This window comes from Rhizobium esperanzae, from assembly GCF_014197615.1.
GTDB classification, from domain to species: Bacteria; Pseudomonadota; Alphaproteobacteria; order Rhizobiales; family Rhizobiaceae; genus Rhizobium; species Rhizobium esperanzae_A.
The window spans coordinates 113,156-226,786 of record NZ_JACIFY010000009.1 but is presented as its reverse complement, the minus strand read 5'-3'; the positions used below and the strand labels follow the sequence as shown (position 1 = coordinate 226,786).

104 protein-coding genes, 2 pseudogenes and 1 riboswitch (2 of these 107 only partly in view) are annotated in these 113,631 nt (G+C 61.8%); of the genes and pseudogenes, 53 read left to right on the top strand and 53 right to left on the bottom strand.

From position 1 onward, the window contains the following. Positions 1–179 carry the final stretch of a hypothetical protein gene (locus GGD57_RS14490; protein ID WP_184470802.1) on the top strand. The gene continues 517 nt to the left of window position 1, outside the view, so 179 of the gene's 696 nt are visible here — the last part of the coding sequence; the start codon falls outside the window, past its left edge; it ends in the stop codon at positions 177–179. Here the strand turns inward: GGD57_RS14490 and GGD57_RS14485 are convergent. From GGD57_RS14485 to GGD57_RS14475, 4 genes are all read right to left on the bottom strand, one after another. Continuing rightward, on the bottom strand, positions 176–700 hold the full coding sequence (locus GGD57_RS14485) for a hypothetical protein (protein WP_184470800.1): 525 nt from the start codon (positions 698–700) through the stop codon (positions 176–178). The two genes, GGD57_RS14490 and GGD57_RS14485, sit on opposite strands and share 4 nt — an antisense overlap. A gap of 309 nt (positions 701–1,009) precedes the next feature. Further along, entirely contained in the window at positions 1,010–1,141 is a 132-nt protein-coding gene (locus GGD57_RS29385) for a hypothetical protein (RefSeq protein WP_281423747.1), read from the bottom strand. 263 nt (positions 1,142–1,404) lie between these two features. Continuing rightward, the gene (locus GGD57_RS14480) at positions 1,405–1,605 is read right to left on the bottom strand and encodes a hypothetical protein (protein WP_184470798.1); all 201 of its coding nucleotides are present in this window, start codon (positions 1,603–1,605) and stop codon (positions 1,405–1,407) included. Further along, positions 1,602–1,802 (bottom strand): hypothetical protein, encoded by a 201-nt coding sequence (locus GGD57_RS14475; protein ID WP_184470863.1) that lies wholly within the window; start codon positions 1,800–1,802, stop codon positions 1,602–1,604. The genes GGD57_RS14480 and GGD57_RS14475 overlap by 4 nt, the downstream gene beginning before the upstream one ends. A gap of 113 nt (positions 1,803–1,915) precedes the next feature. Here GGD57_RS14475 and GGD57_RS14470 point away from each other — a divergent pair, with 113 nt between their 5' ends. Continuing rightward, positions 1,916–2,278 (top strand): hypothetical protein, encoded by a 363-nt coding sequence (locus GGD57_RS14470; protein ID WP_246713653.1) that lies wholly within the window; start codon positions 1,916–1,918, stop codon positions 2,276–2,278. A 118-nt stretch (positions 2,279–2,396) separates the two neighbouring features. Here GGD57_RS14470 and GGD57_RS14465 read toward each other — a convergent pair whose 3' ends face one another. Continuing rightward, on the bottom strand, positions 2,397–3,089 hold the full coding sequence (locus tag GGD57_RS14465) for a PDZ domain-containing protein (protein WP_184470796.1): 693 nt from the start codon (positions 3,087–3,089) through the stop codon (positions 2,397–2,399). Positions 3,090–3,411: 322 nt separating this feature from the next. On the opposite strand from GGD57_RS14465, the gene GGD57_RS14460 reads away from it, so the two are divergent. The 7 genes from GGD57_RS14460 to pepT all read left to right on the top strand — a co-directional run bounded on the left by GGD57_RS14460 (position 3,412) and on the right by pepT (position 11,023). Beyond that, positions 3,412–4,134 carry a FadR/GntR family transcriptional regulator gene (locus GGD57_RS14460; RefSeq protein WP_184470794.1) on the top strand — a complete coding sequence of 241 codons (723 nt, stop codon included), beginning with the start codon at positions 3,412–3,414 and terminating at the stop codon, positions 4,132–4,134. Beyond that, on the top strand, positions 4,131–5,303 hold the full coding sequence (locus GGD57_RS14455) for a PLP-dependent transferase (protein ID WP_184470791.1): 1,173 nt from the start codon (positions 4,131–4,133) through the stop codon (positions 5,301–5,303). The genes GGD57_RS14460 and GGD57_RS14455 overlap by 4 nt, the downstream gene beginning before the upstream one ends. A 35-nt stretch (positions 5,304–5,338) precedes the next feature. Then, the gene (locus tag GGD57_RS14450) at positions 5,339–6,598 is read left to right on the top strand and encodes an ABC transporter substrate-binding protein (RefSeq protein ID WP_184470789.1); all 1,260 of its coding nucleotides are present in this window, start codon (positions 5,339–5,341) and stop codon (positions 6,596–6,598) included. A 251-nt stretch (positions 6,599–6,849) separates the two neighbouring features. Continuing rightward, the gene (locus GGD57_RS14445; RefSeq protein ID WP_184470787.1) at positions 6,850–7,785 is read left to right on the top strand and encodes a carbohydrate ABC transporter permease; all 936 of its coding nucleotides are present in this window, start codon (positions 6,850–6,852) and stop codon (positions 7,783–7,785) included. A gap of 4 nt (positions 7,786–7,789) precedes the next feature. Next, positions 7,790–8,620 carry a carbohydrate ABC transporter permease gene (locus GGD57_RS14440; protein ID WP_184470785.1) on the top strand — a complete coding sequence of 277 codons (831 nt, stop codon included), beginning with the start codon at positions 7,790–7,792 and terminating at the stop codon, positions 8,618–8,620. 6 nt (positions 8,621–8,626) lie between these two features. Next, positions 8,627–9,685, top strand: coding sequence for an ABC transporter ATP-binding protein (locus GGD57_RS14435; protein ID WP_184470783.1), 1,059 nt, complete (start codon positions 8,627–8,629; stop codon positions 9,683–9,685). A 105-nt stretch (positions 9,686–9,790) separates the two neighbouring features. Then, a complete protein-coding gene (pepT, locus tag GGD57_RS14430) occupies positions 9,791–11,023 on the top strand; it encodes a peptidase T (protein ID WP_184470781.1) in 1,233 nt (410 codons plus the stop codon). 30 nt (positions 11,024–11,053) lie between these two features. Here pepT and GGD57_RS14425 read toward each other — a convergent pair whose 3' ends face one another. The 5 genes from GGD57_RS14425 to GGD57_RS14405 form a co-directional block, all read right to left on the bottom strand. Then, entirely contained in the window at positions 11,054–11,938 is an 885-nt protein-coding gene (locus tag GGD57_RS14425) for a cell wall hydrolase (protein ID WP_184470779.1), read from the bottom strand. Between the two features lie 224 nt (positions 11,939–12,162). Then, positions 12,163–13,203, bottom strand: coding sequence for a sulfate/molybdate ABC transporter ATP-binding protein (locus tag GGD57_RS14420; RefSeq protein ID WP_184470777.1), 1,041 nt, complete (start codon positions 13,201–13,203; stop codon positions 12,163–12,165). Between the two features lie 10 nt (positions 13,204–13,213). After that, a complete protein-coding gene (gene cysW, locus GGD57_RS14415; RefSeq protein WP_184470775.1) occupies positions 13,214–14,086 on the bottom strand; it encodes a sulfate ABC transporter permease subunit CysW in 873 nt (290 codons plus the stop codon). Then, complete coding sequence (gene cysT, locus GGD57_RS14410) at positions 14,076–14,933, bottom strand: sulfate ABC transporter permease subunit CysT (protein WP_184470773.1); 858 nt, start codon at positions 14,931–14,933, stop codon at positions 14,076–14,078. Before cysT ends, cysW begins: the two co-directional genes overlap by 11 nt. An 8-nt stretch (positions 14,934–14,941) precedes the next feature. Beyond that, a complete protein-coding gene (locus tag GGD57_RS14405) occupies positions 14,942–15,967 on the bottom strand; it encodes a sulfate ABC transporter substrate-binding protein (protein WP_184470771.1) in 1,026 nt (341 codons plus the stop codon). Between the two features lie 358 nt (positions 15,968–16,325). Here GGD57_RS14405 and GGD57_RS14400 point away from each other — a divergent pair, with 358 nt between their 5' ends. After that, complete coding sequence (locus GGD57_RS14400) at positions 16,326–17,342, top strand: porin (protein ID WP_184470769.1); 1,017 nt, start codon at positions 16,326–16,328, stop codon at positions 17,340–17,342. A gap of 161 nt (positions 17,343–17,503) precedes the next feature. On the opposite strand, the gene GGD57_RS14395 is transcribed toward GGD57_RS14400, so the two are convergent. The 7 genes from GGD57_RS14395 to GGD57_RS14365 all read right to left on the bottom strand — a co-directional run bounded on the left by GGD57_RS14395 (position 17,504) and on the right by GGD57_RS14365 (position 26,342). Beyond that, positions 17,504–17,959, bottom strand: a complete 456-nt coding sequence (locus tag GGD57_RS14395) for a PTS sugar transporter subunit IIA (RefSeq protein ID WP_184470767.1) — start codon at positions 17,957–17,959, stop codon at positions 17,504–17,506. 81 nt (positions 17,960–18,040) lie between these two features. Beyond that, complete coding sequence (locus GGD57_RS14390; protein WP_184470765.1) at positions 18,041–18,733, bottom strand: response regulator transcription factor; 693 nt, start codon at positions 18,731–18,733, stop codon at positions 18,041–18,043. After that, the gene (locus GGD57_RS14385; RefSeq protein WP_184470763.1) at positions 18,730–21,438 is read right to left on the bottom strand and encodes a sensor histidine kinase; all 2,709 of its coding nucleotides are present in this window, start codon (positions 21,436–21,438) and stop codon (positions 18,730–18,732) included. Before GGD57_RS14385 ends, GGD57_RS14390 begins: the two co-directional genes overlap by 4 nt. Positions 21,439–21,762: 324 nt before the next feature. Next, entirely contained in the window at positions 21,763–22,332 is a 570-nt protein-coding gene (gene kdpC, locus GGD57_RS14380) for a potassium-transporting ATPase subunit KdpC (protein WP_184470761.1), read from the bottom strand. A gap of 21 nt (positions 22,333–22,353) precedes the next feature. Further along, on the bottom strand, positions 22,354–24,414 hold the full coding sequence (gene kdpB / locus GGD57_RS14375) for a potassium-transporting ATPase subunit KdpB (RefSeq protein WP_184470759.1): 2,061 nt from the start codon (positions 24,412–24,414) through the stop codon (positions 22,354–22,356). Positions 24,415–24,479: 65 nt separating this feature from the next. Then, positions 24,480–26,183: a potassium-transporting ATPase subunit KdpA gene (kdpA, locus tag GGD57_RS14370; protein ID WP_184470757.1), complete on the bottom strand. Its 1,704-nt coding sequence runs from the start codon at positions 26,181–26,183 to the stop codon at positions 24,480–24,482. 69 nt (positions 26,184–26,252) lie between these two features. Beyond that, entirely contained in the window at positions 26,253–26,342 is a 90-nt protein-coding gene (locus GGD57_RS14365; RefSeq protein WP_003547774.1) for a K(+)-transporting ATPase subunit F, read from the bottom strand. A gap of 96 nt (positions 26,343–26,438) precedes the next feature. On the opposite strand from GGD57_RS14365, the gene GGD57_RS14360 reads away from it, so the two are divergent. Continuing rightward, on the top strand, positions 26,439–26,621 hold the full coding sequence (locus GGD57_RS14360; protein ID WP_246713652.1) for a hypothetical protein: 183 nt from the start codon (positions 26,439–26,441) through the stop codon (positions 26,619–26,621). 28 nt (positions 26,622–26,649) lie between these two features. Here GGD57_RS14360 and GGD57_RS14355 read toward each other — a convergent pair whose 3' ends face one another. Continuing rightward, positions 26,650–27,009: a copper resistance CopC family protein gene (locus tag GGD57_RS14355; protein ID WP_184470753.1), complete on the bottom strand. Its 360-nt coding sequence runs from the start codon at positions 27,007–27,009 to the stop codon at positions 26,650–26,652. 596 nt (positions 27,010–27,605) lie between these two features. Between GGD57_RS14355 and GGD57_RS14350 the strand changes: the two genes are divergently transcribed. Further along, positions 27,606–28,649 carry an NAD(P)-dependent alcohol dehydrogenase gene (locus tag GGD57_RS14350; RefSeq protein ID WP_184470752.1) on the top strand — a complete coding sequence of 348 codons (1,044 nt, stop codon included), beginning with the start codon at positions 27,606–27,608 and terminating at the stop codon, positions 28,647–28,649. 11 nt (positions 28,650–28,660) lie between these two features. Here the strand turns inward: GGD57_RS14350 and GGD57_RS14345 are convergent, their stop codons facing one another. From GGD57_RS14345 to GGD57_RS14330, 4 genes are all read right to left on the bottom strand, one after another. Beyond that, a complete protein-coding gene (locus GGD57_RS14345) occupies positions 28,661–29,230 on the bottom strand; it encodes a VTT domain-containing protein (RefSeq protein WP_184470750.1) in 570 nt (189 codons plus the stop codon). 41 nt (positions 29,231–29,271) lie between these two features. Next, positions 29,272–30,633 carry an FAD-containing oxidoreductase gene (locus tag GGD57_RS14340; RefSeq protein ID WP_184470748.1) on the bottom strand — a complete coding sequence of 454 codons (1,362 nt, stop codon included), beginning with the start codon at positions 30,631–30,633 and terminating at the stop codon, positions 29,272–29,274. Further along, positions 30,630–31,091, bottom strand: coding sequence for a DUF4126 domain-containing protein (locus GGD57_RS14335; protein WP_184470746.1), 462 nt, complete (start codon positions 31,089–31,091; stop codon positions 30,630–30,632). Before GGD57_RS14335 ends, GGD57_RS14340 begins: the two co-directional genes overlap by 4 nt. Positions 31,092–31,172: 81 nt before the next feature. Further along, on the bottom strand, positions 31,173–32,360 hold the full coding sequence (locus GGD57_RS14330) for an acyl-CoA dehydrogenase (protein ID WP_184470744.1): 1,188 nt from the start codon (positions 32,358–32,360) through the stop codon (positions 31,173–31,175). A 174-nt stretch (positions 32,361–32,534) separates the two neighbouring features. Here GGD57_RS14330 and GGD57_RS14325 point away from each other — a divergent pair, with 174 nt between their 5' ends. Continuing rightward, entirely contained in the window at positions 32,535–32,873 is a 339-nt protein-coding gene (locus GGD57_RS14325) for a cupin domain-containing protein (RefSeq protein WP_184470742.1), read from the top strand. On the opposite strand, the gene GGD57_RS14320 is transcribed toward GGD57_RS14325, so the two are convergent. Then, positions 32,874–33,821, bottom strand: a complete 948-nt coding sequence (locus GGD57_RS14320) for a LysR family transcriptional regulator (protein ID WP_184470740.1) — start codon at positions 33,819–33,821, stop codon at positions 32,874–32,876. 174 nt (positions 33,822–33,995) lie between these two features. Here GGD57_RS14320 and GGD57_RS14315 point away from each other — a divergent pair, with 174 nt between their 5' ends. The 7 genes from GGD57_RS14315 to mmsB all read left to right on the top strand — a co-directional run bounded on the left by GGD57_RS14315 (position 33,996) and on the right by mmsB (position 41,134). Further along, positions 33,996–35,201 carry an ABC transporter substrate-binding protein gene (locus GGD57_RS14315; RefSeq protein ID WP_085739905.1) on the top strand — a complete coding sequence of 402 codons (1,206 nt, stop codon included), beginning with the start codon at positions 33,996–33,998 and terminating at the stop codon, positions 35,199–35,201. Between the two features lie 5 nt (positions 35,202–35,206). Next, complete coding sequence (locus tag GGD57_RS14310) at positions 35,207–35,989, top strand: ABC transporter ATP-binding protein (protein WP_184470738.1); 783 nt, start codon at positions 35,207–35,209, stop codon at positions 35,987–35,989. Continuing rightward, a complete protein-coding gene (locus GGD57_RS14305; protein ID WP_184470736.1) occupies positions 35,989–36,690 on the top strand; it encodes an ABC transporter ATP-binding protein in 702 nt (233 codons plus the stop codon). The genes GGD57_RS14310 and GGD57_RS14305 overlap by 1 nt, the downstream gene beginning before the upstream one ends. Before the next feature lie 4 nt (positions 36,691–36,694). Continuing rightward, complete coding sequence (locus tag GGD57_RS14300) at positions 36,695–37,582, top strand: branched-chain amino acid ABC transporter permease (protein WP_184470734.1); 888 nt, start codon at positions 36,695–36,697, stop codon at positions 37,580–37,582. Position 37,583: 1 nt separating this feature from the next. Beyond that, a complete protein-coding gene (locus GGD57_RS14295; protein WP_064812188.1) occupies positions 37,584–38,573 on the top strand; it encodes a branched-chain amino acid ABC transporter permease in 990 nt (329 codons plus the stop codon). A 74-nt stretch (positions 38,574–38,647) separates the two neighbouring features. Then, positions 38,648–40,243: a GMC family oxidoreductase gene (locus GGD57_RS14290; RefSeq protein WP_184470732.1), complete on the top strand. Its 1,596-nt coding sequence runs from the start codon at positions 38,648–38,650 to the stop codon at positions 40,241–40,243. A 9-nt stretch (positions 40,244–40,252) separates the two neighbouring features. After that, entirely contained in the window at positions 40,253–41,134 is an 882-nt protein-coding gene (gene mmsB, locus GGD57_RS14285; RefSeq protein ID WP_184470730.1) for a 3-hydroxyisobutyrate dehydrogenase, read from the top strand. Between the two features lie 7 nt (positions 41,135–41,141). Here mmsB and GGD57_RS14280 read toward each other — a convergent pair whose 3' ends face one another. From GGD57_RS14280 to GGD57_RS14240, 9 genes are all read right to left on the bottom strand, one after another. Continuing rightward, on the bottom strand, positions 41,142–41,921 hold the full coding sequence (locus tag GGD57_RS14280) for an ABC transporter ATP-binding protein (protein WP_184470728.1): 780 nt from the start codon (positions 41,919–41,921) through the stop codon (positions 41,142–41,144). Positions 41,922–42,049: 128 nt separating this feature from the next. Then, positions 42,050–42,808, bottom strand: a complete 759-nt coding sequence (locus GGD57_RS14275; RefSeq protein ID WP_184470726.1) for a fumarylacetoacetate hydrolase family protein — start codon at positions 42,806–42,808, stop codon at positions 42,050–42,052. Positions 42,809–42,887: 79 nt separating this feature from the next. After that, complete coding sequence (locus GGD57_RS14270; protein WP_184470724.1) at positions 42,888–44,267, bottom strand: FGGY-family carbohydrate kinase; 1,380 nt, start codon at positions 44,265–44,267, stop codon at positions 42,888–42,890. Continuing rightward, positions 44,264–44,584: an L-rhamnose mutarotase gene (gene rhaM, locus GGD57_RS14265; protein WP_184470722.1), complete on the bottom strand. Its 321-nt coding sequence runs from the start codon at positions 44,582–44,584 to the stop codon at positions 44,264–44,266. Before rhaM ends, GGD57_RS14270 begins: the two co-directional genes overlap by 4 nt. After that, on the bottom strand, positions 44,581–45,591 hold the full coding sequence (locus GGD57_RS14260; RefSeq protein WP_184470720.1) for an ABC transporter permease: 1,011 nt from the start codon (positions 45,589–45,591) through the stop codon (positions 44,581–44,583). The genes rhaM and GGD57_RS14260 overlap by 4 nt, the downstream gene beginning before the upstream one ends. Next, positions 45,588–46,577: an ABC transporter permease gene (locus tag GGD57_RS14255; protein ID WP_184470718.1), complete on the bottom strand. Its 990-nt coding sequence runs from the start codon at positions 46,575–46,577 to the stop codon at positions 45,588–45,590. The genes GGD57_RS14260 and GGD57_RS14255 overlap by 4 nt, the downstream gene beginning before the upstream one ends. Before the next feature lie 10 nt (positions 46,578–46,587). Beyond that, positions 46,588–48,123: a sugar ABC transporter ATP-binding protein gene (locus GGD57_RS14250; protein ID WP_184470716.1), complete on the bottom strand. Its 1,536-nt coding sequence runs from the start codon at positions 48,121–48,123 to the stop codon at positions 46,588–46,590. A 73-nt stretch (positions 48,124–48,196) separates the two neighbouring features. After that, positions 48,197–49,192, bottom strand: coding sequence for a rhamnose ABC transporter substrate-binding protein (rhaS, locus tag GGD57_RS14245; RefSeq protein WP_126909086.1), 996 nt, complete (start codon positions 49,190–49,192; stop codon positions 48,197–48,199). 48 nt (positions 49,193–49,240) lie between these two features. Beyond that, positions 49,241–50,053: a DeoR/GlpR family DNA-binding transcription regulator gene (locus GGD57_RS14240; protein WP_184470714.1), complete on the bottom strand. Its 813-nt coding sequence runs from the start codon at positions 50,051–50,053 to the stop codon at positions 49,241–49,243. Positions 50,054–50,253: 200 nt separating this feature from the next. On the opposite strand from GGD57_RS14240, the gene GGD57_RS14235 reads away from it, so the two are divergent. Then, entirely contained in the window at positions 50,254–52,350 is a 2,097-nt protein-coding gene (locus tag GGD57_RS14235) for a bifunctional rhamnulose-1-phosphate aldolase/short-chain dehydrogenase (RefSeq protein ID WP_184470712.1), read from the top strand. A 138-nt stretch (positions 52,351–52,488) separates the two neighbouring features. Beyond that, positions 52,489–53,781 carry an L-rhamnose catabolism isomerase gene (gene rhaI, locus GGD57_RS14230; protein WP_184470710.1) on the top strand — a complete coding sequence of 431 codons (1,293 nt, stop codon included), beginning with the start codon at positions 52,489–52,491 and terminating at the stop codon, positions 53,779–53,781. 2 nt (positions 53,782–53,783) lie between these two features. On the opposite strand, the gene GGD57_RS14225 is transcribed toward rhaI, so the two are convergent. Further along, the gene (locus tag GGD57_RS14225) at positions 53,784–53,978 is read right to left on the bottom strand and encodes a hypothetical protein (RefSeq protein WP_184470708.1); all 195 of its coding nucleotides are present in this window, start codon (positions 53,976–53,978) and stop codon (positions 53,784–53,786) included. 263 nt (positions 53,979–54,241) lie between these two features. Here GGD57_RS14225 and GGD57_RS14220 point away from each other — a divergent pair, with 263 nt between their 5' ends. After that, positions 54,242–55,450 (top strand): amidohydrolase/deacetylase family metallohydrolase, encoded by a 1,209-nt coding sequence (locus GGD57_RS14220; RefSeq protein ID WP_184470706.1) that lies wholly within the window; start codon positions 54,242–54,244, stop codon positions 55,448–55,450. Positions 55,451–55,457: 7 nt separating this feature from the next. On the opposite strand, the gene GGD57_RS14215 is transcribed toward GGD57_RS14220, so the two are convergent. Beyond that, positions 55,458–56,306: an IclR family transcriptional regulator gene (locus tag GGD57_RS14215; RefSeq protein WP_184470704.1), complete on the bottom strand. Its 849-nt coding sequence runs from the start codon at positions 56,304–56,306 to the stop codon at positions 55,458–55,460. Positions 56,307–56,500: 194 nt separating this feature from the next. Here GGD57_RS14215 and GGD57_RS14210 point away from each other — a divergent pair, with 194 nt between their 5' ends. Beyond that, complete coding sequence (locus GGD57_RS14210) at positions 56,501–57,358, top strand: SDR family oxidoreductase (protein WP_126909243.1); 858 nt, start codon at positions 56,501–56,503, stop codon at positions 57,356–57,358. An 89-nt stretch (positions 57,359–57,447) separates the two neighbouring features. Here GGD57_RS14210 and GGD57_RS14205 read toward each other — a convergent pair whose 3' ends face one another. Then, entirely contained in the window at positions 57,448–61,059 is a 3,612-nt protein-coding gene (locus tag GGD57_RS14205) for a hydantoinase B/oxoprolinase family protein (protein ID WP_184470702.1), read from the bottom strand. An 86-nt stretch (positions 61,060–61,145) separates the two neighbouring features. Between GGD57_RS14205 and GGD57_RS14200 the strand changes: the two genes are divergently transcribed. Beyond that, the gene (locus tag GGD57_RS14200; protein WP_184470700.1) at positions 61,146–61,676 is read left to right on the top strand and encodes a winged helix DNA-binding protein; all 531 of its coding nucleotides are present in this window, start codon (positions 61,146–61,148) and stop codon (positions 61,674–61,676) included. A 56-nt stretch (positions 61,677–61,732) separates the two neighbouring features. Here GGD57_RS14200 and GGD57_RS14195 read toward each other — a convergent pair whose 3' ends face one another. Further along, positions 61,733–61,948: a hypothetical protein gene (locus tag GGD57_RS14195; protein ID WP_085739925.1), complete on the bottom strand. Its 216-nt coding sequence runs from the start codon at positions 61,946–61,948 to the stop codon at positions 61,733–61,735. A 127-nt stretch (positions 61,949–62,075) separates the two neighbouring features. Between GGD57_RS14195 and GGD57_RS14190 the strand changes: the two genes are divergently transcribed. Together GGD57_RS14190 and GGD57_RS14185 are read left to right on the top strand one after the other, a co-directional pair. Then, positions 62,076–62,696 carry a TetR/AcrR family transcriptional regulator gene (locus GGD57_RS14190; protein WP_184470698.1) on the top strand — a complete coding sequence of 207 codons (621 nt, stop codon included), beginning with the start codon at positions 62,076–62,078 and terminating at the stop codon, positions 62,694–62,696. 71 nt (positions 62,697–62,767) lie between these two features. Then, positions 62,768–62,956 (top strand): hypothetical protein, encoded by a 189-nt coding sequence (locus GGD57_RS14185; RefSeq protein ID WP_184470696.1) that lies wholly within the window; start codon positions 62,768–62,770, stop codon positions 62,954–62,956. Here the strand turns inward: GGD57_RS14185 and GGD57_RS14180 are convergent. Both GGD57_RS14180 and GGD57_RS14175 read right to left on the bottom strand, forming a co-directional pair. Then, positions 62,953–63,390, bottom strand: a complete 438-nt coding sequence (locus tag GGD57_RS14180; RefSeq protein ID WP_184470694.1) for a DUF1810 domain-containing protein — start codon at positions 63,388–63,390, stop codon at positions 62,953–62,955. The two genes, GGD57_RS14185 and GGD57_RS14180, sit on opposite strands and share 4 nt — an antisense overlap. A gap of 106 nt (positions 63,391–63,496) precedes the next feature. After that, the gene (locus GGD57_RS14175) at positions 63,497–63,775 is read right to left on the bottom strand and encodes a hypothetical protein (protein WP_184470857.1); all 279 of its coding nucleotides are present in this window, start codon (positions 63,773–63,775) and stop codon (positions 63,497–63,499) included. A gap of 276 nt (positions 63,776–64,051) precedes the next feature. On the opposite strand from GGD57_RS14175, the gene GGD57_RS14170 reads away from it, so the two are divergent. Both GGD57_RS14170 and GGD57_RS14165 read left to right on the top strand, forming a co-directional pair. Further along, entirely contained in the window at positions 64,052–65,422 is a 1,371-nt protein-coding gene (locus GGD57_RS14170) for an amidase (protein ID WP_184470692.1), read from the top strand. Between the two features lie 65 nt (positions 65,423–65,487). Continuing rightward, positions 65,488–66,348, top strand: coding sequence for a TIM barrel protein (locus GGD57_RS14165; RefSeq protein ID WP_184470690.1), 861 nt, complete (start codon positions 65,488–65,490; stop codon positions 66,346–66,348). A gap of 17 nt (positions 66,349–66,365) precedes the next feature. Here GGD57_RS14165 and betC read toward each other — a convergent pair whose 3' ends face one another. Continuing rightward, a complete protein-coding gene (betC, locus tag GGD57_RS14160; protein ID WP_184470688.1) occupies positions 66,366–67,880 on the bottom strand; it encodes a choline-sulfatase in 1,515 nt (504 codons plus the stop codon). 95 nt (positions 67,881–67,975) lie between these two features. Between betC and GGD57_RS14155 the strand changes: the two genes are divergently transcribed. After that, entirely contained in the window at positions 67,976–68,932 is a 957-nt protein-coding gene (locus GGD57_RS14155) for a choline sulfate utilization transcriptional regulator (protein WP_184470686.1), read from the top strand. Positions 68,933–69,007: 75 nt separating this feature from the next. Here GGD57_RS14155 and GGD57_RS14150 read toward each other — a convergent pair whose 3' ends face one another. Continuing rightward, the gene (locus GGD57_RS14150; RefSeq protein WP_184470684.1) at positions 69,008–69,940 is read right to left on the bottom strand and encodes a hypothetical protein; all 933 of its coding nucleotides are present in this window, start codon (positions 69,938–69,940) and stop codon (positions 69,008–69,010) included. A 552-nt stretch (positions 69,941–70,492) separates the two neighbouring features. On the opposite strand from GGD57_RS14150, the gene GGD57_RS29220 reads away from it, so the two are divergent. Continuing rightward, the gene (locus GGD57_RS29220; RefSeq protein ID WP_246713651.1) at positions 70,493–70,696 is read left to right on the top strand and encodes a hypothetical protein; all 204 of its coding nucleotides are present in this window, start codon (positions 70,493–70,495) and stop codon (positions 70,694–70,696) included. 45 nt (positions 70,697–70,741) lie between these two features. Then, complete coding sequence (locus GGD57_RS14145; protein WP_184470682.1) at positions 70,742–71,536, top strand: HpcH/HpaI aldolase family protein; 795 nt, start codon at positions 70,742–70,744, stop codon at positions 71,534–71,536. Between the two features lie 39 nt (positions 71,537–71,575). On the opposite strand, the gene GGD57_RS14140 is transcribed toward GGD57_RS14145, so the two are convergent. Next, the gene (locus GGD57_RS14140; RefSeq protein WP_184470680.1) at positions 71,576–72,256 is read right to left on the bottom strand and encodes a spermidine synthase; all 681 of its coding nucleotides are present in this window, start codon (positions 72,254–72,256) and stop codon (positions 71,576–71,578) included. 238 nt (positions 72,257–72,494) lie between these two features. On the opposite strand from GGD57_RS14140, the gene GGD57_RS14135 reads away from it, so the two are divergent. Further along, positions 72,495–72,932 carry a VOC family protein gene (locus GGD57_RS14135; RefSeq protein ID WP_184470678.1) on the top strand — a complete coding sequence of 146 codons (438 nt, stop codon included), beginning with the start codon at positions 72,495–72,497 and terminating at the stop codon, positions 72,930–72,932. Between the two features lie 19 nt (positions 72,933–72,951). Here the strand turns inward: GGD57_RS14135 and GGD57_RS14130 are convergent, their stop codons facing one another. From GGD57_RS14130 to thiM, 10 genes are all read right to left on the bottom strand, one after another. Then, positions 72,952–73,851, bottom strand: coding sequence for an ABC transporter ATP-binding protein (locus GGD57_RS14130; RefSeq protein WP_184470676.1), 900 nt, complete (start codon positions 73,849–73,851; stop codon positions 72,952–72,954). Then, positions 73,848–74,651, bottom strand: a complete 804-nt coding sequence (locus GGD57_RS14125; RefSeq protein WP_184470674.1) for an ATP-binding cassette domain-containing protein — start codon at positions 74,649–74,651, stop codon at positions 73,848–73,850. The genes GGD57_RS14130 and GGD57_RS14125 overlap by 4 nt, the downstream gene beginning before the upstream one ends. Continuing rightward, positions 74,648–75,526, bottom strand: a complete 879-nt coding sequence (locus GGD57_RS14120) for an ABC transporter permease (RefSeq protein WP_184470672.1) — start codon at positions 75,524–75,526, stop codon at positions 74,648–74,650. Before GGD57_RS14120 ends, GGD57_RS14125 begins: the two co-directional genes overlap by 4 nt. Position 75,527: 1 nt before the next feature. Beyond that, on the bottom strand, positions 75,528–76,505 hold the full coding sequence (locus GGD57_RS14115) for an ABC transporter permease (RefSeq protein WP_184470670.1): 978 nt from the start codon (positions 76,503–76,505) through the stop codon (positions 75,528–75,530). A 106-nt stretch (positions 76,506–76,611) separates the two neighbouring features. Further along, positions 76,612–78,258, bottom strand: coding sequence for an ABC transporter substrate-binding protein (locus GGD57_RS14110; RefSeq protein ID WP_184470668.1), 1,647 nt, complete (start codon positions 78,256–78,258; stop codon positions 76,612–76,614). A gap of 42 nt (positions 78,259–78,300) precedes the next feature. Further along, positions 78,301–79,323 carry a glycoside hydrolase family 3 protein gene (locus GGD57_RS14105; protein ID WP_184470666.1) on the bottom strand — a complete coding sequence of 341 codons (1,023 nt, stop codon included), beginning with the start codon at positions 79,321–79,323 and terminating at the stop codon, positions 78,301–78,303. Between the two features lie 24 nt (positions 79,324–79,347). Continuing rightward, positions 79,348–79,827, bottom strand: a complete 480-nt coding sequence (locus GGD57_RS14100) for a GNAT family N-acetyltransferase (protein ID WP_184470664.1) — start codon at positions 79,825–79,827, stop codon at positions 79,348–79,350. A gap of 199 nt (positions 79,828–80,026) precedes the next feature. Next, a complete protein-coding gene (gene thiD, locus GGD57_RS14095; RefSeq protein WP_184470662.1) occupies positions 80,027–80,836 on the bottom strand; it encodes a bifunctional hydroxymethylpyrimidine kinase/phosphomethylpyrimidine kinase in 810 nt (269 codons plus the stop codon). Further along, entirely contained in the window at positions 80,833–81,468 is a 636-nt protein-coding gene (thiE, locus tag GGD57_RS14090; RefSeq protein ID WP_184470660.1) for a thiamine phosphate synthase, read from the bottom strand. The genes thiD and thiE overlap by 4 nt, the downstream gene beginning before the upstream one ends. Next, complete coding sequence (gene thiM, locus GGD57_RS14085) at positions 81,465–82,268, bottom strand: hydroxyethylthiazole kinase (protein ID WP_184470658.1); 804 nt, start codon at positions 82,266–82,268, stop codon at positions 81,465–81,467. Before thiM ends, thiE begins: the two co-directional genes overlap by 4 nt. Before the next feature lie 50 nt (positions 82,269–82,318). Then, positions 82,319–82,415, bottom strand: a riboswitch (TPP riboswitch). A gap of 694 nt (positions 82,416–83,109) precedes the next feature. On the opposite strand from thiM, the gene GGD57_RS14080 reads away from it, so the two are divergent. From GGD57_RS14080 to GGD57_RS14035, 11 genes and pseudogenes are all read left to right on the top strand, one after another. Then, positions 83,110–83,727 (top strand): invasion associated locus B family protein, encoded by a 618-nt coding sequence (locus tag GGD57_RS14080; protein WP_184470656.1) that lies wholly within the window; start codon positions 83,110–83,112, stop codon positions 83,725–83,727. 13 nt (positions 83,728–83,740) lie between these two features. Beyond that, positions 83,741–85,462: a ShlB/FhaC/HecB family hemolysin secretion/activation protein gene (locus tag GGD57_RS14075; RefSeq protein ID WP_184470654.1), complete on the top strand. Its 1,722-nt coding sequence runs from the start codon at positions 83,741–83,743 to the stop codon at positions 85,460–85,462. Positions 85,463–85,475: 13 nt separating this feature from the next. Further along, the gene (locus GGD57_RS14070) at positions 85,476–85,943 is read left to right on the top strand and encodes a hypothetical protein (RefSeq protein WP_184470855.1); all 468 of its coding nucleotides are present in this window, start codon (positions 85,476–85,478) and stop codon (positions 85,941–85,943) included. 41 nt (positions 85,944–85,984) lie between these two features. Further along, positions 85,985–86,539, top strand: a pseudogene (locus GGD57_RS14065) (hypothetical protein). A gap of 94 nt (positions 86,540–86,633) precedes the next feature. Then, positions 86,634–87,320, top strand: coding sequence for a hypothetical protein (locus GGD57_RS14060; RefSeq protein WP_184470652.1), 687 nt, complete (start codon positions 86,634–86,636; stop codon positions 87,318–87,320). A 175-nt stretch (positions 87,321–87,495) separates the two neighbouring features. Next, the gene (locus GGD57_RS14055; protein ID WP_184470650.1) at positions 87,496–95,574 is read left to right on the top strand and encodes a hemagglutinin repeat-containing protein; all 8,079 of its coding nucleotides are present in this window, start codon (positions 87,496–87,498) and stop codon (positions 95,572–95,574) included. Between the two features lie 5 nt (positions 95,575–95,579). Beyond that, positions 95,580–95,795, top strand: coding sequence for a hypothetical protein (locus GGD57_RS14050; RefSeq protein WP_210303873.1), 216 nt, complete (start codon positions 95,580–95,582; stop codon positions 95,793–95,795). A 9-nt stretch (positions 95,796–95,804) separates the two neighbouring features. After that, positions 95,805–96,125, top strand: a complete 321-nt coding sequence (locus tag GGD57_RS14045; RefSeq protein ID WP_184470646.1) for a hypothetical protein — start codon at positions 95,805–95,807, stop codon at positions 96,123–96,125. A gap of 94 nt (positions 96,126–96,219) precedes the next feature. After that, a pseudogene (locus GGD57_RS14040) lies at positions 96,220–100,611 on the top strand (hemagglutinin repeat-containing protein); the annotation flags it as partial. 321 nt (positions 100,612–100,932) lie between these two features. Then, complete coding sequence (locus tag GGD57_RS29215) at positions 100,933–101,511, top strand: toxin glutamine deamidase domain-containing protein (RefSeq protein ID WP_348645978.1); 579 nt, start codon at positions 100,933–100,935, stop codon at positions 101,509–101,511. Continuing rightward, a complete protein-coding gene (locus GGD57_RS14035) occupies positions 101,511–101,822 on the top strand; it encodes a hypothetical protein (protein WP_184470644.1) in 312 nt (103 codons plus the stop codon). Before GGD57_RS29215 ends, GGD57_RS14035 begins: the two co-directional genes overlap by 1 nt. Before the next feature lie 286 nt (positions 101,823–102,108). Here the strand turns inward: GGD57_RS14035 and GGD57_RS14030 are convergent, their stop codons facing one another. Next, on the bottom strand, positions 102,109–102,693 hold the full coding sequence (locus GGD57_RS14030; protein WP_184470642.1) for a DUF1349 domain-containing protein: 585 nt from the start codon (positions 102,691–102,693) through the stop codon (positions 102,109–102,111). A gap of 229 nt (positions 102,694–102,922) precedes the next feature. Here GGD57_RS14030 and GGD57_RS14025 point away from each other — a divergent pair, with 229 nt between their 5' ends. From GGD57_RS14025 to GGD57_RS13995, 7 genes are all read left to right on the top strand, one after another. Beyond that, the gene (locus tag GGD57_RS14025; RefSeq protein WP_184470641.1) at positions 102,923–104,449 is read left to right on the top strand and encodes an ABC transporter substrate-binding protein; all 1,527 of its coding nucleotides are present in this window, start codon (positions 102,923–102,925) and stop codon (positions 104,447–104,449) included. An 82-nt stretch (positions 104,450–104,531) separates the two neighbouring features. Then, entirely contained in the window at positions 104,532–105,473 is a 942-nt protein-coding gene (locus tag GGD57_RS14020) for an ABC transporter permease (protein WP_184470639.1), read from the top strand. Beyond that, entirely contained in the window at positions 105,473–106,342 is an 870-nt protein-coding gene (locus tag GGD57_RS14015) for an ABC transporter permease (protein WP_184470637.1), read from the top strand. Before GGD57_RS14020 ends, GGD57_RS14015 begins: the two co-directional genes overlap by 1 nt. Before the next feature lie 48 nt (positions 106,343–106,390). After that, on the top strand, positions 106,391–106,903 hold the full coding sequence (locus tag GGD57_RS14010; protein WP_184470635.1) for a RidA family protein: 513 nt from the start codon (positions 106,391–106,393) through the stop codon (positions 106,901–106,903). A 70-nt stretch (positions 106,904–106,973) separates the two neighbouring features. Beyond that, on the top strand, positions 106,974–108,170 hold the full coding sequence (locus GGD57_RS14005) for an aminotransferase class V-fold PLP-dependent enzyme (protein WP_184470633.1): 1,197 nt from the start codon (positions 106,974–106,976) through the stop codon (positions 108,168–108,170). An 18-nt stretch (positions 108,171–108,188) separates the two neighbouring features. After that, positions 108,189–110,030 carry an ABC transporter ATP-binding protein gene (locus GGD57_RS14000; RefSeq protein WP_184470631.1) on the top strand — a complete coding sequence of 614 codons (1,842 nt, stop codon included), beginning with the start codon at positions 108,189–108,191 and terminating at the stop codon, positions 110,028–110,030. Positions 110,031–110,108: 78 nt separating this feature from the next. After that, positions 110,109–110,930 (top strand): bifunctional allantoicase/(S)-ureidoglycine aminohydrolase, encoded by an 822-nt coding sequence (locus GGD57_RS13995; protein ID WP_184470629.1) that lies wholly within the window; start codon positions 110,109–110,111, stop codon positions 110,928–110,930. 33 nt (positions 110,931–110,963) lie between these two features. Here the strand turns inward: GGD57_RS13995 and GGD57_RS13990 are convergent, their stop codons facing one another. After that, entirely contained in the window at positions 110,964–111,893 is a 930-nt protein-coding gene (locus tag GGD57_RS13990; RefSeq protein ID WP_184470627.1) for a TauD/TfdA dioxygenase family protein, read from the bottom strand. 288 nt (positions 111,894–112,181) lie between these two features. On the opposite strand from GGD57_RS13990, the gene GGD57_RS13985 reads away from it, so the two are divergent. Beyond that, positions 112,182–112,589, top strand: coding sequence for a carboxymuconolactone decarboxylase family protein (locus tag GGD57_RS13985; RefSeq protein WP_184470624.1), 408 nt, complete (start codon positions 112,182–112,184; stop codon positions 112,587–112,589). Between the two features lie 196 nt (positions 112,590–112,785). After that, on the top strand, positions 112,786–113,631 hold the 5' portion of the coding sequence (locus tag GGD57_RS13980; protein ID WP_184470622.1) for a class I SAM-dependent methyltransferase. 177 nt of this gene lie beyond the right edge of the window; the window shows 846 of its 1,023 coding nt (coding positions 1–846); it begins with the start codon at positions 112,786–112,788; its stop codon lies beyond the right edge, outside the window.

Below are 113,631 nucleotides of genomic sequence, written 5' to 3'. Positions count from 1 at the left end.
GCAAAGACGTCGACATGGATCGCCGTGAAGCTGCGCTGACCCGTGAACTTCTGCGGACGCTATGGGGCATCCAGCGTGACGAGATGTACGTCTTCCAATTTCACGAGGCTGGCCCCGCGACGGTGATGTTCAAGCAACTGCTGAGTCTGCAGAGCAGATCGTCGACAGATCGGGTTTAGTCGAGCGGCTGAGCTGTGGCGAGTTCGGGAAATTTGCGTCGCCAGTTGTCATCAGCGGTCTTCAGGATATCGGCGTTGTCGGTCATCACCTTTAGACCGGCGATACTCAGATCGGCAAACTTGTTCGATAGAACGGTATCGAGCCATTTTTCGATGATATCCTCTACAGCTAGTTCCCGGTTCAGGTCAGCCCATTCGTGGAAGTGCTGATAGACCTCCGCCTTCAGATTATCCTGAGCTTCCTTGACGTGGTCGAGATATAAGGAATATTCCACCCTCGCCACAAGAAGTGGTGAGTATTCCTCTTGCTGGCGGGCGCTGTCGAACTGCGTCTGAATGACGCTCAGGTAGCCGGTGCGAATTTGTTCGTACCGCCAGCCAATGAAGTGCTCGATCTCAGCAGTCTGTGCTCTCGAAATCTCTCGACCTTTTTCAAATGCCGCCTGTTCCTCAGGGGACGTCGAGGGTGCTGAAGGTGTCGATGGCGTCCTCGAAAATAGCTTGCTGATGGCTTTAAACATGCGGGTCCTCCGGATCGAAGGCAACCTAGCATGGAGGTGAGTCCTTTCAATTCTTAATTGTTGACGCTGGAATTGTAGGATTCGACTGTGGAGGAATCCTACGAGGTCTGGAATTCTTTTTCGAATATGACTCAATCCACAGGGAGAAGGGGATTTAGGTTCTAATCCTTGAGTCGGAGTAGGAAAAAACCTACTCGGAGTCTCGTAAAGTTTGACTTGACAAGTGATTTGTTGAAAGCTGTCCTTACAGAGGGGGCCAAGAGGGACCGGTGGTCTAGACCAGTCCCTCCCGGGCTTAAGCGTTCGGACTTACTTCTCTGCGTTACCAGAGCCGTCTCGGTGGTATGCTGAGACGGCTTCTTTTATAAGTGCATAACTGTGGCCAATGTAATAGGAAGCCACCGTTGCGAACGCTATTGCCAGCCAGGTTTTGTAGAACATGATGTTCTCCTTTCCTTACTGGACCCCTGTACTGTATGCAGGAGCGGCGATTTGGTGCAAGCACGAAAGTAGTGATGCGCCGCTATTCACAGGCCAAAAAAAATCATAAGCTATTTCAAGTGGTTGCGACCATGCTATCGGCGGGGGTGCCGACAAACGTCTGGAAACAAACAGTAAACATTGCTCTTCAAAGGGCTTGACTTTGCGATTCTGCAGATGAATCACCCGAATTGTCTTGACGGCGGAGAAGTGGTGATTCGAAACTATGTGCTCGGCGGCTTGTAGTCGACGCTCGTTTGGACCGCCGCATAGCTGACATCCGACCCGCCTCCAACGACCAGCTCCTGCTCCTGATCATGGCTTTCGATCCGGATCGTCGACGTCGGCACGCGAGGACGGGACACCAATTCTTTGCGTGCTTGGTGCCCGATAAGTAGCTTCAGGGCTGATACGGTCGAGGTCATGGCATCTCCGGGGAAAGGTCGATGCCCTTGCGGACAATGATCGGTTGAGTGTGCGCGGACAGACGCCGAACGATGAGATCTTCCTGTCGCAGGGGCTCGAAGTAAATCCTAAGAATCGTAGGATTCGACGCTATGGCAGCGACAGGATCGCCGCCAAAGCTGCTGGCAGTGAAGGCAAAACCGGTCTGGGCGTCCACTTCATTCTCGACGACAAGGATTCGGGGACCTGGCTGCTAAGTCGAAGTGTTGACAGGCAGGGCAATCGCTTCAGCTTTGCAAGGACCGAGAGCATATATCGCGCCGATGTGAGATGATCCCGGTTGCAACACCGGCGCTGCTCAAAGCAGGGGCGGCGATCGCTCGCTCGGAGGACATGCTGCGCCATACGCTGTTGCAGGAGGAAAACCGGGATGTATGGTCGCGCTGGTTCGAGGCGGCCGGTTTCGCCATGGCAGAAACAGTGCGGGGACCTTTGTATGCCGACAGCGGTCTGGTGAGCAGGCGGTCCTGCGGTCGCGCGCAGCTTCGAGCGGCTGACGCCGGCTGCCTCGCTGTTCGTTCGTTGGATCAGGTCCCGGATCGAAGCAATTCGGTATTGAGACAGTCTCCCGCCACCAATGAAGATCCTTCCAGCTACTTTTCAGTGGAAGCTCGAAAGCAAGGACGGGGGTGAGACCGCGATCCACCGACGGCCGGACGATGTCGCGGTCGATCGTCGCATCGGCCACAACGTGGTGGCCGATGCGATGCGGCAGGCGGGTCACCCGCCGCAGATCTCCGGTAGGCTATCGCTATTCGGAATCGCCGTCCGAGTCATCGCCGCCGTCATCGTCACCGGCATCGTCGTCGCCGTCATCCTCGGAACTGTCGTCGCTCGTCTCCTCGTCGCTGGAAGATTCTTCCTGCGTCATCGCTTCTTCGACGGTCGTCTCTTCGCTTTCATAGGAGGTCTCGATTGTCTGCGTTTCCTCGGACACGTATTCGGAATAGGAGAAAGACGCCTCCGACGTGTCGCTCTCCCAGGTCGAAACTTCCGTGACCGAGATCGCCTCGTTATACTCCTCGAGCGTAATGACGGCGGCGACAGTCACCGGCGCACCATCCCGAAGCACGGCCATGGCGATATCGGATTTGCCCGCCTTCAGATCGCGGCTGACGGCGACGTCGACGTCGACAGGTTTGTGAACCTTGTGCCCGTGAACCTCCGACAGCACATCGCCGGGCTTGATTCCCTGCTTGTCGGCGACGCCGCCCTTCTTGACCGAGAGCACCAATACGCCGTGCTCGCCCTTGGCAAGCTTGAACTTCTTTATAACAGCCTTGTTGACGGGCAGCAGCAGTGCATCGAGCGCCTTGGAAATCTGAGGCGAAGGAAGCCCGTGCGTCGGCGGCGCGGCGGCATAGGCGGCGGAATATCCGGTCAATGGTGATGTAATATTGGCAATGATAAGTAATGCGCGTAGTGCGTTATATGAAGTCTTCACTTTTTCTCCATCCGGTGCGTGCTGCATAGAGTGCGAGGAATAGCAGTCTATTTTTAATATATCGCTAATTTGTTGGACGGGCGTAACATGATCTTCCCGCGCATGCAGCTTCGATAAACTGGATCGGACGATTTATGATCATAGAAGCGGCCGAAGACGCGATTCAGTTATAGATCAACAGTCCCCGACTCCGGCCGGGGTGATACCGACTGGGCATCGTCTCACGTCGCAAAACACCGCTTGACGCCTTCCCATATTTGGGAAATGCTAAGATGTCAGACCAATTTCAACGCCTGACTGCCTGATAAGAAAATGGGGAACCATGAAGGCAAATCGTAGCGACAGGCCGGTGATCCGGCCGCTTCCGGTCATGGACCGCGCGCGTCAGGTGACCGATGCGCTGGCGGATTATGTCGAGGAGGCACGCTTGCAGGCGGGCGATCGGCTGCCGGCCGAGCGAGAGCTGATGGCGGCCCTTGCCGTCGGCCGTTCGACCATTCGCGAAGCGATCCGGCATTTTCAGGCGCTCGGCGTCATCGAGACGCGCAAGGGCAGCGGCACCTATCTGTTGAAGCCGGTGTCCCGGGCGACGATCCATATGCCGCTGTCCTTCGACGCGGTGCATCTGCGCGATGCGCTGCTGCAGACGCTGGAGGTTCGCCGCGGCATCGAATGCGAGGCGGGCATGGTCGCGGCCCGGCGGCGCACGGCAAAAGACCTCGTCGTCATCGAGGAGAAGCTCAACGAGATGGAGCGGGTGCACCTGGAGCAGGGCACATCCGGGCCGGAAGATCTCGCCTTCCATCTCGCCGTCTACGACGCCACCCACAATCCGCTGTTTCGCCAGCTGCTCGAGCAGATGCGCGAGACCTTCGAGCGCTTCTGGGAGCATCCGTTCGACCGGCAGGATTTCGCCCGCCGGTCCTTTCCCTTTCACCGCACGCTTTTCAACGCGATCGCTGCTCGGGATGCCGAGGCGGCGCGGGCGGAAACATTGAAAATTCTCGATATCGTCGAGGAAGACATCAAGGAAATGTCCAAATGAGCAACGGCGCCGACCCGTTCGATCTTGCTTCCCTCATCACCGCCCACGACGACGGCAACTTCGCCGACGCCGTCGTGCCGCCGATCTTCCAGACCTCGCTTTTCACCTTTTCCGATTACGACGAGATGATCACCGTCTATCGCGGCGAGAAGGTGCGGCCGACCTATACGCGCGGGCTGAACCCGACGGTGCGCGCCTTCGAGGAAATGCTGGCCAAGCTGGAAGGTGCGGAGGATGCGCTGGGTTTTGCGAGCGGCATGGCGGCGATTTCGTCAGCAGTGCTGAGTTTCGTCGAGCCGGGCGACCGCATCGTCGCCGTCCGCCATGTCTATCCCGATGCTTTCCGCCTGTTCGGCACCATCCTGAAGCGGATGAAGATCGAGGTGATCTATGTCGACGGGCGCGACGAGGAGGCGGTCGCGCGCGCGCTGCCCGGCGCCAAGCTCCTCTACCTGGAAAGCCCGACGAGCTGGGTGATGGAAGCGCATGATGTCGGCGCGCTCGCAGCCCTCGCCAGACAGCACGGCGTCATCTCGATGATCGACAACAGCTGGGCAAGCCCGTTCTTCCAGCGGCCGCTGACGCTCGGCGTCGATCTCGTTATCCATTCGGCCTCGAAATATCTCGGCGGCCACAGCGATGTGGTGGCGGGGATCGTTGCCGGCTCGACGGCGATGATTGCGCGCGTCAAGGCCGAGGCCTATCCTTATCTCGGCGGCAAGCTGTCGCCGTTCGACGCCTGGCTTCTGATCCGCGGCCTGCGCACGCTGCCGCTGCGCATGAAAGCCCATGAGGCATCGGCGCTTGAAATCGCCAGGCGCCTGCAGAAGCTCGATGTGGTGGAGACGGTCTGCCATCCGGGGCTTGCCAATCGTCTGCCCGCCGGGCTCAACGGCACCTCGGGCCTGTTTTCGTTCATCTTCCGCGAAGGCGTCGATATCCGCACTTTCGCCGATCACCTCAAGCTCTTCAAACTGGGAGTGAGCTGGGGTGGACATGAAAGCCTGATCGTACCGGGCGAGGTGGTGCTTCAGCAGAAAGCACAGCCGAATTCCGCGCAAACCTTCGGCATCCATGCGCGGTCCGTACGCCTCCATGTCGGCCTCGAAGGAACCGAGGCTTTGTGGAGGGACATCGAGGAAGCGCTCGCCGCCGCCTCACAATCCTGAAACCTGAGAGAAACCTAACAAGGGGGAACTGAGCCATGAAAAAACTAATAATCTCAACGCTCTTTGCTTCGATGATGGCGGGTACGGCCTTTGCCGACACGACGCTCAAGCTTGTCGAAGTCATCACCAGCCCGGAGCGCACCGAAACGCTGAAATCGATCGTCGGCAAGTTCGAGGCCGCCAATCCCGGCACCAAGGTCGACATCATCTCGCTGCCCTGGAACGAAGCCTTCCAGAAATTCGCGACCATGGTCTCGGCCGGCGATGTGCCCGATGTGATGGAAATGCCCGATACCTGGCTGTCGCTCTATGCCAATAACGGCATGCTCGAGAGCCTCGAGCCCTACCTTGCAAAGTGGGAGCATACCAAGGAGCTGACGCCGCGGGCACTCGAACTCGGCCGCGACGTCAAGAACACCGCCTATATGCTGCCCTACGGCTTCTATCTCCGGGCAATGTTCTACAACAAGAAGCTGCTTTCGGAAGCCGGTGTCGCAGCGCCGCCGAAGACGCTGGAGGAATTCACCGCCGCGTCCGAAAAAGTCTCCAAACTGCCCGGCAAATACGGCTACTGCATGCGCGGCGGACCGGGCGGCCTCAACGGCTGGATGATCTTCGCCGCCTCGATGGCAGGCGACAACAAGTACTTCAAGGAAGACGGCACCTCGACGATGAACAGCCCCGGCTGGGCCAAGGGCATCGAATGGATGGTCGATCTCTACAAGAAGGGCTACGCGCCGAAGGACAGCGTCAACTGGGGCTTCAACGAAGTCGTCGCCGGCTTCTATTCCGGCACCTGCGCCTTCCTCGACCAGGATCCGGATGCGCTGATCGCCATTGCCGAACGCATGAAAAAGGAAGATTTCGGCGTCATGCCGCTGCCGAAGGGTCCCGACGGCAAGTCCTTCCCGACCATCGGCTATGGCGGCTGGTCGATGTTCACGACCAGCGGCAACAAGGATCTCTCCTGGAAGCTGATCGCCACCCTCGAAGGGCCGGAAGGCAATATCGAGTGGAACAAGCGCATCGGCGCGCTGCCGGCCTATACGGCGGCCGAGAAGGATCCCTTCTATGCCGGTGACCAGTTCAAGGGCTGGTTCGAGGAACTGGCGGACCCGAATACGGTGCCGACTGTCATGCCGACCTATCTGGAGGAGTTTGCCTTCTTCAAGGATTCGCTGGCGATCAAGACCTCGCAGCAGGCCCTGCTCGGCGACATCTCGGCGAAGGATCTTGCTGATCAGTGGGCGGAATATCTGACCAAGGCGCAGCAGAAGTTCTTGTCGAAGAAGTAGAGATAGAGGGCTTTGAGATTGAAGCCCCCTCATCCGACCCTACTGGCCACCTATGCCTGGGTCGAGCCACTGGTCTCGACCCGTCCTTCGGACCCCCGAGGGGAGAAGGGAACGGAAACGTCGCGGCATATTCCCTTCTCCCCAGCGGGGAGCAAGGTGCCGGTAGGCGGATGAGGGGGCTCCGACCTCCCACTTCAGAAGCATCATCCGGGCAACAATCCTCTGACTAAGACAATGGAAACCGCAATCCGATGACCATTTCCGCCGATATGCTCGACATGCGTCGCGACCGCAGGCCGTGGCTGCGTCGTCTTGCCGATGCTTCGGAGCCCTATCTCTACAGCGCGCCGTCGCTGATCCTGATCATCGCGGTGATGCTGGTGCCGCTGACGCTCGGGCTGTCCTACGCCTTCCGCGATATCCAACTGCTCAATCCGTTTTCCGGCGGCTTCATCGGGCTCGATCATTTCCGCGAGCTTGCCGGCGATGCCGCCTTTTATGGCGCGCTCAGGAATACGCTCTGGTGGACCGGCGCCTCCGTCGTGCTGCAATTCGTCTTCGGCCTCATCCTGGCGCTGCTGCTCGACAAACCCTTCCCGGGCCGGGCGATCGCGCAGGCGCTGGTCTTCCTGCCCTGGGCGGTGCCGTCCTTTCTCGCCGGCCTCAACTGGGCCTGGCTGTTCAATCCGGTCATCGGGCCGATCCCGCACTGGCTCTTCGCGCTCGGGCTGATGCACGAGCCGGGCAATATTCTTTCCGATCCCGATTACGCGATGTGGGGGCCGATTGCCGCCAATGTCTGGTGGGGCATTCCTTTCTTCGCCATCACCCTGCTTGCCGCCCTGCAGGCGATCCCGCGCGATCTCTACGAGGCGGCCTCGATCGACGGCGCCGGCTGGTTCCAGCGTTTCCGCTCGATCACCCTGCCGTTCCTGGCGCCGACCATTGCCATCACCGTGCTCTTGCGCACCGTGTGGATTTCCAATTTCGCCGATCTCATCGTCGTCATGACCAATGGCGGGCCGGCCGACCGGACGCAGATCGTCGCGAGCTACATCTTCACGACGGCGTTCAAACGGCTCGATTTCGGTTATGCCTCGGCGATCGCGCTGGTGCTGCTCGTGCTGCTGCTTGCCTATTCGATGCTGATCATCCTGCTTCGGCAGACGCTGCTGAACAAGGATTGAGATCATGAGACGATCCGTCATTCCCACCATTGCGCATCGGGTGGCGATCCTCTGCTACATCGCCTTCGCGCTCTTCCCGCTGTTCTGGCTGCTCAAGGTCTCGGTGACGCCGAACGACCTGCTTTATAGCGAAGGCGTGCGCATGTGGCCGTCGCACGCCACCTGGGATCACTATGCCTTCGTGCTGCAGCACAGCGCCTTCCCGACCTTCTTCAAGAACAGCCTGATCGTCTCGGCCTCGACGGCGGTGACGGTGACGATCTGCGCCTCGCTCTCCGGCTACGCGTTGTCGCGCTTCACTTTCCGGGCGAAATATTGGATCGTCGCGCTGATGCTGCTGACCCAGATGTTCCCGCTCGTCATGCTGGTGGCGCCGATCTTCAAGATCCTGTCGCCCTTGCATCTGACCAACAGCCTGACCGGTCTCGTCATCGTCTACACCGCCTTCAACGTGCCCTTCGCCACCTTCCTGATGCAGTCCTTCTTCGACGGCATCCCCAGGGATCTGGAAGAGGCGGCGATGATCGACGGGGCGACGCAGTTCACCGCGTTTCGCCAGATCATCCTGCCGCTGACATTGCCGGGCATTGCCGCGACGCTCGGCTTCGTCTTCACCGCCGCCTGGAGCGAGCTGCTCTTCGCGCTGATGCTGATCAACGGCAATGACGCGGCGACCTTCCCGGTCGGGCTCCTCACCTTCGTTTCAAAATTCTCGGTGGATTTCGGGCAGATGATGGCGGCGGGTGTCATGGCGCTCATTCCGGCTGGCCTCTTCTTCCTGCTCATCCAGCGTTATCTCGTCCAGGGCCTGACGGCCGGCGCGGTCAAGGGTTAAACAGAAATGGCATCGATCGATATCCAGAATATCCGCAAAGCCTATGGCCACGTGCAGGTGCTGCACGGCGTCGATCTCGAAATCAGGGACGGCGAGTTCGTCGTGCTCGTCGGCCCCTCCGGCTGCGGCAAGTCCACGCTGTTGCGGATGATCGCCGGGCTGGAGGACGTCACGTCAGGCGAGATCCGCATTGCGGGCGGCCGGGTGAACGAGCTGCATCCCAAGGACCGCGACATCGCCATGGTGTTCCAGTCCTATGCGCTCTATCCGCACATGAACGTCGCCGGCAATATGAGCTACAGCCTGAAGCTCCGGAAGACGGCGAAGGAGAAGATTGCAACTGCTGTGGCGGCGGCCGCCGCCAAGCTCGGCCTCGATCCGCTGCTCGAACGCAGGCCGAAGGCGCTTTCCGGCGGCCAGCGCCAGCGCGTCGCCATGGGCCGCGCCATCGTGCGCCAGCCGAAGGCCTTCCTGTTCGACGAGCCGCTGTCCAACCTCGATGCGCGCCTGCGCGAACAGATGCGCGCCGAAATCAAGAAACTGCATGGCGAGCTGAAGGCGACCTCGATCTATGTCACCCATGACCAGATCGAGGCGATGACGCTGGCGGACCGGATTGTTGCCATGCATGGCGGCGTCGTCCAGCAGGTCGGCAGTCCGCTGGAACTCTACGACCGTCCCGCCAATCTTTTCGTCGCCGGCTTCATCGGCTCGCCGGGGATGAATTTCCTCGAGGCCAGCTCCGTCACGGGCGGCGTAAAGCTGAAGGACGGAACGGTCGTGCCACTGACAAAACCGCTGCCGCTTTCCGACGGGACCAAAGTGACGCTCGGCATCCGGCCCGAGCATGTGACAATGAGCGACAGCGGAGCCGGACTGGCCGCGGATGTGGAACTTGTCGAGCCGACGGGCTTCGGCATCATCCTGCATCTTGCCCTGCATGGCCTGCCGTTCAAGATCTTCACGCTGAACCGCGAGGCGCTGAAGGCGGGGCCGAAGGTCACTGTGGCTTTCCCCGCTCAATATCTGCATGTGTTCGACGGCGACGGACAACGCTTGGATTGACCGGGCAATCCTCCCGCGCTGCGCGCTGAAAAATCTTTTGCCGCATCGCCCGCAAGGGTTATATCCCTGCGTGATCTTGCCCGTGATCTTGCTGGAGTGGATGCCATGACCGACACCGTTCTCGACCGTTTTCTGCGTTATGTCGTGATCGATACCCAATCCGATCCCTCTTCGTCGACGCAGCCGACCACAAGCAAACAGAAGGATCTCGGACGGGTTCTGGTCGAGGAATTGCTGGCGATCGGGCTTGCGGATGCGCATCTCGATGAACACGGTTATGTCTATGCGACCATTCCGGCCAACAGCGACAAGGCGGTGCCGGTCATCTGTTTCTGCTCGCATATGGATACGGCGCCAGATTTCAGCGGCACCGGCGTCAAGCCGCAGATCATCCGGAATTATGCCGGCGGAGATATCACGCTTGCCGGCGATCAGAGCCGGGTGATCCGTGTTTCCGAGCATCCGGAGCTGAAAAACCAGATCGGCAACGACATCGTCACGACCGACGGAACGACATTGCTCGGCGCCGACGACAAGGCGGGGCTGGCGGAGATCATGACCGCAGCCCGGTTCCTCGTCGACAATCCGGAGATCCGGCACGGGACGATCAAGATCCTGTTCACGCCGGACGAGGAAGTCGGGCGCGGGGTCAACAAGGTCGATCTGAAGAAACTCGGCGCCGATTTCGCCTATACGATGGACGGCGAGACGGCTGGCCATATCGAGGACGAGACCTTCTCGGCCGATGGCGTCGAGATCGGCATCTCGGGCGTCGCGATCCATCCGGGTTTTGCCAAGGACCGCATGGAGAACGCCATCAAGATCGCCGGCGCCGTCATCGACCGGCTGCCGAAGGAGATCGCGCCGGAAACCACCGAGGGAAAGCAGGGCTTCATCCATCCGGTGGGCGTGACCGGCTCGATGGAGAAAGCGTCGCTGAGCTTCATCATCCGCGACTTCACCGACGCGGGGCTCGTGGAAAAGGAGACCTTGCTCGAAGCCATCGTCAAAGAGGTGATGTCAGCCTATCCGGGTTCGACCTATCATTTCGAGGTCAGGGAACAGTATCGCAACATGAAGGTGGTGCTCGACCGTCATCCCGAGATCGTCGACAACGCCATCGAAGCGGTGCGCCGGGCCGGCATGACGCCGGTGCGCGGCAGCATCCGCGGCGGCACGGATGGTTCGCGGCTTTCCTTCATGGGGCTGCCGTGCCCGAACATCTTCGCCGGCGGCCATGCTTTCCACTCGCCGCTCGAATGGGTGAGCCGCCAGGATATGGAAAAGGCCGTCAGAACGATTGTGGAACTCGCGAGGGTCTGGGAAGAGCGCGCTTAACGCGCGCTTTCTTCACTCGAAACCGAAACGTCAGCCGCCGTTCGCCGCGATCGCTCCGCGCAGCATCACGCTGTCATAGGCAGGGCGGGGTGTGGGGATCGCGATCGGCATTCCAGGCTCAGGCTCGATCGAGGCTGCCGGCTGGGTCACCGGCGCCGTGATCGGCATCGGCATCGGCATGGGATTTGCGATCGGCGCCATCCGTGCCGTAGGCGCCATATTGACCGCCGACATCGTGCTCGCCGTCGCCATCGGGTCCGGTGACGGGAGGGGAACGGGAACCGCCGAGGGGATCAGCGCCTCGAACTGCGGCGGCAACATGCTTTCGCCGGGCACATAATTCATCGCTACCTCATAGGAGGGCAGCGGCGGCGGTGTTTGAAGCATGCCGTTGGCGTCGCGCTTCTCGTAGAAGGCGTTGCCGCCGGCGACCGTCACATAATGCATGTTGCCGTAAGGGAATTTCAGGCCGTCGGTGTGGAAGAACATCGCATCCTTCACCGCGGGATGGCGCGCACCCTTCAGGAGGATCGCATCGGCGGCGGTGGCAAGCTCCGGTTCGGCCTGCGGCTTGACTTCGCGCGTCATCACGCCGGGGGCGAACTGCTTCTCCTGGGCGACGACGCCGCAGATGGACGGAGGATAGGCGCCTGACGTGAGCCTGTTCATGACGACGGTGCCGACTGCCATATAGCCGTCCTCATCCGAATGCTGCGATTCGAAATACATCGCGCGCTTCAGGCAGTCGCGATCCTTGGCGGTATAATTGAAGGTGACTTTCGCGGCTTGAGCCTGCTTCGTCTTGGTCTTTGCCGGCGTTGCTGCCGGTTGCGATGTCGTCGTGCAGCCGGTGGCCGCCAGTCCTGCGAACAAAATCCCGATCAGGGATTTTCCAAAGGAAATCTCCGCCCTCAACGCCAGGTGCCTCCTAGGAATGAGTCCAGCCCTTTATGATTAACGCGCAAAATCTTTTACTCGTCATATGATTGAAATACAAACAACCTTAGATAACAAAAATCCTGAGGGACTCTCGCCAAATGCGATTCCGGCGATGCACCCGGAGGCCATCTGCTGCATAATTCCCAAAAATTAAGGAATTATGCAGCAACTCAATGCGTTACAGCGCCCGTTTGCGCTGATCAGCTGCGAAACAGCTTCCAGCGAGTCGGCTTGAACGCCACGCGGTTGCGGTCGAGTCTGTCGGCCTCGCTCGGCGGCAGCTCGATCTCGATATGCGGGCGGTCATTGCCGATATCCAATTCGATATGGCGGGTGCCGGCAACGCGGCGGCTGGAGACCGGCTGGCCGGCAATACAGTTTTCAGCCGATTCGCAGAGCCTGACGTCATGCGGGCGGAAATAGAGCTGTGCCGGGCCGTCCGGCTCGCCGTCGGCATTGAGGCCGAGCGAGCGGCCGTCGAAGCGGATGTCGCCGCCCGAGACTTCGATCTGCAGGCAGTTCGACTGGCCGATAAATCCGAAGACGAAGGGAGAATTCGGATTGTCATAGACTTCGTCAGGCGTGCCGACCTGTTCGATCGCGCCCTGGCTCATGACGACGACGCGGTCGGCAAGCTCCAGCGCTTCATCCTGGTCGTGGGTGACGAAGACGGTGGTGTGGCCGGTGCGGTCGTGGATCTCGCGCAGCCATTTGCGCAGGTCCTTGCGCACCTGGGCGTCGAGCGCGCCGAAGGGTTCGTCGAGCAGCAGCACGTTCGGCTCGACGGCCATGGCGCGGGCGAGCGCCACACGCTGGCGCTGGCCGCCGGAAAGCTGTGCCGGATAACGCTTCTCAAGCCCGGAAAGCTGCACGAGCTCGAGCAGTTCCAGCGCCCGCCGGCGGATATCGGCTTTCGCGGGACGCCTAGCGCCCTTTCTGACCTTCAGGCCGAAGGAGACGTTGTCGAGCACCGTCATGTAGCGGAACAGAGCGTAATGCTGGAAGACGAAGCCGATATTGCGCTGCTGCACAGTCTTCTTCGAGGCATCCTCGTCACCGAAGAAGATCTGCCCCTCCGTCGGGCTTTCCAGGCCGGCGATCAGCCGCAGCAATGTCGTCTTGCCGGAGCCCGAAGGGCCAAGCAGGGCGATCAGTTCGCCAGAGCGGATGCCGAGCGAGACATCGTGCAGCGCCGGGAAACGATCGAATTCCTTGCGGATGTTTTGAACGCGTACTTCCATTCCAAATCCTTCAGTGCCGCCGGCTGGCGGAGATTTCAGCGCTATAGCGCATTTCCAGCAGCGTCTTCAAAACAAGAGTGACGAGCGCCAGCAAGGCCAAAAGCGTGGCGACGGCAAAAGCGCCGGTGAAATTATACTCGTTATAGAGAATTTCCACCTGCAGCGGCATGGTGTTCGTCTGGCCGCGAATATGGCCGGACACCACCGAGACGGCGCCGAATTCGCCCATGGCGCGGGCGTTGCAGAGCAGCACGCCATAGAGCAGGCCCCATTTGATGTTCGGCAGCGTCACGTGCCAGAAGGTCTGCCAGCCGCTGGCGCCGAGCGACAGGGCGGCCTCCTCATCGGCCGTTCCCTGCTCCTGCATCAGCGGAATCAGCTCGCGGGCGACGAAGGGGAAGGTGACGAACATCGTCGCCAGGATCAGCCCCGGCACGGCGAACAGGATCTTGATGTCATAGGCGCTGAGCCATTGGCCGAGCCAGGTATTGGCGCCGAACAAGAGCACGAAGACCAGGCCGGATATAACAGGCGAGACCGAAAAGGGCATGTCGATCAGCGTCGTCAGGAACGCCTTGCCCTTGAACTCGAACTTGGCGATCGCCCAGGCGGCGGCAACCCCGAAGACGAGGTTGAGCGGCACGCTGACGCCGGCGACGATCAGCGTCAGCCGGATCGCCGAGAGGGTTTCGAGATCGCTGAGCGCCTGGAGAAAGGGACCTGGTCCCTTGCGGAAGGCCTCGACGAAGACTGCGGCGAGCGGCAGAAGCAGGATCAGCAGCAGGAAGACCAGCGATAGGGCGATCAGGCTGAAGCGTGCAAACCTGTGTTCGGTGGTCACCGAACGCAGCTTCGCTGGTTGAACGGTCGCATCAAGCGCCATAGCCGTACCTCCGCCTGCTCCAGCTCTGGATGAGATTGATGACCAGCAGCATGGCGAAGGAGATCACCAGCATGATCGCCGCAATGCCGGTCGCTGCCGCATAATTATACTCTTCGAGTTTGATGACGATCAGCAGCGGCGCGATCTCCGATTTGAACGGCAGGTTGCCGGCGATGAAGATGACTGAGCCGTATTCGCCGACGCCGCGGGCAAGAGCGAGCGCGAAGCCGGTGAGCACGGCAGGCGCCAGCCCCGGCAGCAGCACGCGGAAAATCGTCTGGAGGCGGTTGGCGCCGAGCGTTGCCGCGGCCTCTTCCACTTCCTTGTCGATTTCCTCCATGACCGGCTGCACGGTGCGCACCACGAAAGGCAGGCCGACGAAGATCAGCGCCACGACGATGCCGGCCGGCGTGAAGGCGATCTTGATGCCGAGCGGTGTCAGGAACTGGCCGATCCAGCCGTTCGGCGCGTAGAGCGTCGCCAATGCAATGCCGGCGACGGCCGTCGGCAGCGCGAAGGGCAGGTCGACCATAGCGTCGATGACGCGCTTGCCGGGGAAACGGTAGCGCACCAGCACCCAGGCGAGAATGATGCCGAAGACGGCGTTGATAACAGCGGCGATGAAGGCGCTGCCGAAGCTGATGCGCAGCGCGTTCAAGATGCGCGGATCGAACGCGATCGACCAGAATTTCTCCCAGCCGAGCGCGCTCGACCGGACGGCAAGGCCGGAGAGCGGGATGAGGATCAGAAGGGTGAGCCAGGTCAATGTGAGACCGAGCGCCATTCCGAAACCCGGAATGACGCTCGGCCGCTTGAACCGCCACCGCGTGGGGCTATGTGCTTTCATGAAGTCTATTATTGTGCCGGCTTGTAGATTTGGTCAAATACGCCGCCGTCGCCGAAGAATTTCGGCTGGGCTTCCTTCCAGCCGCCGAAATCGTCGATGGTGGCGAGCGTCAGCTTCGGAAAGCGGGCGATATCGGCCGGATCGGCGGCTTCAGGCTTGATCGGCCGGTAATAATGCTTGGCGGCGATCTTCTGGCCTTCGTCGGAATAGAGATAGTTGAGATAGGCTTCGGCGACCTTGCGCGTGCCCTTCTTGTCGACATTGCCGTCGACGACGGCGACCGGCGGGTCGGCGCGGATGGAGAAGCTCGGCGTCACGATCTCGAACTGGTCGGGACCGAGTTCCTCGAGCGAAAGATAGGCTTCGTTCTCCCAGGCAAGCAGAACGTCGCCGAGGCCGCGCTGGACGAAGGTCGTCGTCGCCCCGCGCGCGCCGGTATCGAGAACCGGAACGTGCTGCAGCAATTTCGTCACATAGTCCTGCGCCTTGGCGTCGTCGCCGCCATTCGCCTGCTTGGCCCATGCCCATGCGGCCAGGAAGTTCCAGCGGGCGCCGCCCGAGGTCTTCGGGTTCGGGGTGATGACCTGCACGTCGTCCTTGACAAGATCGCCCCAATCCTTGATGCCCTTCGGATTGCCCTTGCGGACGAGGAAGACGATCGTCGACGTATAGGGCGTCGAATTGTTGGGCAGCTTGGTCTTCCAGTCTGCCGGGATCTTGCCGGTCTTTTGGGCGATGGCGTCGATATCGCCTTCAAGGGCCAGGGTGACCACGTCTGCGTCGAGGCCGTCGATGACGGAGCGGGCCTGGGCGCCGGAGCCGCCATGCGATGCCTGGATCGTTACGGCTTCGCCGGTATCCTTCTGCCACTTGGCGGCAAAGGCGGCGTTGAAATCCTTATACAATTCGCGAGTCGGATCATAGGAAACGTTGAGAAGCGTCTGATCGGCGAATGCCGGAGCGATGCCCCCGATCGCGAAGCTGCCTGCCATGACCACCGCTGCGATGAGCCGGGTGAGCCGTTGTGTCTGCATGGAACCCTCCTGTTTTCTGTCTTAACTCTATCAAGTCAGTCGTATAATGAAACGAAGGTTATTCCGGTTCCGGCGGGGCCGTTAGAATGTCATTCCATTTGATGGCTGATTTTGAAATGGACGTGCCGGAGTTGGCCGCGGCCAATCGGACGCCACTGGTGAGCGCCGAAGGACCGTGTTTTTTTGGCCACAGTTCCTCCATGAAAGGGACACGGTCATGCGGATTTTTGCCGGGTTTTTGCCACGATGGCACTTGCGGATTCCTATATGGCGCCCGTGCGGTCGTATTCACCGGCCGCTACGCGGGGGCATCCCTTGAAATGCGCCTCGCATTCCAAACCTGTTAGGGCCATTCAAAATGAATATCAGAACGATCCTTTTTGCCTCCGTTGCCGCCCTTGCCGCGGCCTCCGGAGCCCGTGCTGCCGACGCCATCGTGGCGGCGGAACCCGAGCCCGTGGAATATGTTCGCGTTTGCGACGCCTACGGTACCGGCTATTTTTATATTCCGGGGACGGAAACATGCCTTTCTGTCGGCGGTTACATCCGTACCGAAGTGCGCTTCGGTGATCAGATCTCCGGCGATTCCGACGTAAACTTCTGGACGCGTGGCCAGGTCACCTTCCAGGCCAAGAACGACACCGAGTACGGTACGCTGACCGGCGTCATCACGCTGCGCTACAATGCCGACAGCGCCTCCGACCAGGAAGCGCTGCTTGACGAAGGCTATATCGACATTGCCGGTTTCCGCGTCGGTAAGCTCTACAGCTGGTGGGATGACGACATGAGCGGCGAGACCGATACGCTCGCCAGCAACGAGACGACCCATAACTCGATCCGTTATCAGTACGAGTCGGGTGCTTTCACGGCCGGCCTTTCGGTCGATGAACTGGAAGACGACTACGCCACCAAGCCGGGCGAAGGCCCGAACAACTTCGGTGTCGCAGGCCAGGTCTCTTATAAGGCCGGCGCCATCAGCGCTTACCTGCTGGCCGGTTATGACACCGACACCAGCGAAGTCGCCGTCCGCGGCATCGTCTATGCCGACATCGGCCCGGGCACGCTCGGCATTGCCGGCGTATGGGCAAGCGGCGCCAACTACTACTACGAAGAGTCCGAATGGACGATCGCAGCAGAATACGCCTTGAAGATCAACGACAAGTGGTCGGTCACCCCCGGCTTCCAGTACTTCGAGAACATCTCGCTCGACGCTGACGGCAACGGCTTCAGCGGCGGCAGCGCCTACACCACAGGCGTCACGATCGACTACCGTATCGTCGACGACCTCCGCACCAAGCTCAGCGTGCAATATCACGATGAGGACGAAGGCGACGACGAAGTGTTCGGCTTCCTGCGCTTCCAGCGCGATTTCTAGCGCATAACCCCGAAAATCGGAATCGATTTTCGGAAAGGATTATGCGCCAGTTCAAAGTGTTAGAGCGTCCTTAGCGCGTCTTTTTGGACGTGCGGCGCTCTAATATCGTCTAATCGCAGACGAGCGGGCGCGGCCTTCGGGCCGCGCCTTTTTTATGCTCTTCACACCCGGGAATCGGCGATGAAATCGGAATAAAATTCGTCGACCGTCCGTGCCTTGCGCATGGCGGCCAGCGTGCCGTCCGATTGCAGGCGGCGCGCGATGGCGGACAGTACGTTCAGATATTCGCCGCGATTGTTTTCGCCGAAGAGCAGCACGAAGGCGATGTCGGTCGGGATGTCGTCGATCGCTTCGAAATCCAGCGGCTGGGCAAAGCGGATGAGAAGGCCGCGCGGGCTGCTCATGCCGTCGATCGCCGCGTGTGGAATGGCGATGCCGTTGCCGATGCCGGTGGAGCCGAGCTTCTCACGCTCTTCCAGCGCCTTCAGAATGGCCTGGCCGTCGACGGAGAAAGCCTTGGCTGCCTTGTCGGCTATAAGCTGCAGCGCGCGCCATTTCGTCGGTACCGACACGCCGATGAAGGTATGTTCCGGCCGGATGATGTTGGGAAGGTTCATGTCATTCTCAATACTATTTGGTTCGATGCTGTTGGGCTGGACGCTGTTTGGGCTCGATACGTTGGGGCAGCGGGAGGGAAGTCAGTCCGGTTCCCTGAGGCGGTAGCCGACGCCGGTCTCGGTGGTGATATAGTGCGGCTGGTCGGGAATTTTCTCGACTTTTTGTCGCAGCTGCCTGACGTAAACGCGCAGATACTGCACGTCGGCCGCCGGTCCCCATATCTGCTTCAAAAGAAACTGATGTGTCAGCACTTTGCCGGCGTGCTGGGCGAGCACGCGCAGGATGTCGTATTCCTTCGGTGACAGTTTGATTTCCTTGTCGTCGACCTTGACGATGCGCTTGACGAGATCGATCGACAGGCCGCCGGTCTGGAAGATCGCCTTTTCGCCCTGCTGCTGCAGGCGGTGGCGCAGCGCCACGCGGATGCGGGCGCCGAGTTCGTTGACGCCGAAGGGCTTGGTGACGTAGTCGTCGGCGCCGCTTTCCAGCGCCGTGACGATTCCGGCCTCGTCGGTGCGGCTGGAGAGAATGATGACGGGGATGGAAAGCCCTTCTTCGCGCCACTCCTGAAGCAAGTCGTGGCCCGATGTGTCGGGCAGGCCGAGGTCGAGCACGATGAGATCGGGCATTCCGTCTGCGACCGACTGACGGGCGCTGGCAGCGTTCGGCGCTTCCTGCACCTCATAGCCCTGCGCGGTCAGGCCGACGCGGAGCAGCTTGCGGATCGGCGGTTCGTCGTCGACGACGAGGATTTTGACGGCTGAACCGGTCATGGGAGTTCGTCCAGTTTCGGAATGTCGTTGGGTTTCGGCAGGCGGATGGTGAAGACGGCGCCGTGGCCGGCCATCCGGTTGCCGGCGGCGATCGTGCCGCCCATCGCCTCGATGAAACCGCGGCAGATGGAAAGGCCGAGCCCGGTGCCGGCGCGCACCTGATCGCCCTTGCGCACCCGGTAGAAGGTGTCGAAGACGCGGCCGAGATCGGCCGGCGGAATGCCCGGACCTTCATCAGAGACCTGCACGACGACGGTGTCGGCATCGGCCCAGCCCTCGATGTGGACCACCGATCCCTCGGGCGCATATTTCGCGGCATTGTCGAGCAGGTTGAAGATCGCCTGCTCGAACAGCACCGGATCGACGCGCACCATCGGCAGGTCGGCGGGAATGCTCATCTCGGTCTTGTGGTGCTCGAGAATCTTGGCGGCGCGGCGCAGCGCGCTGCCGACGATATCGCCGGCATAATGCAGCGCGGAATTCGGCTCCATCGCCCCGGATTCGATCTTGGTCATGTCGAGCAGGTTGGCGATGAAGCGGTTGAGGCGCTCGGATTCGTCGACGACCGTTGCAAGCAGGTCGCTGCGATCCTCTTCCGGCATGGCGGTGAAATAGTCGCGCAGCGTGCCGGCGGCGCCGAGGATGGCGGCAAGCGGCGTCTTCAGATCGTGCGAGATCGAGGTCAGCAGGGCCGAGCGCAGCCGGTCGGCTTCGGCCGCAAGCCTTGCCCGGTCGACATCGGCGACGAGCTGGACGCGTTCGATGGCAAGCGCCGCCTGGTCGGCCAGCGCATCGAGCAGCCGCTGCTGCTCCGGCGTCAGCAGCGGTCCGTCGCGGCGGTCGCTGTCGAGGCCGATGACGCCGACGGCGGTGCGTCCGGTTCTGAGCGGCACATAGAGGCGTTTGGCGCCTGGCAGCGTATCGGCGCCGCGGCCGGCGGCATGATTGTGCTCCCAGGCCCAGCGGGCGGCGGCGATATCGGCATCGTCGAGCGTGTCGTCTGGCGGATAACCGGCCTTGACGGCGATGCTGCCTTCCTCAGGCAGCAGCAGCACGACGCGAACCTTCAGCATCGAGGCGAGCTGGAAGGCGGTCGCCCAGAGCACGTCGTCGAGCGTGCCGGTGCCGGCAAGCTTCTTGGAGAAGAGATAGAGATCCTCGGTCGTACGTGCCCGCTGCCGGGCGGCGGCGGCCTGGCGCTGCACGGTCGCGGTCAGGTTGCTGGCGATGATGGCGACGCCGAGGAAAAAGAACAGCGCAAGCACGCTTTCCGGATCGCTGATCGTCAGCGTGTAGCGCGGCGGCAGGAAGAAGAAATTGAACGAGAGCGCGCCGAGAATGCAGCTGTAGAGCGCCGGCCGCAGGCCGTGAATGACCGCCGAGGTCAGCACCGCCATCAGGAAGACGAGGGCGAGGTTGCGCACGTCGAGCACCTGATCGAGCACGATGCCGACGGCGAGCGCGATGGCGACATAGGCGGTCGCCAGCAGATAGGCCCTGAAATCCAGCGGCGGGGCGGTGGCGGCGGCCCTGACGCCGCGCGCGACGGTGCCGTCCTTCTCATTGCCCGATATGACGTGGACGCTGATTTCGCCGGTCCTGCGGATCAGCTCGTCGGTGACCGAACGGCTCCACCAGTCGCGCCATGTCGGCTTCTTCGGGGCGCCGATGACGATATGGGTGACATTGTTGGCGCCGGCATGGCGAACGAGCTCTTCGGCCACCTCACGGCCGGGAATGGTCAGTGCTTCGCCGCCGAGCTGTTCGGCCAGCCGCAAGGTCGCTGCGACCGTGTCGCGCTCGGTCTCGCTCAGATTGATCGAGCGATTGGTCTCGACATAGACGGCAGCCCAGGGCGCGCGCAGCCGTGAGGCCATGCGGGCGGCATAACGGACCAGCGAGGCGGAGCGCGGGTGATGGTCGACCGAGACGAGGACACGTTCGCCCGCCGCCCAGGGGCCTGAAATGGCATGGGCCTGCATGTGGGTGAGCAGCTGGTCGTCGACGCGCTGGGCGGTCTTGCGCAGCGCCAGTTCCCGGAGCGCCGTCAGGTTGCCCGGCGTGAAATAGTTGGTCAGCGCCCGCTCGGCGGTGCGCGGCATATAGACCTTGCCGTCATGCAGGCGCTTGATCAGATCGTCGGGCGTCAGATCGATGATCTCGACATCGTCGGCAAGATCGATGATCGAATCCGGCACCGTCTCGCGCACGCGGATGCGGGTGATCTGCGAGACGACGTCGTTGAGGCTTTCGACATGCTGGATATTCAGCGTCGTATAGACGTCGATGCCGCGATCGAGCAGCTCCTTGACGTCGAGATAGCGTTTCGGATGGCGGCTGCCCTCGGCATTGGTGTGGGCGAGTTCGTCGACCAGCACGAGGTCGGGCCGGCGGGCGAGGATGCCGTCGAGATCCATTTCCTCGAGCGGCCGGCCCTTGTAGTCGATTTCGACGCGGGGAATGATCTCGAAGCCGGCGAGCAGTGCCTCGGTCTCCTTGCGGCCGTGGGTTTCGACGACGCCGATGACGACATCGAGACCATCGGCGATCTTGGCGCGGCCGGAGATCAGCATTTCATAGGTCTTGCCGACGCCGGGGGCGGCGCCCAGAAAGATCTTCAGACGGCCGCGCATCTCCGCCCGGGCTTTTTCGAGAAGCGCATCGGGCGAGGGCCTGCCGGCCTGGTCGCGATTGTCGTCTGGCATGCGGTTCGGTCTTTCTGCAGACGGGCTGCGATGGCGATCTCTCGTTACGTCAGTTCAGCCGCCAGACCGACATCACTCGGTTTAGCTGGCGGAAGGCATTCTCTACGCCGCGAATAGCTCCTTATTCCCGCCCCGCCCTCCGTCATGCTCGGCCTTGAGCCAAGCATCCACACGGCATCCACCAGCAGCCGCGGCATGGATCCTCGGCTCAAGGCCGAGGATGACGGAGAGTGGATTGGCTTTCTCGCCAAACTCGCCTGGCTCTATAAAGAAGGCTACGTCTCGGATGCTTCATCGGGCCGCCACTCACACTTCCCGCAACCTTCACTCAGTCATAGAAGCATCAAGGCTCTGGTTCAACGCCAGAACATTGACGGTGGGTTCGCCGAGGATGCCGAGCTCACGGGCCTGGACGGCGCCGTCGACCAGCGCCTTGACCCTGGCCTCATCCAGGTTTCGCGCCTTGGCGACGCGGGCCACCTGGAAGTAGGCGGCTTCGGGCGAAATATGCGGATCGAGGCCGCTGCCGGAAGCGGTGACGAGGTCGGCGGGGACTTCGGCATTCGGGTTCGTGGCCTTGGCGGCCTCATAGTCGGCCTTGACGCGGTCGATCAGCTTCTGGCTGGTCGGGCCGAGATTGGAGCCGCTGGAGGCGGCGGCATTGTAGCCGTCGCCGGCAGCTGACGGCCGGCCGTGGAAATATTTGTCTGTCGTGAAGGCCTGGCCGATCAGCGTCGAGCCGATCACCTGGCCATTCTTCTCGATCAGGCTGCCATTCGCCTGGGTGGGGAAGAGGGCCTGGGCCGCACCGGTCATGGCAAGCGGATAGAGAAGGCCTGTTATGGCGGTGGTGGCGACGATCATGACGATTGCCGGGCGAAATTCTTTCAACATTGTTGTCAACTCCTTGCGTGTTCAGGCAAGACCGAGGGCGGCGACGGTCATGTCGATCGCCTTGATGCCGATGAAGGGAACGATGATGCCGCCGAGGCCGTAGATCAGCAGGTTGCGCGACAGAAGCGCGCCGGCGCCGATCGGCCGGTAACGCACGCCCTTCAGCGACAGCGGGATCAGCGCGATGATAATGAGCGCATTGAAGATGATCGCCGAGAGGATGGCGCTTTGCGGCGTCGACAGCCCCATGACGTTGAGCACGCCGAGTTGCGGGTAGAAGGTCAGGAACATCGCCGGGATGATGGCGAAGTATTTGGCGATGTCGTTGGCGATCGAAAAGGTGGTCAGGGCGCCGCGCGTCATCAGCAGCTGCTTGCCGATCTCGACGATCTCGATCAGCTTCGTCGGGTCGCTATCGAGGTCGACCATGTTGCCGGCCTCGCGGGCGGCGACCGTGCCGGTGTTCATGGCGACGCCGACATCGGCCTGGGCGAGTGCGGGCGCGTCGTTGGTGCCATCGCCGCACATGGCGACGAGCTTGCCCTTCGACTGTTCCTCGCGCATCAGCGCCAGCTTCATCTCCGGCGTCGCCTGGGCGAGGAAGTCGTCGACGCCGGCTTCGGCGGCGATGGCGGCTGCTGTCAGCGGGTTGTCGCCTGTTATCATCACCGTGCGGATGCCCATGCGGCGCAGCTCGGTGAAGCGCTCGCGGATGCCGCCCTTGACGATATCCTTCAGCTGGATGACGCCGAGCAGCCTGCCGTCGCGGGCGACGGCCAGCGGCGTTCCGCCCGATTTGGCGACCTCGTCCGATATCGACTGCAGCTCGCGCACCACCTCGCTGCCGTTCTTCGAGGAGGCGTCGCCGTTGACATAGGCGAGCACCGCATCGACCGCACCCTTGCGGATCGAAGCGCCTTCGAGATCGACGCCGCTCATGCGGGTCTGGGCGGCGAAGGGGACGAACGTCGCCCTGAGGCTCGCCATGTCGCGGCCGCGGATCGCATATTTTTCCTTGGCGAGCACGACGATGGAGCGGCCTTCCGGCGTTTCGTCGGCCAGCGAGGCGAGCTGGGCGGCATCGGCGAGATCCTGTTCGGAAACACCACGAACTGGCCGGAAACTCGTCGCCTGGCGGTTGCCGAGGGTGATCGTGCCCGTCTTGTCGAGCAGCAGCGTGTCGACGTCGCCGGCAGCTTCGACGGCGCGGCCGGACATGGCGAGCACGTTGAAGCGGACGAGGCGGTCCATGCCGGCAATGCCGATCGCCGACAGGAGCGCACCGATCGTCGTCGGGATCAGCGTGACGAAGAGGGCGACGAGCACGATGATCGGGATCGAGCCGCCGGCATAGACGGCAAAGCTCGGGATCGTCGCCGTCGCCAGCACGAAGATCAGCGTCATGCCGGCAAGCAGGATGTTGAGCGCGATTTCGTTCGGCGTCTTCTGGCGTTCGGCACCTTCGACGAGCGAGATCATCCGGTCGAGGAAGGTGGAGCCGGCGGCCGCGGTGATCCGCACGCGGATCCAGTCGGAGAGCACCTGCGTGCCGCCGGTGACCGCCGAACGGTCGCCGCCGGATTCACGGATAACAGGGGCGGATTCGCCTGTGATGGCGGCCTCGTTGACGGAGGCGACCCCTTCGATGACTTCGCCGTCCGAGGGGATGATGTCGCCGGCCTCGACGAGCACGATATCGCCGACCTTGAGGCTGGTGCCCGGCACCATGCGGTAGTCGTGACCATTGTTGGCGGTCAATAGCTTGGCCTGGGTTTCGGTGCGCGCCTTGCGCAGCGAATCCGCCTGCGCCTTGCCACGGCCTTCAGCGACGGCTTCGGCGAAATTGGCAAAGAGCACGGTGAACCAGAGCCAGAGATTGATCTGGAAGGAGAAGCCGAGATTGCCGTTGCCCACCGCGAGGTCGCGCAGGAAAAGCACGGTGGTCAGCACCGAGACCGTGGCCACGACGAACATGACCGGGTTTCTGGCAAGGGCGCGCGGGTCGAGCTTCTTGAAGGCGGCACCGATCGCCGGAATGAGGATGCGAGAATCCAGGATGCTCGCGGATTTTGCCTGGCTCATAAGAGACTCCAGCTTTGAAACGAGGATGGTGATGGAAACCGATGACGGAGCGTCACGACATCACCTCAGAAGGTCTGGCCGGCGATCATGACCAGATGCTCGACGATCGGGCCGAGGGCCAGCGCCGGGAAGAAGGTCAGGCCGCCGACGATCAGGATCGTGCCGATGAGCAGGCCGACAAAGAGCGGGCCGTCGGTCGGGAAGGTGCCGGCCGAGGCCGGAACCGATTTCTTGGCGATCAGCGAGCCGGCGATGGCAAGGGCCGGGATGATCACCAGGAAGCGGCCCATCAGCATGCCGATGCCGAGTGTCACGTTGTACCAGGGCGTATTGCCGGTCAGGCCGCCGAAAGCCGAGCCGTTGTTGGCCGCAGCCGAGGTATAGGCATAGAGGATTTCGGAGAAGCCGTGCGGGCCTGAAGTGCCGACCGAAGCGACGGCGCTCGGAAGCACGCTTGCGATTGCGGTAAAGACCAGCATGGCGAGCGGCAGGCAGAGGATGGCGAGAACGGCCATCTTCATTTCCTTGGCCTCGATCTTCTTGCCGAGATATTCCGGCGTGCGGCCGACCATCAGGCCGGCGACGAAGACGGCGACGATGATGAACAGCAGGATGCCGTAGAAACCGGCGCCGACACCGCCGACGATGATTTCGCCGAGCTGCATGTTGATTAGCGGAATGAGACCGCCGAGCGCGGTGAAGCTGCCATGCATGGCATTGACCGCGCCGCAGGAGGCGGCCGTGGTGATGACCGCAAACAGCGACGACAAGGCGACGCCGAAGCGGACTTCCTTGCCTTCCATGTTACCGCCGCCAAGGCCGAAGGCATGCATCAGCGGGTTGCCGGCAGCTTCTGCCCAATAGGTGATGCCGACACCGACGATGAAGAGAATGCCCATGGTGGCAAGGATCGCCCAGCCCTGGCGCTGGTTGCCGACCATGCGGCCGAAAACGTTGGTCAAAGCCGCACCGATCGCGAAGATCGAAACCATCTGGAGGAGGTTGGAGATCGCATCGGGGTTTTCGAAGGGATGGGCGGAATTGGCGTTGAAGAAGCCGCCGCCATTGGTGCCGAGCATCTTGATGGCAAGCTGCGAGGCGACGGGTCCGACCGCTATTGTCTGCTTGGCGCCTTCCAGCGTCGTGGCATCGACATAGGGTCCGAGCGTCTGCGGTACGCCGAGATAGACGAAGACGAGCGTCAGCACGATGCAGATCGGCAGCAGGATGTAGAGCGTGCCGCGGATCATATCGACCCAGAAATTGCCGATCGCCTTGCCGGACGCCCGTGCGAAGGCACGGATGAAGGCAACCGCGATGGCCATGCCGGTGGCGGCGGAGAGGAAATTCTGCACGGTGAAGCCGGCCATCTGGGTGAGATACGACATCGTGCTTTCGCCGCCGTAGTTCTGCCAGTTGGTATTTGTCGGAAAACTGACGGCGGTGTTGAAGGAAAGCTCCGGCGGGACGGCAGCCATGCCGGCCGGATTGTAGGGCAGAATGCCTTGCAGGCGCATCAGCGCGTAGAGCACGATGACGCCGAGCAGGTTGAACATCAGCATGGCGAAAGCATAGGAGGTCCAATGCTGCTCCTCGCCTTCGCTGGTACCGGCCATGCGGTAAAGTCCCCGTTCGATCGGAACGAGGACCGGCGACAGCAGTGTGCGCTCGCCGTTATAGACACGCGTCATGTAGCCGCCGAGCGGTTTGACGAGCGCGAGGACGATCCCGCAATAGAGCAGGATCTGAAGCCATCCGTTGAGGGTCATGGGGGTAGACTTTCAATAGCCGGCCGCTTCCCGGCCGCGCATGCGCGGCCTCAGAAGCGCCGGGTCTCTTCAAAAGCGTTCTGGGCGAAGGAGAGCGTAGGTGAGATAGACGGTGAGAAACACGGTCACGGCACCGCTCAGGACATAGTCGAGGGTCATCGTCGGGTCTCCCGTCAAAGCCTGTCGCAGGCTCTGGTGTAGGCAAAGCACAGGGCGAAGAATATGATCGCCGTGGCGAGTAGAATGATATCCATCATGATCGTGACTCCTGTTGTTTTTCTTGGAGTCAGACAAGATAAAGGGCGTGCCGCCTTGGTGGCCGCCTTTCATGCTTTCTGGCGTGGAGATGATCTTTTCGATCTCTCGGACATGAATATGGAGCCGAAGCGCATAAAGGTTCGAGACGGCCGGAACGGCATCAATATAAAAATCTTATAAATGCTTTTATGCCGGCAAAGCGCCAAGGCTAAGGATCGACCCGGAACTTGTACTGGCCTTCGGCGCTGCGGCCGTCCATCGAAAGCACGCGCCAGTCGAGGGTATAGAGTCCGGGCGCCATGGAGGGATCGAGCGGAATCTTGAAGATCGATCCTTCGGGGCCGGAGAGAAATGGCTGGCCTGTGGGAAGCGCCGTTCCCTCAGCATCCAGCAGGATGGCCGTTGAGCGGGCAAGATCGACAGGGCCGGGGAAGGTGAGTTCGAGATTGGCCGGCACCAGCTTTTCTTCCTGCGGCGGCGGGAGCGACGCCTGTTCCAGGGCCGCAGACGCCTCGTGTGCCGTAAAGAGAAGCGACGCGAACAGACAGAACGACACGATCGACTTCATGATGGCCTTCCTTATCTTGCCGATCCGCATGGTGCCCGGTGCCGTCATGCTTCCGGAGCGCCATGCCGGCGCATCCAGAGCAATTCCAGGAAAAGTGCGAAGCGGTTTTCCGTCCGGAATTGCGCAAAAACAAAAAGTTAGAGCGGTTCAGCGCTTCCGTGAAAACCTGAACCGCTCTACTAACGCTGGCGGGGGCGATTTCGATCCCTTGTCTTTATCGTTACGGGTACCGGCCTCGGCTGAGGCTCTTTCGGGAGCACGGCGATCGGCTTCACCAGCCGGTGCCAGAATTCGCGCAATGATCTTGCAATCGTCTGACCGTAAGACCGATTTCTGCCGACATCGTCATGATCGTCCGTCATCTCTGTCTGTCCTCACTGCCAGGGAAGTCGTATTAAGAATGTACTCTCCGACGACCTCGGCTGGAATCATACGGAGGTCTAGGAATGGAAATCTTTCGGGCTATAGAAGGTGGGCATTTCATCATATGTTGAGCAAAAGCTTAGTAAGTGCGATTGAATTGCCGCCGCTAGCCGTCTTATAGTCGCGTCAGCGGCGCTCGATGAATCGCAGGCGCCATAGGGAGGAAACCGGTCATGACCACAGTCCGTGCGCTGGTGCTGGAACGCCAGCATGAACTTGCGCTTCGCGATATCGATCTGCCGCTGGAAACCGGTCCCGGCGAGGTGAAGATCAAGATTCATACCGTCGGTGTCTGTGGGTCGGACGTGCATTATTACACGCACGGCAAGATCGGTCCCTTCATCGTCAACGCGCCGATGGTGCTCGGCCATGAGGCGGCGGGCACGGTGGTCGAGGTCGGGGCCGGCGTCACCCATCTGAAGGTCGGCGACCGCGTCTGCATGGAGCCCGGCATTCCCGATCCGAATTCCAAGGCAAGCCGGCTCGGCCTCTACAATATCGACCCGGCCGTGACTTTCTGGGCGACGCCGCCGATCCATGGCGTGCTGACGCCGGAGGTGGTGCATCCCGCCAATTATACCTTCAAGCTGCCCGACAATGTCAGCTTCGCCGAAGGCGCCATGGTCGAACCTTTCGCCGTCGGCATGCAGGCGGCGAGCAAGGCGAAGATAGCGCCCGGCGATACCGCCGTCGTCCTCGGCGCCGGGCCGATCGGCACGATGGTGGCGATCGCCGCCCTGGCCGGCGGCTGCGCCCGCGCGATCGTTGCCGATCTCGCCCAGCCGAAGCTCGATATATCAGCGCAATATCAGGGCGTCATTCCGGTCAATATCCGCGAGAAGAACCTGATCGACGAAGTGGGCCGGCTGACCGACGGCTGGGGCGCCGACGTCGTCTTCGAATGCTCCGGTTCGCCGAAGGCCTGGGAAACGATCATGGCGCTGCCGCGCCCGGGCGGCGTCGTCGTCGCCGTCGGCCTGCCGGTCAATCCGGTCGGCTTCGATGTCTCGACGGCGTCCACCAGGGAGATCCGCATCGAGACGGTGTTCCGCTACGCGCATCAGTATGAGCGCTCGATCGCGCTGTTGGCGTCGGGTCGTGTCGACCTGAAGCCGCTGATATCCGAGACCTTCAAATTCGAAGATTCGATCAAGGCGTTCGACCGCGCCGTCGAGGCACGGCCGAGCGACGTCAAGCTGCAGATCGTCATGGAGTAGGAAGCTCGGCTCTATAAGGGTCGGGCATTCGGTCTCATCTTGCGAAAGACAAGGGCTGCGGCTGCGACGACCGCCGCGGCTCCGACCGCGATCAGCAGATGGCGGTGAAGGGGAAGGTGGCCCAGGGTCTGCTGGATGCCGTGCCCGAAGAGATAACCAAGCGCCGTGAACAATTGCCCCCATACCAGCGCGGCAACGGCGTTCAGGACGACGAATTTTCCGGTCGGTATGCGCGTCGTTCCGATGACGACGGGGCTGATCGTCCGTAGCCCCACCAGAAAACGAAACGCCAGGATGAAGCCTGTGGGATAGTTTTCCAGAAGGTGGGTGACGCGTGCCAGCGCCGGCTTTCCCATCAGCCGGCGGACGAAGCCCCATTGAGCGGCATAACGACCGGCGAAGAACCACATCTGATCGCCGGCAAAGGAGCCGGCGGTCGCTGCGAGCGCGGCCGACCAATAGGTCAGCAGTTCGCGATGGGCAACCACGCCGCCGAGGAAGGCGGCGGTTTCGCCTTCGAAGGCCGCACCCAGAAAGATCGCCAACAGGCCGTAATTCTCGATCAGCAGTTCGATAGACACCAGCAGTCTCCGGCCTCGACTCTCGAAGCGTCCATTCGCACTTAAACCGGTTTCAAATCGCCGAGCAGCGTCGGGATCAGTTCCGACACCGTCGGGTGGATCGGCACGGACCATTGCAAGGCGGGATAGGTCGTGCCGGCATTCATCGCGTCGATGAGGCCATGGATCACCTCGTCGCCCTCGATGCCGAGGATCGCCGCGCCCAGGATTTTCTGGGTCTCGGCATCGGCAATCACCTTCATGAAGCCCTGGGTCTCGCCGCGCTCGTTGGCCCGGCCGACGCGGTTCATCGGCCGGGTCGAGACCATGATCTTGCGGCCGGAGGCGCGCGCCTGCTTCTCCGTCATGCCAACGCGGCCGAGCGGCGGATCGATATAGAGCGCATAGGCCGGGATGCGGCTCGAGAGTTTGCGGTCGTCGCCGTCGATGAGGTTGGCGGCGGCGATCTCGAAATCATTGTAGGAGGTATGGGTGAAGGCGCCGTGGCCGTTGCAGTCGCCGAGCGCGAAGATGCCCTCGACATTGGTGGCGAGCCGGTCGTCGACGGTGATGAAGCCGCGTTGATCCGTGGCGACGCCGGCAGCATCGAGGCCGAGATCGTCGGTATTCGGCTTGCGGCCGGTGGCGATCAGCACATGGCTCGCATCGATCTTCGCGGAGCCGGCGGTGACGGTCGTCCCGCCGCCGTTTCTCGCGAAGGCGATGTTGCCCGCATCGGTGTGGACGTCGATGCCTTCGGCGCGCAGGATGTCGGCGATCGCGTCCGATATATCTTCGTCCTCGCGCGATGCGAGCTTCGGCCCGTGCTCGATGACGCTGACTTCGGCGCCGAAGCGGCGATACATCTGCGCAAATTCCAGCCCGATATAGCTGCCGCCGATCACCGCCAGATGCCGCGGCAGCGTATCGAGATGGATGATCGAGGTGCTGGTGAGGTAGTCGATGTCATCGATACCGGGCAGCTCGGGAATGACCGGTCGGGCGCCGACATTGAGGAAGATGCGCGGTGCGCTCAGCGTCTCGCCGTTGACGCTGACGGTCTTCGGGCTCTCGAAACGGGCATGGCCGTAGATCACGCTCATGCCGTCCATGCTGTCGAGCCAGCCGATCAGGCCGTTGCGGGCATTCATCGTCACCGTTTCGGCCCGGGCTCTCACCACCTTCATGTCGACGGCGATCTCACCGGGGATATTGACGCCGTAGGCAGCACCGTTTCTCGCGACATGGGCGGCGCGGGCGCTGGCGACCAGCGTCTTCGTCGGCATGCAGCCGGCATTGACGCAGGTGCCGCCAAGGAACTTGCGCTCGATCAGCGCCACTTTCATGCCCTTGTCGACCATGCGGGCGGCAAGCGACGGGCCGGCCTGGCCGGCGCCGATGACGATGGCGTCGAAGCTCCTCATGACACGGCCCCCACGATCAGCGCCGCGCCGATGACGGCGACGGCATCCTCGATGAGAGCGGCCGGCAGATCCCTGCCGAAGGAGCCGGCAAGCCGGGCGCGAACGGCGGCGCCACCATAGGTGCCGATGACGGCGCCGATCACGCCGGCGACCAGCCCGCCGAAGAGCAGGCTGCTGGCCGCACCGATCGCGGCGCCTGAGAGCGCGCCCGAGACGATGCGGGCGCCAAACTGCATCGGCACCTTGCGCGATGGCGTCGACGGCAGCTGGTCGGCGATCAGTTCGATGATGGCAAGAAGCGTGAAGATCCACGGTGTCCACCGATACCCCAGGAAGGCAAGCGGCGTCTGCGACACGTCGAACCAGCCGAGCGCTGCGCCCCAGGCAACGGCGGCCGGCGCCGTCATGGTGCGAAGGCCTGAGATGACACCGATCAGCAATGCAAGAAGCAGAAACATGCGATCCCCCTCTTTGCCGGCTTCGTGCCGCAATCAGGGAGGGTTGCACATTGTCAGGCGCGTGGCAAATTTGCCGATTATTCAGTTCGCGAAGGCGGCGATGCCGGTGATTGCCCGGCCGATGATCAGTGCGTGGATGTCGTGCGTGCCCTCATAGGTGTTGACCACTTCGAGGTTGACGAGATGGCGGGCGATGCCGAATTCGTCGGAGATGCCGTTGCCGCCGAGCATGTCGCGGGAAGCGCGCGCGATCTCGAGCGCCTTGCCGCAGCTGTTGCGCTTGAGGATCGAGGTCAGCTCCACCGGCGGATGGCCTTCCTCCTTCATGCGGCCGAGCCGCAGGCAGCCCTGCAGGCCGAGCGAGATTTCCGCCGCCATATCGGCGAGCTTCTTCTGAATCAGCTGGTTGGCGGCAAGCGGCCTGCCGAACTGCTTGCGCTCCAGCGTGTATTGCCGGGCTCTGGCATAACAATCCTCGGCGGCACCGAGCGCACCCCAGGCAATGCCGAAGCGGGCGGAGTTGAGGCAGGTGAAAGGCCCCTTGAGGCCGGTGACGCCGGGCAGAAGATTTTCCTCGGGCACGAAGACCCCGTCCATCACCACTTCGCCTGTGATCGAGGCGCGCAGGCCGACCTTGCCGTGGATGGCGGGGGCCGAAAGCCCCTTCCAGCCCTTTTCGAGAATGAAGCCGCGGATGAGGCCGTCCTCGGTCTTGGCCCAGACGACGAAGACGTCGGCGATCGGCGCGTTGGAGATCCAGGTCTTCGAGCCGGTGAGGCTATAGCCGCCGTCGACCTTCCTGGCGCGTGTCGCCATCGAGCCGGGATCGGAGCCGTGGTCGGGTTCGGTGAGGCCGAAGCAGCCGATCCATTCGCCGGTTGCCAGTTTTGGCAGGTATTTCAGCTTCTGCGCCTCGGACCCGAAGGTTTCGATCGGCACCATGACCAGCGAGGACTGCACGCTCATCATCGAGCGATAGCCGCTGTCGACCCGTTCGACCTCGCGGGCGATCAGGCCGTAGGCGGTGTAACCGAGGCCGGCGCCGCCGTAATCGGGTGATATCGTCGGGCCGAGCAGGCCGAGCGCGCCCATTTCGCGAAAGATTTCGGGATCGGTCTTTTCATTGCGGAAGGCGTCGAGAACGCGCGGCGCAAGCTTTTCCTGTGCATAGGCATGGGCCGTATCCTGCACCATGCGCTCTTCGTCGGTCAGCTGCTCCGACAGCCGGAACGGGTCGGCCCAGTCGAAAACCTCGCGCGTATGCTGCATGTCGGCGTCTCCTCACCATGAATTCAGGCTTGCCTCATCCAAGGTCGCATAGACCCGCCAGCCGAGCGCGTCAACTAAAGGCGGCGCTCTCGAAAAGACAGGGACCGCCATCTTTTCAAAAGCGTCGGCATGATCCACTTTGCCCGCGATCGATTCTGGAACGAGGAGACGGAAATGTCGTCAAGCGATCTGTTCGTATCGGCCGAAGGCGCCGAATGGGTCAATCCCGAGCCCGGCGTTACCAGGCGCATCATGACCTATCTGCCCGAGATGATGATGGTGGAAGTGGCCTTCGAAAGCGGCGCCGTCGGTGCGGCGCATTCGCATCCGCATATCCAGGCAAGTTATGTCACCGAGGGCAGTTTCGAAGTGACGATCGATGGCCGCACAGAGGTGCTCAAGCAGGGTGGCAGCTTCATCGTGCCTCCTAATCTCGTCCACGGCGTCAAGGCGCTGGAAAAGGGCCGGTTGATCGATGCGTTCACCCCGCACCGGGCCGAATTCCTGAAATAGTCAGCTATCTCTTGTCCGGCGCGCCGGGCCTGTGGTGACATGGGGCGGCACGAAGCGGGTATCCTCGCCGCGCACCGCCTCGCGCAGGAAATCGATGACGGCGCGCACCCGTGGGGCCTGTTTCAGGTCGCGGTGGCAGGTGATCCAGTATTGGCGCTTGAGGTCGATCTCCTCAGGCAGCACGCGCACCAGTTCGGGATAACGGCTGGCGAAGAAATAGGGCAGGATGCAGAGGCCGAGGCCGTTTCGGGTGGCGGTGAGCTGGGCGAAGATGCTGGAGCTCTGGAATTGCGGCTTGATGCGCGGATGCACGTCGCTGAGATAATCCAGCCCCGGCGCGAAAATCATCTCCTCGATATAGCTGACGAAGGGATGATTGAGCAGGTCTTCGCGGCTGGTGATGTCAGGCGCCTTTGCCAGATAGTCGCGCGAGCCGTAGACATAGAGATGGTAGTCGGTCAGCTTCTCGGCGAAATAAGGCCCGCCCTTCGGCTCGTCGAGCACGACGGAAAGATCGGCCTCCTTGCGTGACAGCGACATGATCTGCTGGATCGTCACCAGCTCGAGCGAGAGATGCGGATGCTGCGCGGCAAACCGCGGCAGCACGGTGGCGAAGAAGAAATTGGCAAAACCCTCCGGCGCGCTGAGGCGCACCAGGCCGCGCTGCGCCATCGAGCCGTCGGCAAGGTCGGCGCGCAGCCGCTCGGTCTCCTGCTCCATCCGCTCGGCCGTTTCGATGAAACGCGTGCCCATGGCGGTGAGCACATAGCCGCGCGGATTGCGCTCGAACAGCTTGACCTTGAGGGTGAATTCCAGCCGGTCGATGCGCCTGGAAACCGTGGCATGGCTGGAACGCAGCTGGCGGGCGGCGGTCGACAGCTGTCCGGTGCGGGCGACGGCTAGAAAAAACTGAAGATCGTCCCAAGTAAACTGCGGTGGATTGGTCATCGCCGTCCCCATCTGTTCAAAAACGAACAGATACTGTTTGGAATTAGTTGTAAACCACCCGTTGCTTCAACGAGGAATTTCCGTGATCGTAAGGCGAGGTTCGCCGTTCTGAGGAGTGCGGCTGGCCAAATCTGAACAGATCCGCAATTTGGCTCATCTCTGGGAGGAGAGAATATGCGTAAGAATCTCATTGCATCGGTTGCATTTCTGCTTGCAAGCAGCACAGCGGTGCTCGCGCAGAGCGCGACCGACGGCAAGGTCAAGATCGGCATCCTGAACGACCAGTCGGGCGTTTATGCCGATTTTGGCGGCAAGTCTTCCGTCGAGGCCGCCAAGATGGCGGTCGAGGATTTCGGCGGGAAGGTGCTGGGTGTTCCGGTCGAGATCGTCGATGCCGACCACCAGAACAAGCCCGATATCGCCTCCAACATCGCCCGTCAGTGGTATGACACCGAGCAGGTGGACGCGATCATGGAATTGACGACCTCCTCGGTGGCGCTCGCGGTGCAGGCGATCGCCAAGGAAAAGAAGAAGATCGATATCGTCACCGGTGCAGCAACGACCGATCTCACCGGCAAGGCCTGCTCGCCCTACGGCTTCCACTGGGCCTACGATACCCATGCGCTCGCCGTCGGCACCGGCGGTGCGCTCGTCAAGCAGGGCGGCGACAGCTGGTTCTTCCTGACCGCCGACTATGCCTTCGGCTATTCGCTGGAGCAGCAGACGACCGACTACGTCAAGGCGAGCGGCGGCACGGTCGTCGGCGCCGTCCGCCATCCGCTGTCGACCCAGGATTTCTCCTCCTTCCTGCTGCAGGCGCAATCCTCCGGCGCCAAGGTGATCGGCCTTGCCAATGCCGGCCTCGACACCTCGAACGCCATCAAGCAGGCGGCCGAATTCGGTATCACCCAGGGCGGCCAGCATCTGGCGGCGCTGCTCTTCACGCTCGCCGAAGTCCACGGCCTCGGCCTCGAGGCGGCACAGGGGCTGACGCTGACGGAAGGCTTCTACTGGAACCGCGACGACGAAAGCCGCGCCTTCGCCAAGAAGTTCTTCGCCCGCACCGGCAAGATGCCGAACATGATCCACACCGGCACCTATTCGGCGGTGACGCAATATCTGAAGGCGGTGCAGAAGGCCGGCACCGACGATACGGAAGCCGTCGCCAAGCTGCTGCATGAAATGCCCGTCGACGACGTCTTCGGCCGCGGCGGCACGGTCGGCGCCAATGGCCGCATGATCCACGACATGTACCTGCTGCAGGTCAAGAAGCCGGCCGACAGCAAGGAGCCGTGGGATTACTTCAACGTTCTTGCCACCATTCCCGGCAAGGAAGCCTATATCGACCCCGCCAAGAGCGGCTGCGATCTGGTGAAGTAAGCGCGATGGCGGTCTCCGCGATTGAAACGCAGGCAAAGCCGCGGGTGGTGTTGTCCGCCCGCGGCCTGCGCCGCGATTTCGGCGGCTTCACGGCCGTCAAGAACGTCGATCTCGACGTGCATGACGCCAGCGTGCATGCGCTGATCGGCCCGAACGGCGCCGGCAAGACGACGGTGTTCAACCTGCTGACCAAGTTCCTGCAACCGACGGCGGGCTCGATCACGCTGATGGGCACCGACATCACCGGGACTCCGCCCGACAAGGTGGCGCGCATGGGGCTGGTGCGCTCCTTCCAGATCTCGGCGGTCTTCCCGCATCTCTCCGTGCTCGACAATGTGCGCGTGGCGCTGCAGCGGCCGAACAATCTTTCCACGCAGTTCTGGCGGCCGCTTTCGGCGCTCGACCGGCTGAACGAGCGCGCCGAGCAGTTGCTTGCCAGCGTCGGGCTGTCCAAAGAACGCGATCATCTCGCCGCCGATCTTTCCTATGGCCGCAAGCGGGTGCTGGAGATCGCCACCACTCTGGCGCTCGATCCGAAGGTGCTGCTGCTCGACGAGCCGATGGCCGGCATGGGACATGAGGACGTCGGCGTCGTCTCGGCGATCATCCGCGACGTCGCCCGCGACCGGGCGGTGCTGATGGTCGAGCACAATCTCTCCGTCGTCGCCAATATCTGCCAGCATGTCACCGTGCTGCAGCGCGGCGAGATCCTCGCCGAAGGCGACTATGCCACCGTCAGCCAGGACGAGCGCGTCCGTGTGGCCTATATGGGCACGGAGGAGCATTGATGGCCGCTCTGCTCGAGGTCCAGGGCCTCAACGCCTGGTACGGCGAAAGCCATATATTGCACGGCGTCGACATGCATGTCGGCGAAGGCGAGACGATCACCATTCTCGGCCGCAACGGCGTCGGCAAGACGACGACGCTGCGCACCATCACCGGCATCGTGCGAACCCGCAAGGGCAGGATCAGCTTTGCCGGCAGCGACATGATGCAGGTGCCGCTGCACAAGACGGCGCACCGCGGCATCGGCTTCGTGCCGGAAGAGCGCGGCATCTTTTCCACGCTCACCGTTTCGGAAAACCTGCTGCTGCCGCCTATAGTGGCGAAGGGCGGCATGACGCTCGACGAGATCTACGAGCTTTTTCCCAATCTCTATGAGCGCCGTGGCAGCCCCGGCACCAAACTATCGGGCGGTGAGCAGCAGATGCTGGCGATCGCCCGGATTCTGCGCACCGGCGTGCGGCTGCTCATCCTCGACGAACCGACGGAAGGGCTAGCGCCCGTCATCGTCCAGCGCATCGGCGACGTGCTGAAAAAACTCAAGGAGCGCGGCATGACGATCCTGCTCGTCGAGCAGAACTTCCGTTTCGCCAGCCGTATTGCCGATCGCTTCTATCTGATGGATCATGGGCAGATGGTGTCGGAATTCCCGGTCGGTGAACTGCCGCAGCGCATGGATACGCTGCACAAGGTTCTGGGAGTGTGACCAGATGACGATGATCTTCGGCATTCCCCTGCAGGCGCTGCTCGGCCAGCTGTTGATCGGCCTGATCAACGGCTCGTTCTATGCGCTGCTCAGCCTCGGCCTCGCCATCATTTTCGGCCTGCTCCGGGTGATCAACTTCGCCCATGGCGCCCAATATATGCTCGGCGCCTTCGCCGCCTATCTGCTGCTCACCTATGCCGGCATCGGCTATTGGCCGTCGCTGATCCTGGCGCCTGTCATCGTCGGCCTTGCCGGCGCTGTCATCGAGCGGCTCTTCCTGCGCCGGCTCTATGATCTCGATCCGCTCTACGGCCTGCTCTCCACCTTCGGGCTGGCGCTCGCGGTCGAAGGCACCTTCCGCTATCTCTACGGCTCGTCCGGCCAGCCCTATGCGACGCCGGCAGCGCTTGCCGGCGGGGCCAATCTCGGCTTCATGTTCCTGCCGATCTATCGCGGCTGGGTGGTCGTCGTCTCGCTGGTCGTCTGCCTCGGCACATGGCTGCTGATCGAAAAGACCAAGCTCGGGGCCTATCTCAGGGCCGCCACCGAAAACGCCGTTCTGGTGCAGGTCTTCGGCGTCAACGTGCCGGTGCTGCTGACGCTCACCTACGCGCTCGGCGCCGGCCTTGCCGCCTTTGCCGGCGTGCTGGCGGCGCCTATCTACCAGGTCTCGCCGCTGATGGGCTCGAACATGATCATCGTCGTCTTCGCCGTGGTCGTCGTCGGTGGCATGGGGTCGATCATGGGCGCGATCATCACCGGTTATGTGCTCGGCATTGCCGAGGGCCTGACCAAGGTCTTTTATCCAGAGGCTTCCAACATCGTGATCTTCGTCATCATGGCGATCGTGCTTCTCATCAGGCCCGCGGGCCTTTTCGGCCGGGATGCTTGACATGGCTGACATCACCGAAACCATCCGAACGGAAAAAAGCCGAACCGCTCTATCGGTGCAGGCGGGCTTTCTTCTCGTGGGACTGCTGCTTCTGCTGCTGGCGCCCTTCTTCTTCTATCCGATCTTTCTGATGAAGCTGCTCTGCTTCGCGCTGTTTGCCTGTGCCTTCAACCTGCTGCTCGGCTATACCGGCCTGCTGTCCTTCGGCCATGCCACCTTCTTCGGTGGGGCGGCCTATTTCACCGCCTATACGGTGAAGGCATGGGGCTTGCCGCCGGAACTCGGCATCCTGATCGGCGTGGCGGGTGCGGCCTTTCTCGGCCTCGTCATGGGCTTCTTCGCGATCCGCCGCCAAGGCATTTATTTCGCGATGATCACGCTGGCGCTGTCGCAGATGTTCTTCTTCTTCTGCCTGCAGGCGAAGTTCACCGAAGGCGAGGACGGCATCCAGTCGGTGCCACGCGGCCACCTCTTCGGTTTCATCGATCTGAACAGCTCGACCAACATGTATTATTTCGTGCTGGCGGTCTTCCTGATCGGCGTGTTGATCATCTGGCGTTTCATCAATTCGCCTTTCGGCATGATCCTGAAATCGATCCGCGAGAACGAGCAACGGGCGATCTCGCTCGGTTATTCCGTGGCGCGCTACAAGCTCGGCGCCTTCGTCATGTCGGCCGCACTTGCCGGGCTTGCGGGCGCGGTGAAATCGATCGTCTTCCAGTTCGCGACGCTCACCGACGTCGCCTGGCAGATGTCGGGCGAGGTGATCCTGATGACGCTGCTCGGCGGTATCGGCACGCTGATCGGCCCGCTTTTCGGCGCCGGGCTGGTGGTGGCGCTGGAGAATTATCTCGCCACCTCGGAATTCCCGGTGACGATCATCACCGGCATCGTCTTCATGGTCTGCGTGCTGATCTTCCGCCGCGGCATCATCGGCGAATTCTACGCTTCGCGGCTGGGGCGGAAGCTGGGCTTCGTCTATCGCCGCTGAACCGACGGACTTTCCTCTTCCGCAGCACGGGCAGAGGGAGGCGACAAGCATCTGGAGTTTCGTGCAGGGCGCACATGGATCGTTACGACTACATCATCATCGGGGCGGGCAGCGCCGGCTGCGTGCTCGCCAACCGCTTATCCGCCGACGGCAGAAGCCGGGTGCTGCTATTGGAAGCCGGCGGCAGCGACAATTACCACTGGATCCATATCCCGGTGGGCTATCTCTACTGCATCAACAATCCGCGCACCGACTGGTGCTTCACCACGGCGCCGGAAGCGGGGCTGAACGGCCGGGCGCTGAGTTATCCCCGCGGCAAGGTGCTCGGCGGCTGCTCGTCGATCAACGGCATGATCTATATGCGCGGCCAGGCGCGCGATTACGACCTCTGGCGGCAGATGGGCTGTAGCGGCTGGGGCTGGGACGACGTGCTGCCCTTCTTCCGCAAGTCCGAGGATTTTTATCGCGGCGAAGACGACATGCATGGGGCGGGCGGCGAATGGCGCATCGAGAAGGCGCGGGTGCGCTGGGCCGTGCTCGATGCCTTCCAGCAGGCGGCGAGAGAAGCGGGCATCCCGGAGACGGCGGATTTCAACCGCGGCAGCAACGAGGGTTCCGGCTATTTCGACGTCAACCAGCGTTCCGGCATTCGCTGGAACACGTCCAAGGCCTTCCTGCGCCCGGCGCAGAAGCGCTCCAACCTGACCGTGCTGACCAAGGCGCAGGTCAGGCGGCTGCTGGTTGAGGAGGGGACCGTTGCTGGCGTCGAATTCCAGCACGAGGGCGTGGCGAAACGCGCCTATGCGGCGAAAGAAACTGTCCTTTCGGCCGGTTCGATCGGCTCGCCGCATATTCTGGAACTGTCGGGCATCGGCAGGGGCGAGGTTCTCAGCCAGGCGGGCGTCGATGTCGTCGCGGAAGTGAAGGGTGTCGGCGAGAACCTGCAGGATCATCTGCAATTGCGCCTCGCCTATAAGGTGACGGGCGTTCCGACGTTGAACGAGAAGGCGACGAAGCTGATCGGCAAGGCGGCGATCGGGCTCGAATATCTCGTCCGCCGCTCCGGCCCGATGGCGATGGCGCCGAGCCAGCTCGGCATCTTCACCCGCTCGGGTCCGGACCGGGAAACGCCTGATCTGCAATATCACGTGCAGCCGGTCTCGCTGGAAAAGTTCGGCGATCCCGTCCATCCCTTCCCGGCGATCACCGCGAGCGTCTGCAATCTGAGGCCCGAAAGCCGGGGTTCGGTGCACCTGTCGAGCCCGGATTTCGCCGCCCAGCCGACGATCAGCCCGAAATACCTCTCGACGCAGCGCGATCGTGACATAGCTGTCCGTTCCATACGGTTGACACGCAAGATCGTTGCGCAGCCTTCGTTCGCCCGCTTCCGGCCGGAGGAGTTCAAGCCGGGGCCTTCCTATCAGACGGAGGCCGATCTGGAGCGGGCGGCGGGCGATATCGGCACGACGATCTTCCATCCCGTCGGCACCTGCCGCATGGGCGCCGACCGGGACAGCGTCGTCGATCCGAGGCTGAAATTCAGGGCGCTCGGCAAGCTCAGGATCGCTGACGCTTCGGTGATGCCGTCGATCACCTCGGGCAACACCAATTCGCCGACGATCATGATTGCCGAAAAGGCGGCGGCGATGATCCTCGAAGACAATCGATAGGAGAAGACCATGGCAAGGATCGCATTCATCGGATTGGGCAATATGGGCGGGCCGATGGCGGCCAATCTCGTCAAAGCGGGTCACGAAGTCCTCGGCTTCGATCTCGCCGCTCCCGTGCTGAAGGCGGCCGAGCAGAGCGGCGTCAAGCCGGCGAGCCATGCCAGCCAGGCGGTGAAGGACGCCGAAATCGTCATCACGATGCTGCCGCAGGGCAAACACGTGCTGACGGCCTGGACGGACATCCTGCAGACCGCGGCGCAGGATACGCTGGTCATCGATTGCTCCACAATCGATGTCGAAAGCAGCCGCAAGGCGCATGAGATGGCCAAGGCCGCAGGCTGCCCTTCGCTCGACGCGCCCGTCTCCGGCGGCACCGGCGGGGCGACCGCCGGCACGCTGACCTTCATGGCCGGCGGCTCGGACGAAGCCTTCGCCCGGGCGAAGCCGATCCTCGAGGCGATGGGCAAGAAGATCGTCCATTGCGGCGAGGCGGGCGCCGGTCAGGCGGCCAAGATCTGCAACAACATGATCCTCGGTATTTCGATGATCGGCGTCTGCGAAGGCTTCGTGCTTGCCGAGAAACTCGGCCTCTCGCATCAGGCGCTGTTCGACGTCGCCTCGACGTCATCGGGCCAGTGCTGGGCGATCAACACCTATTGCCCGGTGCCGGGACCGGTGCCGACCTCGCCGGCGAATAACGGTTACAAACCGGGTTTTGCGGCAGCGCTGATGCTGAAGGATCTCAAGCTGTCACAGGAGGCGGCGCTGGCGAGCGGTGCTTCGACGCCGATGGGAGCGGAAGCGGCCCAGCTTTTCGCGCTCTTCGAAAAGCAGGGCAATGGCGGGCGCGATTTCTCCGCCATCATCGAGATGTTCCGCGAAAAGGTGTAGGCGATGCCTACAAGAGATAGCTGACCGGCTCGTTTCGAACCGGATGCGGAAAGACGCCCATGCTGACACCGAAAATCGAGTGCAGCTTTTCAGCGCGCATGATATCGCCGGGCGTGCCTTCGGCGATGATCCGGCCGCGGCTGAGTGCGACGATCGAGTCACAGTAGCGCGCGGCAAGATTGATATCGTGCAGCACGATGACGACGGTCAACCCGCGTTCGTGGCTGAGATCCTGCACAAGGGAGAGAACGCCTGCCTGGTGGGCAAGGTCGAGTGCCGATGTCGGTTCGTCGAGCAGCAGGCAGCGGGCGTCCTGGGCGAGCATCATGGCGATCCAGGCGCGCTGGCGCTCGCCGCCGGACATGTTGGCGACGGGGCGATCGGCAAAGTCCTCGAGCTCGGTGCGGGCGATGGCTTCCTCGACCTTGCTGCGATCTGTTGCGGTGAAGCGGCCGAGCGTGCCGTGCCAGGGAAAACGGCCGAGCGCCACCAGTTCGCGCACGGTCATCCCGTCGGTCGCCGGAGTGAATTGCGGCATATAGGCGACGTGCCGGGCAAATTCCCGGGCGCCCCAGTCCGCCGCCGCCTTGCCGCCGAAGGAGATGGCGCCGGATTGCGGCGCGACCTGGCGGGCGATGATCTTCAAAAGCGTGCTCTTGCCCGAGCCGTTCGGTCCCACCAGGCCGTAGATGCGGCCCTGATCGAGGGTCAGGTCGATGCCATGCAGGATCGGCTTCGGCCCGATGGCATAGGTAATGTCAGACAGGGCAAGGAAAGACGAAGGCATGGTCTGCTCCAGGTTCCGCATTGCAGGTTCCTGCAAAACTAAACCTGGATTGTCAACTTAACATTTTCTGCCGACCGTGAAGACGGCCGTGCGGGCATGGTCGCGACCGCAGGCAGAACTGGCGTCAATCAAATCTTCGACACCGAAAAACTCAGCCTGACATCGCCGAAGAGGATGTCGATCGCGCCGGGCTCGGCCAGCTCGATTGCGCCGCTCAACGTGCCTGTCGTGATCAGTGCGCCTGCCTTCAGCGATGTGTCGGGACGCAAGCCGTCATTGGCGTAATCGACGAGCCAGGTGAGAACGTCGCCCTTCGGATGCTGCGCCGGACCGTCATAGATGGTGCGGCCGGCATGGGTAACCTTGAGCGGCGTGCCGCCGGCGGTGTCGACGGCGCTCTTTTCGACCTGCGGGCCGAGCACGTAGCCGCTATTGCCGAGACGGTCGGCGACAAACAGCAGAAAGGAAACGCCGCCACTTTCCCGGATGGCGCTGACCAGCAGCTCGGCACCGAGATGAACGGTGGAGATCGCCTCGACCACGTCGGCGCGGCTGTAGGGAGTGCCTGCGCGGATCGGCAGATCCTTGCCGAGACGCACGGCAATCTCGGTCTCGAATTTCAGCCCGGGATACCAGGCAATATCGGCACCGGAAGCGGCTTCGGCATAGGGATGCAGCGGAGCAGCGACCGCCTGGCCCTGCGGCGAGACCGTCACCTTCCAGGCATTGCTGGAAATGCCGTCGGCCGCCGTGAGGAGGTTCTGCGCTTCCATCGCCTGATGCAGATCGGCCGGCAGCGTGAAAGTGCCTGTTTCCTCCTGCCGGCCGGCCTGGTGCAGGCTGTGAAGCCTGGCTGCAAGCGCGCGGGCATCGAATGCTTCTGTCATGCTGTATCCTCGATTTGGTTTTCGAGGGGCACACTAACCGCAAGTCCGGCATGAACAAGGGCCGTTCTCGGAAAAGCTCCTATTCCATTGCCGCGAACCAGCGGTCGCGATAGGCCTTCAGCCCGGCAATATCGGTCGGCGGAACATGCGTCTGTGCGCCGGAGACCGGCCGGATGCCGGTGAGCAGGGCGGCCCCCTGGCTGGTGCCGGTCGAGCCCGGGAGGGCCATAACGTCGCGCCCGGTGAGGGCGGCGAGCAGCTTGAGATAGGCCCCGTTCAGGGCGAAGGGACCTTCGACGACGATTGGGCCTTTGGCGCCGATCAGCCCGAGACAGGCATCGGTCATCAAAGCGAGGTAGAGGCAGGCGGCGGCAAAACGCTCCTCGCGGCTTGCCTCTTCGGCATTGATCCACCGGCTTGCCTTTCCCGGAAACGGTCCCGAACCGGAGGCGATATTGGCAAGCAGCATGATGTTCTTGTCGATGACGGCGCCGATCGCCGCCTGCGCGGCTGTTTCGTCGACAGGGCCGATTTCGGCCGAAAGGATCTCGAATTCCCGCCCGCCCATGAAACGCGAGGAGGGAACGGCGCGACCATAGGCATCGACATTGGCGAGCGCATCGCGGCCCGGATCGAGATGATCGAGATCGCCGCCGACGCCGAAATTGATCACCCACGTGCCTGTGGAGACGACGGCGAAGGGCGCTTCCCGATGAACGAGATGCGGCAGCAGCGAGGCGTTGGAATCGTGGATGCCGCAATAGACCGGTACCGGTGCTGAAAGCCCGAGCGCGGCGGCAATCTCGGGCAGGACCGGGCCGAGCGTATCGAAAGCCGAACGGATCGGCGCCATCAACTCGCCGATGCCGAGCTTGTCGACGAGCGAGGAATAGTCTGATGTTTTCGGGTTCCAGAGGTCGGTATGGCAGCCGAGCGAGGTCAGTTCATTGGCGGCAACACCGGTCAGCCGCGCCGTCCAGTATTGCGCATAGGTGAGGATGGTTGCGACGTTAGCGAAGTCGTCCGGAAAGGCGCTCTTCTGGTAGTGCAACTGCGCGCCGACATTGAGCCCCATCGCAAGGCGCGGCGAGAAGGTTTCGCCGAAGGAGGGGCGCAAGGCCGTATAGGCATCGCGGATCGCCTCCGGATATTCATGCTCGTAGTCGATTACGGGCATGGCGAGCGCGCCGTCCCGGTCGAGCAGCGCGGCTGCGGCGCCATGGGTGGTGATCGAAATGGCATCGAAGCCCGGCTCGCGCGCAAGGCTCTTCAGCGCATCGAGGGCGAAGGACCAGAGCGCCTCAATATCGTAATGCGGGTAGGGGCCGGTCTTGATCGTGATATTCGGCCGCTTCAGGACAGCGATCTCGGCGCCTGTGCCACTGTCGAGCACGACGACCTTGGCATTGGTCTTGCCGATGTCGAGAACGGCGATGCGGCGATAGGAACTGGTGGTCATGGCATGTGGAAGAGGGTGACGAGGTCGCTTTGAACCGGCGAATTGTCCGGATTGGTCGCCATGATATCGGCCATATGAGCCCACCATTTTTTCATGACCGGATGCTCCGGCAGGCTCGCCATCGTGTGACCGGCAGGCCGCGTCAGCACGCCGAATAGCGTGTTGGTGTCGCGGTCGAGATGGATGGAATAGTCGCTGGCGCCCGACTGGTGCAGGAGATCGACCAGTTCCGGCCAGATCTCGTCATGCCGCTTGCGGTATTCGGCTTCCATGCCGGGATTGAGCTGCATCTTGAAGGCGTGTTTTTCTTTAGTCATCGGGAGCTCATGAGCTTGATGCGGCGGGCGATGATCGGGATCGCGATCGTGATGATCAGCAGCAGGCCGATGAAGATCGACATGACGATGCCGGGCACGTTCAACAGGCCGAGACCGAAGGTGACGAGGCCCATGACGAAGGCGGCGATGACGACGCCGCCGATGGTGCCGGAGCCGCCGAGGATCGAGATGCCGCCGAGCACGACCATGGTGACGACTTCGAGTTCCCAGCCCTGCGCGATCGACGGCCGGGTCGAGCCGAGGCGCGAGGTCAGGCAGACCGCGGCAACGCCGCTCATGACGCCGGTCAGCAGGAAGAGAATGAATTTGACGCGCTCGACCGGGATGCCGGAGAAGCGGGCGGCGAAATCATTGTTGCCGATCGCACAGACCTGCCGGCCGAAATTCGTCGCATGCAGCAGGATGGCGAAGGCGATCGCCAGTACGAAGAACAGCACGAATTCGAAGGAAAATACCCAGAACACGTAGCCCTGGCCGAAATAGGCGAAATCGGCCGGGTACTTGCCGTAGGCCTGGTCGCCGAGCACGATATAGGAAATGCCGCGGAACAGGCTCATCGTGCCGATGGTGACGACGATCGACGGCAGTTTCAGCACCGAAACCAGCACGCCGTTGAAGATGCCGCAGGCAAGCCCGGTGCCGATGCCGATCAATACCAGGCCCGGCGTGCCGACGCCGAGTTGCGCCGCCGCCCCCATTGCCGTCGAGGCGAGCGCGATGATCGCGGCGACCGAGAGGTCGATTTCGCCCGAGATGACGAGCAGCGCCATGGCAAAGGCGATCATCGCCTTTTCGGTGAAGTTGAAGGTGGCGTCCGAGAGGTTCCAGGCATCGAGGAAATAGGGCGAGGCCACGGAATTGAAGATGAAGATCAGGACGGCGACACCGAAGAGAAGCACTTCCCAGCTCGACATGATGCGCTTGAACGGCGTGCCGAGACGATCGGGAATGACCCGTTTTTCGGGTGTTGAAGAAACGGTGCTCATGCTGCGACCTCCGCTGCTGCGCGGTCACGCAGGATGATGCGGCCTCGATTGCGCTCGCGCCTTGCGTTGAAGACGACGGCGAGGATGATGACGGTGCCGGAGATCGCCATCTGCGTGAAGGGCGAAATGCCGATGACCGGCAGGGCGTTCTTGATGACGCCGAGGAACAGCGCACCGAGCACGGTGCCGGCGACCGAGCCGACGCCGCCGGCAATGGAGATGCCGCCGATGACGCAGGCCGCGACGCTGTCGAGTTCGAAGCCATTGGCGATATCGACATAGGCAACCGCATAACGCGAAACCCAGAGATAGCTGGAAAGGCCGGCGAGCGCGCCCGAGAGCACGAAGGCCAGGAATTTCGTCCGGCCGGTATCGATGCCGGCATAGACGGCAGCCGTCGGATTGCCGCCGGTCGCATAGGCCGAGCGGCCGAACGGGCTGTAGCGCAGCAGCATGTACATCAGCGCGACGATGATAATCGCAACCCAGCCCAGCACCGGCAGGCCGAGGATCGGCGTGCGGGGAACAGCGAGGAAGGTCGGCGTCATCTGGTGGGCGTTCACCCAGGCGCCGCCCGAGAGCACGAAGGCCATGCCGCGATAGATGGTGAGCGTGCCGAGGGTGACGACGATCGGCGGGATTTCGAGGCGCCAGACCAGGAAGCCGTTGATGGTGCCGAGGACCGCACCGATCACGACCGCGGCGAGGATCAGCATGATCAGCGGCAGGCCGGGAAAGGCGGCGTTCATCATCGCGATCGCCATGCCGGTAAAGGCGAGATTGGCGGCAACCGAGAGATCGATCGATTTCGTCAGGATGACCGTCATCTGGGCAAGCGCCAGAATGATGAGGATCGCCGTGTCGTTGAAGATGCCGGCGAGATTATCCGGTGTGGCGAAATCGGCGGCCCGTGTCGAGAAGATGCCGATCATCAGCACGATGATGGCAAAGAGCAGGGTTTCGCGTTTTCTGATCAGTTTGGCCATGCCCATCACCTCATGCATTTCCGGTCGCCGCGCGCACCAGCGCTTCCGGCGAAAGCTGATCGCGCTCGAAGAGCCCGGCCGACAGGCCTTCCTTCATGACAAGCACCCGGTCCGACATGCCGATGATTTCAGGCAATTCGGAAGAGATCATGATGATGGAGAGGCCTTCTGCGGCAAGCTCGCTGATGAAGCCGTGCACGGCGGCCTTCGAGCCGATGTCGATGCCCTTTGTGGGTTCATCGAGGATGATGACCTTGGGCATGGTGGCGAGCCACTTGCCGATGACGACCTTCTGCTGGTTGCCGCCCGACAGCGTGCCGACCGGCACGGAGAGGGCGGCGGCGCGCAGATCCAGCCGCTCGGCATATTTGCGGGCGAGCGCGAATTCTTCCGCCGCCTGCAGGAAGCCCTTGCGCGAGGTGCGTGCCAGCGACGGCAGCGTCATGTTCTGATAGATCGGCATCGGCAGCGCCAGGCCGTGTCGGCCGCGCTCTTCCGGCACGTAGACGATGCCGGCGCGGATCGCATCATGCGGCGAATTGATCGAAATCTCCCGGCCTTCCAGCGTCAGCCTGCCGGAGAGCGGCCGGGTGATGCCGAAGAGCGACTGTGCGAGTTCCGACCGTCCGGCGCCGATCAGACCGTAGATGCCGAGAATCTCGCCCTTGCGCAAGGTCAGCGAAATATCGCGGAATTCGGTGCGGTGGCTGTATTTTTCCACGTCGAGCACCGGAGCGCCGATCGCCACGTCGATCTTCGGAAAGGCGTTCTCGACGTCGCGGCCGACCATCATGCGGACGATCTCGTCCTGCGGCGTTTCCTTGAGCCGGCCCTGGCCGATGGCGCGGCCGTCGCGAAAGACGACGAAATCGTCGGCGATCTCGTAAAGCTCGTCGAACTTGTGGCTGATGAACAGGATCGCCTTGCCCTGTTCCTTCAGGCCCTTGATGATGCGGAAGAGATCGTCGATCTCCTTGCGGGAGAGGGCGGCCGTCGGTTCGTCCATGATGACGATGCGGGCCTCGATCGACAGAGCGCGGGCAATCGCCACCAGGTGGCGCTGCGCAATCGAGAGGTCCTTCAGCCGGATCGTCGGATCGATATTGCTTTCAAGCGCGGTCAGCAGCGTCTTCGAGCGGCTGTTCATCACCTGCCAGTCGATGGTGCGAAAGCGCGTGCGCGGCGCATGGCCGAGGAAGATGTTTTCGGCGACCGTCAGTTCGTCGAACAGCACGGTTTCCTGATGGATGGCGGTGACGCCGGCATCGATCGCCGCCTGGGCGCTGGCGAAGGTCACTGTCCTGCCGTCGACCAGGATCTCGCCTTCGTTCGGCCTGTAGATGCCGGTCAGGATCTTGACGAGCGTCGACTTGCCGGCGCCGTTTTCGCCGATCAGCGCGGTGACCGTGCCGGGGTGAAGCGCGATGCTGACATTGTCGAGCGCTTTCACGCCAGGAAAGATCTGGGAGATGCCGCGCATTTCCAGAATGGCGGGAGCATTTCCGGTTTTGCTGTCCGTGACGGATTGTTGAAAGGCGGCGTTCATCGGCTTCTACCAGTGTCGAATGAGAAATCCCGGCGGCTATCAGGCCGCCGGGCTTTTATAGAGCTGCTTCGGATCAGAAGACCTTGGAGAACTGGTCGATGTTCGAAGCGTTGTAGACGAAGGGATCGGCCATGGCGGCTTCGCCGTTGTCGCCGACCTTGATCTTGCCCATGCGGCCGGCGGCGATTTCGCTGCCCGGCTTGCCGTCGGTCTCGCCCTTGACGAGGCGATAGGCGATCTGGGTGGCGGAGTAGCCGAGATCGATCGGGTTCCAGATGGCGAATTCCTTCGTGGCGCCCGACTTGATCGCGCCGGCCATTTCGGACGGCAGGCCGAGACCGGTCACGTAGACCTTGCCGACGAGACCCTTGTCTTCGACCACCTTGGAAGCGGCGAGAACGCCGACCGTCGTCGGAGCGACGATGACCTTGACGTTCGGGTTGGACTTCAGCAGGCCTTCGGCTTCACGATAGGACTTGTCGGAGAGGTCGTCGCCATAGACGGTGGTGACCAGGTTGAGGCCGGCAAAATCCTTGAGCTGCTTCTTCATCTGGTCGATCCAGATGTTCTGGTTGGTCGAGGTGGTCGTGGCCGACAGGATGGCGAAGTCACCCTTGCCGCCTTCGAGGTGGTCCTTGACGAGCGTCAGGCACATCTTGCCGATCAGCTCGTTGGAGGACGGGTTGAGCTGCAGGATACGGCCTTCCGGTGCGACACCGGAATCCCAGGAGATCACCTTGATGCCGCGCTGGGTCGCCTTCTTCAGCGCCGGAACGAGCGCGTCGGGGTCATTGGCCGAAACGGCGATGGCATCGACGCCCTGAGCGATCAGCGAGTTGATCACTTCGATCTGGCCTTCGGCCGTCGTCGAGGTCGGGCCGGTGTAGATCACTTCTACGCCGCCGAGTTCCTTGGCGGCTTCCTGGGCACCCTTGTTGGCGGCGTCGAAGAAGCCGTTGCCGAGCGACTTGACGACGAGGCCGATCTTGATGTCCTTGGCGCTGGCAGTGCCGGCCATCATGGCGACGGCGAGCGCTGCGCCGAGCGCCAGTGTTTTCGCGAATTTCATGTCACTTTCCTCCCATTAAGATTTAGACTTCCACACCCCGGCGGCGCTTCATGCGACCGACGAGGAATCCTCCTTCGCAAGCTGCGCCACCGGGGTCGCGACAATGAGCCGGACGCCGGCATTCTCGACCATGCGAGCTGCCTCTTCCGAAATCCCGTCATCGGTGATGATCGCAGAGACGCGGTCGAGCGCGCAGAGAATGAGGCTCGACCGGCGATTGAATTTGCTTGAATCGGCCATGACGACGAGTTCGTCGGCCTGGTGCATCAGCTTCTGCTCGCTCTGGATGATGAGGGCGTCCGCCTCCATGATGCCGAGCGGGCCGACGCCCTGCGCGCCGATGAACATGCGCCGCGCATAAAAATTGCGGATCGCGTCATTGTCGAAAGGCGACAGGATCAGGCTCTGCTCGCGATAGATCGCGCCGCCCGGCACCGTCACGGTGTTTTTCGAATGCTTCACCAGATGTTCGGCAATGGCGAATGAGTTGGTCATCACCTGCAGGCGGTGGCCGGCCATATAATGCACCATCTGGAAGGTCGTCGTGCCGCCATTGATGATGATGGCGTCGCCGGCCTCGCAGAGTTCGACGGCGGCGCGCGCAATTGCGCGCTTTTTATCGATGTTGACTGATTCTGAAACCCGGAAGGGCCGGCCGGCGAGATTGCCGAGCTGCGGCGGGTGCACCGCCTCCGCCCCACCGCGGACACGGCGGATCTTGCCCTGCACGTGAAGAGCCGCAATGTCGCGCCTGATTGTCGCTTCAGAAGCTTCCGTCAATTCGGAAATGTCCTGGATCGTGACGACGGACTTTTCCTGAACGGCGCTTAAGATAATGCGATGACGTTCGCGTTCGTGCATTGGGCTCCTCCTCCTCTTGTCATATTTATTTCGTATCCGTTAAAGACTGTCAATCACAAACGATCATAAATTTTCATATTGCGCTGCACAATTATCGAATTTGATCGTTTTCGATTGACAAGCGCACTTTTGATGCGCGATATCGTGAGCGAAAGGGCGCGCTGATCGCTGCGCCTTGCAAGCCTATATGGGAGGATGACATGGCGGCGAACGTCCGGCTTCTGGAAAACCGGTGGGATGATGGTTATGCGGCAGGCCTCGATGAGCCCGGCAAGCTGCTCTATCGCTCCAATCTGCTCGGCGCCGACAAGCGCATCACCAATTACGGCGGCGGCAACACCTCGGCGAAGGTGATGGAAACCGATCCGCTGACCGGCGGCAAGGTCAAGGTGCTTTGGGTCAAGGGCTCGGGCGGCGACGTCGGCACCATCAAACTCGACGGTTTCGCGACGCTTTACCAGGACAAGCTGGAATCGCTGAAGGGCATCTATAAGGGTGCCGAGGACGAAGACCGCATGGTCGGTTTCCTGCCGCATTGCACCTTCAACCTGAACGGCCGCGCCGCCTCGATCGACACGCCGCTGCACGGCTTCGTGCCGTTCACCCATGTCGACCACATGCATCCCGATGCGATCATCGCGATCGCCGCATCGAAGAATTCCAGGGAATTGACCAGGCAGATCTTCGGTGACGAGATCGGTTGGCTGCCCTGGCGCCGTCCGGGCTTCCAGCTCGGCCTCGATCTCGAAGCCTTCGTCAAGGCGAACCCGAACGCCAAGGGCGTCGTGCTCGAAAGCCATGGTCTCTTCACCTGGGCAAACGACGCCAAGGCCTGCTACGAGCTGACGCTCGATATCATCAACAAGGCGATCGTCTGGTTTGCCGAAAAGACCGAAGGCAAGACGATTTTCGGCGGTGCGCTGACGCAGAGCCTGCCCGTCACCGAGCGCCGCGCCATCGCCGCCCGGCTGATGCCGGAGATTCGTGGCCGCATCGGCAAGCAGGAGCGCAAGCTCGGCCATTTCGACGATCAGGACGCCGTGCTTGAATTCGTCAACTCCCGGGATCTGCGCCCGCTCGGCGCGCTCGGCACCAGCTGCCCAGACCATTTCCTGCGCACCAAGATCCGCCCGCTGATCGTCGATTTCGACCCGGCCAAGCCGGATGTCGACGCGATCGTCGCCGGCCTCGACCAGGCGCTGGAGGACTACCGCGCCGATTACGCCCGCTATTACAACGACTGCAAGCATGACAATTCGCCCGCCATGCGCGACGCCAATCCCGTCATCTTCCTCGTTCCCGGCGTCGGCATGCTGTCCTTTGCCCGCGACAAGGCAACCGCCCGCATCGCCAGCGAATTCTACGTCAACGCCATCAACGTCATGCGCGGCGCTTCGACGGTCTCGGAATATCAGGGACTGCCGGAGCAGGAAGCCTTCGATATCGAATACTGGCTGCTCGAAGAGGCCAAGCTCCAGCGCATGCCGAAGCCGAAGAGCCTTGCCGGCCGCGTCGCCTTCGTCACCGGCGGCGCCGGCGGCATCGGCCGGGCGACGGCCGCCCGCCTCGTCGGTGAGGGCGCCTGCGTCGTACTTGCCGATATCGACCAGGCGGCGCTCGAAGCCACCGAAGCCGATTTCGTCAAGAAATACGGCGCTGATGCCGTGCGCAGCGTTCGGCTCGACGTCACCAAGGAAGATGCGGTGATCGCCTCCTTTACGGAAGCCTCGGTCGAATTCGGCGGCGTCGACATCCTCGTCTCGAATGCCGGCATTGCCTCCTCGGCGCCGATCGAAGCCACCGAGCTTTCGACCTGGAACCGCAATATCGATATTCTGGCGACCGGCTATTTCCTCGTCTCGCGCGAAGCTTTCCGCCTGTTCCGTCGCCAGGCGCTCGGCGGCAACATTGTCTTCGTCGCCTCGAAGAACGGCCTTGCCGCTTCGCCGAATGCCTCTGCCTATTGCACGGCGAAGGCCGCCGAAATTCATCTCGCCCGCTGCCTGGCGCTTGAGGGCGCGGATGTCGGCATCCGCGTCAACACCGTCAACCCGGACGCGGTGCTGCGCGGCTCGAAGATCTGGAGCGGCGAGTGGCGCGAGCAGCGTGCCGCCTCCTCTAAGATCGAGGTTGACGATCTCGAGGAACATTACCGCAAGCGTTCGATGCTGAAACTCAATGTGTTTCCGGAGGATATCGCCGAGGCGATCTACTTCCTCGCATCGGACCTTTCGGCAAAATCGACCGGCAACATCATCAACGTCGATGCCGGCAACGTGCAGAGCTTTACGCGGTGATTTTTGACGGGGCGGATTGCCGTCTGCCCCTCACCCTAACCTTCTCCCCGTTCTGACGGGGAGAAGGTGCCGGCAGGCGGATGAGGGGCGGCCCCAACGGCAGTTCCAATGTAGAAATTGCAGAACCGGGAGGAAGACATGGCCGAGTTCAGGATCGCGCAGGATCTGGTCGCGAGCGAAAACGACAAGCGGGCGACCGCACTGAAAGCCGATTACGAGGCGCTGGGCGCCAGCCTTGACCGTCGCGGCGTCGATATCGAAGCAATCACCCGCAGGGTCGCCGAGTTCTTCGTCGCCGTTCCCTCCTGGGGCGTCGGCACCGGCGGCACGCGTTTTGCCCGCTTTCCGGGCAGCGGCGAGCCGCGCGGCATCTTCGACAAGCTCGACGATTGCGCCGTCATCAACCAGTTGACGCAGGCGACCCCGAATGTCTCGCTGCATATCCCCTGGGACAAGGCGGATGCGAGCGAGTTGAAGGCCAAGGGTGATGCGCTCGGCCTCGGCTTTGACGCGATGAACTCGAACACCTTCTCAGATGCGCCGGGGCAGGCCCATTCCTACAAATACGGCTCGCTCAGCCATACCGACGCGGCAACACGTGCCCAGGCGGTCGAGCACAATCTCGAATGCATCGAGATCGGTAAGGCGATCGGCTCCAAGGCTCTGACGGTCTGGATCGGCGACGGCTCGAACTTCCCCGGCCAGAGCAATTTCACCAAGGCGTTCGAGCGTTACCTCGCCTCGATGGCTGACATTTACAAGGCGCTGCCCGACGATTGGAAGTTGTTCTCCGAACACAAGATGTACGAGCCGGCCTTCTATTCGACGATCGTTCAGGATTGGGGCACCAATTACCTGATCGCCCAGACGCTCGGCCCCAAGGCCCATTGCCTTGTCGATCTCGGCCACCATGCGCCGAACACCAATATCGAGATGATCGTCGCCCGCCTGATCCAGTTCGGCAAGCTCGGCGGTTTCCACTTCAACGATTCGAAATATGGCGACGACGATCTCGATGCCGGCGCGATCGATCCCTACCGGCTGTTCCTGGTCTTCAACGAGCTGGTCGATGCCGAACAGCGCGGCGTCAACGACTTCAACCCGGCCCATATGATCGACCAGTCGCACAATGTCACCGACCCGATCGAAAGCCTGATCAACAGCGCCAACGAAATCCGCCGCGCCTATGCGCAGGCGCTCATCGTCGACCGCAAGGCGCTCGATGGCTATCAGCAGGATAATGACGCGCTGATGGCGTCGGAAACGCTGAAGCGCGCCTATCGCGCCGATGTCGAGCCGATCCTTGCCGAAGCGCGCCGCCGGGCCGGCGGCGCGATCGACCCGATCGCCGCCTACCGCGCCAGCGGCTATCGCAACAAGGTGGCGGCCGAACGCCCGGCTTCGGTTGCCGGCGGCGGCGGTATCATCTGAATTTAAATTGCCGGCAGCACAGGCTGCTGCCGGCAATCGCCCTTTACGGCTTTCAGGCGACGGCGATCTGGCGGGTGGCGATAGTCAGCCTGGCCGGCGGAAGAGCTGCGTGTCGTCGTGACGCTCGCCAATGCCAACGGCACGATCCTGGCGATCGCCGCCTTGCCCATGCGGACCATCTCGCATGCGTCGACCATTCAGTTTTCCCGACCGAAAATAACTGTTTTCCACGACGGCGCGATGCCGGAAACAGCGTGCCCGCCGGTATTATTGCGCAGTCATCATACGTCATTTTTCTTGACACAGACGCTGCTGCTTATATTCTTCTATAAAGATCAGTACGCCATAATTATGGAATTACCGGAAGCGGTAGGATTCCATCATCCTCCACAACGACCAGAAGACGGATCGCCGCAATGCGCAGCGATTCATATCCGAGAGTTCGAAAGGAATGCATATCATGCCCGGGGACCAGGCGAAAAAACCGCTCCTGCTCGCCAATGTCAGGCCTATGGCTTTCGGCGCCGGTGCGCCGGGCGGGACGGTCGACATTCTCGTCGATGGCGACGGCAGGATCGCTGAGATCGGTGCTTCGCTCGTCGTTTCCCAGGATGTGACTCGCATCGACGGCAAGGGCGCTTTCGTCTCGCCCGGCTGGATCGACCTGCATGTACATATCTGGCACGGCGGCACCGATATCTCCATCCGCCCTTCCGAATGCGGCGTCGAGCGCGGCGTCACCACCCTGGTCGACGCCGGTTCGGCCGGTGAGGCGAATTTCCACGGTTTCCGCGAATATATCATCGAGCCCGCGCGTGAGCGCATCAAGGCTTTCCTGAACCTCGGCTCGATCGGCCTCGTCGCCTGCAACCGTGTGGCCGAACTCAGGGACATCAGAGATATCGATCTCGACCGCATCCTCGAAGTCTATGCCGAAAACAGCGAACACATTGTCGGTATCAAGGTGCGCGCCAGCCATGTCATCACCGGGTCCTGGGGCGTCACCCCCGTCAAGCTCGGCAAGAAGATCGCCAAGATCCTGAAAGTGCCGATGATGGTGCATGTCGGCGAGCCGCCGGCGCTCTATGATGAGGTGCTCGAGATCCTCGGACCCGGCGATGTCGTCACCCACTGCTTCAACGGCAAGGCCGGCTCGAGCATCATGGAGGACGAGGACCTTTTCTATCTCGCCGAGCGCTGCGCCTCCGAAGGCATCCGCCTCGACATCGGCCATGGCGGCGCCTCCTTCTCCTTCAAGGTCGCCGAAGCGGCGATTGCGCGCGGGCTGCTGCCGTTCTCGATCTCGACCGACCTGCATGGTCATTCGATGAACTTCCCGGTCTGGGATCTCGCCACGACGATGTCGAAGCTGCTCAGTGTCGGCATGCCCTTCGACAAGGTGGTGGAAGCCGTCACCCATGCGCCCGCATCCGTCATCAAGCTGTCGCTGGAGAACCGGCTTTCGGTCGGCGCGCAAGCCGAGTTCACCATTTTCGACCTCGTTGATTCCGAGGTCGAAGCGACGGATTCGAATGGGGATGTCTCCGTCCTCAACAGGCTGTTCGAGCCGCGCTATGCTGTGATCGGCGCCGATGCTTTCGCCGCCAGCCGCTATGTGCCGCGGGCGCGCAAGCTCGTGCGCCACAGCCACGGTTATTCCTACCGGTAGAAGTGCTTCAGCGGTTGCGCCAGCCCATCAGCTTTTCGATCCGCTCCGCCGAACTGCGCACATGCGCCGTATAGTGGTTCTCGTCGGAAAATGCCTTCTGCTCCGGCAGCACGATGGAAATGGTGGCGACGCATTGGCCGTCGCGATCGCAGATCGGCGAGGCGATGCAGGCAACCGCATAGTCGGATTCGCCGGCCTGGATCGACAGGCGCGACTCGAAGGCCTTGGCGGCGGCTTCCGACAGCGTGCCCGGGTCGATCTCGGCGCGGCCGGTCGGTGACGAGCGAGCGCAGCGCTTGAACAGTTCGATACGCTCCTCCTCGGCCAGGTGGCCGACGAGCAGGCGGCCGGACGCCGTCCAGTTCAGCGGCACCCGGGTGCCGACGCGGGACGCCACCTGGAAGTGGCTCGGGCCGTCGGCCATGGCGAGCACCAGCATATAATCGCCGTCGCGGCCGCAGACCTGCACGGTTTCGCCGGCCTGGCGACAGAGATCGTGCATTTCGTGGGTAGCGATGCTCATGAAATCCAGCGACCGGGCATAGGCGAGGCCGTAGTGATAGAGCCGGGCGCCGAGCCAGACCGAACCATCAGCCTGACGCGTCAGCATGTTCTTCTCGACGAGATCGTCGACGATGACGTAAACCGTCGACAGCGGCGCTTTCACCGCCTTGGCAATGGCATAGACGCCGGCCGGCGATCCGGTTTCATAGAGATGATCGATCACCTGGAGCGCCCGGTCGATGCCGCTGACACGCGCACGGCGCGCACCCTTGCCGCCGGCCTCGCCGGCAAGATCCTCATCTTCGGTGTAAACTGCGGGTGATGTCTTGCCGTCCAATTCTGCGCACCTCATGAAAAACTGCGATCATGTTACATTACTATGGCATAGCGGTCGCTGTGGCAAATCGCAACATCTTGTAGGTTAGATCGTGAAGGCGGATGCGACAGCGGGTTCGTGTCAGGGCGCGGCTGCTCGGCAACAACTCCACCATAAACTTGGAACAACGGGCCGCAGCCTGAGTTTGACACCCAACCCAGGAGGTCATGATGACGAATTATCCGAAACCGCCTTTCCCATCGCAAAAGCAGCCGATGCCCGGTTTTACCGCGCAGATGGACCCCGTTCCCGACCATGGCGAGGAGAGCTATCGCGGTTCTGAAAGGCTGAAAGGCAAGCGGGCGATCATCACCGGCGGTGATAGCGGCATCGGCCGGGCAGTGGCGATCGCCTATGCCCGCGAAGGCGCCGATCTGGTGATCTCCTATCTCGACGAGGATGAGGATGCCGACGAGACGAAGCGGCTGGTCGAGCAGGCCGGGCGCAAGGCCGTCCTCGTCAGCGGCGATATCCAGGATCCGGCTCTGTGCCGGCAGATCGTCGAGACGGCGGTCAAGGAGTTCGGCGGCATCGACATTCTCGTCAACAATGCCGCGCATCAGGCGAGTTTCAAGAGCATCGACGAGATCAGCGACGAGGAATGGGAGCTGACCTTCAAGGTCAATATCCATGCGATGTTCTACCTGACCAAGGCGGCAGTCGCCCATATGAAGCCCGGCAGTGCCATCATCAACACCGCCTCGATCAATTCGGACAGTCCGAACCCGACGCTGCTTGCCTATGCGACGACCAAGGGCGCGATCCAGAATTTCACCGCCGGCCTTGCCCAGCTTCTGGCCGAGAAGGGCATTCGCGCCAATGCCGTGGCGCCGGGGCCGATCTGGACACCGCTCATTCCCTCGACGCTGCCTGAAGACAGCGTCAGCAATTTCGGCAAGCAGGTGCCGATGAAGCGGCCGGGCCAGCCGGCCGAGCTTGCCACAGCCTACGTGATGCTGGCCGATCCCTTGTCGAGCTATGTCTCCGGCACGACAATCGCGGTCACAGGCGGCAAGCCGATCCTTTAATGCAGGTCGCCCGGAATTGGCGGTTTCGGGATAACATGCATGAGGACAAGCAGCTGAAATGCATCGATCAAGCTCTGATGCGATGCGCTTCAGTCGGGTTTGCCGTAGCCGCCGCCGGTCGGCGTCGTGACGATCACGGCGTCGCCGGCGGCGAGCATTGCCTGGTCGCAACCATCAAGCCTTTCGACCGTGCCGTCGCCGCGACGGATCTCGGTTTTCCCCAATTGCCCGTCTTCACCGCCGTAGAGGCCGAAAGGCCGGATCGTGCGATGCGAGGAGAGGATGCTGCAATCCATCGTTTCCAGGAAGCGGATGGTGCGCTTGGTGCCGCCGCCGGAATGATACCGTCCGCTGCCGCCGGACCCGCGGCGGATATGGAAATCCTCGAGCACGACGGGAAAACGGAATTCCAGCACTTCTGGATCGGTCAGCCGCGAATTGGTCATGTGGCTGTGCACGCCGTCGGCGCCGCTGAAGCCGGTGCCGTCATTGAGCAGGCCGGCGGGGCCGCCGGCGCAGATCGTCTCGTAATATTGGTAGGTGGCATTGCCGAAGGTCAGATTGTTCATCGAGCCCTGGGCCGCCGCCAGCGTCCCGAGCGCCCCGAACAGCGCATTCGTCACATGCTGGCTGGTCTCGACATTGCCGGCGACGACGGCAGCCGGATAGGCCGGGCGCAGCATCGACCCGTCCGGCACGATGATCCGGATCGGCCGCAGGCAGCCGGCATTCATCGGGATCGGCTGCTCGACCATGACACGGAAGACGTAAAGCACCGCGGCACGCGTCACCGGTTCCGGCGCGTTGAAATTGGTCGGCTGCTGCGCACTGGTGCCGGTGAAATCGACCGTCGCCTCACGCGCCTTCCTGTCGACGGTGATCTTCACCTTGATGACGGCGCCCTGATCGGTGGGATAGGTGAATTCGCTGTCGCTGAGGCGGGCGATCACCCGGCGAACGCTCTCCTCGGCGTTGTCCTGCACATGCCCCATATAGGCTTCGACGACATCGAGCCCGAAATGGGCGACCATTTTGCGCAATTCCTGCACGCCCTTTTCGTTGGCGGCTATCTGCGCTTTCACATCGGCGAGGTTCTGGGCCGGATTGCGGGCGGGGTAGGGGTGGTCGCGCAGCATCGCGGCGAATTCGGCCTCGCGGAAACGGCCCTTGTCGACCAGCCGGAAATTGTCGATCAGCACGCCTTCTTCATCGACCTTCGTTGCCCGCGGCGTCATCGAGCCCGGCGCCTTGCCGCCGATATCGGCATGATGGCCGCGCGAGGCGACGTAAAACAGGATGGTCTCGCCCGGGTCGTCGAAGACGGGCGTGACGACGGTGATGTCGGGCAGATGCGTGCCGCCATTATAGGGCGCGTTGAGCGCGAAGACGTCGCCCGGACGGATGCGGCCCTCATTGAGGCGGATGATGGTTTCGACGGAGCGGTCCATGGAGCCGAGATGCACCGGCATATGCGGCGCATTGGCGACGAGCGCGCCGGTGCGGTCGAAGACGGCACAGGAGAAATCGAGCCGCTCCTTGATATTGACCGAATGGGCGGTGTTCTGCAGCGTCACGCCCATTTGCTCGGCGATTGCCATGAACAGGTTGTTGAACACTTCGAGCATGACGGGATCGGCGCTGGTGCCGATCGCCGCATGACGGGACAGCGGGACCTCGCGGGTGAGAACGATATGGTCGCGGCCGGTGAGCCTTGCCTGCCAGCCTGCCTCGACGACGATCGTCTGATGCGGTTCGATGATCAGGGCAGGTCCCTTGACGGAAGCGCCGGGCTTCAGCGCCTCGCGCTTGAAGATGCCGGCCTCGTGCCATGTTCCGCCGGAATAGAAGCGGGTGCTGCGCAGTGCTTCCGGCTCGGACGCCTCCGCCCGGATTTCCGCCTCCTCGATGTCGGCGCCGCCGCCGATGCCCTCGACTTCGATGGAGTCGACGACAATAGGCCGGTCTTCGAAGATGAAGCCGAACTGCTTCTTGTGGGCGAGAGCGAAGGCTTGCGCCATCTCGTCCTGCGGCCCGAAGGTAACAGGCAGGGCCGTGTCGGTGCCTTTGTATTGCAGATGCAGCCGGGTGACGATTTCCGTATCGGCGGGCTCGACGCCCTGCAGCGTCAGTTCCTCGCGGACCTCCCGCTCCAGTTCGCTCCTGATGCCGCCGATCGTCGTCAACGCTTCGGCAAGTTCCGTCAGCACCGCGCGCTGGCGCGTGGCGCGGATATCGGCGAGCCCCATGCCATAGGCCGAGAGAATGCCGGAGAAGGGGTGGATCAGCACTTTTTTCATGCCGAGGCTGTCGGCGACGAGGCAGGCATGCTGGCCGCCGGCGCCGCCGAAGCAGGTGAGCGCATAGTCGGAAACATCATAACCGCGCTGGACGGAGATCTTCTTGATGGCATTGGCCATGTTCTCGACGGCGATGGCAAGGAAGCCGTCGGCGACGTCTTCCGCCGTCCGCCCGCCGCCGATCGCCTGCGCCATCTCGGCAAAGGCGATGCGCACCGCCTCGGCATCGAGCGGCTGGTCCTGCCCCGGCCCGAAGATTTCGGGGAAGAAATCCGGCAGCAGCTTGCCGGTCATGATGTTGGCGTCGGTTACGGCAAGCGGGCCGCCGCGGCGATAGGATTTCGGGCCGGGCGTCGCACCGGCTGAATCAGGGCCGACACGGAAACGCGAGCCGTCATAGCTGAGGATCGAGCCGCCGCCGGCGGCAACGGTGTGGATCTTCATCATCGGCGCGCGCATGCGCACGCCGGCGACTTCGGTCTCGAAGGCGCGTTCCAATTCACCGTCGTAATGCGAAACGTCGGTCGAGGTGCCGCCCATGTCGAAGCCGATCATCCTGCCGAAACCGGCAATGCGCGAGACTTCGACCGCGCCGACGACGCCGCCTGCAGGACCTGAGAGGATCGCGTCCTTGCCCTGGAAGAGATGCGCATCGGTCAGCCCGCCGGAGGACTGCATGAACATCAGCTTCGGGCCTTCTCCCTCGGCGGCCCCGAGTTCTGCGGCGACCTGATCGACATAGCGCCGCAAAACCGGAGACAGATAGGCATCGACGACGGCGGTGTCGCCGCGCCCGACCAGCTTGATCAGCGGGGAAACGACGTGGGAGGGCGAGATCTGCGTGAAGCCGATTTCGCGCGCGATGGCAGCGGCCCGCTGCTCGTGCTCGGGATAGCGGTAGGCATGCATGAAGACGATGGCGACGGCGCGCAGGCCGCTGGCATAGGCGGTTTCCAGCGCTTGCCGCAGGCCCTGCTCATCGAGCGGGCGTTCCACCGTGCCGTCCGCCAGCACGCGCTCATCGGCCTCGATGACATCGGCATAGAGCAGTTCCGGTTTGACGATCTTCTTGGCGAAGATATCGGCGCGGGCCTGGTAGCCGATCTCCAGCGCATCGCGGAAACCCTTCGTCGTCACCAAGAGCGTCGGATCGCCCTTGCGTTCGAGAAGTGCATTGGTGGCAACCGTCGTTCCCATCTTCACAGCGCCGATGAGGCCGGAAGGGATCGGCTTGCCCGGCTCGAGGCCGAGCAGTTCACGGATGCCGTGCACGGCCGGGTCGCGATAGGCTTCCGGATTTTCAGAAAGCAGCTTGTGGGCGACGAGCGAGCCATCCGGACGGCGTGCGACGATATCGGTGAACGTGCCGCCGCGATCGACCCAGAAATCCCACTGACTGCCCATGTTCGGCCTCCTGTTAATCTGAAAATTTATTGACGATTTATCGATAAAATGTCAACGTTTCTCCTCTCGCATCGTGGAGGGTGGACATGGCGGATGAGCGCGGAAAACAACCGGAAATCGGGCCGATCGTCTCTTCCGCCCATCTGGCCGATGGCGCGCTTCCTGCTCTTTCCGAGCTGGAATTCGGCCTCATCCTTGCCGGCAATGCCTTCGACCGCTGGATGGTACGCTGCATGACGGCGGCAGGCGAGCCCGGATGTGCGGCGATCGATGTGCTGGTGCTGCATTCCGTGGCGCACAGGCAGCGGCCGAAGCGGCTCGGCGATCTCTGCAGCGTGCTCGGGGTCGAGGACGCGCATCTGGTGATTTATGCGATCAAGAAGCTGGAAAAGCGCGGTCTCGTCACGAGCACGCGGGCGGGCAAGGAGAAACTGATCGCCGCCACCGAAAAGGGCTTGGAAATCTGCCTGAAATATCGGGCGGTGCGCGAAGCGCTGCTGGTGGAATCGGTCAAGGGGCTGGGGCTCGATGCTGCCGCGGCATCGGCGGTGGCGGCAACGCTCCGGGCGCTTTCCGGCCATTACGATCAAGCGGCAAGGGCCGCCGCCTCTTTATGACGGCAGCCCTTGACCGGGGGCAGGGAGAGATCCCCCGAAATGTTCAGGTGGTCCGGTCAGCCGAAGCAGGGCATCGCCGGCAGATTGGCGCGGCTCGCCAGCGCTCCGATCATCTTGCCCACCGGCGTCGGGCGCGGTTCGCGTTTGCCGGCGGCCGTCTCCAGGAGTTGCTTGAAATCGTCAAGCTTCACGCCATCGGCGCGCAACACCATGGCGATCAGGGGGTCGCGAAGGGCTTCGGATATCGTCAGGTCGTCTCTGGTCTTTCTCATGGTTGTCCTCCTTTCGTGGGCGGTCGCCCGTGTTCCACTTTCCGCCGCCATGCTTCAAACATTGACTTTCGCGTTTCGTGGTGTTACCGGTAAGTAACAATGCATTTGTTACCGATCGGTCACATCGATGTCAAGGACGACGTCCGCAAAAAAATCAGAAACTTCGAATGAAATCTCCGCCGGTCCAGAAGATCGCATCCCGCCCAGGGAGCGCATCGTCTCGACCGCATCGGAGCTTTTTCGCGAGCGCGGCATCCGCGGCATCGGCGTCGATGCCATCGCCGACGCCGCTTCGACCAACAAGATGACGCTCTACCGGCATTTCGGCTCGAAGGACGAGCTCGTCTGCGAGACGCTGCGCCGCGCCTCCGAAAAGGCAGGCGCCATCTGGCGCGACCTGGAGGCGGCCTATCCCGGCAATCCGCGCGCCCAGCTCTACGCCTGGGTGGAGATGCGGGCGCAATGTCTGAACGGCGAGCCCGCCGGCTGCGATCTCGCCAATGCCGCCATCGAGCTCAAGGGTGAGGGCCATCCCGCCCATGAAATGATCGAACGGCACAAGGCCGAACAGCGTGATCGCCTGGCCGCGCTCTGTTCGGCGGCCGGCGCGCGCGAAGCCGAGCTGTTGGCCGATACGCTGACGCTGCTGCTCGAGGGCGCCCGCGTCAGCCGCCAGGCCATGGGCGCTGCCAGCTGCTGCGGTCATTTCGCCAAGGCCTGCAACGCGGCGATCGCTTCTTTCGCCTAAATCGGTCTTTCGGGAACCTTACCGCTTCCACGCCGTTTTTCCATCACCGGAGGACAAGTGGAGACCGGGAGATGAACTACGTCTATCTCAAGCGCCTGTATGACAAACGCGCCGAGCTCGAAGCCAAGCTCGAGCTCCATGATGCGCGCTATTGTTTCGGCGAGGAAGAGGTCGATGACGGCACCAACAGCGATCTGCGTCAGCGGCTGAGCGAAATTTCCGACGAAATCGACGCGCTGGAGAGCAGGCCGGGCCGCTAATCCCCGGCGCTGAGGATTTCCATCGTCCGTTCGTCGAATTTCCCCTGATAGAAATGCTCGATCGCCCGGTGGAAGGGCGAGCCGTGGTCGCTGATCGCCGCAAACAAGGTCATCGACGAACGCAGCTTGAGGTCGTCGGGCGAGCCCAGGATCTCATACGCGGATCGGCCGTCGACCGACAGGATCGCCTCGACGCAACGCAACAGCCGGCTGGAAAGAATGGGATCGGCGAGATAGGCGGCGGCTTCCTCGGCCGAGCGGATGGCATATTTTTCCGCCATCGGCGAGGTGCCGAGACCCGATATCTGCGGGAAGATGAACCACATCCAGTGGGAGGTCTTGTGCCCGGCTTTCAGTTCGGAGAGCGCCCGTTGGTAGACACCGTTCTGAGCGTCGACGAAGCGGTCAAGATTGTAGTCGATACCACCGGCCATGGCCCTTGTCCCTTTCCGCTGTCAGTGCAGCCTGGGCCAAGGTCTCATGCCCGGCGAGGTCGTTTTGCCCAGCGAACCAGTTCGCCCGGGCGAACTGCGCTCGCCCTCAGCAGACCCTTTCCGCGTAAGGGCTGCTGTCACGGCAATGGCCGTAAGGCTGATGGTGCGGCCCGTTGTCGCCTGATGGGGCGGCAATGGCCGATGTCGTCACCGGATCCGTCTGATTGGAAGAATATGCGGCAAAACCGACAAAGCTCAAGAGAGCCAGGGCTGCGACCACGACAACACGCTCGAAGCCTGAAAGTTTCTGGGCGCTGACATGTTCGGCATAGTCGCGTTCGCCCGAGCCGGCGGTTTCGTCCTCTCTCACATGATGGGTCACCATATCGTGGCGACGGGTCAAAGTTTCACAATCTGTCATTTCAATTACTCCTGCAACGCATGCGATGCCGGTCTCTCAAGAATAAACTCTCAACCCTCATGGCGAACCGATTCCCGCATGCGTGCAGCATGTGTGTCTTTAATCGCGGCAATTGAAGGGGCGATATGCAAACTCAGTGTTCAAAAAATCGTCCTAATAAATGCAAAATATCGTGAAGCTCTGGCTCGCCGGAATGATCCGGGATAATCGAGAGCATCATCTTTCGTCTGGATCGTCCCCATGAGCAAATCCTTCGGTGCGATGTCGGTCGCCCAGCTTTCCGTCCTCATTCAAGGCGCCGCCGCCGATCCGGTCGACGTGGCCGAGGCGGTCTTCGAATCCATCGCCAATTATGCCGACAAGGCTGTTTTCACCGTGCTGACCGAAAGCCGGGCGATGGAGGAGGCGCGTGCCTCCTCGAAACGGTTGCGGGAAGGGCGCTCGCTCGGATTGCTGGACGGTATTCCGATCGCCTGGAAGGATCTTTTCGACATCGAGGGCCTGGCAACGACGGCGGGCTCCGTCGTGCTGGCCGGGGATGCGCCGGCCGAGCGCGATGCGGCCGTCATCGATCTTCTCCGGCAGGCCGGCATGGTTGCCGTCGGCCGCACCAATATGAGCGAATTCGCCTTTTCCGGCCTCGGCATCAATCCGCATTACGGTACGCCGGTCAATCCGCGCGGCACCGATCTGCCGCGCATTCCGGGCGGCTCGTCCTCCGGCGCCGGTGCCGCTGTCGCAGCCGGGCTGGTGCCGGTGGCGATGGGCACAGATACCGGCGGCTCGGTGCGCATTCCCGCCGCCTTCAACGGCATTGTCGGTTACAAGGCAACCCGCGGCCGTCATGCGATGGAAGGCGTCTATCCGCTGGCAAAGAGCCTGGATTCGCTGGGGCCGCTCTGCCGCAGTGTCCACGACGCGGTCTGGATCGACGCGGCGATGCGCGGCCGGACGGCGCCTGAGGTCGTCGAGCGTCGCTTGCAGGGGCTGGAATTGCTGGTGCCTGAAAATATCGTCTTCGACGGGGCCGAACCCGGTGTCGTCGCCGCGTTCGAGGCCGCTTTGGAACGCCTTCAACAGGCCGGCGCCCGTGTTTCCCGCGCCGTCATTCCAGCCTTCAACGAGATTTTCGATCTGATGACGCGATATGGTCCGCTGGTGACGGCGGAGGCTTTCGCGCTTCACCACCAACGTTTGGCAGGACCGGACGCGGACCGTATGGACCATCGCGTCGTCATGCGCACCCGCCTCGGCGCCAAGACCACCTTGGCCGATTATCTGGCGATCCTCGAAGCGCGCAGCCGGCTGATCGCCGATGTCGAGCGTCTCGTCGGCGACCGGCTGATCGCCTTTCCCACCGTTGCTCATGTTGCGCCACCGATCGCACCGCTGCAGCAGGACGACGAGCTGTTTTTCGCGACGAATAACAAGACGCTGCGCAACACCGCGCTCGGCAATTTCCTCGACTGGTGCGGCGTTTCCATTCCCTGCGGCACCGGCCTGTCAGACATGCCGGTCGGTCTGCTTCTACAGGCGACAGCCAATCGCGACGAAGCGCTGCTCGGGATCGCTCTTGCCGCCGAGCCGGTCATTCGCGGCGATTTCGCCTGATTGGCGATTGAACCGCCGGGCTTTTGTTGCCATTGATGGCATGAGGAAATCCTGGAGGACGGCACGTGCAGATCTTGCAGAACGGACGTTTCGCGGTTTCGACATGGTCGCTGCATCGGCTGCTCGGCCCTGTCCATGGCTACAGCCCCGATCCTGATAAAAGTGCTGCGCCGAAAGAACCTTACGGTCCGGGCGCTGCTGAACTGATCGACATGCCGGCGGCGCTCGCAGCCCGCGGCATCCACCGGCTGGAGGTCTGCTCCTTCCATCTGCCGAGCCTTGAGGGCAGCTATATAAGCGAATTGCGCGATGCGATGACGGCCTCGAACGTGCTGTTCCAGACGCTGCTCGTCGAGGACGGCGATCCGAGCCATGCCGAGACGGCCGAACGCGACGTCAGATGGATGGCCGAGTGGATCGATATCGCCGCGGCCCTCGGAGCGCAGAAGATGCGCGTCATCGCCGGCAAGCAGAAACCGACCGAGGAAAATCTCAGCCGCGCCGCCCGTCACCTTGTCTGGCTGGGCGAACAAGCCGAAGGCAGTGGTGTGCGTGTCGTTGTCGAGAACTGGTTCGACCTCTTGCCGTCGCCCGTCGAGATGAACTGGCTGCTGGACCGACTGGGCGGCAAGATCGGCCTCAATGGCGATCTCGGCAATTGGGCCGCACCGGCGAAATACGAAGGCCTTGCCGATATCATGCGCCGGGCGGAAATCTGCCATGCCAAGGCCGATTACGGCGTTACCGGTCTCGATGCCGATGATTACCGCAAGTGCCTGGAGATGTGCGAGCGGGCCGGTTACGCCGGTCCCTTCACATTGATCTACGACTCGCCCTTTTTCCCCGACGAATGGGACGGCATCCTGCTGCAAAAGGCCTTCATCGAGGATTTCCTGCGCGAGGCGCCCACGCGCCGGACGGCTTAAACCGTGAGCCCCGCCGCTCATTCCTGGCGGGGGAACCTCTGGCTTTCCTCCAGCACGTTCAGATCCATGTGATTGCGCATATAGCGCTCCGAGGCCTTCTGCAGCGGCTGATGGTCCCAAGGATAATAGGCGCCGTTGCGCAGCGCCGCATAGACCACCCAGCGGCGCGCCTGGCTTTCGCGCACGGCCGCGTCGAAATCGGCAAGATTCCAGCGCCGGTGGGTCTGTTCGACAAGCCGCGCCAGGGTATCGGCATGGGCCGGCTTTTCCGCCAGATTGTCGAGTTCCTGTGGATCGGCTTCGAGGTCGAACAGCATCGGCGGATCCTTCTCGCAGAGCGAGAGCTTGTAGCGCCCGTCCCGGATGCAGACGAGGGGCGCTTCCGAACCTTCGGCGGCATATTCCATCGGCACCGGGCCGCGGCTGCCCGTGCCTGCGGCAAGCGCTGAAAGATCTTCACCCTCGGTCCATGGTTTCAACGAGGCGATATCGATTCCGGCAAGGGCAGCCAGCGTCGGCGTCACGTCGAGCGTGGAGACGGGCTGATCGATGCGCTGCGGCGTCCAGCCGGGTGCCGCAATCATCAGCGGAACCCGCGCCGATCCTTCGAAGAAGTTCATCTTGAACCACAGGCCACGATCGCCGAGCATGTCGCCGTGATCGGACACGAAGAGGATGATGGTGTTGTCGGCCATGCGGGTCCGTTCCAGCACGCCGAGAATGTCGCCGATCTTGTCGTCGACATAGGAGATATTGGCGAAGTAACCCCGCCTTGCCCGCCGGATCTCTTCCGTGCTGATGTCGAAAGCATCGTGGTCGCAGGCTTTCATCAGCCGCTGCGAGTGCGGATCCTGTCGCTCGAAGGCGATCGGCGCCACCGCCGGGTCGAGGACCGGGCAATCCGCATAGAGGTCCCAGAATTTGCGGCGTGCGACATAGGGGTCGTGCGGATGGGTGAAGCTGACGGTCAGGCACCAGGGCCGTTCGTCATGGCCGCGCGACAGATCGAACAGCTTGCGGGTGGCGTTGTAGGCGACTTCGTCGTCATATTCCATCTGGTTGGTGATCTCGGCAACGCCGGCGCCGGTCACCGAACCGAGGTTGTGATACCACCAGTCGATGCGCTCGCCGGGTTTGGTATAGTCGGGCGTCCAGCCGAAATCGGCCGGATAGATATCCGTCGTCAGCCGCTCCTCGAAACCATGCAACTGGTCGGGGCCGACAAAATGCATCTTGCCCGATAGCGCCGTCTGATATCCGCTGGCGCGCAGATGATGCGCATAGGTCGGAATGTCGGAGGCAAATTCCGCGGCATTGTCGTAGACGCGCGTCCGGCTCGGCAATTGTCCGGACATGAAGGACGCCCGCGCCGGTGCGCAGAGCGGACTTGCCGTATAGGTGTTGGCGAAACGCACGGAACGCTCCGCCAATGCTTTTAAATGTGGCGTATGGAGGAAATCGGCAGGCCCGTCGGGAAACAAGGTCCCGTTCAATTGATCGACCATCAGGATGAGAATATTCGGGCGGGCCATCCGGTTCTTCCTATGCTATTTGAAGATTTTATTGAAACGCCTATTCTCGCAGCTGTAAAGACGCCATTTTTCGATGGGTGATAAAAGGAATTTTTATGTCAGATCATCCGCTCGAACTTGGATGGATGCGGATCTTCGTCGAGGTCGCGCGGCTCGGGAGCTTTTCGCAGGCAGCAGTGCTTCTCGGCCTGACCCAACCAGCCGTCAGCTATCAGATCCGCCGGCTGGAAGAACAGTGCGGCGTCGGCCTGCTGCACCGTCAGCACCGCGGCGTGGCGCTGACGGCGGAAGGCGAGCGGCTTCTCGAGGTTGCCGCCAAGGCGGTCGGCGATATCGATGCGCTTGTCCGCAGTTTCCGGGCCGAAGCCCAAAGACCGATCGTTCGGCTCAGAACCGACTATGCCTTTTCATCGCTTTGGCTGATCCCGCGCATGGACGGCTTTCGTCTTCTTCATCCGGAAACGGATATACAGATCGTCGCCACCCAGAGGTTTGCCGCCGGTTTTCGCGACGAGGCGGATGTCGCCGTCGTTTTCGGTACGCAGGCGGAATTCGGCGCCATCGGTACTCTTCTGCTGCCGGAAAAGGTCGTGCCTGTCTGCACGCAGGGATTTCTCGACCGCAACGGCCCGTTCGATAATCCGAAACAGCTTGCCGAGGCGGTGCTGATCCATCTTGACACGCCGATGCCATCGCCCTGGTTCGATTGGCGCAGCTATTTGAGCGAATTCGCCGTCCTCCGAGATATTAATGCCGGCCGCGGCGATATCAGCTTCAATACCTATTCGCTGGTCGTCCAGGCTGCGCTGAGCGCCCAGGGCGTGGCGATCGGCTGGATGGGGCTCGTCGATAGGCTACTCTCCGCGGGCATGCTGGTCGAAGCCGGCCCGCCGCTCGAGGCGCAGGACCGCGGCTACTGGCTGGTGCCGCCGCGGTCTCCAAGCGCTCACAGCGAAGGGCTCGGTGCCTGGCTGATGGAAGAGGTCGGAAGGTCGGCTAGCTCGAGCCGCGCCTCACGACGGAAAGGCTCTGACGGCGGTTATTCCGGATAACCGTCGCCACATCCGCATGCTCACCGGACGCCTCGCAAGACATGGATATAGTTGAAGCCTTTTCGAGTCCGACTCTTAGCCGATTTTTCTCGTCACAAAGAAACTCATCGCAACTTTTTCGTCACCCTTTGGCATTGACGTGAACGGCGCTCGAAATTCCTTCAGTCCCAGTCCGTCCGTACGGATGTACTGGAGTTCCGCAAGGATTTCGAAGCCGCTCTCCTGCATCAGATTGATGTGATGGCTGCGCCACTTCCGATTTATCAGGTAGGGTCGTCGTCCACGCATCATCGTCCACGTCGGCGCGCTCAAAACCCAGTGCCCATTCCAGTCGCTTGACAGACCGTGAGATTGGAAGTCGATCAGGTGGGTCGCAAACCCTCCTGGCTTCAGCCACCGGGCAATAGCGATATAGGTATCAACGAGGTTGTCCACGTGCTCCATGACTGAATGCGTCATCAGCCAGTCAGCCACACCCGCCTGCAGTACGTTGAAATCGGTCCATGGTGCGACGAACTTTAATCGTTCGCTGCCATTCACGAGGTCCGCCTTCAGCGCGTCGATTGCCTCCGCACTGAGGCGCTGTTGCACGATTCCATCTATCCGATCCCAGGCAAAGTTTGTCGGTGACGGCGGAAAAAAGATGTCGCCCGATACGGTGTTATCCCAAAATGCGGCCCGCTCGCCGAAGAGTTCAATCAAACCGTTCAGGACTTCAAGATCGTGCTCGATGCTCCGGTGGTCTTGCAAATCCAGCCCGATGTAGGTGTCGACGCCCGCAAGCAGTGCGGCAAGCCCAACGCCAAGCGAACTTCCGGGGCCGACCTCGACCAATACTTCAGGTCTTTTGCCGTTCAGCCAAGGCGCTAGGTGACCGTAGTGGCGAAAGAAAAGGTCGTAACAGTGGCGCGCAGAAGCAGTGCCGCCTTCTACGTGCGTATTTCGCAGTTGCGGAAGGACAAAGGAACCCAGTCCCTTGGCCAGGGAGCGAAGTGCAATATGGGTCATGGCGCCACCTCTTTCATCGAAACTCCAGCACGGCAATGTCCGGCGTGCTCTACCCAGCAGAATTCGCGTGCAACATCATCAGAGACCAAAGAAAAGCCAAGCAATATGGGGTTCGGCCTTGGACTCGTTAGTTGAGGTTGTGCGCGGATCATAGTGATTGATGTTTTCACGAATCTAAAGTCATTCATTGGTCGTACAGCGATAATCACTATGACCATGGCTGGGTTGCTGAAGCGTATGAGAGGCTGCCTCAAAAAGAATTGAGTGATTTCAGCGAGTTGTGATTCCTTCGGATTGCGAGATTCGATGGAGTTCTTCCTCCCGTACTGGATCGTGGCTTGCTGGCGATCTATGCAACATGAGTAATAGAGAGGGCATTCGGTAAGTGGGCGGGTGTATCTCGTTCTCCTGGATGCCGCCGATCTGGGTGGCTAACAGCAGCCTTGCGGCTCACCACGCCTCAACGCCGACGTTTGTGCCCAGGAGAAGCCTTGTCATGAACGACGCCGGCCGCCATTGTGGGATCGAATCGATAGGGGAGGCGGCTGAAGCATGTGGCGAATGATCGGATATGTTCTCGGAGTGCTTATGATCATCTTCGGACTGATCTGGATCGGCCAGGGAAGTGGCTATTTCCCCTATCCGTCGTCCAGCTTCATGATCAGGCAAACGATCTGGATCCTTTGGGGAGCCATCCTGGCGGGACTGGGAGTCGTGGTCATGATCGTCCTTCCGCGGCTACACCGGAGAGGATGAGGCCGTGAACGCTTCTGATCGAGCCAATGAACTGAGGAGAACGGCATGAGCGCCGCTGAAATCGATGGTTTCGCGGCACGGATCAGGAACCATCAGGCCGGCATGATCTCCGCCTGGGTGGGTATTCCGGACGCCACGCTCGCCAACCACTTGGCGCAGGAGGCTTTCGACGCCGTCGTGCTGGATATGCAGCACGGTATGTGGGACATGCCGGCAGCAGCAAACGCTGTCGGCCAGGTGCGCCTCGCCGGCAAACCAGCCTTGGCGCGCATACCGGTCGGCGATTTCGCTTCCGCCTCGCGTCTGCTAGACGCCGGCGCCTCCGGCATCATCGCGCCAATGATCAATTCGGCCGAAGACGCGCAAGCCTTTGTCGGGACCACGAAATATCCACCGCTCGGCGAGCGCAGCTGGGGACCGTCTCTGGCGCTGAACCACACTGGCCTGTCCGCCGACGATTATCTGAAAAACGCTAACGCGCTGACCGTCGCCATCGCCATGGTCGAGACCCGGGCGGCACTTGAGGCAATCGATGCTATCCTCGGCGTGACCGGCATCGACGGCATCTTCGTCGGTCCGTCCGACCTTTCGATCGCACTATCGAATGGCGATCAGGTGGCGCCGAACGCCGCGGAGATTGACAGCGCCATGCAGCATGCGGTTTCGCGCTGCCGCGCCCATGGCAAATTCGCCTGCGCCTATGCCGCCGACGGCGAGCGGGCCGGCGAATTGCTGAAATTCGGCTTCGATCTGGTCATTGCCGGCGCCGAGACTACGCAACTGCGCGCCGGCGCTCGCCGCGCCATCAACGCCGCGCGGAGGATCGCTTCCGGCAGCTGATCGCGGCGACGCCACCCCATTCATTCAGGAGCATGTTCGTCAGCGGGCCGGCTTCACCGCCAGCCAGATGACATGGCGGGCGCCGCCCCGTTTGCCGTTGGCGCGGGTGTTGACGACGTCGACGGAAAAGCCGCTGTCCTTCAGACGGCGGGTGAAATCGGGGTCCGGGCCGGACGACCAGACGGCGAGCACGCCGCCGGGGCGAAGCGCGTCGCGAGCGGCACGAAGGCCGGCGAAATCGTAGAGACGATCGTTGGATTTGCGGGTCAGGCCATCAGGGCCGTTATCGACATCGAGCAGGATCGCGTCATAGGCGGCCTTGCCGGCGCGGATTGCCTCGCCGACATCGCCTTGATGGATGCCGACGCGGGGATCGTCGAGACAGCCCTTGAAGACTTCGGCCATCGGCCCGCGCGCCCAGGCGACGACGGCCGGCACCAGTTCGGCGACTGTGATGCCGGCATCTTCGGGCAGGACGGCGAGAGCGGCGCGCAGCGTGAAACCCATGCCGAGGCCGCCGATCAGCATCTTCGGCTTCGGGTGCGCCTTGATCCGCTCCCAGGAGAGCGTTGCCAGCGCTTCCTCCGAACCGCTGAGGCGGCTGTTCATCAGCTCGTTGGCGCCGAGCATGATCGAGAATTCGCTGCCGCGCTGCTTCAGTCTGAGTTCACCGCCTTCGCCGGGAATGGTCGCAGAATCGAGCTGGATCCAGGGCAGCATGACGGTTTCGCCTCAGTTGAAAGAACCGTCCCCTAGCATAGGGTGACGAGCGGGGCCAGTCGGGAGGCATCACCGTTCGAAAACGGAACGGCGGTTTGAGACGGCCCGCGATTCAAGCTTCTGATGTCGATAGCAGCGAACTAGGTTTGGACGGTTGTCGGCGTCCGGGCTCCTCAACCGTCCTTTGTTGGACGAGGCGCTGCCTCGTGATTGCAACGACACTTTGGAGATTGGAAACATGGCACTCAAGCGGATGGACAATGTAGGCATCGTCGTCGAAGACCTCGCAGCAGCGATCGATTTCTTTGGCGAACTCGGCCTCGAACTCGAAGGACGGGCCACGATCGAGGGGGAATGGGCCGGACGTATCACTGGACTGGGCGATCAGCGTGTCGAGATTGCCATGATGCGCACGCCTGATGGCCATATCAGGCTCGAGCTCTCCCGCTTCCTCATGCCTGCTGTCGTCGCAGATCACCGCAACGCTCCGGTCAACGCGCTCGGCTATCTCCGCGTCATGTTCACCGTTGATGACATCGACGACACGCTTGAAAGGCTTCGTGCGCGTGGCGCGCAGCTCGTCGGCGAAGTCGTCCAATATGGAGACACATATCGGCTCTGCTACATCCGCGCGCCCGACGGGCTTCTCCTCGGTCTCGCCCAGGAACTCGGCTGAGGTGCAATCAAAGGAGTCGTCAGATCATCCGCATGAAATGATCTGGCTCCACTTCGACGATCTCGTCCTGCGGCGTGGCTGAACGGCGGCGGATATTCTCCACCTCCTCAGGCCTCAGCCGGGCTTTCGGGTCTTCGAAGCGGACATCGGGATCGGGCACGGCCGAGAGCAGCAGCCTGGTATAGGGATGCTGCGGATTGTCGATCACCCCCGCGGTGCTGCCCCATTCGACGATCTGGCCGGAATACATCACGGCGATATCCTCGGCGACGTAACGGGCGGTGGCGATATCATGGGTGATGTAGAGCAGCCCGAGATTCATCTCCTGCTTCATCTCGTTCAGCAGATTCAGTACGCCGAGGCGCACCGAAACGTCGAGCATCGAGGTCGGCTCGTCCGCGACGATCACTTCCGGCTTGACGGCGAGCGCGCGGGCGATGTTGACGCGCTGGCGCTGGCCGCCGGAGAGCTCGTGCGGATATTTCGGCGCGACGAGATCGGGATCGAGCCTGACGCGCTGCAGGAGTTCGCGCACCGTGGATTCAATATCAGCCCCCTTAATGTCGGGGCGATGCAGCTTCAGCGGACGCTTGAGGTGGTGAGCGATCGTGTGCGCCGGGTTCAGCGAGGCGAAGGGGTCCTGGAAGATCATCTGCACCGAACGGCGGTAGCGGGCGATCTCGTCCGCCTTGGCGTCTTCGACGGGGCGGCCCTTGTAGAGGATCTGCCCTGAGGTCGGCTGATATTCGCGCATCGCCATGCGGGCGCAGGTGGTCTTGCCGCTGCCGGATTCGCCGACGAGCGCAAGCGCCCGGCCGGCCCGTAGCGAAAAGGAGATGGAGCGTGCGGCGTGGACAGCTGATGTGCCGTGGCCGAAAGTCTTCGTCACCTTCTCGAGGGCGAGGATGGTTTCGCTCATAGCAGCACGCCTCCGTGAAGCGAGGGGAAGGAGGCCCAGAGCTTTTTCGTGTAGTCATGCTGCGGCGTCTTGTAGATCGCGCCGGCATCGTTCTGCTCGACGAGCCTGCCTGCGAGCATGATGCCGATGCGATCGCAGAACTGCACCATCAGTCCGAGATCGTGGGTGATGAACAGAACGGAGAAGCCGAAGCTGCGGCGCAGCTCGTTGATGCGCTGGAGGATCTCTCGCTGGACGACGACATCGAGCGCCGTCGTCGGTTCGTCCATGACGACGAGCTTCGGGTCGAGCGCCATGCAGATGGCGATGACGATGCGCTGGCGCATGCCGCCGGAAAACTGGTGCGGATAGTCGCGCATGCGGTCCGGCGCGATGTCGACGAGCTTCAGCATTTCGGCGGTGCGTTCACGGGCTTCCGCGCGGCTCATGCCCTTGTGGGTGCGCAGCACGTCATAAAATTGCCTCTCGATGCGCAGCACCGGGTTCAGCGAATTCATGGCGCTTTGGAAGACCATGGCGACCTCGCGCCAGCGGAAAGCGCTGAGCGCCTGCCGGTCGAGGCCGAGCACGTCGCGGCCGTCGAGCAGGATGCGGCTCTCCTTGCGGATCAGCGCCGGCGGCTTGTGCAGGCGGCTGATGGCAAAGGCGATGGTGCTCTTGCCGCAACCGGATTCGCCGGCAAGGCCGAAGACTTCGCCCGGCGCGACATCGAAGCTGACATCGTCGACGGCGCGGAAATCCTTCTCCTCGCCGATATAATCGATGGTGAGGTTTCTCACCGAAAGCAGTGGCTGCGTCACAGGCGGCCCTCCCCTGAACGGACGAGCAGCGACCAGCGCTTCAGGTGATTGCCGGTGCGCAGACGCGGATTGGCGATTTCGTCGACGGCGAAATTCAGCAGCGACATGCCGATGCCGAGGAAGGCGAGCGCGAAGCAGGGGGTGAGGATATCCCACCAGGCGCCGACCGAAAGGGCGGAAGCTTTCTGGGCATTGTAGAGCATCGTGCCCCAGGAGATTGCTTTGGGATCGCCGAGCCCGAGGAATTCCAGCGTCGCTTCGGTGATGATGGCGAAGATGACGCTGCCGATGAAGTTGATACCGACGATCGAAATGACGTTGGGGAAGATCTCGAAGCTCATGATGCGCCATTGCGGCTCGCCCATCATCTCGGCCGATTTGACGAAATCCTTGTGCTTGACCGAGAGCGTCTCGGCGCGGGTGACGCGTGCGCCCCAGGCCCAGGAGGTGGCGCCAAGGATTAGGGCGATGACGAGCGGGCTCGCCTGGCCGATGAAGGCGGCAAGCACCAGGAGCAGCGGCAGGTTGGGTACGACCAGCACCATATTGGTGAAGAAGCTGATGACCTCGTCGGTCTTGCCGCCGCGATAGCCGGAGATGATGCCGAGCGCGGTGCCGACGAAGGTGATCAGCAGGCCGGCGCCGAAGCCGACGGCAAGCGAGGTGCGAGCGCCGTAGATCAGCCGGGCGAAGACATCCTGGCCGATGCGGGTGGTGCCGAGAATATGATCGAGCGACGGCGGCTGATGCGGTCTGCCGGTGCGGGCGGCGGGATCATATTGCGTCAGCAGCGGCGCCGCGATCGCGATGATGACGATGAAGGCGATGATGACGAGGCCGATCAGCGCCTTGCGGTTTCGAAGCAGGGTTCTCATCTCATGCTCCCTTCAGCCGCGGGTCGAGGGAGATATAGCTGACGTCGACGATGAAATTGGCGATCAGCATGGTCGCGGTCATGATCAGGAGTTGGCCCTGGATGACCGGGTAGTCGCGGGCGAGGATCGCCTGGTAGAGAATGTTGCCGAGGCCGGGATAGTTGTAGACGACTTCGGTCACCAGCGATCCGCCGAGGATGGTGCCGATGGCGATGGCAAGGCTCGAGACGGTCGGCAGCAGGGCATTGCGCGCCGCATACCAGAGCATCACATGCCGGTCGGAAAGGCCCTTGGCGCGGGCCATGACGATATAATCCTCGCCGAGCAGGTTGATCATGTTGTTGCGCATGGTGACGGTGAAGCCGCCGATCAGCACGGTGCAGAGCGTCACCATCGGCAAGATGCCGTGATAGGCGACGCTGCCGATATAGTGCAGGCTGAAGGCCGGATCGAGCGACGGGTCGGCGGCATAACCGTTCGGAAACCAGCCGAGCGTGAAGCCGAAGATGAAGAGCACGATCAGAGACGTCACGACGGCTGGTACGGAGGTCGCGAAGATCGCGCCGACGGAGACGATGACGTCGAACCGGCTGCCGCGTCGCCAGGCGGCGAGGATGCCGAGGAAGGTTCCGAGCGCGAAGCTGACGATCGTCGCCGTTCCCATCAGGCCGACCGTCCAGACGAGGGCATGGCCGAGCACCGAGGTGACGGGCAGCGGAAAATATTTGATCGAGCGGCCGAGATCGCCGGTGAAGATGCTGCCGAGATAGGTGAGATATTGCTGCCAGAGCGGCCCGTCGACGAAACCGAAGGTCAGCTTCAGCGCCTGCAGGCTTTCCGGCGGCAATTCGGTGCCGGCGCTCGAGAACATGATCTGCACCGGATCGCCCGGCATCAGACGCGGCAGGAAGAAGTTGATCGTCGCTGCCGCGATGAAGGCCGCCATGTAGAAGACGAGGCGGCGAAAGAGGAAAGCCATGGGAACTCCGTCGTGACAGGAGCGGCGCTTCGGATGAACATGATGCCCATCCGAAACCGCTTATGCTTTTCGGCATCATGCTCCGACGCCGCTCCTGGGAGATGCTTTACTTCACAGGCTCGAGCGCGAGCAGGTTCAACAGGCGTGCCGGATTGGTGCGCGAGATCGACGGATTGACAAAGGGATTTTCCTTGGTCGACCAGCCGGTGAAACGCTTGGTGTTGTACTGATACCAGTTCGGATTGTTGAAGACCGGGATCATGGGCATGTTTTCGGCGACGATGCGCTGCGCCTTGTTCATCACCTCTTTCTGCGTGGCAAGGTCCGCGGTCTGGGTGAACTCGGTGACGAGTTTTTCGACATCGGGGTTGAACCAGCGCTGCGCGGTGAAGCGTGTCTTGCCCTTGTCCGAGGAACTGAAGGCGCGCTTGTAGGGATAGTAGGGCGAGGCCGATGCCGGCAGGCTGTTGATCGCTGCATCGAAGGTGCCGTTGATGAGGTTGCCGGTCCAGACCGCTTCCTCAGGCGTTTCGATCTTGGCGTCGATGCCGACCGCCTGCATGCCTTCGACGGCGATGTTGACCGTGTCGACCCAGTCCGTCCAGGAGTTCGGGACGATGATCGAGAAGGAGATCTTGCTGCCGTCAGGATTGTCGCGGAAGCCGTCGCCGTCCTTGTCCTTGTAGCCGGCTTCGTCGAGCAGCGCCTTGGCGGCGCCGGCGTCATAGGTCGCAAACTTGCCGAAGTCGGCCTTGATGGACGGGTCCGCCCAGCTCTTATAGAGCTCGCCCATCAGGCCTGGATCTTCGTTCAGCGTCGGATAGCCGTAGCCGGCGACGTCGATCATCGTCTTGCGGTCGAGCGCCATGCCGACAGCGCGGCGGAACTTCACATCGTTGAAGGCCTTCTTGTTGTTCTCGTTTGCTGTTTCCAAGTTGAACAGGAAGGCGACCATGCTGCTCGGCGAATACCAATAGTGGAAATGCGCCGGGTCCTTCGAGACGTAGACATTGTCGATATCGGGAATGAAGGAGACGCCCCAGTCGAGCGTGCCGTCGGCGGTCGCCGTCAGGATCTGGTTGTTGTCGGCAAGCTGCGGGAAGCGCATGCAGTCGACCTTCAAATGCGCGTTGTCCCAGTAGTTCGGGTTGCGGCACTGGTCGTAGGTCTGGCCGGTGAAGCGCGGCACTTCCGTCAGCGGGCCGCTGCCGACCGGGCTCTCGTTGGCGAAGGTGACGGGATCGGTGACATCCTTCCAGACATGCTCGGGAACGATCGGCAGCTGCGAAATCTGCTCGGCGGCAAGCGAGCTCGGATTGGCGAGCGTGAAGCGCACCGTCTGGCTGTCGACGGCCTGGACGTCGGTAACGAAGGTCCAGATGCTGACGAAATCGAGCGCCGGGAATTTCTTCAGATAGTCATAGGTGAACTTGACGTCGGCTGCGGTCAGCGGCTTACCGTCCGACCATTTGAGGTTCGGGCGCAGCTTGAATTCGATGCTCTTCAGATCGTCGGAGAGCTTGAAGCTTTCGGCCAGGCGATAGACTGGCTTGTTGCTGTCGAAGCGATTGAAAATAACCAGCGGCTCGTAGATGAAGTCGAGCGTCGACTGGCGCGACGAGGTCTGGTTGAACGGGTTGAAATTGCGAACCCAGGTGGTTGCCGGTTCGATATTCGCGGTCAGGATCGTTTGCGCCAGAGCAGATCCCGAAAGCAGTGTCAGCGCGGCAGCGGCAAGAAGATATTTTTTCATGTTTTATTCCCCTTTTTTATGCGGTGAGAAATATTCTGCCGGTCAGGCGACCGGCGCGCTTGCAAACATGTCTTCGACCTCGGCATGGGCGGCGTGGATGTCGATCTTCAGATTGCCGAGGCGGGCCTTGCCGGCGGCGATCCGCTTCAGGGCTATATCCGTCAGCGGCCGGGCGGCCTTGGCGGCGGCTTCGCTTTCCCTGACGTCGCCGTGGCTGTGGAGGGCGATGTCGAAGCCGGCGTCGAGCACTTGTCTGACGCGCTCCGGCAGCGTGCCGGCAAGCGATTCCATGAAGATGCAGTCGGAAATCAGCACGCCCTCGTAACCCATGTCGTTGCGGATCACGTCGTGCATGACGGGCGAGATCGAGGCCGGCAATTCGGCGTCATAGGCCGAATAGACGACATGGGCGACCATCGCCCAGGGCGTATCCTTCAGCGCGACGAAGGGCTTGAAATCGCTGGCGACGAGCGTTTTGCGGCTGGCGTCGACGACCGGACGCTCCTTGTGGGAGTCGAGCGTGGCGCGGCCATGGCCGGGAATGTGCTTCATGACGGGCATGTTGCCGGTCTCGAGCAGGCCGTCGACCACCTCGCGGCCGAGGGCAGCGATGAAATCGGGATCGGGGCCGAAGGAGCGGGCGCCGATGACCGCGCTCGTCGTCTCGAAGACGAGGTCGAGCACGGGCGAGCAGCCGCTGGAAAGGCCGAGTTCCGTCATCATCGCGCCCATGGCCCGGGAGGAAAGGCGCAGTGCTTTTTTGCCCAGATCGAAATCGCGGCGCGCCAGTTCGGCGAACTGGCCGAAGCTGCGGAAGAGCGGCCAGGGGCCGGCATCGAGATGCTGGACGCGGCCGCCCTCCTGGTCGGTGAAGACGGGCGCATCGTCGCGGCCGACGGCTTCGCGGAAACGGTCGATCAGCCTCTTCGTCTGCTCCGGCTCGCGCTGATTGCGCCGGCCGACGAAGAGGCCGAGCGGATTGGCCTCGCGGAAGAGGGCGAATTCATCATCCGAAATCGTGGGGTTCGGGAGGCCGACGAAAAGGGCGAGCGGGGTCGAGGACAATTCTGTAACTCCGGGATCAGATGGTCATTTCGGCGCGCTTCTGAGCATGCCTTCGTAAATGCCCTTGTCGGGGGCGGGGATGACGATTGCGCCTGCGGTCTTGGCGTAAAAATCGACCGGGCCGGCATCGCCGATGAAGGCATAGGCATGGCCGAGCGCCTTCATCGTCTGAAGGCAGGCGGAAAAGAGTGCCAGCCCGATGCCTTTGCCGCGCGCTTGCGGATCGACGCCGGTCGGGCCGAAGAAGCCGCGCGCCGTCGTGTCATAGCAGGCAAAACCCAAGAGCTTGCCGCCTTCGACTGATATCAGGCAGGCAACAGGCTGGCGGGAGAAGGCGACGGAGACTTCGCTTGCCCAGTTCTCGCTGAACCGGTCGCGAACCCAGGCAAGAACGAGATGCAGTTCCGGGGGGAGGGCCGGACGGACGCAGACGCCGACATCATCGGCTCTCTGCTTTAGGTCTGCGAACGCGGTGGAATATAGGTTCACAAGCAGGTCTGGCACCTGTTACTCCTCCTTTTATTCCGTTATTGCGGAATGTATCCCCTTTTAATGAGATAGAGTTGGCTATCTCACCGGGCTTGTCAACAGGGATTTTTTGAATACGGCGGCTGGGCCGACAGGGGAACGCAAAACGGCCCGGGGAGGCCGGGCCGTTCTTGAGCGCAGTCATGATATTTGCGCAGCTGTTAAGAAAGTCGGGTCACTCGCAGTCTTTCCAAAGCGCATGAAAATGCTGCACCGGGCCGTGGCCGGAGCCGACGGTGAGGTTTCCGGCGGCGGCGACTGCGCCGGCGAGATAGTCCTTGGCGATGGCGACGGCTTTCTGCACCGGGGCGCCCTTGGCGAGCTCGGCTGCCAGTGCGCTGGACAGCGTGCAGCCGGTGCCGTGGGTGTTTTTGGTCGGCACGCGCAAAGCTTCGAACCAGTACAGGCCGTCGGCGGTGGCAAGCACGTCGGGGCTCTCATCGCTGTCGAGATGGCCGCCCTTGACCAGCACCGCGGCAGGTCCGAGCGCCCGCAGCCGCTCGGCCTGCGCTGCCATCTCGGCGCGGTTGGTCGCGACCGGCTGATGCAGCAGGGCAGCGGCCTCAGGCAGGTTCGGAGTGAGAAGCGTCGCAAGCGGCAGCAGCCGGTGGGTCAGCACGTCGACCGCTTCGGGCGCGAGCAGGGCGGCCCCACCCTTGGCGATCATCACCGGGTCGAGGACGACGGGAATGCCGCGTCGATCGGCGAGTGCGCCGGCAACCGCCTCGGCGATGCCGGCATTGGCGATCATGCCGATCTTAATGGCGTCGACGCGCACATCGGCAAAAACCGCGTCGATCTGGTCGGCGACGAATTGCGGCGGCACCAGATGCACGCCGCTGACGCCTTGGGTGTTCTGCGCCGTCAGCGCCGTCAGCACCGCCATGCCATAGACGCCGCGGGCGGAAAAAGCCTTGAGATCGGCCTGGATGCCGGCGCCGCCCGAGGGATCGGAGCCGGCGATGGAGAGAACATTGCGGATCATGGGCGCACCTTTCGGATTTCGGCGGCGATGCGGCGCGTCGCCGCTTCAGGGTCCCTGGTGCCTGCGATGGCGGAGACGACGGCAAGCCCTTTGGCGCCGGCGGCAAACACTTGCTCCACATGCTCCGCCTTGAGGCCGCCGATCGCAACCGAAGGCACCGGCGAGGCCTTCACCAGCCTCGCCAGGCCATCAAAGCCGATCGGCTGCTTGTGATCGGCTTTGGTCGGCGTCGCAAGCACCGGCCCGACGCCGGTATAATCGACGAGGCTGGGATCGACGGCAGCGGCAAGCGTCTCCGTCTCGACCGACAGGCCGAGGATCATCTCGGGGCCGATCATCCCCCGCGCCATGCGCGCATCCATATCCTCCTGGCCGATATGCAGGCCGTCGGCGCCGATGGCGATCGCCGCCTCGACATCGTCGTTGACGATGAGCAGGGCGCCGGTCCCGTCAAGCGCCTGTCTCAAGGCGCGGCCGGTCGTAATCATCGCGGCGGTGCCGGCCTGTTTATCGCGCAGCTGCACCATCGTCGCGCCGCCGGCAACGGCCAGGCGCGCGGTCTCGACCATGCCGATCCCGGCGCAAAGCTCCGGGTCGAGGACGAGATAGAGCGAAAGGTCGAAAGCCTTCATGCTGCCGATATCCTTGCCCTGGCATCGAGCGTTTCGGCGTCGAGCGCAGCCAGCGCATCGAGGAAACGCCAGGCGAAGGAGCCGGGGCCGGCCGCTCCGAGCGCGGCGTCCTCGCCGGCGACGGCGAAGGTTGCGAGCGCGGCGACCGTCGCCCCGAATATATCTTCAGGTGCGGTCGCGGCAAAGGCGCCGACGAGGCAAGTGAGCGAGCAGCCGAGCGCGGTGACCTGCGGCATCAGGGCCGATCCGCCTGTTATGCGTACGGCCCTTTCACCATCGGTGACGAAATCGACGGCGCCGGTGACGGCGACAACCGCCTGCTGGCGCTCGGCGAGCCGGCGCGCCGACCCTTCCGCCTGCTCGACCGGGTCGCGGCTGTCGACGCCTTGGCCGCGGCTCTCTCCGCCGGCAAGGGCGATGATCTCGGAAGCATTGCCGCGGATGATCGTCGGCTTCAGCGCCAGCAGGCCGGCGACCGCATCGCGGCGGAAGGCCGTCGCATAATGGGCGACCGGATCGAGCACCCAAGGTTTGCCGGCCGAGGTCGCCGCCTTCGCCGCTGCCTGCATGCCGTCGATCCACTGCGCCGACAGCGTACCGATATTGATTGTCAGCGCATTGGCAATGCCGGCGAATTCGCCGGCTTCCTCAGCAGCATGCACCATGGCCGGCGAGGCGCCCGACGCAAGCAGAACGTTGGCGGCGATGTTCATGGCGACGTAATTGGTGATGCACTGAACGAGCGGCGGCTTCTCGCGCATCGCCTTCAGCATCGCTCCTGGTGTGGTCATGGTCTGCATGTGGCCCCTTTCAGGCGGGGGCGGGCACGGGGCAATTCGTGCGGGCGAAACCGCGACCCCGAGCGACTCCCTCCGCCGGCATTATCCGGTTCAGGTTCGAAGGGTGCTTCTCAGCCCGTCTGTCGACGAACGCCCCTGTCTCTCATCACGCTCTTTTTCGCAGAGAACGGGGCGGATGTCATCACGAAAATGAGGGTCCTGCGACTGTGCGGCGCGTGAAGCCCGTGGCGGCATACTCACTTTTCATGGGGAGAGGGAGATCGTCCTCGATTCGCGCCCGTACCAGGTTTTTCCCGAATGTTATTCGATGTTATTCGCGGATTCCGCTTGGGGCTGCGTATGCTGTTGCTGCTTCGCCATGCGGTTGTTTTCTCTATTTTCGATAGGAATAATAATAGCAACCGCGGGTGCAATGAATTTCTAAAATACATCCCCGTATTCGCGGCAGTTTCGGGAACGATGCATGCGCTCTCTTGAGCCGCTCTTCTTCAAAATGAGTGCATCTCATCTTCTGCAAGTTTTTCCGGATTTCCGATGGCGTGGAATTATTCAGCTTATCCGTCTATGCAGCTGATTTTCAACGTGAACGAGTGCACGGCCAGCTTCGCGTAAGTTGCGCGATGTCTCATGTCGCTCGCCAGCCAGTTTTATTCGAATTTCGGAATCTGTTGGTGATTTCGTCGAGAGAGCGGTCTCGGGCAGGTTAAACGTAATCTCCCAGAACGCGAAGTAAATACCTAACGCAAACTTTACCGTGCCGACACGTGAAGGTTGACCGAATTACGGATTGTAGCGATATGACTTGTCAGACAAATAAAATCTTCCTGAAGTTGCATTTTAAATGAAAAAACTTTTGAAAAGTGGCGTGAAGCGGGGCATCCGGGTGATCGCCCCTGTTCTGGTATCCATTGCTTGTGTCAATCCGTCTTTTGCGCAATCTCCGGCGCCCGCGGCTCAAGAACCGGAACAGGCGCAGGCCCAACCGGCGCCCGCAATAAAATCCCAGAAATTCGACGACTGGTATTATCGCTGCACCGGTTCTGAAGGCACAGAGGCCTGCGAAGTCGCACAGGTCGCGCAAGTCGCCAAAGACGGCAAGCCCGTCAATGTCCTGACGCTGGCGATATCGGCGCCGCCGACCGGGCCGGGCGACAAGGCCGACAAGGGCAAGCCGCGGCTGGTGCTGACCGCTCTGCTGCCGCTCAACGTCTTCCTGCCTTCTGGCCTGGCGATCAAGGCTGACGGCAAGCCCGTCGCCAAGCTCGCTTACCGCAATTGCAACGAGACCGGATGCTGGGCGCAACTGGCGCTGGATGCCAAAACGGCCGCGGCGCTGAAGAAGGGCGCGAGCGCCGAGGGGCTGGTGCGGCTGATGAACGGCCAGGACGTCAATATCCGTTTCTCGCTGAAAGGGCTGAAACCGGCCCTCGATGAACTTCAGTCCATCCCCGCGAAGTAGCCGAATTTCACCCATGACCACAGAAATTCGATACTCTCTGGTTGCTGGCGCTGCCCTCGCAGTGGCGATCGTTCCAGCCTATGGGCAAACGCCGGCCGATGATTTCAACCGCCGCCAGGACGAGCAATCGCAGACGCAGCGGCTGGATGCTCTTCGCCGCGCCACATCGGGCGGCGGCGCGGAAACCGAAAACGGCGCTTTGCCCGCCGGCAGTGGAAAGGGTGCCTGCTTCGACATCACCCGGGTCGAGATTGACGGGACGAAGCTGCTCTCGGCGCAGGAGATCGGCAAGGTGACGGCGCCCTACGGCAATCGCTGCGTCGGCCTTGCCGAGATCAATGCGGTCCTCAGAGACGTCACTCACCTCTATATCGATCATGGTTATGTGACCTCGCGGGCCTATGTGCCGCAGCAGGATATCCGCAAGAACAGGATCCTCCGGCTGCTCGTCGTCGAAGGCACGCTTTCCGACATCTATCTCAACGGCCAGAAGGTTGCCGGCAACACGTCGCTGGCGACAGCCTTTCCCGGCCTGATCGGCCGGGTCGTCAATATCCGCGATATCGAGCAGGGGCTTGACCAGATGAACCGGCTGCAGGCCAATGATGCCAAATCCGCCATGCTGCCCGGCCCGAAGGACGGAACCTCCATCCTCAACATCGAAAACCACCCTGGCCGCCCATGGCATGCCTCCTTCGGCAACAACAATATGGGCCAGGAAAGCACCGGTTTTTCCCGGAGTTCGGCCTCGCTCGGCTTCGATGATCTGCTCGATATCAACGATCAGTGGAATTTTTCATACGAACATAGCGGTCCGAGCTATCCGTGGAGCAATGACGGAAACGGCTACGGCAACAGCTATTCCGGCAGCGTCAGCGTGCCCTACGGTTATTCCACGGTTTCGCTGAACGGCTCCTGGTACCAATATGAAAGTGCCGTCGAAGGAAACTTCAGCACGCTCGAAACCTCCGGCAATTCGGGGCAGGCGGGTCTCGGCATCGATCGCGTCGTCTTCCGCGACAAGGATTCGATCACCACCGTCCGCAGCGGCCTGACCTATAAACAGACCAACAACTTCCTGCTCGGCAACCTGATCGAGGTCGGCAGCCGCCGCTATACGGTCGGCGATATCGGCATTTCCCATTCCCGCCGCATGTTCGGCGGCATCTGGATGTTCGACGTCAGCTATGACAAGGGGCTCGGCCTCTTCGATGCGGTGGAGCCGGGGGATCCGGGCGCCGGCAACGCCGATCCGCGATTTTCGAAATTCAACGCCACCGTCAGCGTGACGCAGCCGTTTCAGGCCGCTGGCCGGCAGTTCGAACTGACCTCACTCATCACCGGCCAATACTCTCCCGATAATCTCCTTGGCGCCGAGCAGATCTCGCTTGGCGGCTACAGCAATGTCCGCGGCACGCGCGAAAGCGTTCTCTTCGGCAATAACGGCATGTTCAGCCACAACGAGATCGTCTGGAGAACGGGTTCCAACCAAGGCGGCGGCGCGGCGGCGAAGGCGTTCGGCGAGCTGCGCCCCTATCTCGGCTTCGATTACGGCCACATCTACGCACAGCCGCGCCTCGATATATCAGGCGGCGATCTCGCCAGCTGGACGGCCGGCATCAGGACCGTCGGCGGCAATATCAGCGCCGACCTCGGCTATTCCGAGATTGTTGCAAGCAGCCTCGACGGTGTCGATGGCGGGCTCTTTTATTTCAGCGCATCCGCTCATTGGTAACGAAAGCAAAACAATGACCACCCGCAGTATTTCGACGAACAAGCCCGCCAAAACCCTTTCAACATCGACGGCGCTGATCCTTGCATTGTCCGTGGCTCTCGCCGGCTGTGCCGGACGAGAGGCGCGTCCGGTCGCTTCGACCAACCCGACCGACAGCGCCTTTGATTGTGCCGGCATAACCCGGGAATTCGAGGCGAACGAGCGGCAGATCACGTCGACGGTGAAGGAACGGACCGATGCGCAAGGCAAGAACATCGTTCTCGGGGCGACGGGTGTACTGCTGTTCCTGCCGGCGCTGTTTTTCATGGACCCGAAATCGCCCGAGAAGGTCGAGATCGATGCGTTGCGCAACCGGAACAATGTCCTGACCAGCATCGCCAGATCGAAGGGGTGCCCGGCGCCGAAGTCCCAGCTGACTGAGCTCTACAAGCATCTCGACAGTAAGCCAAAGCCGGCATCGTCGTCGGACAGCCGGAACTGAGTCCTGCAGACCAATCGAACGAAAAAATCCCGGAGTTGTTTATGCGTATCGTGCGTTTTCTAACCCTTCTCCTGCTGGCGGCAACGTTGGCATCCTGCGTCACCACGAGGACAGACCCCCGGCTGATCGCCGCCCTTCAGCGGACCTCCGTGCGCGAGATCCGGATCGAGCTGGCTCCTGACGTCAAGACATTTGGTTTCGGCGACAAGCCGGACCAGCAGGTCTAGGAGGCGGTTCGCACCCTTCAGGCTGCGATGACGAAAGAACTGATCGGCGTGCCGGGCGGGCCTAACCGGGGCAGGCTGGTCGTCACGCTGCATGTGTTTGACGTGACGACCAAGCAGGCCCGGATCATCGGTGGTCATGACAGCATGATCGATGGGACCGTCCGCCTGGAGGATGCCAAGACCGGACAATTGATCGCCGAAGCGCAAAACATCCACGGCGAAGACCTCTCCATGCGCGGAAGCGGTTACGGCGTGATCATCGCCGTCGCCGTCAACGCTGCGACGACATCAGGTGCGCCTGACGTCATGGCACAGCGCCTGTCCAAGTCTTTCACCCGCAACGTGAAGACCTGGCTCACCCAGAAATAAGGCCTGCGATGAGCAGTCATATTGTCGAAGGGATGGCGACAGGGCCTCACCACGGTTTGAACCCTCTGTCCCAATCGAAACGGAGAAATTTCATATGACCAAAAGAGCTTTTGCGGCTGCGGGATTGAGCATCATAGCCGTGCTGCTGGCGTCGTGCGGCGGGACAACGGATCCCGCGATGGTCGCCAGCGAAAGAGTGGTAAAATCCACCGAGATCCTCAACAAGAGGAAACAGAAAGGCGCGCTGATCCTTGTACGCTTTCTTTATCCCGGCTTGTTCGGTCCCATCCGATGCGACGGTCGGATTCGTCTTCGCAAGCTCATCAACGGCGAACCTGACAAGGTGGCTGCTCCTGAAGATGTCTACAGCGGTTTCAAATGGCTTCTGCCCGAGCAAAGCAAGCCGGCGGACATAAAAGGCAATCTCCTCAACCCTGTCGGCAACGCGAAGGAGTACGAACGCGTCTTCGATCCGATCGCGTCCGGCACTTATGTCGTGACCTACGCTTCCTGCCAGATGTCTTCGCCGAACGGAACCACAACGCTTGAGGCAGGCGGCGACCATGAAGGCCTGTTCAGCTATATCAGCGCACTGGAAGGTGCGAGCACGATCACCATTGGCGAGGGCCAGATTGTCGACGCCGGCTATTTCCGCGTCCAGGGGACGAAATCTCACCCCGTCGTGGTCGGTCAAGAAGCAAGCGCGGCCGAACGCGAGGTCATGAGGGAAGTTCTTCCGGGAGCCTATTCCTCCATCACGTTCAAGAAGTTCGGGGAATAGACAAGCTGACATCTGCATGGACGCGCCAAATCACGTCCATTTTGTTCGGATTGCATTTACCTCACGCACAGGCGGAAGTTGACCGTGGCCAACGGCTATGGTTCTCGATCATCGTGAGAAATTACAACTGCGGCGGGATTTATCTGTCGCGTATGCGGGCGGCGGAAAACATACGATGGGCAATAGGCTGGGCAAATCGACGGCGACAACACATCACGTCGCCGGGGCCGATAGAAGATTTGTTCGCAGGTTCGCGTATTTTGCCCGCCAATCCCTCGCTCTCCTGCTGAGCGGTCTGCTCGTGCTGCAGCCGATGCTCGCCAATGCTCAGTCGGTCTCGGCAAGCACCGTGGCGCCGGCGGCCAACCAGCCGGGCATCGGCGCGGCGCCGAACGGCGTGCCGCTCATCGACATCGTCACGCCGAACAGCCAGGGCCTGTCGCATAACAAATACGACAACTTCAACGTCGGCACGCCGGGCCTCATCCTCAACAATTTCAAGGGCGAGATCGGCACCTCCAATCTTGGCGGCGTCACGCCCGGCAATGCCAATCTCAATACATCGGGGCCGGCATCGGTCATCCTCAACGAAGTGACCAGCGGCAATCTCTCGGCATTGAACGGCGCGATCGAGGTGTTCGGCGGGCGCGCCGACGTCGTCATCGCGAATCCGAACGGAATCACCTGTGACGGTTGCGGCTTCATCAACACGCCGCATGCGACGCTGACGACAGGCGTCCCCGATATCGGCGCGGACGGCGCGCTGAAAGGATTCACGGTCAACGGCGGCGATGTCACCATCGGACCGAATGGCGGCAACTTCGCCGCCGGCCCTGGCGCTGTGGATCTCTTCGATATCGTTTCGCGTTCAGTCACCGTCAACGGCCCGGTCTACGGCAAGGATCTTCGCGTCACGGCCGGCCGCAATCAGTTCGACTATGCCACCGGCAACGCCACGGCGCTTGCCGCCACATCAGGCACGCCGGAATATGCGATCGACGGTTCGGCGCTCGGCGCCATGCAGGCCGACCGCATCAAGATCGTCGTCACCGAAAAGGGCGCCGGCGTGCGCATGCGCGGCGACATGGCCGCCAATGCCGGCGAGCTGTCTCTGTCTGCCGACGGCAAGATCTCGCTCGGCAATGTCTCCGGCCAGCAGGGCGTTTCGATCTCCTCGAAGGCGAAGGTGACTGCTGCCAAGGTCACTTCGAAGGCAAAGGTCACCGTTCAGGCGGACCAGGGCATCACCCTCGATACGGTCGCCGCCGATGATGACATCCTGTTGTCCGGCAGCAGCGGCCTCTTGAGTGTCGCAGGTGAGGTGAACAGCGCCGCCAACGTCCAGATGACGTCGTCTGCCGGTATCGCCGCCGGCAGCGTCATCGCCGGCAATGCGCTCACCGTTTCCGCCACCTCGGGCGGTATCCAGATTGCAGGTTCGGTGAAGAGCACAGGCTCTCTTTCCGTTACTGCGACTTCAGGCGCGATCTCGGCTGCCTCGCTGGTCAGCGGCAACAATCTCACGCTATCCGCCGGCGCCGACATCGCCATATCGGGTGATGTCCTGGCTGAAGGCAACGTCACGGCTTCAGGCCGTTCGATTGCAGTCGCCACGGTCGCCTCCGGCGTCGATCTCACCGCCACCGCCCAATCCGCCAATGCTGCTTTGGTGCTGCAGCCGGCGGGCAATATGAGCCTTACGGCCACAAATGGTTCAATCGCCGTCTCCAACGCGTTGCTGAGCAGCGGCGCTCTTTCGGCCACGGCGACGCAGAATGTCGCCTACGCCAAGCTCCAGAGCCTCGGCAGCGCGGAACTCACCGCGGGCCAGATCAGCTACGGCAATCCCACCAGCACTGCCGGCAACCTGACACTGACCACCACCAATATCGACCTCTCCAATGGCGTGGCGAACAACCTCGCCGCCGGCAGCACGCTGACGCTCAATGCCGCCAGCGCCAACCTTGCCAACAGCAGCCTCACACTCGGCGGTCTTGCCCTCAATCTCACCGGCACGGCCGATCTCAGTGGCGCCAAGATCAACGCCGTCACCAATGCCGACGGTTCCGGCGACATCGTTATCAATGCAGGCGACCTTTCCACCTCGACCGGCACGGCGCTGCTCGCCGATCACGACCTGACTCTGACGCTGCCGTCGCTGATCAATGCCGGGCAGCTGGCCGCCGGCCACGACCTCACCTTCAACATTTCCGGCAATTTTACCAACAGCGCCACGGGCCTGACCTATGCCGGCGACGATGCCAGCCTGTTTGTCGGCGGCGTGCTCACCAACAACCAGGGCGCCATCATATCAGGCAACGATCTTACGATTGCCGGGGTGACGGAGTTACAGAGAAATGCTGAAGTCACCAATGTTTCCGGTCTGATCCAGGCCGGAAACGACATGTCCATCCTGACCAGCAATCTCACCAACCAGCGGGCCGCTACCCCGCAGTGGACGACCGGGAACTTGGTTTCTTCGGGCGTCGTCAGCGGCTTCACGCTCAATCCCGTCGCCGCCGGTCTGCCTTTCGGCTATCTCGAGACCGCAGATCAGAACATGTTCCAGCTCTATGACGGCGTCGATCCGGCGCTGTGGCAGGATTATCAGCCGCTGCTCTGGTCGAAGGCGACGCTTGCCGACGGCACGACCTATCATGCATGGACCTGGATCTCGGCCGACGGGCCGGAGAAGGTCACGCCGATCATCGACTGGATCAGGGCCCGGGTGCCGAGGGACGCGAACGGCAATCCGGTTGTCGATCCCAACAATCCGTCGCGCTATTTCATCGTCGACGAGGTGAATTTCAGCGGCTCTGATGAAAGCACCACCTATTCATGGGATTGGTCGTCCAATCTCAGCCAGTCGGTCTATGAGGACCGGTTGGTCGGCACGCTCAGCCCTGAAGCGACGATCCGGGCAGGCCGCAATCTCAACATCGACGCCACCAATCTGACCAATTCCTACAGCTCGATCGAAGCCGGCGGCGACGCGACGCTGAAGGGCTCGACGCTGACCAATACCGGCGTCACCCTGTTTCGCACGACGACGACGACCTGCCATGCCCAGGGCGCCTGCACCGCCTATAATGCCAATGGCACCGCCAATCCCTCGAAAAACATCGCCAACGGCTCGACCATTGTCAGCTCGGTCGAGGCGATCGGCGGCGTATCGGCCAACATCAAGGCCGGCGGCGCGCTCTCCGTCAATTATAGCAGCGTCAATAACACATCGGCGGCCGGCTCGATGGCCGGCGGCGCCAATGTCGCGGCCGCCAGCAATCCCGGTGATCCGCTTTCGGCGCTCACCGGCCTGACCGCCGGCGGTGCGCTGTTCAACGTCAATTCGGGGCTCGGCGGCGGCGCCCTCCTGTCTCCCGCCAAACCGAACTCCGGCGGCTTCGGCGGCAAGATAGCCCACCAGGCCTTCCTGTTCGAAACCCGCGCAGCCTACCTCGATGTCGGCACCTTCTACGGCTCCGGCTATTTCATGGACCGCATCGGCTATCGGCCGGAGACGACGGTTCCGTTCCTCGGCGATGCCTATTTCGAGAACCAGCTGATCGACACGCAGTTGCGCCAGCTCGTCGGCGAAGGGCTCGGCAGAAGCACCTTCATCGCCGGCGGCAGCGCCATCGAGCAGATGAAGACGCTGCTCGACAATGGTGCCACCTATGCCAAGGATCACCACCTGGCCGTCGGCCAGGGCCTGACGTCTGAGCAGGCGGCCGCTCTCACCGACTCGATCGTCCTCTACCAATGGCAGACCGTCAACGGCGTCCAGGTGCTTGCTCCTGTCGTTTATGTTGCCGCCGCCGACCGGCAGAAGCTGACCGGCGCCGGCGCCGCCATGGCGGGTGGCTCCGTCGATATGAATGTCGGCAATCTCGACAATTCCGGCCTGATCGCATCCGCCGGCGGCCTGACCGTTTCCGGCAGCTCCATCCAGGGTAGCGGCACGTTCCTGTCGCGCGGTGACACGACGCTCAATGCCACCAACGGCATCACGCTCGCCGCCCAGACGATGACGATTGGCGGCCAGAACGTCGTCAACACCAATGCCGGCGTGACGGCCGGCGGCACTCTGCAGCTTGCCGGCGGCAGCGGCGATCTCACTCTCAAGGGCGTCAAGGTCAATGCCACAGGCGACGCCACGCTCTCCGGCAAAAACGTGACACTGGATGCCGCCAAGGTCGATAATGCCGGCCAGCAGAATGCTACTGGCACCCAGGTCGCCAGCGGCAAGGCCCTGACGATCAAGGCCACCGACAATGTCAACGTCATCGGCAGCTCCGCCAAGGCGGGCACGACGCTCGATGTGACCGCCGACAAGGGCTCGGTGGCCGTGGTGTCGACCGATGTCGCCCGCAACAACCAGTCCGGCTACACCAGGACCCTCTCCACCGATCAGCAGCAATCGCAGCTTTCCGCCGGCACCAATGCGACGATCAAATCAGGCGACGACATCCTGCTCTCCGGCTCCTCCGTCAAGGCCGACGGCAATGTCGCGCTCAGCGCCGGCGACGATATCAACATCACGGCCGCGCAGGAGCATTCCGCATCCACCTTCGGCAAGAAGTCCGCCTCGTCGATCACCCATGTCGGCTCGGAAATATCGGCCGGCGGCGACCTCTCGGTGACCGCAGGCAACGGCAGCGGCGATCACGATCTCAATATCGTCGGCAGCAAACTTGCCGCCGACGGCAAGCTCGCACTCAAGGCCGACGGCGACGTGACGATCGCCGAAGCCACCGACACTGCGACCCTCGACACCAGGCTCAGCAGCAAGGGCGGCTTCCTCGGCAAGAGCGAGAAGACGACCACCCATCTGGAAACGACGACAGCCGTCGGCTCATCGATCAGCGGCGGCGCAGGCGTCGACATCACCTCCGGCAAGGACACGGTCATCTCGGCCTCGAAGATCGAGGCCGGCAAGGAAGACGGCATCGACCCGGCGGACCTCAACATCACCGCCAAAGGCGACCTCATCATCGCCTCCGGTAAGGACACTACCGCCAAGGACGACAAGGGCTCGCGTAGCGGCTTCCTGTCCAAGGGCTCGTCCAGCCACAAGAGCTATGACGAGACCACCGTCGGCTCGCAGTTGAGCGCCAGCGGTGACATCAATCTCGACGCAGGCAAGGCAGCAGTCATTGCCGGTTCGAAGGTCGATGCCGACGGCTCGATCAACGTCGCGGCCGACAGCGTTTCGATCATCGGGGCGCAGGAAACGCACGAATTCGAGGAGCAGCGCAAGAAGTCCGGCTTCGGCGTCGGCGGCGGTGGCGGGTTTATTTCGATCTATGGCAGCCAGCAGAACAGCGGCAAGCAGGCCTCCGAACTCAACGTGGCATCGGTGCTGTCTGCCGGAACGGATGTCGTCATCAAGTCCCGCGACACTGACATCAACATTCTCGGTTCAAGCATTGGTGCCAAGCAGGACCTTACTCTCGATGCCGCCCGCGACGTCAATATTACGCCGGGTGCGGAAACGGCTTCCGCCGAAGAGAAGGAAAAGCGTTCCGGCTTTGGGATCGCATTCAGTTCCGGCAACGGCGGCGCCTCAATTGGCATCGGCTATGGCAAATCGGTCGATCAGACCGCGCAGTCATCGGCGACCAACGCCGTCTCGACCCTCTCTGCCGGCCGTGATTTGACGATCACGGCCGGCAGAGACGCCAACCTGCAGGCCGCGCAAGTCTCGGCAGACCATGATGTTGCCATCTTGGCTGATCGGGATGTCAACCTGCTGTCGGCTCAGGACCAGACAAACTACGAGCACTTGCATGAGGAGTTCTTCGCCGGCATCACTCTGTCGGTATCGTCCGGGCTCGTTAGTGCAGCCGAAAGCGTGCAATCGGCGGCAAGCGGTCTCGGCGACAATGCCGGCCTTTACGCTGCAGCGCCGGCCGCGCTGGCCGCGATCAATGCCTATAAGACGCTCGACAGCATCTCGAAGGGTGACAGCAGCCTCGCTTCCGTTTCGCTGACGGCGGGCTTTAACTATCAAAAGTACGAAAACGCCGCTTCCAGTTCTTCCCCCGTCGCCACTTCGGTGCGGGCCGGCGGGGCGATAGCCATAGAGGCGACATCCGGCGATCTCATCGGCCATGGCGCACAGATCGCAGCTGGCTACGATGCAAACGGCAATCCCACGGTCTCGGGGGATGCGAATGCCGGCAATGTCCTGCTGTCGGCAGGCCACGATATCGTGTTGGAGAGTGCGCAGTCGACAAACGAGAGTTCGAGCAAAAGCACGTCGGCGGGCGCCAGCATTGGCGTCGGCGCGGAAATCGGTGGCCCCAACGGCGGTGGGATTGGCCTGACTGGCAGTGCCAGCGTGGGGATGGGTAAAGTCGGCGAAACCGGTGTTACCCAACTGAACAGCCACGTCATGGGTTCCGGCGCCGTTGCCCTGAACTCAGGCAATGACACGACGCTTAAAGGTGCTGTCGTCTCCGGTAACACCGTCATTGCGAATGTGGGCGGCAACCTCAATATCGTCAGTCAGCAAGACACGTCCGCCTATAGGGAAACGACGGCCGGCGCATCGATCGCGCTGTCATCCGCTGGCGCACTGTCCGGCGGCGCCAGCACCGGGAAGGTCAAGGGCGATTTCGCCAATGTCTCCGAACTGAGCGGGATCATTGCGGGGGATGGCGGTTACCATGTGGCTGCCGGCGGCACTGTCGATCTCAAAGGCGGCGTCATTGCCTCGACCGCCGATCCTCAGAACAACGAGTTGAGCGCCACGGCGCTGACCTATTCCAACATCGAGAACGCTTCGAGCGCCTCTACGTCAGGTTATGGTGCCGTCCTCAGCCCCAGCGGCATCCCGCTGCCGGCGGTCGATGCACCTGCGAAGCAGGAAGATCACGGCAAGGCGCTCGCGACACTGTCGCCGGGCAAGCTAACGCTCAGCGACCAGAAGCAGGGTCTCTCCGGTCTCAACACCGATCTGTCCAAGGCGAACACCCAGGCCGATTTTTACGACATCGAAACGCTGAAGCGCCGGCAAGCAAGTGCCGCGGCCGTTTCACAGCTTCTGAACATGGCGATCGGAGAGATTTCCCAGAAGCTCGGCTTTGCTGAGGGAAGTCCTGAGAAGATCGCTCTGCATGCGGCAGCCGGCGCGCTGACTGCGGTGGTCTCCGGTGGAAATATAGGCATCGGTGCTTTCGCTGGCGGCACGCAGGAACTGATCGGCGCGGTCATCGGCAAGGCGCTGATGGACAATCCGAACCTAACGCAGGAGGAACGTAATGCGCTCAGCCAATGGGCGGCGGTTCTCGTCGGCGCCGCGGTCGGCGGAAATCAAGGGGCCTCCACTGCGCTCGACGCGGAAACTTTCAACCGACAGCTTCACATTGAGGAAGCCAAGCTCATTGCCGCCAATGCCGCTCGTTATGCGGTTCAGCAAGGATATTGCACCAGTGTTGATACTTGCTCCGGCGCCTCGATGAACATTGCCATCGGCGAACTGACGAACCAGGCACTCAAGCAAGTGGACATCTCGGCAGCAAACTTGCCGCAGAACGATGCAGCATCTGCCTTTCTCGACAGTATCGCGCCGAAACGTTCCATTCCCGGTCTCTGCACAGGCTGCAATCAGACCTATTTCCATGCAAGTGGCGATGTCTATCGCGATACGTCGATCAACTCGGAGACCTTTTCTCAAATCGTTGGGTTTTATGTTCTCGCATCTGCTGTGTACAACAGCGAGCATGTGACGCAGATCAGTATCGCCGACAGCCTGATAAGGCAGACAGAGCTCATTGGCGGCATACGTAACGCAAATGCCAGCGTCGATCAGGCGATGCTGCCGTGGGAGATATTTAATGGTGTTTTCGCCGGCACAGGTGGCCCGTTCGCCGTTAGGCAGAGGGTTGCCGAGCGTGAAGCGCTGGCAACCGAAGCGGCAACGGGACGCACGGTTGGCTTCGAAACCTCCAATCTTAAAAGCAAGTTATACGACTATTTGTTAAACGTAGCGCATCCACAGAATCAAAGTAAGGCCAACTGGTTTAAGCAGGCTCTGGGTTTTGATCAAAGCAACTGGAAGAGCCTCTCTTCTCAGCTGTATTTTGACGTTGAGGCAGCAACGGTGACAAAAACTACTGAATATGGGAGAACGTATGAGCAAGTCATTCCAATCCTGGGTGCGAACGGAAGGACGATTAATACGAAATTTGTCTTCATGCAGGACAACTCAGGGACTGTACGATTGGTAACGGGGATTCCTTCGGATAAATGAACGCAATGAAAGAAAATGACGTCTTCTCTTTGCCAAAGGCGGTAAACGCGGTAGTGATTGGTGAAAAAAATACGATAGTACTTACTGCCGGAACGGTTGTTACTGTTGTCTTAGTTTTCGGAGATCCAGCCTCACCTGTTGCCTATGAAGTTGAAGCTTTTTTGCCCGAAAGTAATAGTTACGCCCTGGCAACCTTTGAGGTGATGGATACTCCAGAGTAATATGAGATTATGCCTAGTTTTATATTGTATGGGATCAGAAAATATTCGCTTTCGGAAGCGAAGACTTCAGTAGAATCGGCGTTGGGTTTTTTCTTTTCCGAGCGAGATAGTTTTTATCAGGCCGGAGTTTATTACGTCTTTGGTGAGGGAGGCGAAGAGCAATTCGTTTTGAAGAGGAATATGGATCCATTCGATGGCGATCCTGTAGAGCAGGATTTTGTCAGCTATCCCCTCCTTTTTTATATAAATTCCACGGAGAGGCCGTCAGAACTGATCGCACTAATGGCTAACGTCGCAGACTTTGAATTGCTTCGCCAGGAGGTTTTTTAATCTATCAGTTCCGCATACCTGGGGCTGAGCACTACACACTCCTGGATGCATCTTTGCTGAACATCTGGGTCACCCTCGGCACACCCGGCGGGTCATCGCCAACGGCTCGACGATCGTCAGCTCCGTCGAGGCGATCGGCGGCGTATCGGCCAACATCAAGGCCGGCGGTGCGCTTTCGGTCGATTTCGGCAGCGTCAACAACACGTCGGCGGCCGGCTCGATGGCCGGCGGCGCCGGCGTCACGGCAGCAGGCAATCCCGGTGATCCGCTTTCGGCGCTCACCGGCCTGACCGCCGGCGGTGCGCTGTTCAACGTCAATTCGGGGCTCGGCGGCGGCGCCCTCCTGTCTCCCGCCAAACCGAACTCCGGCGGCTTCGGCGGCAAGATAGCCCACCAGGCCTTCCTGTTCGAAACCCGCGCAGCCTACCTCGATGTCGGCACCTTCTACGGCTCCGGCTATTTCATGGACCGCATCGGCTATCGGCCGGAGACGACGGTTCCGTTCCTCGGCGATGCCTATTTCGAGAACCAGCTGATCGACACGCAGTTGCGCCAGCTCGTCGGCGAAGGGCTCGGCAGAAGCACCTTCATCGCCGGCGGCAGCGCCATCGAGCAGATGAAGACGCTGCTCGACAATGGTGCCACCTATGCCAAGGATCACCACCTGGCCGTCGGCCAGGGCCTGACGTCTGAGCAGGCGGCCGCTCTCACCGACTCGATCGTCCTCTACCAATGGCAGACCGTCAACGGCGTCCAGGTGCTTGCTCCTGTCGTTTATGTTGCCGCCGCCGACCGGCAGAAGCTGACCGGCGCCGGCGCCGCCATGGCGGGTGGCTCCGTCGATATGAATGTCGGCAATCTCGACAATTCCGGCCTGATCGCATCCGCCGGCGGCCTGACCGTTTCCGGCAGCTCCATCCAGGGTAGCGGCACGTTCCTGTCGCGCGGTGACACGACGCTCAATGCCACCAACGGCATCACGCTCGCCGCCCAGACGATGACGATTGGCGGCCAGAACGTCGTCAACACCAATGCCGGCGTGACGGCCGGCGGCACTCTGCAGCTTGCCGGCGGCAGCGGCGATCTCACTCTCAAGGGCGTCAAGGTCAATGCCACAGGCGACGCCACGCTCTCCGGCAAAAACGTGACACTGGATGCCGCCAAGGTCGATAATGCCGGCCAGCAGAATGCTACTGGCACCCAGGTCGCCAGCGGCAAGGCCCTGACGATCAAGGCCACCGACAATGTCAACGTCATCGGCAGCTCCGCCAAGGCGGGCACGACGCTCGATGTGACCGCCGACAAGGGCTCGGTGGCCGTGGTGTCGACCGATGTCGCCCGCAACAACCAGTCCGGCTACACCAGGACCCTCTCCACCGATCAGCAGCAATCGCAGCTTTCCGCCGGCACCAATGCGACGATCAAATCAGGCGACGACATCCTGCTCTCCGGCTCCTCCGTCAAGGCCGACGGCAATGTCGCGCTCAGCGCCGGCGACGATATCAACATCACGGCCGCGCAGGAGCATTCCGCATCCACCTTCGGCAAGAAGTCCGCCTCGTCGATCACCCATGTCGGCTCGGAAATATCGGCCGGCGGCGACCTCTCGGTGACCGCAGGCAACGGCAGCGGCGATCACGATCTCAATATCGTCGGCAGCAAACTTGCCGCCGACGGCAAGCTCGCACTCAAGGCCGACGGCGACGTGACGATCGCCGAAGCCACCGACACTGCGACCCTCGACACCAGGCTCAGCAGCAAGGGCGGTTTCCTCGGTACGAGCGAGAAGACCACCACCCATCTGGAAACGACGACAGCCGTCGGTTCATCGATCAGCGGCGGCGAAGGCGTCGACATCACCTCCGGCAAGGACACGGTCATCTCCGCCTCGAAGATCGAGGCCGGCAAGGAAGGCGGCGCCGCGGCAGACCTGAACATCACCACCGGCGGCGACCTCGTCATCGCCTCCGGCAAAGACACCAGCGCCAAGGACGACAAGGGCTCGCGCAGCGGCTTCCTGTCCAAGGGCTCATCCAGCTACAAGAGCTACGACGAGACGACGGTTGCTTCCCAACTCGGGGCATCCGGCAATATCAATCTGACCGCCGACGGCGCGGCTGTCATATCGGGTTCGAAGGCCAATGCCGACAAATCGATTTCCGTCACGGCCGACAGCGTCTCGGTCATCGGGGCGCAGGAGACGCACGAGCTCGAGGAGCAGCGCAAAAAATCCGGCTTCGGCGTCGGCGGCGGTGGCGGTTTCATTTCGATCTACGGCAGTCAGCAGAACAGCGGCAAGCAGGCCTCGACTTTGAATGTCGGCTCGGCACTTTCGGCGGGCCAGGATGTTAATCTGACGGCCCGAGACACCGATTTGAACATACTGGGTTCGTCGATGGATGCGGATAACGACATCAATCTGTCGGCCAAGCGTGACGTCAACGTCACGCCTGGCGCGGAAAGCTTCTCGCAGTCCGAACAGGAGAAGAAGTCCGGCTTCGGTATTTCCTTCGGTTCGAGTGGCGGCGGCTTCTCGGTAGGCATCGGCGCGCAGACGAGCAAGGACAGCTCGTCCCAGCAATCGAATACCAATGCGGCGTCGATGCTGTCCGCCGGCCGCGATCTCAACATCTCCGCCGGCAACAACGTCAATCTGCAGGCCGCGCAGGGCTCGGCCGAACGTGACGTTAATCTGTTTGCCGCCAACGACGTCAATCTTCTGTCGGCTGCGGATAAGACCAACTACGAGGAGATCCACGAGAAGACCTTTGCCGGCGTGACGCTCAGCGTCTCTAGTCAGGTGAGCCAAGCGGCCAGCAGCATCATGAACTCGGCCGAGCGTCTGACCGGCGACAGCCGCGTCAATGCTATCACCAACACCATCATCGCCGCTCTCGGCTTCTATCAGGGCTACAAGGGCCTAAAGGAAGCCTATCAGCAGCTGACGAGCGCGGATCCTAAAGCGGAAGGACTCAACTTCTCGATCTCGCTGTCGGCCGGCGTTAATCATCAGGAAAACAGCTCGTCCTCGTCCTCCTCGACGCCCGTCGTCACCGATATCCGCGCCGGCCGTTCGATCACCCTGGAGGCTGAGAACGGCTCGATCACCAGCGACGGCGCGCAGATCGCCGCCGGCTACGACAAGTTCGGCCTGCCGACCGTTTCCAGTGACCCGCTGGCCGGCGACATCTTCTTGTCGGCGAAGAACGGCGATATCAACCTCAATGCCGCGACGGGCACATCGGATACGTCAAGCCAGAACTCGTCCTACAGCTTTGGCGTCGGCGTCGGCTGGAAGTGCGGCACGAAGTTGGGTTGCGGCACGCCCGGCGTCAACGTCACCGGCTCCTACGGCAATGGCAATGACGGCACGACGGGGCTGACGAACTACGACAGCCATGTCAGCGGCACCGGCGACGTCACCATTCTCACCAACGACCTCACCCTGAGAGGCGCCACCATCACCGGCAATTCCGTGACTGCCGCCGTCCGCAATCTGACGGTAGAGAGCCTAGTGGACACGGCGACTGCCAAGGCTCGCCAACTCAATCTCTCCGGCTCAATCGGAAGCGACGGCTTTAGCGCTTCCGGCTCGACCCAAAAGGCGACAGGCGACGCCGCCGTCGTCGCAGAGCAATCCGGCATCCATGCCGGTACCGGCGGTCTCGATCTGACCGTCGACAAGAAAACGACGCTCGTCGGCGGGCTGCTGACCAGCGAGGCTCCGGCCAGTCAGAATCACCTCGAAACCGGCACGCTCGAAGTTACCGACGTCGACACTCATTCGCGCTGGAAGGCCGACACCTACGGCGCCTCGATCGGCTCCGGCGGCCTGAGCCTTGCAAAGGTCAACGACGGAGAGAGCAAAACCGGCAAGGCCTATTCGGCCATCGGCGGCAATATCGGCATCGCCATCACCGATCCCGAGCATCAAACCCAGGATATAGGCACGATCCGTCGAGACACCGACAACACCAATACCTCGCTGCCGGGCTTGCCGGATCTGCAGAACATCCTGCGCGATCAGTACAAGACGCAGGCTGATTTGCAGGAGGCTCAAAAGGCAATGGCCACCTTGGTCGGCGATATTGCGGACGGATTGCACGATCAGGCGACGACTCAGGCTGGACGGGATTTCTGGGCAGAAGGCGGTCAGGGCCGCGCGCTATTGCACGCCATCGGCGGTGGCATCCTTGGTGGCGTCAACGGTTGGGAAGGAGCGATTAAAGCTGCTTTAGGCGGTGCGGTGACAACCTTGATGGCCCCAGCCATAGATAACCTCGTGAAGGGGATGCTGAAAGGCACAAAATACGAAGGAACGCCGGAAGGAGACGCGCTTGCCAAGCTGATTGGCGCAACCCTTGCGGCTGGCGTAGGCGGAGCTGTCGGCGGCGCCGATGGTGCTAGCTATGGCGCTGCGAACTACCAGTACAATTACCTGACCCATCCGCAGCGCCAAACTCAGATTGATGAACTGAAGGCTTGCAACGGTGATGAGAAATGTATCCGAGAAAACGTTGACAAGTATCGCGATTTGAACGTCTCGCAAGAGAACGAGCTTGTTGCATGCAAGACCAAAGCCTGTGTCGATGCGATCGTCGCATCTCTGCATGATTCGCAGGCGACGCTCGGGAACGATTACGTCGAGTTGCTTAATTACTCCAGGCAGGCTGCTGAGCTTGCGACCGCCTATCAGCAGATCGACCTTTTCGGGCAAAGCCAGCTAAAGACGGATATCGACTATGCCTACTTCACCGCTGCTTATTGCGAAAGCAACCCCGGCGATAGCTGCAAGCGAAATGGGGGGATGTTATATTTTGGAAGTCAGGTTGCGCTTGAGGCGGCCTACGGGGCGCTCGGGGTCGGACGCGGCGGACCAGGCCGCGCCACAAATACGGACGGCGAAACCGCCGGAAATTGTTCCGGAGATCGCTGTGGTAGCGCTGCAGATGACATTTACGGCAGCGCTCGATCAATGGAAGAAGAGTTTCCAGAACTCGCGGGCGTAAATCCTCACTATGTCGAGGGTGCCGGGCCGGGGGTAAATACGAATTGTGTTTCGTGCGTGAATGCCACCGTTGATCGCCTGACCGGGCGTAACCCTAATGCGGTAGCCGACCCTTCTTCAGGCTATGGTGTCCCCAATGATCTCAATTCATCCGCGCCGTTTGGCTTCAGCAAATCCACGAGCCCTGCAAATGTGACTACAAGACTTTTGTCGGAAGGAGACGGCGCGATCGCCGTGGTTCGCATCCAGCAAACTGGTGCTGTCGAACACGTAATTGTGGGCGTCAACCGAAGCGGGACTGTTCGCTACATTGATCCCCAACTTGGAAGCGTAGTAGAATTGCAACCTAATTTGACGGTTATCCCGGGGTATCGATAATGGACGAAACGGAGCTCGCTTTTGAGGAAATCAGAGAGCTTGCAAAGGAAGCCGGCCGTCAACATTGGCACGATTTCCTTGCAATTGGCGAGCCTCCGATTCTTGACGAATGCCTTAATGTTCGCCGCGCTTGGATGTTCTTCAGGAATCCCGATATTCAGATACCGCCACAAGCTAGTCTGCGAAAATGTGCTTTAGTGGTCAGTGACCGGGGGGAAGTAAGATTTACGGCGGACTACTACCCGGATTTGAATAAATGTCGAGAATATCTGGAGAAAATGTCAGATCACTTCGAGGAGCGAGGCTTGTGACAGCGGGCATCGCAAAGCCGTACGTCCCAAGATCAAGTTTGAGGAGCAACTAAAAATCTGTTCCGGCGGCGGGTTCATTTCGATCTGCGGCCGTCAGCAGAATATCGGCGCCAGCGCCATAATAATTTTCTCTTCCGTGAATCTCTGATTCTTCATTGTCGGCCCTTCGATGGGCCGGACTCTAATCAATTCTGGAGGAAATTCGCAGTGGCGGGTCATCTTGACCTGCCACTGCGAATTTCCTCCAAAATGAATTAGAGTCTGTCCTATAGAAGATGGAAACTTCTCAACTCAAATCATGCAGCCCGGTCGTAATCGCCGGCCCGATCGAAAACTCCGAAAACCGCACACTCAACCCACTGCGCTCCGGCGTGCAGGCAGTCGGCCCGACCTCGTAGTGCTCTGCCGTCGGCAAGGGCGCTAGCCGCAGCAGCGGCCAGCGGCGGCCGTCGCGGGAGGCCTGGATGCGCATGGCGCCGTTTGCAACAGTGACGCGGATGTGGAAATCCTTGAGTTCCTTGAAGGGCTGCGACACCGACCAGTCGGATCTGCCGTCGGTGACGACGGTGCTGAGGAAGGCTTCGCCGTCGGTGAATTCGACGCCTGACTTCACCCAGCGTTTTTCGTCGAGGCGCACCATCAGCCCGGCCTGGTCGTAGAGGGTGCGGAATTCGCCCTGGACGCGGATCTCGGCGGTGAAGCTGTCGCCGGTGGGAAAAGCGAGGAAATGACCGTTGTCGCGGGTGAAGCCGTAATGGGTTTCGCGCCAGAAATCGGTTTTCTCGTCGGTCGTTAGCGTCAGGCCGGTTTCATCTGCGCGCCAGTTGGCCGGCTCGTTCAGCCATTTTCCTGTGTTGAAATCGATGCTCATCCCGTTCTCCCGTTCCGTTGAAGCCTGACTGCAAGGTGATCACCTGACGTTGGGATATCATGCCGCTTTCGCGCGGCGCAGCCAGCCGCAGCCGACGATGGTGTTTTTTCGTCGTCGCGCTATCCGCGGCTGCATATTCCATCGCCCGCGCTTGACAGGATCGATCCAGTTCTTATTCTGTTACAAAAAGATGAATTGCATAATAATGGAACTAAACGGGAGCCATCACATGAAAACACTGGTCGCATTCCTGCTCGGCACCGCGCTCGTCGCTTTGCCTTCCACCCTGCTTGCCCAGGAAAAGGGCGGCGTCATCAATGTCGCGACGATCGGCGAGCCGCCGACACTCGATCCGATGTCGTCGACAGCCGATCTTGTCGGCATCGTCACCCAGCATATTTTCGAAACGCTCTACACCTTCGACAAGAGCTGGAACGTCACGCCGCTTCTGGCCGAAAGCCTGCCCGAGATCAGCGCCGATGGCAAAACCTATACGATCAAGCTCCGGACCGGCATCAAGTTCCACGACAATACAGACATGACCTCGGAAGATGTCGTTGCCTCGCTTGGCCGCTGGATGAAGATTGCCTCGCGCGGCAAGCAGGTGGCCGGCTTTATCGACAAGATCACCGCCACCGACCCGGCGACCGTCACCATTACGCTGAAGCAGCCCTATGCGCCGCTGACCTCGCTGCTTGCCTTCAACAATTCGGCGGCGATCATCATTCCAGCCGAAAAACAGGACGAGCCGATGAAGGAGTTCATCGGCACCGGTCCCTATATGCTGAAGGAGCGCAAGGCCGACCAGTATATCCAGCTCGTCCGTTTCGACGGTTACAAATCCCGCGAAGGCGACAGCAACGGTTATGGTGGCGCCCGCCATCAATATCTCGACGAGATCCGCTTCGTGCCGGTGCCGGACCCGAATACCCGCGTCGAAGCCGCCGTCTCAGGCCAGTATGATTACGTCGATTCGATCGCCGTCGAATCCTACGACAAGCTGAAGGCGTCGACAGCCTCGCAGCCGGTCATCCTCAAGCCCTTCGGCTACCCGGTCTTCGTCTTTAACACGAAGGAAGGTGTTGCTGGGAATGTCGAGATCCGCAAGGCGATCCGCCAGGCGCTGAGCATGGAAGACATGTTGGCGGCCGCCTTCGGCAGCAAGGATTTTTATGCGCTCGATGGCGCGATCTATCCGAAGACCTTCTCCTGGTCGACGGATGCCGGCGTCGAGGGCGCCTATAATGTCGCCGATCCGGAAGGGGCGGCGGCTGCCGCCAAGAAGGCCGGTTATAATGGTGAGCCGATCCGCATCCTGACCAGCCGCCAATACGAGTTTCACTACAAGATGGCGCAGGTCGCCGCCGAATATCTGAAGCTTGCCGGCTTCACCGTCGATATGCAGGTGGTGGACTGGGCGACGCTGACGCAGCGCCGCACCGATCCGAAGCTCTGGGATATCTACATCACCCACAGCCCCTTCCTGCCGGAGCCGGCCCTCATCGGTTCGCTCTCGACCAGTTCGCCGGGCTGGTGGGATACGCCGGCCCGCAAGGCCGCCGTCGATGCCTTCACCTCCGAGGTCGACCCGAAGAAGCGCGTGGCGCTTTGGGCCGATGTCCAGAAGGCCGTCTATGCAGACGCGCCCTTCATGAAGATCGGCGATTTCAACGCCGTTTCGGCAAAGTCGGTCAAGCTCGAAGGCGTCGATCCGGCTCCGTGGCCGTATTTCTGGAACGCTTCGATCAAGAAGTAAGCACCGCCGCCGGCGCCGGTCTTCGTGACCGGTGCCGGTCGTCTTTTCCAACACATCTGCAAAGGCTTGAAGGCCGGCATTCATGATCCGCTACATTCTCCAGCGCCTGTTCGGCATGATCGTCGTGATGTTTCTTGTCGTCACGATCGTCTTCGTCATCGTGCGCGTGACGCCGGGAGATCCGGCTGCCGTGATGCTCGGGCCGGACGCGACGCCGCAGGATATTGCCGATCTCAGAAGCCGGCTCGGCCTCGATCAGTCGCTCGGCCTGCAATATGTCTATTATATCGGCCAGTTGCTGAAGGGCGATCTCGGCCAGTCGATTTTCCTCAACATGCCGGTCACCTCGGCGCTCATCGATCGCGCCGAACCGACCTTCTTCCTGACGCTATTTTCGCTTCTCATCGCCAGCATCATCGCTTTGCCGATCGGCATCTATGCCGCCTATCGGCGCGGCTCCTTCGTCGACCAGGCGGCAACGACGCTTGCCATGTTTGCCGCCAGCATTCCGAGCTTCTGGCTCGGCCTCATCCTGATGCAGTTCTTTGCCGTCCGGCTCAATCTCTTCCCGGTCTCCGGTTATGGTGGTCCCGGCTCGAGTTTTCTCGAGCGCATGTATCACCTGACGCTGCCGGCTTTCGCGCTCGGCATCGTCTCATCGGCACTGATCCTGCGCTTCACCCGCGCCTCGATGCTCGACGTGCTCGGCGACGATTATATCCGCACGGCGCGCGCCAAGGGGCTGGTCGAGCGCCGGGTCATCCTCAAGCACGCGCTGAAGAATGCGCTGATCCCGATCCTGACGGTGCTCGGCCTGACGGCGGCGGTGCTGATTTCAGGGGCCGTCGTCACCGAGACCGTCTTCGGCCTGCCGGGTGTCGGCAATCTCGTCGTCTCGGCGGTGCTGCGCCGCGACTATCCCGTCATCCAGGGGGCGCTGCTCGTCATCGCTGCACTCTACGTGCTGATCAATTTTGCGATCGACATGCTCTATCTGCTGGTCGATCCAAGGGTGCGCTACTGATGGCCGATATCGCAATCAAATCCGCCGAGAGCGAAAGCAGCAAATTCGTCCGCCGCCTGCTGAAGCGCAAGACGGTCGCCTTCGGCCTGCTGATCCTGACGGTCTTCGTGCTGCTGGCAGCCTTCGCGCCCGTGGTCGCGCCGTATTCGCCGTCCAAACTTTCCATCGTCAACCGGCTGAAACCGCCGAGCGAAATCTTCTTCTTCGGCACGGACGAATTCGGCCGCGACGTCTTCTCGCGTACGATCTTTGCCGGCCGCCTGTCGCTGCTGGTCGGCGCCGCCGTCGTCGCCCTGTCGGCGGTGATCGGCGTGACGCTCGGCCTGCTCGCCGGCTTTTTCCAGAAGCTCGATACGCCGATCGCCCGGCTGATCGATGCGATGATGGCATTCCCGGATATTCTGCTGGCGATCGCGCTGGTCGCTGCCCTCGGTCCGTCGCTGACGACAGTCATCATTGCGCTGTCGATCGTTTATGCGCCGCGCCTTGCCCGCATCGTCCGCGCCTCGACGCTGGTCATTCGCGAGCTGCCCTATGTCGAGGCGGCGAGGGCGCTTGGGATTTCGACCTTCCACATCATGACGCGGCATGTGCTGCGCAATCTGCTGTCGCCGATCCTGGTGCAGGCCACTTTCCTCTTTGCCAGCGCCATGCTTGCCGAAGCCGGCCTGTCTTTCCTCGGTCTCGGCGTCAGCCCTGAGATTCCGACCTGGGGAACGATGATCGCCGCCGGCCGGCAATATATCGGTCAGGCCGACTGGATGACGCTCTTTCCCGGCGTCGCGATCATTCTCTCGGTGCTGTCGCTGCAGATGGTCGGCGATGGCCTCAGGGACATGCTCGATCCAAGACTTCGCAAGGATCTTTAATCCGCCGGCCTCTCGGTCGGCTCCCAAATTCGCCAAATCGAAAATTGCATGACAGGAGTTTGCGTGAACCAGTTTCCCACCGCCGCCGGCAAGGTCGAGAGCTCGCCTTACAAACGGCTTGCCGCGCTCGGCATAACCCTGCCGCCGCCGCCGCCGCCGATCGCCAATTTCGTGACGCATGTGCTGGAGGGCAACATGCTCTATCTCTCCGGCCAGGGGCCGCGCGAGGCCGACGGTTTGCTGCATGCCGGCAAGGTCGGCGGCGGCGTCGGTGTCGAGGCGGCCTATGGCCACGCCCGGCTGACCGGTATCAATCTGCTTGCCGTCATGCATGAGGCGCTGGGCGATCTCTCCCGCGTCAGGCGGGTGGTCAAGCTGCTCGGCATGGTCAATGCCGTGCCCGATTTCGAGGATCATCCGAGCGTCATCAACGGCTGCTCGGATCTCTTCATTGAAGTCTTCGGGCCGGCCGGCGAACATGCCCGCTCGGCCGTCGGCTTCGGCTCGCTGCCCGGCAACATCACCGTCGAAATCGAGGCGATCGTCGCCTTGCACGGCTGACGAAAGTTTTCATATTTGGAGGAGCGTTCCCCCATGCGCCGCTCCCCGACCCGGAATTCTGGAGAAGTTCATGTCCACTGATATGAGACCATCGCTCGGCCTTCGCCCCGTCATCAACGTTTCGGGCACGATGACCAGCCTCGGCGCCTCGATCGTCGTGCCGGAGGCGATCGAGGCGATGGCATCGATCCTGCCGCACTTCGTCGAGATCAACGACCTGCAGCGCAAGGCAAGTGCGGTCATCGCCCGGCTGACCGGCGGCGAGGCCGGTTTCGTCACCGCCTCCTGCTCGGCCGGCATTTCGCTCGCCGTCGCCGGCGCCATCACCGGCGACAATCTGCTGGCGATCGAGAAGCTGCCGGATGCCGTGCCTGACAAAAACGAGGTGCTGGTGCAGATGGGCCATGTGGTGAGCTACGGCGCACCGGTCGATCAGGCAATCCGGCTTGCCGGCGGCAAGGTCGTGCTGGTTGGACAGGCGACCTCGACGCACCGCTTCCACATGGAGCATGCGATCACCGACAAGACGGCCGCCGCCGTCTACGTCGTCTCCCACCATGTCGTCGATTACGGCCTCTTGAACCTCAAGGAGTTCGTCGAGATCGCGCATGCCAGGGGCGTGCCTGTTATCGTCGATGCGGCCTCGGAATATGATCTCAGGATTTTCCTGGAGCAGGGGGCCGATATCGCGCTCTATTCCGGCCACAAATTCCTCGGCGGCCCGACCTCGGGCATCGTCGCCGGCAGGAAAGAGCTCGTGCGCCATGCCTTCCTGCAGAACATGGGCATCGGCCGCGGCATGAAGGTCGGCAAGGAGAGCATTTTCGGCGTCATGGCCGCACTCGAAGCCTGGGAGCGCCGTGACCATGCCGGCATCCGCGAACGTGAGACCGGCTCTCTCAACCTCTGGAAAAAGACACTCGACGGCCGGCCCGGCGTCACCGCGCTGATCGAGCCCGATCCCACCAACAATCCGCTCGATCGGCTGCGGCTCATCGTCGATGCCGAAGGGGCCCATATCACCGCCTGGGATCTGGCCGATGCGCTTGCCAAGGGCAGCCCGCCGATCATCGTGCGCGATCACGAGGTGGAGCACCGCTATTTCTATCTCGACCCGTGCAACCTGCATCCGGGCCAGGACGTCATCGTCGCAAACCGCCTCGCTGAGGAACTCGACAAGGCGCGCGCCTCCAACGAGATCATCGCCACGCCGATCGAAAACCGCAGCCGGCACCGTTTCGACGGGCTGCTGCGCTGGCCGGATTGAGCCGGAGGAGGAACCGAGATGGGCAGCGTCCAGGCACGATCGATCGAGGCAGTCACCGCCATTCTTTCCGTCGAGGGGCTGACGACGTCCTTCCTGGTCGACGGCGCCTGGAGACCGGTGGTCCGCGACGTCTCCTTCACCGTCGCCCCCGCCGAAACCGTGGCGATCGTCGGTGAATCCGGCTCCGGCAAGAGCGTCACCTCTCTGTCGATCATGCGGCTGCTGCAGGCCGACACCAGCCGCATCGAGGGCCGCGTCATGCTCGGCGGGCGCGACCTCCTGGCCTTGCCGGAACATGCCATGCGGCAGGTGCGCGGCAATGAGGTGGCGATGATCTTCCAGGAGCCGATGACATCGCTCAATCCGCTCTTCACCATCGGCGATCAGATTTCCGAAGCGCTGCTCTGCCATTCCGAGATGAGCAGGGCCGATGCCAGGGCCGAGACGATCCGACTGCTGGAAAAAGTCCGTATCCCTTCGGCCGCCTCGCGTTTCGACGAATATCCGCATCGTTTTTCCGGCGGCATGCGCCAGCGGGTGATGATTGCCATGGCGCTCGCCAGCCGGCCGAAACTCTTGATCGCGGACGAGCCGACGACGGCGCTGGATGTGACGATCCAGGGCCAGATCCTCGATCTCATCAAGATGCTGCAGGAAGAGGAGGGGACCTCGGTTCTCTTCATCACCCATGACATGGGTGTCGTCGCCGAGATCGCCGACAGGACGGTGGTGATGTATCGCGGCGAACAGGTGGAGAGCGGGCCTACTGCCGATATCTTCCACCGCGGCAGACATCCCTATACGAGAGCGCTGCTGTCGGCCGTACCTGTGCTCGGCTCGATGCAGGGCCGGCCAAGGCCGCTGCGGTTTCCCGTGGTCAACACGACGACTGGGGAATCGGACGTTCCCACCGAGGCCGCCGATACGGTCGCGGCAAAGCCGGTGCTTGAGGTGAAGAACCTCACCAAACGTTTCGACATTCATTCCGGCCTGTTCAATCGGCTGACCAGCCGGGTGCACGCGGTCGAAAACGTCTCCTTCGATCTTCATGCCGGCGAGACACTGTCGCTCGTCGGCGAATCCGGCTGCGGCAAATCGACGACAGGGCGCGCCATTATGCGTCTGATCGAGCCGCAGGCGGGTTCCGTTCTCGTCGAGGGCAGGGAGGTGCTCGACCTCGACAGGAAGGAACTGCGCGAGATGCGCAAATCCGTGCAGATGATTTTCCAGGATCCCTTCGCCAGCCTCAATCCGCGCATGACGGTGGGGGCTGCAATCGCCGAGCCCTATCTCGAACACCGGATGGGCAATGCGAAACAGGCAAGGGAGGTCGTCGCCGACCTGCTCGCGAAGGTCGGTCTGTCCCCGGATATGGCGGCGCGCTACCCGCATGAATTTTCCGGCGGCCAGCGCCAGCGCGTCTGCATTGCCCGCGCGCTTGCCCTGCAGCCGAAGGTCATCGTCGCCGATGAAAGCGTGTCGGCGCTCGACGTGTCGATCAAGGCGCAGGTCATCAACCTGATGCTCGACCTGCAGCAGAGCCTCAACCTCGCCTTCCTGTTCATCTCTCACGACATGGCGGTGGTCGAACGCGTCAGCCACCGGGTGGCGGTGATGTATCTTGGCGAGATCGTCGAGATCGGACCGCGCGCCGCCGTCTTCGAAAATCCGCAGCATCCCTATACGAAGAAGTTGATTTCAGCCGTGCCCGTGCCTGATCCTGATCGCCGCCACGAGAAGCGGATGGTGGCGAATGACGAGATCAAGAGCCCGATGCGCCCGGTCGACTATCAGCCTCCGGCCACATCGTATCGCGAAGTCGGGCCAGGTCATCTGGTGATGGCCGATCGCCAGGTCTGACTTGGCCATTGGGAGTTGCCTAAAAGACTATCGGCGCATAAAGCAGATGCATAGCCAAATGCTTGGAAAGCCGCACCGATGAACAAGACAGAGTATTTTTCGACACTCGGCGGCCTGCCGCCGCAGACCCAGCTGCTTTCCGGCCGAGCCGTTTTCACCACGGCTTACGCGGTCATCCCCCGCGGTGTCATGAGCGATATCGTCACGAGCCTCCTTCCGCATTGGACGGGAACGCGCGCATGGGTTCTCTCACGGCCGCTTTCCGGTTTCTCCGAGACCTTCTCGCAATATATCATGGAGGTTCAGCCGGGCGGCGGCAGCGATCGGCCGGAGCCCGACAAGCGGGCCGAAGCCGTATTGTTCGTCGTCGAAGGCGGCATGACGGTGGAGCTCGAAGGCGTCAGCCATGCGTTGCGCGCCGGTTCCTTCGTCTATATTCCGGCGGGTTCTGCCTGGCGCCTGAAGAACGATGGCTCGACCGCGGCGATCTTCCACTGGGTCAGGAAAGCGTTTCAGGAGGTCGAGGGGCTGGAGCCGCCGCCGGCGATCGTCACCCATGAGGACGAGCATCCGATCCGCGCCATGCCCGACACCGATGGACGCTGGGGCACGACCCGCTTCATCGACCCGGCCGATGTGCGCTACGATATGCACGTCAATATCGTGACCCTGGAGCCGGGCGCGGTGATCCCGTTCATGGAAACCCATGTCATGGAGCACGGCCTCTATGTGCTGGAAGGCAAGGCTGTCTATCGCCTGAACCAGGATTGGGTCGAGGTCGAGGCCGGCGACTTCATGTGGCTGCGCGCCTTCTGCCCGCAAGCCTGCTACGCCGGCGGCCCCGGCCGCTTCCGCTATCTGCTCTACAAGGATGTCAACCGGCACATGAAGCTCTGGTAGGATCAGCGCCGGACGACATCCGCTTGACAGAACTCAGGCGGCCTTTGCTTTCGGCTTGGCAGCCTTGACATGGGTTATGCTGCGGCGACCGTCGATGCTCACGGGCACGTCGCCGTCGACCGTCGCGCGGCGCACGACCCGATGCTGATCGCCATAGTCGTTGACGGCATAGTGCTGGGTCGCACGATTGTCCCAGATCGCCACATCCCCGGCTTTCCAGCGCCAGCGCACCGTATTTTCCGGAGCGGTGACATAGGATTGGAACACCTCGTAAAGTTTGGCGGAGTCGCTCTTCGACAGTCCGACCAGGCGCTGAACGAAATTGCCGAGCAGCAGCGATCTTTCGCCGGTTTCCGGATGGACGCGCACGACCGGATGTTCGGTCTCGTAGACCGTCGAGGTGAAGACCTCCTCGAAATGCTTCTTCTCTTCGGCGGTGGCGCGCGGGCGCACGGCGGCGTAGTCATAGGCGTTGCTGTGAATGGCCCACAGATTGTCCGCCAGCGCTTTGAGCGACGCCGGCAGACTTTCGTAGGCGGCATGGGTGTTGGACCAGATCGTGTCCCCGCCGGCCGCCGGAATAACGACGCCGCGCAGGACGGAGAATTTGGGGTAGGCGTCGACGAAAGTGACGTCGGTGTGCCACTGGTCCGCTCTGCCGCCACCGCGGCTGGAATCGAGGTTGAGGATGGAAGCCGTTCCCGCCGCCGGGCCCTGGGTGGGGTGTGGTACAAGGTCGCCCAGGCGGCGCGCGAAGGATTCCTGTTCCAAATCGTCGAGATGCCCCTGATCGCGGAAGAAGATGACCTTGTGTTTCAGCAGAAGCTGGTTGATCGCGGCCACCTGTGCGTCCGAAAGATCTCCGCCAAGACGGACCCCTCTGATTTCGGCACCGACGCGGCCGGTCAGCGGCACGACATCGGACTCGGGAATGATCTGATTGACGAGAACTGGATTGCTCATGGAAATCTCCTGTTGATATCGCCGAAATCGACAGGGCCATAAAACAAAATAGTCTATAAAATCTATAGAGAAATTTTTCTAATTTTGCCTGTTTTCCTGAAACAGCCGCCTTCGATATTTCAACCACCTGATGTTTCCTTCACCGGGCGAGGGGTCTGGCGGTCGCTGTTCTTCTTCCTATCTTGTCCACCTCAATCTGCCGGATCGCCGGGCAGTTTGACCGGCAGAGCAAATGAAGAAAAGATCGCGCTTGCGCCCGTGCCGCGGCGCCTGGGAAAGGAACTTTCAATGGCAACAGTCAAACTCCTGTCGGACCAAGAGGCCGCCGCCATTCCGGCCGTTCAAGCCGTGTTCGACGACATCAGGGCGACGCGCAAGACCGATCTCATCAACAATTTCTGGCGCGCCCTGGCAAACGATCCCGCAAATCTCAAGCGGGTATGGGAAACGCTGAAATCGGTCATGACGGTCGAAGGCGCAATCGATCCGCTGACGCGTGAGATGATCTACATCGCGGTATCGACGGCCAATGCCTGCCAATATTGCATTCAATCCCATACCGCAGCCGCCCGGGCCCGCGGGATGACGGATGCCCAACATGGCGAACTTCTGACGATCATCGGCCTTGCCGCGCAGACAAACCATCTTGCCCTTGCCATGCAGGTTCCGTCCGATCCGGAATTTGAGGTGCGCTAGAAAAGACGGACTCCGGGCTCAAAGACATGCACCGCCACCACGTCATGCGGGCGGGAGCGGCCGGCAGGACAGCTCGGCCATTGAGCGGGAACACCCGATAGGGTTAGCGCAGTGCGTATTGTAGAATATGCCAATGTACGCATAATTCCTGCGGCCGGCGCTGCCGGGCAAGATCGGTCGAGAGCTCGGGGAACCCATGGAAACAATTGTCGAGGACGCCCATACCGGCGTCGTGTCGCCGGAACTCGTGGTCGATGCACTCTTTGCATGCCGAAAGACCGCGGCGATGAGGGCGGCCATCGAACTTGATATTTTTACGCATATCGCCGAGGGCAAAACGGCGGAACTGCTGGCGTCGGCAACAAGCGCATCGGAGCGTGGGGTGCGCATCCTGTGCGATTACCTCGTGGTCCATGGTTTCCTGACAAAGGAGAGCGGCCAGTACCGAATGACGCCTTCGACCAGAATGTTCCTCGATCGCAATTCGCCGGCCTATATGGGTTCTGCCGTCGAGTTCGTCGCCGCACCTGAAATCCTGGATAATTTTCTGCGCGATCCGGCCGCCGCCGTGCGAAACGGCGGTTCGGCGGGGCTTGCGAACATGTCGGCAGACAACCCCGTCTGGTTGAAGTTTGCGCGCGGCATGGGCTCCTTTACCGGTCTCAGCGCAAAAATACTGGCCGGCGAAATCTCCAGCTGGCCGAGGCCTGCCAAAAAGGTTTTGGACATCGCGGCAGGTCCCGGCATGTTCGGGATCGAAATTGCGAAGGCCTTTCTATCGGCGGAGATCGTCGCCGTCGACTGGGCCGCCGTGTTGGAACTGTCGAGACAGAATGCGGCAAAAGCCGGTGTGGCCGACCGGTACCGGACGATCGCCGGCAGCGCCTTCGACGTGGATTGGGGTACGGGTTACGATCTCGTCCTGCTTCCGAATTTTCTGCACCACTTCGATCTGCCGACATGTGCTGAACTGTTGCGAAAGATCATCGCCAGCCTTGCGCCGGAGGGGCGGATCGTCGCGGTCGATTTCGTGCCGAACGAA

Excerpts from the sequence above, each read along its gene's own strand:
- GGD57_RS14485 (WP_184470800.1), bottom strand. The coding sequence starts at position 700 with ATGTTTAAAGCCATCAGCAAGCTATTTTCGAGGACGCCATCGACACCT.
- GGD57_RS29385 (WP_281423747.1), bottom strand. The coding sequence starts at position 1,141 with ATGTTCTACAAAACCTGGCTGGCAATAGCGTTCGCAACGGTGGCTTCC.
- GGD57_RS14480 (WP_184470798.1), bottom strand. The coding sequence starts at position 1,605 with ATGACCTCGACCGTATCAGCCCTGAAGCTACTTATCGGGCACCAAGCA.
- GGD57_RS14470 (WP_246713653.1), top strand. The coding sequence starts at position 1,916 with ATGATCCCGGTTGCAACACCGGCGCTGCTCAAAGCAGGGGCGGCGATC.
- GGD57_RS14460 (WP_184470794.1), top strand. The coding sequence starts at position 3,412 with ATGAAGGCAAATCGTAGCGACAGGCCGGTGATCCGGCCGCTTCCGGTC.
- GGD57_RS14455 (WP_184470791.1), top strand. The coding sequence starts at position 4,131 with ATGAGCAACGGCGCCGACCCGTTCGATCTTGCTTCCCTCATCACCGCC.
- GGD57_RS14450 (WP_184470789.1), top strand. The coding sequence starts at position 5,339 with ATGAAAAAACTAATAATCTCAACGCTCTTTGCTTCGATGATGGCGGGT.
- GGD57_RS14445 (WP_184470787.1), top strand. The coding sequence starts at position 6,850 with ATGACCATTTCCGCCGATATGCTCGACATGCGTCGCGACCGCAGGCCG.
- GGD57_RS14440 (WP_184470785.1), top strand. The coding sequence starts at position 7,790 with ATGAGACGATCCGTCATTCCCACCATTGCGCATCGGGTGGCGATCCTC.
- GGD57_RS14435 (WP_184470783.1), top strand. The coding sequence starts at position 8,627 with ATGGCATCGATCGATATCCAGAATATCCGCAAAGCCTATGGCCACGTG.
- pepT (WP_184470781.1), top strand. The coding sequence starts at position 9,791 with ATGACCGACACCGTTCTCGACCGTTTTCTGCGTTATGTCGTGATCGAT.
- GGD57_RS14420 (WP_184470777.1), bottom strand. The coding sequence starts at position 13,203 with ATGGAAGTACGCGTTCAAAACATCCGCAAGGAATTCGATCGTTTCCCG.
- cysW (WP_184470775.1), bottom strand. The coding sequence starts at position 14,086 with ATGGCGCTTGATGCGACCGTTCAACCAGCGAAGCTGCGTTCGGTGACC.
- cysT (WP_184470773.1), bottom strand. The coding sequence starts at position 14,933 with ATGAAAGCACATAGCCCCACGCGGTGGCGGTTCAAGCGGCCGAGCGTC.
- GGD57_RS14405 (WP_184470771.1), bottom strand. The coding sequence starts at position 15,967 with ATGCAGACACAACGGCTCACCCGGCTCATCGCAGCGGTGGTCATGGCA.
- GGD57_RS14400 (WP_184470769.1), top strand. The coding sequence starts at position 16,326 with ATGAATATCAGAACGATCCTTTTTGCCTCCGTTGCCGCCCTTGCCGCG.
- GGD57_RS14395 (WP_184470767.1), bottom strand. The coding sequence starts at position 17,959 with ATGAACCTTCCCAACATCATCCGGCCGGAACATACCTTCATCGGCGTG.
- GGD57_RS14390 (WP_184470765.1), bottom strand. The coding sequence starts at position 18,733 with ATGACCGGTTCAGCCGTCAAAATCCTCGTCGTCGACGACGAACCGCCG.
- GGD57_RS14385 (WP_184470763.1), bottom strand. The coding sequence starts at position 21,438 with ATGCCAGACGACAATCGCGACCAGGCCGGCAGGCCCTCGCCCGATGCG.
- kdpC (WP_184470761.1), bottom strand. The coding sequence starts at position 22,332 with ATGTTGAAAGAATTTCGCCCGGCAATCGTCATGATCGTCGCCACCACC.
- kdpB (WP_184470759.1), bottom strand. The coding sequence starts at position 24,414 with ATGAGCCAGGCAAAATCCGCGAGCATCCTGGATTCTCGCATCCTCATT.
- kdpA (WP_184470757.1), bottom strand. The coding sequence starts at position 26,183 with ATGACCCTCAACGGATGGCTTCAGATCCTGCTCTATTGCGGGATCGTC.
- GGD57_RS14365 (WP_003547774.1), bottom strand. The coding sequence starts at position 26,342 with ATGACCCTCGACTATGTCCTGAGCGGTGCCGTGACCGTGTTTCTCACC.
- GGD57_RS14360 (WP_246713652.1), top strand. The coding sequence starts at position 26,439 with ATGATCGTGACTCCTGTTGTTTTTCTTGGAGTCAGACAAGATAAAGGG.
- GGD57_RS14355 (WP_184470753.1), bottom strand. The coding sequence starts at position 27,009 with ATGAAGTCGATCGTGTCGTTCTGTCTGTTCGCGTCGCTTCTCTTTACG.
- GGD57_RS14350 (WP_184470752.1), top strand. The coding sequence starts at position 27,606 with ATGACCACAGTCCGTGCGCTGGTGCTGGAACGCCAGCATGAACTTGCG.
- GGD57_RS14340 (WP_184470748.1), bottom strand. The coding sequence starts at position 30,633 with ATGAGGAGCTTCGACGCCATCGTCATCGGCGCCGGCCAGGCCGGCCCG.
- GGD57_RS14335 (WP_184470746.1), bottom strand. The coding sequence starts at position 31,091 with ATGTTTCTGCTTCTTGCATTGCTGATCGGTGTCATCTCAGGCCTTCGC.
- GGD57_RS14330 (WP_184470744.1), bottom strand. The coding sequence starts at position 32,360 with ATGCAGCATACGCGCGAGGTTTTCGACTGGGCCGACCCGTTCCGGCTG.
- GGD57_RS14325 (WP_184470742.1), top strand. The coding sequence starts at position 32,535 with ATGTCGTCAAGCGATCTGTTCGTATCGGCCGAAGGCGCCGAATGGGTC.
- GGD57_RS14320 (WP_184470740.1), bottom strand. The coding sequence starts at position 33,821 with ATGACCAATCCACCGCAGTTTACTTGGGACGATCTTCAGTTTTTTCTA.
- GGD57_RS14315 (WP_085739905.1), top strand. The coding sequence starts at position 33,996 with ATGCGTAAGAATCTCATTGCATCGGTTGCATTTCTGCTTGCAAGCAGC.
- GGD57_RS14310 (WP_184470738.1), top strand. The coding sequence starts at position 35,207 with ATGGCGGTCTCCGCGATTGAAACGCAGGCAAAGCCGCGGGTGGTGTTG.
- GGD57_RS14305 (WP_184470736.1), top strand. The coding sequence starts at position 35,989 with ATGGCCGCTCTGCTCGAGGTCCAGGGCCTCAACGCCTGGTACGGCGAA.
- GGD57_RS14300 (WP_184470734.1), top strand. The coding sequence starts at position 36,695 with ATGACGATGATCTTCGGCATTCCCCTGCAGGCGCTGCTCGGCCAGCTG.
- GGD57_RS14295 (WP_064812188.1), top strand. The coding sequence starts at position 37,584 with ATGGCTGACATCACCGAAACCATCCGAACGGAAAAAAGCCGAACCGCT.
- GGD57_RS14290 (WP_184470732.1), top strand. The coding sequence starts at position 38,648 with ATGGATCGTTACGACTACATCATCATCGGGGCGGGCAGCGCCGGCTGC.
- mmsB (WP_184470730.1), top strand. The coding sequence starts at position 40,253 with ATGGCAAGGATCGCATTCATCGGATTGGGCAATATGGGCGGGCCGATG.
- GGD57_RS14280 (WP_184470728.1), bottom strand. The coding sequence starts at position 41,921 with ATGCCTTCGTCTTTCCTTGCCCTGTCTGACATTACCTATGCCATCGGG.
- GGD57_RS14275 (WP_184470726.1), bottom strand. The coding sequence starts at position 42,808 with ATGACAGAAGCATTCGATGCCCGCGCGCTTGCAGCCAGGCTTCACAGC.
- GGD57_RS14270 (WP_184470724.1), bottom strand. The coding sequence starts at position 44,267 with ATGACCACCAGTTCCTATCGCCGCATCGCCGTTCTCGACATCGGCAAG.
- rhaM (WP_184470722.1), bottom strand. The coding sequence starts at position 44,584 with ATGACTAAAGAAAAACACGCCTTCAAGATGCAGCTCAATCCCGGCATG.
- GGD57_RS14260 (WP_184470720.1), bottom strand. The coding sequence starts at position 45,591 with ATGAGCACCGTTTCTTCAACACCCGAAAAACGGGTCATTCCCGATCGT.
- GGD57_RS14255 (WP_184470718.1), bottom strand. The coding sequence starts at position 46,577 with ATGGCCAAACTGATCAGAAAACGCGAAACCCTGCTCTTTGCCATCATC.
- GGD57_RS14250 (WP_184470716.1), bottom strand. The coding sequence starts at position 48,123 with ATGAACGCCGCCTTTCAACAATCCGTCACGGACAGCAAAACCGGAAAT.
- rhaS (WP_126909086.1), bottom strand. The coding sequence starts at position 49,192 with ATGAAATTCGCGAAAACACTGGCGCTCGGCGCAGCGCTCGCCGTCGCC.
- GGD57_RS14240 (WP_184470714.1), bottom strand. The coding sequence starts at position 50,053 with ATGCACGAACGCGAACGTCATCGCATTATCTTAAGCGCCGTTCAGGAA.
- GGD57_RS14235 (WP_184470712.1), top strand. The coding sequence starts at position 50,254 with ATGGCGGCGAACGTCCGGCTTCTGGAAAACCGGTGGGATGATGGTTAT.
- rhaI (WP_184470710.1), top strand. The coding sequence starts at position 52,489 with ATGGCCGAGTTCAGGATCGCGCAGGATCTGGTCGCGAGCGAAAACGAC.
- GGD57_RS14225 (WP_184470708.1), bottom strand. The coding sequence starts at position 53,978 with ATGGTCGACGCATGCGAGATGGTCCGCATGGGCAAGGCGGCGATCGCC.
- GGD57_RS14220 (WP_184470706.1), top strand. The coding sequence starts at position 54,242 with ATGCCCGGGGACCAGGCGAAAAAACCGCTCCTGCTCGCCAATGTCAGG.
- GGD57_RS14215 (WP_184470704.1), bottom strand. The coding sequence starts at position 56,306 with ATGAGGTGCGCAGAATTGGACGGCAAGACATCACCCGCAGTTTACACC.
- GGD57_RS14210 (WP_126909243.1), top strand. The coding sequence starts at position 56,501 with ATGACGAATTATCCGAAACCGCCTTTCCCATCGCAAAAGCAGCCGATG.
- GGD57_RS14205 (WP_184470702.1), bottom strand. The coding sequence starts at position 61,059 with ATGGGCAGTCAGTGGGATTTCTGGGTCGATCGCGGCGGCACGTTCACC.
- GGD57_RS14200 (WP_184470700.1), top strand. The coding sequence starts at position 61,146 with ATGGCGGATGAGCGCGGAAAACAACCGGAAATCGGGCCGATCGTCTCT.
- GGD57_RS14195 (WP_085739925.1), bottom strand. The coding sequence starts at position 61,948 with ATGAGAAAGACCAGAGACGACCTGACGATATCCGAAGCCCTTCGCGAC.
- GGD57_RS14190 (WP_184470698.1), top strand. The coding sequence starts at position 62,076 with ATGTCAAGGACGACGTCCGCAAAAAAATCAGAAACTTCGAATGAAATC.
- GGD57_RS14185 (WP_184470696.1), top strand. The coding sequence starts at position 62,768 with ATGAACTACGTCTATCTCAAGCGCCTGTATGACAAACGCGCCGAGCTC.
- GGD57_RS14180 (WP_184470694.1), bottom strand. The coding sequence starts at position 63,390 with ATGGCCGGTGGTATCGACTACAATCTTGACCGCTTCGTCGACGCTCAG.
- GGD57_RS14175 (WP_184470857.1), bottom strand. The coding sequence starts at position 63,775 with ATGGTGACCCATCATGTGAGAGAGGACGAAACCGCCGGCTCGGGCGAA.
- GGD57_RS14170 (WP_184470692.1), top strand. The coding sequence starts at position 64,052 with ATGAGCAAATCCTTCGGTGCGATGTCGGTCGCCCAGCTTTCCGTCCTC.
- betC (WP_184470688.1), bottom strand. The coding sequence starts at position 67,880 with ATGGCCCGCCCGAATATTCTCATCCTGATGGTCGATCAATTGAACGGG.
- GGD57_RS14155 (WP_184470686.1), top strand. The coding sequence starts at position 67,976 with ATGTCAGATCATCCGCTCGAACTTGGATGGATGCGGATCTTCGTCGAG.
- GGD57_RS14150 (WP_184470684.1), bottom strand. The coding sequence starts at position 69,940 with ATGACCCATATTGCACTTCGCTCCCTGGCCAAGGGACTGGGTTCCTTT.
- GGD57_RS29220 (WP_246713651.1), top strand. The coding sequence starts at position 70,493 with ATGTGGCGAATGATCGGATATGTTCTCGGAGTGCTTATGATCATCTTC.
- GGD57_RS14145 (WP_184470682.1), top strand. The coding sequence starts at position 70,742 with ATGAGCGCCGCTGAAATCGATGGTTTCGCGGCACGGATCAGGAACCAT.
- GGD57_RS14140 (WP_184470680.1), bottom strand. The coding sequence starts at position 72,256 with ATGCTGCCCTGGATCCAGCTCGATTCTGCGACCATTCCCGGCGAAGGC.
- GGD57_RS14135 (WP_184470678.1), top strand. The coding sequence starts at position 72,495 with ATGGCACTCAAGCGGATGGACAATGTAGGCATCGTCGTCGAAGACCTC.
- GGD57_RS14130 (WP_184470676.1), bottom strand. The coding sequence starts at position 73,851 with ATGAGCGAAACCATCCTCGCCCTCGAGAAGGTGACGAAGACTTTCGGC.
- GGD57_RS14120 (WP_184470672.1), bottom strand. The coding sequence starts at position 75,526 with ATGAGAACCCTGCTTCGAAACCGCAAGGCGCTGATCGGCCTCGTCATC.
- GGD57_RS14115 (WP_184470670.1), bottom strand. The coding sequence starts at position 76,505 with ATGGCTTTCCTCTTTCGCCGCCTCGTCTTCTACATGGCGGCCTTCATC.
- GGD57_RS14110 (WP_184470668.1), bottom strand. The coding sequence starts at position 78,258 with ATGAAAAAATATCTTCTTGCCGCTGCCGCGCTGACACTGCTTTCGGGA.
- thiD (WP_184470662.1), bottom strand. The coding sequence starts at position 80,836 with ATGATCCGCAATGTTCTCTCCATCGCCGGCTCCGATCCCTCGGGCGGC.
- thiE (WP_184470660.1), bottom strand. The coding sequence starts at position 81,468 with ATGAAGGCTTTCGACCTTTCGCTCTATCTCGTCCTCGACCCGGAGCTT.
- thiM (WP_184470658.1), bottom strand. The coding sequence starts at position 82,268 with ATGCAGACCATGACCACACCAGGAGCGATGCTGAAGGCGATGCGCGAG.
- GGD57_RS14080 (WP_184470656.1), top strand. The coding sequence starts at position 83,110 with ATGAAAAAACTTTTGAAAAGTGGCGTGAAGCGGGGCATCCGGGTGATC.
- GGD57_RS14075 (WP_184470654.1), top strand. The coding sequence starts at position 83,741 with ATGACCACAGAAATTCGATACTCTCTGGTTGCTGGCGCTGCCCTCGCA.
- GGD57_RS14070 (WP_184470855.1), top strand. The coding sequence starts at position 85,476 with ATGACCACCCGCAGTATTTCGACGAACAAGCCCGCCAAAACCCTTTCA.
- GGD57_RS14060 (WP_184470652.1), top strand. The coding sequence starts at position 86,634 with ATGACCAAAAGAGCTTTTGCGGCTGCGGGATTGAGCATCATAGCCGTG.
- GGD57_RS14055 (WP_184470650.1), top strand. The coding sequence starts at position 87,496 with ATGGGCAATAGGCTGGGCAAATCGACGGCGACAACACATCACGTCGCC.
- GGD57_RS14050 (WP_210303873.1), top strand. The coding sequence starts at position 95,580 with ATGAAAGAAAATGACGTCTTCTCTTTGCCAAAGGCGGTAAACGCGGTA.
- GGD57_RS14045 (WP_184470646.1), top strand. The coding sequence starts at position 95,805 with ATGCCTAGTTTTATATTGTATGGGATCAGAAAATATTCGCTTTCGGAA.
- GGD57_RS29215 (WP_348645978.1), top strand. The coding sequence starts at position 100,933 with ATGTTATATTTTGGAAGTCAGGTTGCGCTTGAGGCGGCCTACGGGGCG.
- GGD57_RS14035 (WP_184470644.1), top strand. The coding sequence starts at position 101,511 with ATGGACGAAACGGAGCTCGCTTTTGAGGAAATCAGAGAGCTTGCAAAG.
- GGD57_RS14030 (WP_184470642.1), bottom strand. The coding sequence starts at position 102,693 with ATGAGCATCGATTTCAACACAGGAAAATGGCTGAACGAGCCGGCCAAC.
- GGD57_RS14025 (WP_184470641.1), top strand. The coding sequence starts at position 102,923 with ATGAAAACACTGGTCGCATTCCTGCTCGGCACCGCGCTCGTCGCTTTG.
- GGD57_RS14020 (WP_184470639.1), top strand. The coding sequence starts at position 104,532 with ATGATCCGCTACATTCTCCAGCGCCTGTTCGGCATGATCGTCGTGATG.
- GGD57_RS14015 (WP_184470637.1), top strand. The coding sequence starts at position 105,473 with ATGGCCGATATCGCAATCAAATCCGCCGAGAGCGAAAGCAGCAAATTC.
- GGD57_RS14010 (WP_184470635.1), top strand. The coding sequence starts at position 106,391 with ATGACAGGAGTTTGCGTGAACCAGTTTCCCACCGCCGCCGGCAAGGTC.
- GGD57_RS14005 (WP_184470633.1), top strand. The coding sequence starts at position 106,974 with ATGTCCACTGATATGAGACCATCGCTCGGCCTTCGCCCCGTCATCAAC.
- GGD57_RS14000 (WP_184470631.1), top strand. The coding sequence starts at position 108,189 with ATGGGCAGCGTCCAGGCACGATCGATCGAGGCAGTCACCGCCATTCTT.
- GGD57_RS13995 (WP_184470629.1), top strand. The coding sequence starts at position 110,109 with ATGAACAAGACAGAGTATTTTTCGACACTCGGCGGCCTGCCGCCGCAG.
- GGD57_RS13990 (WP_184470627.1), bottom strand. The coding sequence starts at position 111,893 with ATGAGCAATCCAGTTCTCGTCAATCAGATCATTCCCGAGTCCGATGTC.
- GGD57_RS13985 (WP_184470624.1), top strand. The coding sequence starts at position 112,182 with ATGGCAACAGTCAAACTCCTGTCGGACCAAGAGGCCGCCGCCATTCCG.